Here is a 115,343-nt window from a genome sequence, read left to right on the forward strand (position 1 = left end):
ACCCTCCCCTTCGCAGAGGAGGGGGATTAGTGGCGACACCAAAAGAAAAAGGTCCTGATTTTCATCAGGACCTTTTTCATTAATTTGGCGGTGAGAGAGGGGTTCGAACCCTCGATACGATTTCTCGTATACACACTTTCCAGGCGTGCTCCTTCAGCCACTCAGACACCTCACCGTGTTCGTTACAGCGCGAGCGTTGCAACGGGGCGCTACTATAGGGATGCGGTCACGAAGGGTCAAGAAAATTTTCGGCGTTTTGTGTCAGGCGTTCAGACTCTGGTCAGCGGGGATAATTGAACGGCTGCCGGCGTTTTAAAACGCCCAAAACAAAAAAGGTCCTGATTTTCATCAGAACCTTTTTTGTTTAATGTGGTGGAGAGAGAGGGGTTCGAACCCTCGATACGATTGCTCATATACACACTTTCCAGGCGTGCTCCTTCAGCCACTCAGACACCTCTCCAGTCGTCCGCCGCACCGCAGTGCTGCTGACCGGCGCTAATGTAGGGAAAAGTCGCCTCAGCGTCAACACTCTTTTTGCAAGTTCCGTACCGTTTAGCCAAACTTAGAGCAATCTGATGATTTAAAGAGCAAATAGTGCCGTAAGGATGAGCAGTGGCTATCTGGTTGCAGGGCGTGATTAAAATTACTTATCAAAATGAATAAGTAATTAGTGTTTCTGCATAGAAGCGCAATTAACCCGCAAACACTTTTTGTTACGGCGAAATAGCAAGATATGTTGTGGTAATCATCTGTGGTAGCGGTATAACAATGCACTCTTAAAAAATGCTTCGCATAAGAACTGTACAAGTCACCGATTGAAGCAGAGTTTGTTTATCAAATAAAGACAGGGGTTATTCTTGAGTCAGTCAAATAACGCGACCGCGTCGCAGCACCGGACGGCGATTCCTGCCGGCGCAGGCACACTATTCTTCGTTCAGACATTCGCAACGCTCGGCTTTGCGGTGCTGTATTCCACGCTGGTGCTTTACGCCACCAAAAAACTTGGCTTCAGTGAAGATAACGCCAACGCCATCATGGGCGTTTTCGGCGCGTTCAACTACGGGCTGCATATGTTCGGCGGCTATCTGGGCGGACGCTTTCTCAGCAACCGAAACCTGTTCGTGCTCGGCATGGTGTTGCAGGTGTTTGGCTGCGCACTGATTGCGATGGAAGGCATAACCGGTTTGTACTGGGGGCTGGCAATGTTCCTGACCGGCAGCGGACTGAATGTCACCTGCCTGAACATGATGCTGACACAACGCTTTGCGCCGGACGATGATCGTCGTGAATCGGCGTTCCTGTGGAATTACGCCGGGATGAACCTCGGCTTCTTTATTGGTTTCGCCGTCGCCGGTTATTTCCAGCTGAGTGAAAACTACCGCGCACTGTTCCTGTTCGCCACGCTGGGTAATGTCGCGGCGATTGTGGTGACACTTTCCCGCTGGTCAATTCTGGCCGATATCAGTACGCCGCTTAAAGAAGCCAGCCGCAGCCAGATGCTGCGCCGTATGGCCGTCGGTATTGCTATCCTGATTGTGCTGGTGCCGGTTATCCGCATGTTGCTCACACACGCTGAATTCAGCAGTTACTTCGTGGTGGCTCTGGGGATTGTGATTTTTGCGCTGATGACGCTGGTTACGTTCCGCCATCGTAACGCCGATGAGCGTCGCAGGATGAAAGCCTACCTGCTGCTGGCGCTGGGCTCGCTGGTGTTCTGGATGCTGTACCAGCTCGCACCCATGGGCCTGATGCTGTTCTCCGAAAATAACATCAACCTGAATGTGTACGGTATCCGTGTGGCGCCGCAGTGGATCCAGAACATTAATACCATTGTGATCGTGATCGGCGGTCCGCTGATGGCGTTGTGGTTTAACCGTCTGCGTCAGCGCGGCTGGAACATTGATATTCCTGCGCAGTTCTCCGCCTCCCTGTTCTGCATGGGGCTGGGTATGCTGGTTCTGCCGCTCGGTATCCATCTGGCGGGCGGCGACGGACTGGTGGCGTTCAAATGGATTGCCATCAGTTATCTGCTGCAAAGTATCGGTGAGCTGCTGATTTCCCCGATTGGATACGCGATGATCGGTAAACTGGCTCCGGCGCGTTATCAGGGCGTGATGATGGGCTGCTGGATGATGGTGACCGGCGTGGCGTCGGTGCTGGCAAGCTACATTTCCGGGCTGATGCCGCAAAATGCCGGCAGTACGCCGGTGCTGACCAATCCGGGATACAGTCAGGTGTTTAACGCGCTGGGCTGGGGGTCTGTTGCGACCGGTGTCGTCCTGCTCATTCTCATTCCGCTGCTGCGCCGGATGATCCGCCGCGAGCCTGCGATGGCCTGACATATTCACTGTTTCAGTCAGTCACTTCATAAGCCCCGTTCTGCGGGGCTAATTCTTTTTTACGCCTCAGGGTTGCATCCCGATGATATTCAGGGAAATCTGTCTGTTCACAGGAGGCTTCCCCGATGAACATTATTTTTTACCACCCTACATTTGATGCAAAGCCCTGGATTGACGGAATAACAAAAAGATTACCGCAGGCCAATATGCGCGTATGGAATGCCAATGATCATGAACCGGCGGATTACGCGCTGGTCTGGCGGCCGCCGTACGCCATGCTCGCGCCGCGCACGATGCTGAAAGGCATTTTCGCGCTCGGGGCGGGCGTCGATGCCATTCTCACGCAGGAACAACGTCAGCCGGGCACTTTGCCCGCTGGTGTGCCGTTGTTGCGGCTGGAAGATACCGGCATGGCTTTACAGATGCAGGAATATGCGCTGGCCAGCGTGCTGCGATATTTCCGCCGGATGGACGAATATCAGCTGTTCCAGCAACAGAAACACTGGCGGCCGCTGGCGCCGCATTCACGCAGTGAATTCACCATTGGTATTCTGGGTGCAGGCGTGCTCGGCAGCAGCGTGGCGCAGGCGCTGGTGGATATGCAGTTTACCGTGCGCAGCTGGAGTCGCAGTGCAAAGTCGCAGGAAGGCGTGCAGAGTTTCTATGGCGACGACCAGCTGGCGGCGTTCGCCAGCGGCTGCAAGGTGCTGATTAACCTGTTACCGAATACGCCGCACACCGCCGGGATCCTCAATCATCAACTGTTCACAAATCTTTCGCATAATGCGTATCTGATTAACCTTGGCCGTGGCGGACATCTGGTGGAAGGCGATTTACTGCGCGCGCTGGACAGCGGGCAGATTGCCGCTGCCGCGCTCGACGTTTTTGTCGAAGAGCCGCTGCCGGGCATGCACCCGTTCTGGTCGCACCCGCGCGTGAGCATTACGCCGCACGTCGCTGCTGATACGCTGCCGGAAGAAGCAATGGACAGCATTGCCGGCAATATTCAGGCGATAGAAGCGGGGCGGGAGCCGAAAGGGCGTGTCGATCTCGGTCGGGGTTACTGACGTTCATCTGCTAACATTATAAATGCTGCGGTTATTTTGCCGCAGCTGAATACATCAAGGAGACACCATGCCGTACCCGGTTGATTTACATATGCATACTGTTGCCAGCACGCACGCCTACAGCACGTTACATGATTACATTGATGAAGCAGCGGAAAAGGGCATTAAGCTGTTTGCTATCACCGATCATGGCCCTGATATGGCCGATGCGCCGCACTACTGGCACTTTATGAATATGCGGGTCTGGCCGCGTCTGGTGAACGGAATCGGCATCCTGCGCGGCATTGAATCGAACATCAAAAACATTAACGGTGACATCGACTGTACCGGCCCGATGCTCAAAGAAATCGACGTGATCATTGCCGGTTTCCACGAGCCGGTGATGCAGCCCGTTGATAAAGAAACCCATACTTCCGCAGTCATTGCGGCGATGGCGGGCGGTGAAGTGCACATTATTTCTCACCCCGGCAACCCGAAATACCCGATTGATATTCCGGCTGTGGCAGCGGCTGCCGCAAAATACAATGTGGCGCTGGAGCTGAATAACTCGTCGTTTATTCACTCCCGCGTGGGCAGCGAGCCTAATTGTCGTGCCATTGCGCTGGCGGTGAAAGAAGCCGGTGGCTGGCTGGCGCTGGGGTCAGATTCGCATATCGCCTATTCGCTCGGCGGCTTTGAACACTGCGAACGTATTCTGCGTGAAATTGATTTCCCGGAAGATCGTATTCTTAACGTCAGCCCGCGCCGTTTCCTCGATTTTCTCGAAGCACGGGGTCGCGCGCCCATTGCTGAATTAAGCGAACTATGACATTGTCGCGACCAAATTGCGGGTGATTAACCCTTTTCATTGTCTGATCAGGTTACTGTTATGAATGAATTTTCGATTGTCTGCCGCGTGCTGGGCACCTTGTTTTACCGTCAGCCGCAGGATCCGTTACTGGTTCCGCTGTTTGGTCTGATTCAGGACGGCAAACTGCGCGAACACTGGCCGCTGGAACAGGATGCATTGCTGGTCCGTTTGCAGGAGAGCGCTAACCCACAAGCGCTGGCTGCTGAATTTAACCGTCTGTTTGTCGGCTCAGAATGCGCAGTTTCGCCATTCCGCAGTGATTATGTTGATGGCGCAAACGAAATGGATGTGCGCACCTTCCTGCAACAGCGCGGAATGCCGTTGGGCGAAACGCCTGCCGATCATTTTGGCGCCATGTTGCTGGCGGCTTCCTGGCTGGAAGATCAGTCGCAGGAAGACGAAGTCGGCGCGCAAATCACGCTGTTCGATGAATTCCTGTTCCCCTGGTGCGGAAAATTCCTCGGTAAAGTCGAGGCCCATGCCACCAGCGGTTTCTACCGCACGCTGTCCGAAATCAGCCGCGAAGCTTTGCAGGCGATGCGCGACGAACTGGAAGAACAGCTGCCAGCGGATCTGGATGACGCTGAAGAAGACGACCAGTAATCCTGGGGGCAGAACGTAAAAAAGCCCGGCGGTGAGAAATCACGCCGGGCTTTTTCATTGTTATCTTTTACTTAAGTTAGTCGGTAAACGGAATGACCAGTTCGCCCGGTTTCACTTCTATGCCTTTCGCCAGTTTCTTAGCCATCGCCTCGCCTTTGCTGTGATCGCCATTGAGCACGTAAGCCGGACGCTGATTGAAATAGGTATTCAGTGAATTGTTCAGATAAGGCATCAGGCCTTTCATCACGTTATCCATTTTTTCCGGCTTGATGGTGTAATCCACCACCTGCATATCACGCAGGAAAATGGCACCTTTCTCACGGTCATAGGTCGGATGCGCTTTCAGGGTCAGGCGCATATCGGCTTTTTGCGGGCCGAACAATGAAGAGATATCGACATGCGCATCACCGGTCAGTGTCACGACACCCGGTTCTGCGCGTCCAATCTGGCTGCTGAGATTGGACAGAACCAGTTTTGCATCAACTAACCCCGGAACGCCGAGTTGCTTCTCGAAGTTGTTGTTTTTCTGCAGGTAATCGTTGACCTGTTGCTCGCTGATTGTGTATTGCGTCAGCTGGTTACAACCGGCCAGTAAACTGGCGCACATCAGTACTGCGGCACCCAGAAATCGCTTTGTCATTCTTCCCTCATTACGTAAATGCTATTTTGTCAGCATGACCGCTAAACGGACAGGCTCCAATCAGACAACGCTGATTAGCCTAAGTGCCGGAGGAAGGGAAGAAAAGGGAAAATTGCCGGAAGCGCACTTCCGGCAGATAACGCTGACGGGCTTAACTTGCCAGACGGGTGAAGAGATTGACCTGCGTTTGTTTGGCCATATTGTCGCGATAGGCCTGTACACGCGAAGGCCAGTCAATGCCTTGTACAATTGTCAGCGAACGCAGAAGCGGCCACAGATTAATATCATCTTCAGAAAGCTCGCCATTCACCGCATTCGGCTCAACGATAAGCTTGTCTAGCGCTCGTAAATCCTGACTGATTTTCTTCACCAGCCCTTCGGAATGTTGCAGATGTTCCGCAAAACTGCCGCTGGCGGCCTGTTTTTTATCGGAGAAATACTTACGCGCTTGCGGCGTGGAGAATTCTTCCAGCGGTGCGGCGGCAAAACGTGGCAGCAGCAGACGTCCGGTGTATTCAGAAACATGACGCAGCCAGGTGGCAATCGACGCATTCAGCGGACCGGTCAGCAGCGGCTTGCCGTCACTTTTATCAATGTAATGCACGATATCCATGCTCTCAGGCATGAAGCCGCCATCGGCTTTTTGCAGGATAGGCACCATCTTTTTGCCCACCATCGAAATTGGCGTCTTTTCGTCGTCATTGAGCAGTACTTTAATCTCAACCGGGATGTTCTTCAGACCGAAGATCATGCGTGCTTTCACGCAGAAAGGGCAATGTTCGTAAACGTAAAGTCTCATAGTTCGTGGCTCCTGTTATCGCCGGCGGTGACCTGTAGGGTGCATGAAAACTGCCGGATGTAGGTTCGGATTTTATCTAACTATAAGATTCAGTATGGGTAATTTAGGGGTGGAGATCAAACCGCGTTCGTGAGAACGCGGTCTGCATAAGAGGATTAAATTGAGATCAGCGGCCGCTGAGCATGGCCGGTTCGATGCGGCGCAGATTGAATTGCCAGTACAAACCGGTGAGGGTGATGAAGCCGACGACGGCGAGCAGAAACCAGGGTAACTGCGGCAGTTGCAAAGCACGGCCCGTGTCGTACATCCAGCCGCCGCCGGTGTAACCGATCACACCGCCGAGTGCCAGTCCGAGACGGCTGAAGCCCATATAACTGCCGCGTGCGCGGGAATCCGCCAGGGATGCGCTGAGGGTTTCGCGCGCCGGTTCGGCAATGATTGAGCCGATATAGAAGAAGCCGATCAACAGTAATAGCGGATTTATCGAGGTGACCAGTCCGACCGGTAACAGGCTGAGGGTCATGATCAGCAACCCAAACATCAGGCGCTGTTCAAGGCGGAAGCGTTTTTCGCTCCAGCGGGCAATCGGATAGAGAAACGTCAGTGACAGCACGGCTTCGATGGCGTACATCCATTTCACTGCAGACGGACTGCCCGCGACATCATTAACGGCAATAGGCAGCATCAGCATGACCTGTACGGTCAGCATGTAATAACCGGTGAGTGTCAGAACATAAGCCAGAAAACGGCGGTCGCGCAGCACCCGCATCATGCCTTCGCGCATCGGCGTTCGCATAGTGGAAATACGGTAAGCGGGTAACAGCCAGGCGTTGGAGGCTGCGGCCAGACAAAAAATAGCGGCACCAGCCCAGCAGACATAGTGAAAATCATATTGCAGCAGCCAGCTGCCAATCAGCGCGCCAATCACGGCACCGGCGCTGTCCTGCATCATCATCAGGGAGAAAAAGCGGCTGCGCTCATGCGGACGGGTCAGTTTGATCACCAGCGCAGTGCGCGGCGGATCAAATAACGTGCCGCCAAGGCCGGAGAGGATACACGAGCAGACTAATATCCAGGGTTCATCCGCCATCGCCATCGTGGCGAATCCTGCCGCACGTAATAACATGCCGGTGATGATCATCGGTTTCGCGCCGAACCGGTCAGCAATCGCTCCGCCAAAAATGCCTAATCCCTGTTGCGTAAGCTGACGAACGCCAAGTGCCAGACCGACGGCCATCGCCGCCCAGCCGAGCTGATCGACAAATCGGATCGAGATCAACGGAAAAACCACGAAAAAGCCTAAAATAACCAGCGCGTTGTCTAATAACAGAAAATACTTACCCAAGCTCCGAGCTTGTGATACCAGAGACATGCTTCACCATGAGCGATTATTTGTATCCTGTCCGGCAGATACAGAAAGGAGAAAAGACGCTTCCAGTCTGAACCGGAAACAGGCATTTAGATAGGGCGCTATTGATAATATTTTTTTATCGTCAAGCCGCGTTCTGACTGGCAGAATTAGCGATGATCTGTCGTTTCCTATAAATTCTATTTATCGACCCATGCGGGATGTGGAGGGAAGGGATGTTTGGCTACAAATCTGCCGTGCCAAAGGTGCGGCTTACCACTGACCGGATGGTTCTGCGCCTGGTTCATGACCGTGATGCGCACCGGCTGGCTGAATACTACGCCGAGAATCGTGCGTTTCTGAAACCCTGGGAGCCGGTCAGGGATGAAAGCCATTGTTATCCCTCCGGATGGCAGGCGCGTCTCGGCCTGATTACCGAGATGCAAAAACAGGGCAGCGCGTATTATTTTATTTTGCTCGACCCCGATGAAAACCGGGTGATGGGCGTGGCGAATTTCAGCAACGTGCTGCGTGGCTCTTTCCACGCCTGTTTCCTGGGGTATTCGCTCGGTCAGGAATGGCAGGGCAAAGGCCTGATGCTGGAAGCGTTACAAACGCTAATCCGCTATATGCAACGTCAGCAAAAAATGCACCGCATCATGGCCAATTACATGCCGCACAATAAACGCAGTGGTCAGTTGCTGGAGCGTCTCGGATTTGAGCGCGAAGGCTACGCGAAAGACTATTTGCTGATCGACGGCAAATGGCAGGACCACGTACTGACGGCGTTAACCTGGCAAGAATGGACACCCCCGTCCCGATAAGGAGAGCAGTATGAAACACGAACTCAGCGCCCGGGAGGCCCGTGTCGTGGGCTGTATGCTTGAAAAGCAGCTCACCACGCCAGAACAATATCCGATGACCCTCAACGGCCTGACCACGGCCTGCAATCAGAAAACTAACCGCGAGCCGGTGATGGAACTGAGCGAAAGCGAGGTGCAGCAGACGCTGGATTTACTGCTGCGCAAACACATCATCCGCACCCTCAGCGGTTCGCGCACCATGAAGTATGAGCACCGCTTCTGTAATTCTGAATTCGGCAATCTCAAATTTTCCCCGCAGGAAGTTGCCGTAGTCACCACGTTGTTGCTGCGCGGCGCACAGACGCCGGGTGAATTGCGCACGCGCACCAACCGTCTTCATGATTTCACAGACGTTGCCGAAGTAGAACAAACGCTGACCGGACTGGGGAATCGTGAAGACGGCCCGTTCTGCGTGCGTCTGGCCCGCGAGCCGGGCAAACGTGAAAGCCGCTATATGCATCTGTTCAGCGGTGAAGTCAGCAATGTAGCCAGTGCCGCTGAAGAACCTTTGTTCAGCGCCGCCCCCGAAAGTGCCGGTCTGGCAGCGCGAGTGGAAACGCTGGAAGCGGAAGTTGCGGAACTGAAGCAGCGTCTGGAAAATCTTTTGCAGCATCTGGCCGATTAAAAGGAGCAGGTTGTGAGTAAATTACGTATTGGTGTTATCGGGCTGGGCGGAATTGCGCAAAAGGCATACCTGCCGGTGCTGAGTCATGCTGAAAAGTGGACGCTGGTGGGCGGATTTTCCCCGAATCAGCAAAAAGCGCAGGCAGTTTGTGACAGTTACCGTATGCCCTGTTTTTCACGTATCGATGAACTGGCGGGGCAGTGTGATGCCGTTTTCGTTCACAGCAGCACCGCCAGCCATTTCGAAGTGGTCGGGCATTTGCTGGCGCAGGGCGTGCATGTGTATGTCGATAAACCGCTGGCAGCAGAGCTCGGTCAGGCCGAACAACTGGTAGAACAGGCACACAAGGCGGGTAAAGCGCTGATGGTCGGGTTCAACCGTCGCTTCGCTCCGCTCTATCGCCAGCTTAAAGGGAATATGCAGGATGCGGCATCGTTGCGCATGGATAAACACCGGACAAACAGTGTCGGGCCAAACGACCTGCGTTTCACTTTGCTGGACGATTATCTGCACGTGGTCGATACCGCGCTGTGGCTGGCGGGCGGCAATGCCACCCTGGAAAGCGGTCTGGTGCAGATTAACGAAGCAGACCAGATGCTCTACGGCGAACACCATTTCCTGTGTGGCGAAACGCTGGTAACGACGTCGATGCATCGGCGTGCGGGAACGTCACGCGAGAGCATTCTGGCTGTCACCGATGGCGGAGTTTATCAGCTGGATAATATGCAAATCTGGCGCGAAGAGCAGCAGGATATTCTGACGCAACTGCCGGTGCCGGGCTGGCAAAGCACGCTGGCGCAGCGCGGATTCGTGGGTGCCATTGAACACTTTGTCGATTGTGTGAGTAACCAGACCGCGCCGGAAACCAGCGGTGAGCAGGCGATTTATGCGCAGGCAATGATCGAGAGAATTCTGAATTCTTAGACTGAGTTCTTAGGGAAAGCCGCGCGGAATGGTGCGGTTAACAATCTATAACAACATATAACAACTGCCGGTGGCTATTGCATGGCGGATGCGTAGACTAAGCGCATCTTTGAGCCATGCCGGTTCATCTCTCACGCCTGCTGATGCAGGCGTGGTTGTTTAACTGACTCATTTATCAGCTAACCGGTAAACAAGAAAAGTGACATGAATCTACTTAAATCTTTGGCAGCCGTCAGTTCCATGACGATGTTTTCACGTGTATTAGGTTTTGCCCGCGATGCCATTGTGGCCCGCGTATTTGGCGCCGGAATGGTCACCGACGCCTTTTTTGTGGCGTTTAAACTTCCCAATCTGCTGCGCCGTATTTTTGCTGAAGGCGCATTTTCTCAGGCATTCGTACCGATTCTGGCTGAGTACAAAACACAGCAGGGGGAGGAAGCCACCCGAACCTTTATTGCTTACGTTTCAGGGTTACTGACGCTGGTTCTGGCGATTGTGACCGTACTCGGTATGATTGCCGCGCCGTGGGTGATTTATATTACTGCGCCGGGCTTTGTCGATTCACCGGATAAATTCGCGCTTACCAGTTCGCTGCTGCGTATCACTTTTCCGTATATCTTGCTGATTTCACTGGCATCCCTGGTCGGGGCAATTCTCAACACCTGGAACCGTTTCTCGATACCGGCATTTGCACCGACTTTCCTGAATGTCAGCATGATCGGTTTTGCGTTGTTTGCTGCGCCATATTTCCACCCGCCGGTGCTGGCACTGGCCTGGGCGGTGGTCGCCGGTGGTGTGCTGCAACTCGGCTATCAGTTACCACATCTGAAGAAAATCGGGATGCTGGTGCTGCCGCGCCTGAATCTGAAAGATGCCGGTGTGTGGCGTGTGATGCGCCAGATGGGACCGGCTATTCTCGGCGTTTCCGTCAGCCAGATTTCACTGATCATCAACACGATTTTCGCGTCGTTTCTGGTCTCCGGTTCTGTTTCGTGGATGTATTACGCGGATCGTCTGATGGAATTTCCTTCCGGCGTGCTGGGCGTGGCGCTGGGAACCATCCTGCTGCCGTCTCTGGCGCGCAGTTTCTCCAGCGGTAATCACGGCGAATATAACCGTCTGATGGACTGGGGGCTGCGTCTGTGTTTCCTGCTGGCGCTGCCAAGCTCTGTTGCGCTGGGGATTCTGGCGAAACCCCTGACGGTCGCATTGTTCCAGTACGGTAAATTCAGCGCGTTCGATGCCTCGATGACACAACGTGCGCTGGTCGCTTATTCCGTCGGGCTGATGGGACTTATCGTCGTGAAAGTGTTGGCGCCGGGCTTCTATTCCCGTCAGGACATCAAAACGCCGGTGAAAATTGCCATCATCACACTGCTGATGACACAGGTGATGAACCTGGCCTTTATCGGGCCGCTGAAACACGCGGGACTTTCCCTGTCGATTGGCCTGGCGGCTTGTCTGAATGCTTCGCTGCTATACTGGCAGCTGCGCAAGCAGGATATTTTCCAGCCGCAGCCGGGTTGGAGAACATTCCTGATAAAACTGTTTGTGGCGGTGATTGCGATGTCCGCAGCTCTGCTTGGCATGATGTACGTGATGCCAGCGTGGGATGTCGGCGGAATGGCATATCGTCTGGCGCGTCTGGCTGCGGTCGTCGCCGTGGGCGTGGTGGCGTACTTTGCGGTGCTCGGCCTGCTGGGATTCCGGGTGAAGGAATTTGCCCGCCGGTTAGACTAATTGATTTGAATGTAAGAAACACAAAAGGGCGCATGAGCGCCCTTTTTTAATTTCAGAATACTGCGGATTACATACGTTCTACGGTTTCGATACCCAGTGTATCCAGACCGGTTTTCAGCGTGCGCTGGGTCAGCAGTGCCAGTTTCAGGCGGCTGTTGCGGCTGGTTTCGTCTTCTGCGTTCAGGATAGGGCAATGTTCGTAGAAGCTGGAGAACAGGCCTGCTACGTCGTACAGATACGCACACATGGTGTGTGGCGTGCCTTCGCGGGCGACGACGGTCAGCACTTCTTCGAATTGCAGCAAGCGTGTTGCCAGCGCAGCTTCGCGCTCTTCGCTCAGCACAACCGGCTGGGTCAGGCTGTTCACGTCGATTTCTGCACGTTTGAAGATGGAAGCCACGCGGGTATAAGCGTATTGCATGTACGGCGCGGTGTTGCCTTCGAACGCGAGCATGTTGTCCCAGTCGAACACGTAATCGGTGGTACGGCTTTTGGACAGGTCAGCGTATTTGATTGCACCGATACCGACGGCATTCACCAGTTTATCCAGTTCAGCGGCGTCTTTCATTTCCGGATTTTTTTCGGTGATGAGTTTACTCGCGCGATCAATGGCTTCATCCAGCAGGTCAGACAGTTTCACCGTGCCGCCTGAACGGGTTTTGAACGGCTTGCCGTCTTTACCCAGCATCATGCCGAACATGTGGTGTTCAAGCGCTACCGAATCTGGCACATAACCGGCTTTACGCGCGATAGTCCATGCCTGCATCAGGTGCTGGTGCTGACGGGAATCGATGTAATACAGCACGCGGTCGGCACCGAGTGTTTCGTAGCGATATTTGGCGCAGGCGATATCGGTGGTGGTATACAGATAGCCGCCATCTTTTTTACGGATGATAACGCCCATAGGGTCGCCATCTTTGTTTTTGTATTCATCGAGATAAACCACAACCGCGCCTTCACTGTCCACTGCCAGACCTTTGGCCTGCAGGTCGGAAACAATGCCCGGCAGCATGCTGTTGTACAGGCTTTCACCCATTACATCATCTTCTGTCAGGGTCACGTTCAGACGGTTATACGTCAGCTGGTTTTGCTTCATGGTCACGTCGACCAGTTTGCGCCACATTTGCAGGCAGTATTCGTCGCCGCCTTGCAGTTTCACCACGTAGCCACGTGCGCGCTCGGCGAAGGCTTCGTCTTCGTCGTAGTTTTTCTTCGCAGCACGGTAGAATTCTTCCAGATCCGCCAGGTTCATATCGCCGGCATTTTCGTTCTGCACTTTTTCCAGATAGGCAATCAGCATGCCGAACTGGGTGCCCCAGTCGCCGACGTGGTTAGCACGGATCACTTTGTGGCCGAGGAATTCATTGGTGCGCACCGCGGCGTCGCCGATGATGGTGGAACGGATATGGCCGACGTGCATTTCTTTTGCCACGTTTGGCGCGGAATAATCGATGACGATGGTTTGCGGCTCAACCGGCGCGATGCCCAGCTTTTCATCGTTTAACGCGCTGTCTACGTGTGCGCCCACAAACGCAGGATCGAGGAAAATGTTGATGAATCCCGGACCGGCGATTTCGACTTTATTCGCGATACCGTTCAGATCTAACAGTTCAACCACTTTCTCTGCCAGTTGTCGTGGCGGCATACCGAGTTTTTTTGCCACGGACATAACGCCATTTGCCTGATAGTCGCCGAACTGCGCTTTGGCGGACTGACGGACTTGCGCTTCGCTGTCGGCAGATGCGCCTGCTGCGATCAGCGCCTGGCTGACTTTTTCTGAAAGAAGTGACTGAATATTCACCGAAGTACCTTTATTTAGGAATGGGGTTGTTTGCTGTTCGCCCTAATGTGGACGAACCTAAAATGATGCGTGTTTATATCATATTAGCCCCGCGACGTCAGTATCGCCGCACGCCACAGGGTGATGAAAACGCGATTCTGCGGCGCGTCTCTGGCAACCGGATGAAAGGCTGTGTAAATTACCCGACCCTGAAGATATGCAAACTGAAAAGAGATAGGATGCCTGCCATGAACCAAGTGACCGAGTTACAGGATTTAGTCGATGATATGCCGCGATTTGTCAGCGTATTGACGGCGTTTGCCGCAAAATTACAGCTCAGTCTCGGCGATTTCCATGCAGATCACATCTCTGTGCGCTGTCACCAGAACACGACGGCAGACCGTTGGCGCGCCGGGCTGGAAAAATGCGGAAATCTGTTGAACGAAACGCTGATTAACGGCAGGCCGATTTGTCTGTTTACGCTCAATGAACCCCTGGTTGTCGGGCCGTTGAGTATCGATTTGGTTGAGCTGCCGTATCCGGGCGAAAAGCGCTATCCGCACGAAGGCTGGGAGCACATCGAAATTGTTTTAGCGGGTGTCGAAGACGAATTATATACGCGGGCGCTGGCGCTGATTGCCGATGAAGCGCTGATGACGCCCGGTATAAAACTTAAACAAAGTGCGCCTAAAGGGGAAAATGAGCGTTTGCCTAACCCGACGCTGGCAATCACTGACGGGTCTGTGACCATCAAGTTCCATCCGCACAGCCTGCGCGATATTGTCGCCAGCGAGAAGGCAGAAGGTTAACGTTCGAGCGTTTGTAAGGCGGCGTCCATGCGATCCATTGCCTTTTCTAGCAGTGCACGTTGACAGCCAAGATTGATGCGCACAAAACCGGGCGCGCCAAACTCTGCGCCACCGGAAAATCCGATCCCAGCTTCAACAAAGAACCGGTAAGGATCCTGCACCGGCAGCGCGCTGGCATCAATCCAGCCGAGATAAGTGCCTTCCGGTGCGAGCATACGCAACCCCGGCATGGCGTTGATTCTGACTGTCACTAATTCGCGGTTACCGCGCAAATATTCGAGTTGCGCGCTAAGCCATTCTTCACCGTCGCGGTAAGCCGCGGTCGCTGCGACATAGGCTAAAATATTAACGTGCGGAACAATACCTTTGCTGGTGTCGAGAAATTTCCGGCGTAACTGTGGATTAGGAATGATGGCCATTGAGGCGCCCAGTCCGGCCAGATTGAAAGTTTTAGACGGCGCAAGCAGGGTAATGGAGCGCTGTTCTGCATCGGAGTTGAGCGAGGCGAACGGGATATGTTGCAGGCCCGGTTCGAGGATCAGGTCACAGTGGATTTCATCAGAGCACACGACTAAATTGTGACGTCTGGCGAACTCCTGCTGTTCCAGTAATTCTTCGCGATAATAGACCGTACCGCCCGGATTGTAAGGGTTGCACAGCATCAGCAATCTTTCACTGCCATCCAGCTGGCTTTCGGCGGAGGCAAAATCGGCCACCCAGCGCTGCTGCTTTTCTCTGACATTCACCGATTTAAACTGACGCCCTTCGGACTGCGCCGCCTGCATAAATGGCGGGTAGATGGGCATCGGCATGAGAGTGGTTTCATGCAAAGCGACATTGGCGCGCACCGCGACGTTCAGGCCGCAAACCAGTCCGGGCAGCCAGACAATCCATTCGGGCTCAATGGCCCAGCCGTAGCGATCAGCCAGGCGGCTGACGACCAGATCAATCAGTTCCGGTGGTGTGAATCCGTAGCCAAACACGCCTTCAGCGACGCGTTGCTGTAATTCTTTAATGACCTGCGGCGGAGACGTGAAGTCGGTATCGGCGACCCAAAGCGGAATGACATCCTGATTATTGTATTTATTCCACTTAACGCTATCACTGTGACTGCGGTCTACCCATAAATCAAAATTGAGTGTCATAGTTAGCTTTCCTAAGCAAGCAGGTTGGGCGGGGATGCTCATCTCAAAGCCTACGCGACATGGCCGGTTACAGACAAGTGTTGTAGCATAATGCCGTAATCAGGAGAGATCACATGACTAAATTAGAAGTGTGTTGTTACAGCGTGGACTGTGCGTTGACAGCAGAACAGGCCGGGGCCGATCGCGTCGAATTATGTGCGAGCCAGGCCGATGGCGGCATTACGCCAAGTTACGGCACCCTCAAACTGGCGAGGGAAAAAGTGACAATCCCGGTACATCCTATTGTACGCCCGAGGGGGGGTGACTTTTGCTATAGCCAGAGCGAATTTGATGTGCTGAAAAGTGACATCGCCTGCATTCGTGATCTCGGTTTTCCGGGGCTGGTGGTCGGCATGCTGGATGCGGAAGGGCATATCGATATGCCAAGAATGTGGGAAGTCATGGCGCTGTGCGGCGATATGGCGGTGACATTCCATCGCGCGTTTGACATGTGTCTGAACCCGAAGATTGCGTTAGAGCAGTTGACTCAGTTGGGGGTGGCGCGCATTCTGACTTCCGGCCAGCAACAAAATGCGGAAGTGGGTTTACCGATGCTTCGGGAACTCAACCAACTGACGCGTGGTCCAATCATTATGGCGGGCGCGGGCGTGCGTCTGACGAATCTGCAAAAGTTTGTGGATATCGGACTGACTGAACTACACAGTTCAGCAGGACGTCAGGTGCCTTCTTCTATGCGTTACCGCAAAGCCGGTGTCACGATGAGTTCTGACACGGATTTTGATGAATTCAGTCGTTATTGCGTGGATGGCGATATTGTTGCCGCAATGAAAAGCACATTGCAGTTCGACGATGAAATATCCCGCACGGCGTAATAACCCAAAGATTTAACCGGGTCACACGACCCTTATTGCGTCGCCCTGCGCAAGTACCAGGCCCCGTCATTTTGGCGGGGCTTTTTTTATTCTTATTTATTTAAAAACCAGGTGGTTAAAGCTGATATCACTGACCGGTATTAAAGCTCAACCCCAGGTCAGCAGCGCCACGCCAAGCATTCCCGCTTTTACGACCAGACACATGACAAACAGACCCAAAACAATGACGGCGCGGTCCATGAGGAAACGAATTCTTCTGCGCATTGATTTCTCCGCGAAATAATCGCGTACTGATAAATTGGTTGGCCGAATTTATACACGAAATGCTATGAATCAATCCAATGTTATAACGTCAAAACGCGAAGCTTTACAAAGGGCTGTGACAAACGAAGAAAACCGCTACTTTTCGTAGAAGTTTTTTATCCTGATCGCAACGTCAATATTGGCCCAGTGTAATTCGTTTTCGTTGTGCAGACTGCTGCTGCCATCTTCCCAGGAAACGAAATAGGACACGATGCCTGTTTGTGATTCGAAGGTATTCATGACGGTACCTTTGATATCTCCGGATCTGTGTTTAACGATACTGCCTTTAGGGAATTTCATACTTCCTCCCAAAACGTTAACGACGATCTCTGTCAGAACAAACAGATAGCCTCAATAAAGGTTAGACCTTTTTACAGCGCGATGTACAGGGTTGCGTGGCTGAAAGTGGGGATAAAGTGTGAGATTTGACGTCCGCCAGACGGGGGATTGTCTGGCGGAAGGGGCAGAAACTCAGGGCTTGCGGGCGATAAGCAGGGCGCGGCGCGGTGCCGGATAGCCTTCGATGGTTCTGGTCGGATCATTCGGATCGAGGAATTCAGCCAGAGATTCGCTGGTCATCCAGTCGGTGCGGCGTTGTTCTTCCAGCGTGGTGACGCTGACATCTGCAATGCGTACATCGACAAATCCGCACTTGATGAGCCAGTTTTTCAGGGCCGCAGCGGAAGGGATGAAATAAATATTCCCCATCTGTGCGTAGCGGTCGCCCGGCACCAGCACCTGCTCGCTGTCGCCTTCAATCACTAAGGTTTCCAGCACCAGTTCGCCTTCACTGACCAGCTGATTTTTCAGTTGTAAAAGATGATCTAACGGTGAGCGACGATGGTACAACACACCCATTGAGAAGACGGTATCAAATGCGTTCAGCTCGGGTAACTGCTCGATGCCCAGCGGCAAAAGGTGCGCACGCTGATCGCCGCCCAGCAACTTACGCACGGCCTCGAACTGACACAGGAACAACTGCATCGGGTCGATACCTACCGCCAGATGCGCACCTGCGCCAATCATGCGCCACATGTGGTATCCGCTGCCGCAACCGACATCTAAAATCGTGCGCCCGGCCAGTGAGGAAATGTGCGGAAGCACGCGATCCCATTTCCAGTCCGAACGCCATTCTGTATTGATTTCAACGTCGTACAGCGAGAATGGCCCTTTGCGCCACGGCATTATATTACGTAGCAGGTTTTCAATACCTTCGCGCTGACCGGCAGGCAAAGGCACTTCCATATTGGCGCTGACACTGTGCAGCAAATCCAGACGATCGGGCTGCAATAGCGGCAGACGGTCGACGGAGTTAAACCACAGTTTGAATTTGCCATGCAGGGATTCTTTCTGCCACGCGGTCAGCTGAGAAGGCAGGGTATTGAGCCACGGACTTAACGGCCCTTTGGCGATAACGCGGTAAAAATCACCGAAATCAATCATTCTGCTTCTCCGGCTTTCAGCGCAATCAGTGAGCCGAAGTTAAAGCACTGGAACCAGACTTCCGTATGCTGGAAACCGGCCTGATGCAGGCGGGCTTTATGCGTTTCAACGGAATCGGTCAGCATGACGTTTTCCAGCATGCTGCGTTTCTGGCTGATTTCGAGTTCGCTGTAGCCGTTCGCGCGTTTGAAATCGTGATGCATATTGAACAGCAGTTCGCCGACATCTTTATCTTCGAAGCTGAATTTTTCAGACAGTACCAGCGCTGCGCCCGGACGCATGCCCTGATACACCTGATTCAGCAAGCGCTGACGGTCATCCGGTTCAAGGAACTGTAACGTAAAGTTGAGCACCACCATCGAGGCGTTTTTCAGCTCAATATCCAGAATATCGGATTCAATCACAGTGACCGGCGTGTCTGCGCGGAAAGCGTCAATGTGGCGACGGCAGCGTTCCACCATGGCGGGGGAGTTATCGACAGCAATAATTTCGCAGCCCGGAACCTTGATGTTGCGACGCATCGACAGCGTGGCAGCACCCAGCGAACAGCCCAGATCATAGACATTGGAGTCGGGCTGAACGAAGCGCTCGGCGAGCATACCAATCATTGAAATAATGTTGGAATAGCCCGGAACGGAGCGTTGGATCATGTCTGGGAAAACTTCAGCAACGCGTTCGTCGAACGTCCAGTCGCCCAGCTTATCTATTGGTGCAGAAAACAGCGTATCGTGGTTTGCCATAGCGGTGAGTCAGGCCAAAAAGAGTGTGGGTAAAAAAGTTGAGGGCAGATTTTAGCAGATACTGGCGCAGGCAGATACCTGCGCGCTCGGGAGTTGCTCTAAAACAGCATCAAAACAGGTGGGGAAAGGCGGAGATCAGTCAAAGTTCAGAAATTGTGACCATGGCAGGTAGATAATATTGACCACGACCATCAGCACCAGCGAGATATACGTCGCGGCCATGCCGTTACGACGCCAGACGAATTCGCGGTGCTTTAGTCCGTAATAATGGAATAAGCGGCCTAGGATCAGCAGGATACCGCAGGCGTGGACTGTCCAGATAGCGGCCCCGTTCATTTCCATAAACAGCAATAATAAACAGCCGATCGGCAGATACTCTACGGCGTTACCGTGGACACGGATGGCGGTTTGTAATTCGTAGGAACCGCCGTCGCCGGTGGCAATGCGGTATTGCATCCGCAGGCGGACAACATCGAAAGAGAGTTTGATCAAAAGTATGGCAGCAAGCACGACGTATAACGCGCTAATCATGATGACTTCCTTGGTTAATCCCTGTTTTCCGGCGGAACAAATTCCTTCCGCTACGCGGCTATGATAACGGTCTGCCGTATCACTGTCGTCATGAAATCATGAATATTATCAGAACAAGGTGTCCTGTTCCGGCCAGTCAGGCGCGGGCTGAACAGACGGCATTTGCCGGTGCAAATCCTGCCACAGGCTGCGCGCCTGCTGCGGGGCATCGGTACAGTTCGGCGTGTGGATAAACAGATAGGGCGATAACCCCTGCGTTTGCCAGTCGTCGAGTTTTTTAATCCACTGGCCGAACAATGGCCGGTTCGCTTCCAGACTGTCGCCACCGATAAAACGCACAATTGGCCGCGATGATGTCGCCAATGCATGCACCGGCAGAACCGGTTTTTTGCGTTTGGCTTCAAGCACTGCTTCGGTTGTGGATCTCGAACTGTGAACCGGGCGGCTGTCGAGGATCGCGCGATTAATCCCGCGCTGCTGTAAGCCCTGATTCAGTGCGCGTTCTTCTTCCCCTTTGTTGAAGAAATCCTGATGGCGCACTTCTACGCCGTAATCGAAACCGGCGGGCAGGGCATCCAGAAATTGCCATAAGCGGTCGAGATGGCCGGGCGCGAATGTGGCAGGCAGTTGCAGCCAGAGCTGACCAAGGCGTTCACCGAGCGGTTCGAGGGTACGGTAAAACAAATCGACATTTTCCTGACAATTCGCCAGGGCGGCTTTATGGCTGATATCGGAAGGAAATTTGAAACAAAAGCGGAAAGATTCCGGCGTCATATCCCGCCAGCGCATCACCACTTCCTGTTTGGGTAGCGCATAAAACGTGGTATTGCCTTCGACGCAATTGAAATACCGCGCGTAATCGGCCAGATCACGCAAGCCTATCTTTGCCCAGGCGTTGTGGTGCCATTGCGGTAACCCAATATACATAGTGCTGCTCCCTGTTTTCTGAGCGAAATTCCCAAATAAAACGCCGCCTCAGCGGGCGGCGTTCAGGCAATAAAATCAGGCTAACGTTACTCTGGCAGAGCGGCAAGTACTTCGGCAGTTGAACGTACGCGGCTGATTCGCGGGAAGATAAACTTCACGCTGGACTGATGATGGTCATCGTTGTGCGCGCTGCATGCATCTTCAGCGATCACCAGTTCATAGCCGTGTTCCCAGGCATTACGCGCAGTGGATTCCACGCCGATGTTGGTGGAAATACCGGCCAGCACGATGCTTTTAATGCCGCGACGACGCAGTTGCAGATCCAGATCGGTACCGTAGAACGCGCCCCACTGGCGTTTAACGACCAGCAGGTCGCTGTCAGTCACGCCCAGTTGTTCCGGGAATTCCCACCAGCTGGCCGGTAAACCACCTTCCGGCGCAGCCGCAGGGATATCAACCGGTTGTTTAAGCGCTTCGTCGAAAGAATCAGACCAGCCCACGCGAACCATAACTACCGGTGCGCCCAGTTTACGGAAACGGGTTGCCAGATCAGTGGCGTTATCCAGCACCTGCTGCGCGGTGTGCGGGCCGCCAGCGAACGGTAAAATCCCTTTCTGTAAGTCGATCAGCACCAGTGCGGTGGTTTTTGGGTCAAGTTTCATGTGTAGCTCCCGGTTTTCAATATGGATATTTAAAGAAAGGAATCATTTACTGCGTGTACAAAGGGGATTGCGCGAGTCTATTCTAACGGGAAGGCTGGAATGAGATAATTTTGTTAAATTATGTGTAGCTTGCAACAGAGTTGAATTTCCGCGTCAGCGGTGACGTCTTCGCACTTATCCTTCGCCGGAAATTCCTTTATAATAGCCGCCTTTTTTCGACCTGAATAAAACCCATTCCGAGCGCTGTTGAGTTTTGCGGCGAGCGACCAGAGTCAATAACCGTTTCTGTGCCTGTGCGCCATGAGGCCGGGTAGTGGGATCAAAAGGATACCGTTATGCGTACTGTATATTGTGGAAAACTGAATGCGTCCAATGTGGGCCAGGAAGTGACATTGTGTGGCTGGGTTAACCGTCGCCGCGATTTGGGTGGTTTGATTTTCATCGATATGCGTGACCGCGAAGGCATCGTTCAGGTTTTCTTCGACCCGGATCAGGCGGAAGCTTATAAGCTGGCGTCTGAACTGCGTAACGAGTTTTGTATTCAGCTGACCGGTACCGTGCGGGCGCGTCCTGAAAGCCAGTTCAATAAAGACATGGCGACCGGCGAAGTCGAAGTATTCGCCAGCAATCTGAACATTATCAACCGTTCCGAATCGCTGCCGCTGGACTCCAACCACGTCAACACTGAAGAAGCGCGTCTGAAATACCGCTATCTGGATTTGCGTCGCCCTGAAATGGCTAACCGTCTGAAGGCGCGTGCAAAAATCACCAGCTTCGTGCGTCGTTTCATGGACAGCCATGACTTCCTCGACATTGAAACGCCGATGCTGACCAAAGCCACGCCGGAAGGTGCGCGTGACTATCTGGTGCCAAGCCGTGTGCACAAGGGCAAATTCTACGCTCTGCCGCAGTCTCCGCAGCTGTTCAAACAGTTGCTGATGATGTCCGGCTTCGACCGTTATTATCAGATCGTAAAATGTTTCCGTGACGAAGATTTACGTGCTGACCGTCAGCCGGAATTCACGCAGATCGACGTGGAAACCTCCTTCATGAGCGCTGAACAAGTCCGTGAAGTGATGGAAAAACTTGCCCGCGAACTGTGGCAGGAAATCAAAGGCGTGGATTTGGGCGATTTCCCGATCATGACTTTTGCAGAAGCAATGCGTCGTTTCGGTTCCGATAAACCAGACCTGCGTAACCCGATGGAAATGGTCGACGTCGCTGACCTGATGAAAAACATCGAGTTCAAAGTGTTTGCTGATCCGGCGAACGATCCGAAAGGCCGCGTAGCTGCATTACGCGTTCCGGGCGGCGCTTCCCTGAGCCGTAAACAAATCGACGAATACGCGAAATTCATCGAAATCTATGGCGCGAAAGGTCTGGCTTACATCAAAGTGAACGAAGTGGCGAAAGGTCTGGAAGGTATTCAGAGCCCGGTCGCGAAATTCCTGAACGAAGAATTGTTGTCTGCCCTGATTGAACGTACCGGTGCACAAGATGGCGACATGATCTTCTTTGGCGCAGCCAGCGCGAAGATTGTGACTGACGCGATTGGCGCACTGCGTCTGAAAGTTGGCCGTGACCTGAAAATCACCAAAGAAGACATGTGGGCTCCGCTGTGGGTTATCGACTTCCCGATGTTTGAAGACACCGACGAAGGCGGCCTGAGCGCCATGCACCACCCGTTCACGGCGCCAAAAGAAATGAGCGCAGAAGAGCTGGCGGCAAATCCGGTTTCTGCTATCGCGAATGCTTACGACATGGTCATCAACGGCTACGAAGTCGGCGGTGGTTCAGTGCGTATTCACCGCAGCGAAATGCAGCAAACCGTGTTCAGTATTCTGGGGATTAACGAACACGAACAGCGCGAGAAATTCGGCTTCCTGCTCGATGCCCTGAAATACGGTACGCCTCCGCATGCGGGTCTGGCATTTGGCCTGGATCGCCTGGTGATGCTTCTGACCGGTACGGACAACATCCGTGACGTCATCGCGTTCCCGAAAACCACGGCGGCTGCGTGTCTGATGACCGAAGCGCCAAGCTTTGCTAATCCGGCGTCACTGCTGGAACTGGGTATTGCGGTGGTGGCGAAAAAAGAAGTGACGCCAGACACAAATACAGAGAATAACTAATGAGCTATAAGCGTCCTGAGTCGATACTGTGCGTCATCTACGCCAGAAACACCGGCCGGGTGCTGATGCTACAACGAAAGGATGACCCGAATTTCTGGCAGTCGGTGACCGGCAGTCTGGAAGACGGGGAATCCCCGAGTCAAACCACGCAGCGGGAAGTCAAGGAAGAGGTCGGTATCGACATAGCAGGTGAAAACCTGACTCTTTTGGACTGCCAGCGCTGTGAGGACTTTGAAATATTTGCGCATTTGCGCCATCGCTATGCTCCCGGCGTGACGCGTAACAAAGAACACTGGTTCTGTCTGGCGTTACCCGACGAGCGTGATGTGGTTCTGACTGAACATCATGCATACCGGTGGCTCGATAAACCCGCAGCGGCAGCGCTGACGGTGTCCCCGAGCAACCAGCAGGCGATTGAAGAATTTGTAAACTATTCGGTCTGTTAAGACTTAAGACTTTTTGGAGATATTTATGGCAGGTCACAGTAAGTGGGCCAACACCAAGCACCGCAAAGCGGCGCAAGATTCTAAACGCGGCAAAATTTTCACAAAAATCATTCGTGAGCTGGTCACTGCGGCACGTCTGGGTGGCGGCGATGCGGGTTCAAACCCACGTCTGCGCGCAGCGATTGATAAAGCGCTGTCGAACAACATGACCCGCGATACCCTCAACCGTGCCATTGCACGTGGCGTGGGCGGTGACGAAGACACCAACATGGAAACCATCATTTATGAAGGTTACGGCCCGGGCGGCTCTGCCATCATGGTTGAATGTCTGAGTGATAACCGCAACCGTACCGTGGCAGAAGTGCGTCATGCCTTCACCAAAACCGGTGGCAACCTGGGTACCGACGGTTCTGTGGCTTACCTGTTCTCCAAAAAAGGCGTGATCACTTTCGCCCCTGGCCTGGATGAAGACGTACTGATGGAAGCTGCACTGGAAGCGGGCGCAGAAGACATCATTTCTTACGATGACGGCGCTATTGATGTCTTCACAGCCTGGGAAAATCTGGGCGAAGTGAAAGATGCGCTGGAAGCCGCCGGTTACAAAGCCGATTCCGCAGAAGTCACCATGATCCCATCGACCAAAGCCGACATGGATGCAGAAACTGCACCTAAACTGTTGCGCCTGATCGACATGCTGGAAGATTGTGACGATGTGCAGGAGGTTTACCACAACGGTGAAATCTCCGACGAGATCGCAGAAACTCTGTAATCTCAGTGCCGCCGGTGGTCACCACCGGCTGGCTATCCTGTTGTGCCTCAGCAGTTTATACTCTCCCCAACTTTCCTAAAAAAACGACAACACAAGGCGTTGACTGGCTATGGCTATTATTCTGGGGATCGACCCCGGTTCGCGTATTACAGGCTATGGCATTATCCGCCAGACAGGGCGTCAGCTCAGCTATCTCGGCAGCGGTTGTATCCGCACCGTGGTCGACGATATGCCGGGACGTCTGAAACTGATTTATGCCGGTGTGTCGGAAATCATTACCCAATTTCAGCCTGATTTTTTTGCCATCGAATCTGTGTTTATGGCCAAGAATGCTGACTCGGCTTTAAAGCTCGGGCAGGCACGCGGCGCAGCGATTGTCGCCGCGGTGAATCAGGATTTGCCGGTGTTCGAATACGCGGCGAGACAGGTCAAACAGACCGTTGTGGGCACCGGTGCCGCTGAAAAAACGCAGGTACAGCATATGGTGCGTTCAATACTGAAATTACCTGCCAATCCGCAGGCCGATGCCGCCGATGCACTGGCGATTGCGATCACGCATTGCCATATGAGCCAGAACGCCATTCGTCTGAGTTCAGACAAATTACAGATGGCGCGCGGACGTATGCGATAGACGCCGCAACTCTATTAAGCTGGATATTCATCCAGCCTTTTTTATGATATAAACATCGCTGCTTTTGACCTGATAAGGAAAATGAACGTGATAGGCAGATTACGAGGCATTATTCTGGAAAAACAGCCCCCTTTGGTGCTGCTTGAAACCAACGGCGTGGGCTATGAAGTGCATATGCCTATGACCTGTTTTTACGAATTGCCGGAGCTGGGTCAGGAAGCTATCATCTTCACGCAATTTATCGTCCGTGAAGATGCCCAGTTGCTCTACGGATTCAACGATAAACAAGAGCGCGCGCTGTTCCGTGAACTGATTAAAGTCAACGGCGTGGGGCCAAAGCTGGCACTGGCGATTCTGTCAGGCATGTCGGCACAGCAGTTTGTCAATGCGGTAGAAAAGGAAGAAATCACCGCATTAATCAAGTTACCTGGCGTCGGTAAGAAAACCGCAGAACGCCTGGTCGTCGAAATGAAAGACCGCTTTAAAGGATTAAACGGTGATCTATTTAACAATCATACTGATATCACGCTACCTGCATCGGCGTCGAAAGCTAAAGAATCTGACGCTGAAGGTGAAGCCGTCGCAGCCCTGATATCCCTCGGTTACAAACCGCCGGAAGCCAGCCGCATGATCAGCAAAGTGGCGAAGCCGGGTGCAGAATCTGAAACGTTGATTAGAGAAGCGCTGCGCGCAGCGCTGTGAGGTAAACGATGATTGAAGCTGACCGCCTGATTTCTTCCGAAGTCTTTAGTGAAGAAGAAGTCATTGACCGTGCGATCCGCCCGAAACTGCTCAGCGAATACGTCGGGCAGCCACACGTGCGCTCGCAGATGGAAATCTTTATTCAGGCGGCTAAGCAACGTAAAGATGCGCTCGATCACCTGTTGATTTTCGGACCTCCGGGGCTCGGTAAAACCACGCTGGCTAACATTGTAGCGAACGAAATGGGCGTGAATCTGCGCACTACGTCGGGGCCGGTGCTGGAAAAAGCCGGTGATCTGGCTGCGATGCTGACCAATCTTGAGCCGCACGACGTGCTGTTCATCGATGAAATCCACCGTCTGTCGCCGGTCGTTGAAGAAATTCTGTATCCGGCGATGGAAGATTATCAGCTGGATATCATGATTGGCGAAGGTCCTGCCGCGCGTTCCATCAAACTCGATTTACCGCCGTTTACCCTGATTGGTGCGACTACCCGCGCCGGTTCCCTGACGTCTCCCTTGCGTGATCGTTTCGGTATCGTGCAGCGTCTGGAGTTTTATCAGGTGGCGGATTTGCAGCACATCGTCGGGCGCAGTGCGACCTGCCTTGGGCTGGAATTGTCGGAAGAAGGCGCACATCAGATTGCCCGCCGTTCACGTGGCACGCCGCGTATCGCTAACCGCTTATTACGCCGTGTGCGTGATTTCGCAGAAGTGAAAGGCGACGGCACTATCAATGGTGACGTTGCGAACGGCGCGCTGGATATGCTGGACGTCGATGCCGAAGGTTTCGATTACATGGACCGAAAACTGCTGCTGGCAATTATCGACAAGTTCACCGGCGGGCCGGTCGGGCTGGATAACTTAGCTGCGGCGATTGGTGAAGAGCGCGAGACGATTGAAGATGTCATCGAACCGTTCCTGATCCAGCAGGGCTTTATTCAGCGCACACCGCGCGGACGCATGGCGACCAATCATGCGTATAAGCATTTCGGGATCACCAGAGAATCAGAATAAGCGGTTTGCTGCGCCTATAAAAACGGACGCCCTGAGCGTCCGTTTTGCTTTGTGGCATCAGCAATTATTGGCTAATTTCACAACGGCTGAGCATCCGCCAGTTGCGCGGCAATTCGCGTACTTCACCCGCCAGAATCACTTTGCCCGTTGCATGAATATCCGCGCTTGATGATCCTACCTGTACCTCGACAAAACCCGGCTCGACGATGCGCTTACCCGCGTGACTGGTGAAATTCAGCATGTCGGTGGGAATACTGAAACTGAGCGTCGCCGTTTGTCCGGTTTCAAGTTCAACCCGCTCAAAAGCTTTGAGTTCCTGAACCGGTCGCACGAGTGATGCCACGCAGTCGCGCAGATAAACTTGTACCACTTCGCTGCCCGTCTGACTGCCGGTATTGGTCACTTTGATTTGCACCGTAATTTCACCGTTTTCAATGCTGACCGGCTGCTGATTCAGTTGTAAATCGTGATAGCGGAACGTGGTGCCGCTCAGCCCGAAGCCAAACGGGTATCTGGCACCAAAATGGAACGCGATTGGCGTACCGCCACTTTTCAGTTTGTGATTGTAGTAATACGGCATTGCACCGGCGCTTTTCGGCACGGAAACGACCAGCCGTCCGGAGGGTGCTTCTTTGCCGCTGACAATATCGGCAATTGCACGTCCGCCTTCCTGACCGGGCGCAAACGCCATCAGAAGTCCGGCGACCTTGTCCTCCAGCCCTCCAAGGGAATACGGACGACCGCCGGTCATGACCACAATGGTCGGTTTCCCTGTCGCTACAATCTTTTCCAACAACTGCTGCTGTACGCCCGGCAGTTGCAGACTGTCGGTATCAGAACCTTCGCCGACTGTGCCGCTCTGGAATAATCCGGCGAGATCGCCGACAAACACCAGCGCGACGTCGCTTTCCTGCGCCAGTTTTACAGCCTGCGGGATGAGCGTGGTGCTCAGTGATACCGGCGAGTTTTGCATCGGCGTTGCGGCATCACCGGGGAAAACCGGTGCGCCCGCCGTGCGTTTTTCGAGAATATGACAGCCTTTGGCATAACGAATATTTTGTTCGCCATATGCAGTACGTAAGGCCTGTAACGGCGTAATGACCTGTTCCGTCTGTGCTTCCATTTCGCTGATGATCAGATGTACCGGAAAACTGTAACCGCTGAGTAAGGCCAGCGGATCGTCTGCCGTCGGGCCGATGACGGCGATTTTCTGGCCGGATTTTGGCTTAAGCGGAAGAATGCCATTATTTTCCAGCAGGGTAATGGAGCGGACAGCAGCTTTCCAGGCCAGGTCACGCGTGGCGGGTTGTTGCAGTTGCGGTTGCGGCTCAATGGCGTAAGGCTGTTCAAACAGACCGAGTCGGAATTTTTCGGTCAGCACGCGCGCAACAATCTCATCAATTTTTGCCATATCAATCAGACCACGGGAAACCGCATCAGCCAGATGTTGTGCGCAATCGCCTTTCGGTAATTCGATATCCAGCCCGGCATTGAACGACAGTGCAGCGGATTCGGCATCGTCATGGCTGACACCGTGATGCTGATGCAGCAGACTTACACCGCCGTAATCGGCAACAATCAGGCCATCGAATCCCCATTGTTCACGCAAAATTTCAGTCAGCAGGAAGTGATCGCTGTGACACGGCTGACCGTCGATATCATGATAAGCAGGCATCACCGAACCGGCATTCGCCAGCTTCACTGCCATTTCAAAAGGCAGCAGGAACGTGTCATTCAGCTCACGAAAACCCAGATGTACCGGCGCATGATTGCGCGCGCCTTCACTGAACGAATGCCCGACATAATGCTTAAGCGTGGCCAGCAGATCACGATTTTCGCCCTGCAAACCGCGTACATAAGCGGTTGCCATCACGCCGACCAGATAAGGATCCTCACCAAACGTTTCTTCGGTACGGCCCCAGCGGACATCACGGGACACATCCAGCACCGGTGCCAGTCCCTGATGACAACCGACGCTTTGCGCTTCGTGGCGGATAGCGCCTGCAATCTGCTCCATCAGTTGCGGATCCCACGTCGAGGCATAGCTCAGAGAAGAGGGGAAAAGCGTCGCGTCTTTGCAAAGCAGACCAACCAGACATTCTTCGTGGAACATGGCCGGAATGCCCAGCCGCGTTTCTTCCACCAGTGTTTTTTGCAATCGGTTTAGCGCGCGCACGCCTTCAGCCGGGCTGACCACGTGTGTTCCCAGTGGTCGTGTGATTTGTCCTGCACCAAGCGCCAGTTGTTCCTCCAGCGCCAAAGTTTGTTTATGTCCGGCAAAATCATCGCTCAGATCGGTGCGCTCTTTGTGTTTACCCTGACTGTCGAGGATCAGCCAGAAGGCATGCATCTGGGCAAACTTTTCCTCCGGCGTCATGCGGGCGAGCAGATCGGCTACGCGGGTAGCGACGGGTTGTGAAGCATCCTGATACGGGTGAGTCATCTTTCATCTCCTTGATTTACCAGACGGGAACGCAGGAAAACGCGCGGGAATATGACATATAAACAGAAGTATTGAGAATGGACTGCGGGTAAACAATTGAGGAAACGAATATGCATTTTACGTTTTTTAATTTTGTTTCCGGTTTGTGAGCAGGATCAGATTGAGGCATATCCGCCCGGATGCCCGCTTTTAGTGTTATTAAGCGGGCATCTGGTGTTTAATTAGGTGTCATCTGGTCTTAGTTTGGAGCACAACCTCGTATGTCTCATATCAGCACCGGCGTGGAATACGCCCTGCATTGCCTGCTGTTTATCTCCGATCCGCAGGGAAAGGTAACCGATGCCAGCGTGCGCGATTTGTCAGAACTTCAGGGTGTTCCGTTCGATTACGTCGCCAAACTGTTCACCAAGCTGCATAAAGCGAAACTGATCATCGCGACAGAAGGCGCGAAGGGCGGGATCCGTCTGGCGCGTCCACCACAGGAAATCAGCGTGCTGGAAGTGGTGGATGCCATTGACGGGCGCAAAAAGCTTTTCGACTGCAAGGAAATCCGCAACCGCTGTGCGGTTTTCGAAGAAAATCCACCGTCGTGGGCGAGTTCCGGTCTGTGTGCAATACACGCGCTGATGATTGAAGCCGATGACAAAATGCGTGAAGTGCTCGCAGCACAAACGCTGGCCGGACTGGCCTCGCAGTTTGGCCGTAAAGCCCCGCCGGAGTTCGGTCTGCAGGTTACCCGCTGGTTGGGCGATCGCAGTTCCCGTCGAATAATCTGATCCTTTCTTCCTGATTTTTTTCTCAGTGGCACTTGCCAGAGGGGTATCTTTGGGCGTATTTTTAACTACGACAAATTAAGTCGTAGTTAAAGCTGTCTTGATTAAGGCGCCGATGTTGATCAACGGCAAAAGGAAAAACATGAAAATTTTACACGTCGATGCAAGTTCTAAATTTCACCAGTGGTCTAATTCCCGTGCGCTGGGACGCTATTTCATTGAGCAGCTGCAACACAAAGGCGTTGATCTCGAGATTGATTACCTGGATGTCACCGAAGATGTGCAGCCGCACATTTCGGCAGAATTTGTGCAGGCAACGTATACGCCCGAGGCACAACGTACTGACCGCATGCGCGAAGTGCTGGCGGAATCTGATGCGCTGTGTGAACGCGTGATGGATGCGGATGCGCTGGTTTGTGCGATGCCGATGTATAACTGGACGATTCCTTCAACGTTCAAAACATTCATCGACAATATTATCCGTACCAATATCACCTACGATCTGCATGAAGACGGCAGCATCACCGGTAATCTGGGCGATAAGAAAGTGCTGTTTGTGACCACGCGCGGCGCAGATCTGGGAGAAGGCAGTCCGTTCGCTAATATGGATGCGATGACTCCGGTGCTAAAAAACGCATTTGGATTTATCGGGGTAGAAAATCCGTGGTTTGTGGATGCCCAGCCTTTGCAATTCTCCGATGAAGCAGCACGCGAAGCCGGGCTGAAAAAAGCCCGCGAAGAACTGGATGCCGTATCAGAAGAGTGGGCGCTGAGCGTAGTTTCTGCGGATGTTACCGCCGCCTGATAAGCGGTAAACCACAGTACTGACGTTCGCCAGCGGGCGTCAGTCAGCACAAAATCTGAAGCCGATCACAGTTTCATCATCCGGCGGATATTACGACTTGTTTCTGATGGCGATTCGCCAGAGAATCCATTCCGAAAAGCAGGATTGTTACTGTCTGACAGGCAAAACCTAAACTTCTCGTTTTTTCGCATCTCGCGAAGAAGCCGGAAGTTTAGGTTTTTTTTTGGCCTGAATTCAGGGGCCGGCCGCCCTTTTGAAATACAACGGCAATGTCGTGCACGACGCCATTACTCTGATGAGATAACACCATGGAATACAGTACATTAGCCGATGAAATTCTCCGCGGAGTGGGCGGAAAGGAAAACGTCGTCAGCGTGGTTCATTGCGCGACCCGTTTACGTTTCAAACTGAAAAATACCGGTAAAGCGGATGCAGCCGGACTGAAAGAAAATCCTGGCGTGATCATGGTCGTGGAAAGCGGCGGCCAGTTTCAGGTGGTGATCGGCAACCACGTCGGCGCTGTGTATGAAGCGCTGGTCAAAGGCAGCGCGCTTTCTGATAGCGGCGGCGATGACACTGGCGAAAAAGGCAGTTTGTTTGCCCGCGCAATTGACGTTATTTCAGGTATTTTTACGCCATTCATCGGCATCATGGCGGCATCGGGGATCCTGAAAGGTTTTCTGGCGCTGGCACTGGCCTGTGGATGGTTAAATCCCGAAAGCGGTACCTATAAAGTCTGGTTCGCTGCCAGTGATGCGATGTTCTACTTCTTCCCGCTGGTGATTGGTTTTACCGCCGGTAAGAAATTCGGCGGTAATCCGTTCGTCACCATGATGATTGGCGGCGCGATGGTGCATCCGCTGATGATTGCCGCTTTCGAAGCGCAGCAGCCGGGCGCGCAGGCCGAGCATTTCTTCGGTATCCCGCTGGTGTTTATCAATTATGCCTCATCGGTTATTCCGGTGATTCTGGCCGCATGGGTTTCCTGCTGGCTGGAAAAACGGGCAATGAAAATCTTGCCTTCGGCGCTGCGTAATTTCATCACGCCGCTTATCTGCCTGATGGTGGTGGTGCCGCTGACCTTCCTGATTATCGGACCGGTCGCGACCTGGGCCAGCCAGCAACTGGCCAACGGCTACCAGTTTGTTTATCACGTCAGCCCGGCGATTGCCGGTGCCTTTATGGGCGCACTGTGGCAGGTGTGTGTGATTTTCGGTCTGCACTGGGGACTGGTGCCGCTGATGATCAACAATTTCAGTATTCTCGGTCACGACACCATGCTGCCACTGTTACTGCCAGCCGTGATGGGCCAGGTCGGGGCGGTTATCGGCGTGATGCTGCGTGCCAAAGATGCACGGACCAAAGCGCTCGCAGGTTCGGCCATCAGTGCGGGGATTTTCGGCATCACCGAACCGGCAGTTTACGGTATCAACCTGCCGCGTCGTCGTCCGTTTATTTTCGGTTGCGCCGGTGGCGCGATTGGTGCGGCGATCCTCGGGTATTTCCAGACTACGGCGTATTCCTTCGGTTTCGCCAATATCTTCACTTTCACCCAAATTATTCCGCCTACCGGTTTTGATAAAACTGTCACTGCTGCGATTGCCGGGACGCTGATTGCGCTGGTATTTGCTGCACTGGCGACCTACTTCTTCGGCATGAAAGAAGAAGCGGTAGCACCGGAAATCAGTGAAAAGGCTAAAGCAGATAACGTACAGGCTCCCCGCGGAAAAACGCTGATCGCCAGCCCGATGACCGGTGCCTGCATTGCTCTCGATCAGGTTAAAGACCCAACTTTTGCCAGCGGTTTACTGGGCAAAGGCGTGGCGATTGTCCCTACAACAGGCCGCGTGGTATCGCCGGTTAACGGCACGATTGCCTCGTTGTTCAAAACTCATCACGCCATCGGAATTGAATCTGACGATGGGGCAGAAATTCTGATCCACGTCGGCATTGATACGGTGAAGCTGGACGGCAAATTCTTTACGCCACACGTCGCGGTTGACGCGGTGGTGAAGCAGGGCGATTTGTTACTGGAATTCGATATGCAGGGCATTACCGATGCCGGTTACGACCTGACGACGCCGGTGCTGGTCACCAACAGTGATGACTATCTTGATGTCATCCCGGCAGGCGTCGGTCAGGACGCAGGCGAACAAACGCCATTACTTACTTTACTACGATAACGACCAGAGCCAGGAGGTTCACATGAATAAGCAATTCCCAGACGGTTTCTTATGGGGCGGCGCAGTCGCAGCCAATCAGGTGGAAGGTGCATATCTGACTGACGGTAAAGGTTTATCGACTTCTGACCTGCAACCGCAAGGCGTATTTGGTCCGGTGCAGGAACGTACTGAAGGCGATTTCGGCGTGAAAGACGTGGCGATTGATTTCTATCACCGCTATCCGGAAGACATGAAATTGTTCGCCGAAATGGGTTTTACCGTCCTGCGCACTTCAATCGCCTGGACGCGTATTTTCCCGCAGGGCGATGAGTTACAGCCAAACGAAGCCGGTCTGGCCTTTTATGACCGCCTGTTTGATGAAATGGCAAAATACGGTATCACGCCGCTGGTGACGCTTTCGCACTACGAAATGCCGTATGGCATCGTGAAAAAACACGGTGGCTGGGGCAGCCGCGACACTATCGGTTTCTTTGAAAATTACGCCCGCACGGTGTTCACCCGCTACAAAAATAAGGTGAAACACTGGCTTACGTTCAACGAAATCAACATGTCGCTGCACGCGCCGTTCACCGGTGTCGGGCTGCCGGAAGACAGCAGCAAGCAGGCAATTTATCAGGCGATCCATCATCAGCTGGTGGCCAGCGCCAAAGCGGTTAAAGCTTGCCACGAGATCATTCCGGACGGCAAAATCGGTAATATGCTGCTTGGCGGAATGTTATATCCGCTGACCTGCAAACCCGCTGATATGATGGAAACCCTGCAACAAAACCGCGACTGGTTATTCTTTGGTGATGTTCAGGTGCGTGGCGCATATCCGGCTTATATGAAACGTTTCTTTAAAGATCGCGGCATGGAAATAAATATTACCGCTGAAGATAAAACGGCACTGAAAGAAACCGTCGACTTTATTTCATTTAGTTATTATATGACAGGTTGTGTGACTACCGACGAAGAACAAAATATTAAAGCGCGCGCCAATATATTAAATATGGTGCCGAACCCGCATCTGCAAAGTTCCGAATGGGGCTGGCAGATTGATCCTATCGGGTTGCGCTTCTTAATGAATGAACTTTACGACCGTTATCAGAAACCGTTATTTATTGTCGAAAATGGTTTAGGCGCCCGCGATAAAGTTGAAGCCGATGGCAGCATCAACGACGATTATCGAATCGAATACATCAACGACCATCTGGTACAGGTACGCGAAGCCATTGAAGACGGCGTGGAAGTCATGGGTTATACCAGCTGGGGGCCTATCGATCTGGTCAGCGCCTCGAAAGCAGAATTCTCCAAGCGTTACGGTTATATCTACGTTGACCGGGATGATCAGGGGAATGGCACGCTGGAACGTCGCCGTAAGAAAAGTTTCTTCTGGTATAAAGAAGTCATTGGTTCTCACGGTGCGGCATTAAAATCCTGAGCAGCTTTTTGAATTTTATAACAAACAAGTTCTAAAAAATAAATAATATCTGCGGCTTATAACTCTATAAGCCGCAGCTTCGCCCTGTATTGCCCGATAATAATGATGATTAAAATAATAAAACGGAAATATTAAGATGAAATTTTCTCAGACTTCTGCAACACCTACATGTAAAGTTAAAAATAATAACCGGCTGATGAAAACAAGTTTTCTGGCGCTTTTTTTCTCTGCAACCGTTATTCATTCCGTTAATGCAGCGGATAACTGGAATGGTACCGTTTTAGGTTTTGAAGCGCCCGGCGAAGGCATGTTCGGCGATATGATGGGTATCCGTCCAATTATTGAAGATCACGGGTTTCATTATCAGCTGGGATATCTGAGTGAGTCTTCATATAACGCCGGGGGCGGGTATAACCATGATAAACATCTGGCGTATATCGATCAGTTCTCGCTGACGTTTACGCAGGATCTGGAGATGTACACCGGCATTCCTGACGCCGCCATAGAAGGGAATATTGTTAACCGTAACCATAACGACAACCTGACGTCAGAACGTACGCAGGATCCGCGCGTCGGGTTTAACGATATCGCGCAGGAAAGCTGGGGCGGTCAGTCGATAACCCGTCTGGGCTGGCTGACGTTCGGGCGCAGTTTTGATGACCGCAAACTGCACTGGCGCATCGGCATGATGAACAAGAATCAGGATTTCGACCAGATTATCCCGTGTGATTTCCAGCTGCTCAGCCAGTGCGGCGGTAAATCGGCGAACTCGATGACCTGGTATAACTGGAACAAACACTACTGGGGCACTACGTTTAAGTACAAGCTGACGCCGGAACTGACGCTGAAAACTGGCATTATGGAACAAAACCCGGATGCGTCGGATCGCAAATATGCGTGGAGCGGTTCGCTTAAAGGCGCTCGCGGCATTCTGCTGCCGATGGAAGCAGAACTGAAAACCAAAGTGAATGGTTTGCCGGGTATTTATAACTTCGGCCTGCTGTATACCAACTCACCTCAAACCGATTTGTCAGAAGGGAAAACGCAAAGCGTTGGTGCCACGGATCCTGAAGGATATCGCAAACACAGCAGCACCTGGTTTATGTACACCGGTTTCAACCAGCAGGTGACGCAGCGAGGGGACGACCCGAACCGCGGCATGAGCGTGTCCTACAGCCTCGGTCTGGGCGATCAGCGCAGTAATAGCATTCATTATACTCAGGCCGCTTCCATGCGTTATCACGGACTGTTCGACGCGCGCCCCGACGACTGGCTGGGCTTTGGGATGACCTACATTAAAATGAGCAACCATTACCGCCAGAATCAGGAAAACCTGAACACGATTTATCAGGTGGATGATTACGGTAATCCGCTGTACACGCCATTGTCCGGGCATTCGGTGAACGCGGACTTGTATTATCAGGTGAAAGTTCGTTCGTGGCTGATTCTGCAACCGGATTTGCAATACTGGTACCGTCCGGGCGGAGTAAAGGAAACGCAGGATGCCTGGGTGACCGGACTTAAGGCCATCGTCACGTTCTGAGTGCAAAATTTACGTCTGAGTGAGGATCGGATCTGGTAAAATTATCCGGCAGATCCGCAGACTGCGGCAGACAAAACCTGATCATCCGTACGGGCGATCGGGTTTTTCTTTTCAGGGAATAACAATGAAAATCGCCAAAATACTTAATAATAACGTGGTGGTTGTCGTCAGCGAACAGCAGCGGGAACAGGTCGTCATGGGCCGCGGGCTGGCGTTTATGAAGAAAACCGGAGACGACCTCGATGAAAGTAAGATCGAAAAAATCTTCGCATTGCAGAGTGACGAACTGGTCGCGCATCTGACCGAACTGCTTTCGCATATTCCGATGGAAGTGATGACCACCTGCGACCAGATCATTACTCTGGCGCGCGGGCGGCTGGGGAAATTGCAGGAGAATCTCTATATCGCGCTGACTGACCACTGTAACTTCGCCATTGAACGGCAGAAGAAGGGCGTGCCGATCAGCAATGCTTTGTTGTGGGAAACCCGCCGCCTGTATCCGAAAGAGTATGCGCTGGGGCTGGAGGCGCTGGAGATTATCCATTCGCGCCTCGGTGTGCAGCTGCCGGTGGATGAGGCCGGTTTTATCGCCCTGCATCTGGTGAATGCTCAGCTCAATGGCCAAATGCCGGAAGTGGCGCAAATCACCCGCGTGATGCAGGAAATCCTCAATCTGGTGAAATACCAGCTGCGTATCGAATATGACGAAGAGTCACTCAGCTATCAGCGTTTCGTCACGCACCTTAAATTTTTCGCACAGCGCATGCTCAGCCGCACTGTGGTAGCCGATGACGATATGACGTTGCACGTGGCCGTGAAAGAGAACTACCCGCAAGCCTGGCAATGCTCGGAAAAAATCGGTGATTACCTTGCCGCGCAATATCAGCGGGAGCTGACGACAGAAGAAATCATGTATCTGTCGATCAATATTGAGCGGGTCAGAAAAGAGTGTCTGCCGAAAGAATCTTCCTAACCGCACACAAGCGCAAAATTCGTTGCGCGAAATATGACTGCTCACAATTTTTTATGACGGTTTTTTTTGCCACGGTTAATGAGAACAGGTAGCATCCTTCGCCGTTATTGCACCAAAACAGTTCCGGCTAAAAAAACTACAGTGGGTAAACCCCATAAACGTTGAGGCTTGCAATCGTTTGCTTGCAGCACCCGACGTCAGGTGAAGGTTATTTTTGGAGAACAAGATCGAATGAAGTCTCATAAGAAATCGGCAGAGGCGAAGCACGCGGCGAAAAGACGCTGGCTGGACTCGCACGAACACGGGTATCACAAAAGTATGGGCAATCGTCAGGTACAGATGATTGCCATTGGTGGCTCTATCGGCACCGGTCTGTTTCTCGGCGCGGGCGCGCGTTTACAGATGGCTGGCCCGGCGCTGGCAATCGTGTATGCAGTATGCGGTATTTTCTCATTCTTTATTCTGCGTGCGTTGGGCGAACTGGTTTTACACCGTCCGACCAGCGGCAGTTTCGTATCCTATGCCCGTGAGTTCCTGGGCGAAAAGGCTTCTTACGTTGCTGGCTGGATGTATTTCCTTAACTGGGCGATGACCGGCATTGTCGATATCACCGCAGTGGCTCTTTACATGCACTATTGGGGAACCTTCGGTGATGTCCCGCAGTGGATGTTTGCGCTGGGCGCGCTGGCGATTGTCGCCACGATGAACATGATCGGCGTGAAGTGGTTTGCTGAGATGGAATTCTGGTTTGCGCTGATCAAAGTGGCTGCGATTGCCCTGTTCCTGATTGTGGGTGTGGTGTTCCTCGGCACCGGCAAACAGCTGGACGGCAATACTACCGGTTTACATCTGATAACCGACAACGGCGGTATTTTCCCGCACGGGCTGTTACCGGCGCTGGTTCTGGTGCAGGGCGTGGTCTTCGCGTTCGCGGCCATTGAACTGGTCGGTACGGCGGCAGGCGAAACCAAAAATCCTGAAAAAGTATTGCCGAAAGCCATTAACAGCGTTATCTGGCGTATCGCATTATTCTACGTCGGATCCGTAGTGCTGCTGGTTCTGCTGTTACCGTGGAATGCCTATCAGGCCGGGCAAAGCCCGTTTGTGACCTTCTTCAGCAAGTTGGGCGTGCCCTATATCGGCACTATCATGAACATCGTGGTGCTGACTGCGGCGCTGTCGAGCCTGAACTCTGGCTTGTATTCCACCGGTCGTATTCTGCGCTCGCTGTCGATGGGCGGTTCTGCGCCGAAATTCATGTCGAAGATGAGCGCGCAGAAGGTGCCGTACGCGGGCATTCTGGTGACCGTGGGTATTTATGTTATCGGCGTGGTGCTCAACTACTACGTGCCTTCGCAGGTGTTTGAAATTGTCCTGAACGTCGCATCACTCGGCATCCTCAGTTCATGGGCTTTCATCATCGTTTGTCAGATGAAACTGCGTACAGCGATCAAAGAAGGCCGCGCGAAAGACGTTTCCTTCAAAATGCCGTGGGCGCCGGTCACCTCGTGGCTGACGCTGGCGTTCCTGGCAAGCGTACTGGTCCTGATGGCGTTTGACTACCCGAACGGTACCTACACCGTGGCGACCATTCCGGTGCTGATCATCCTGCTGGTTCTGGGCTGGATAGGTCTGCGTAAACGCGCCGCGGAAGTTCATGCCGAACAGGCCGCGCACGAAGAAGCACACCACGAAAGTCTGGATGGAAGTAAATAATTCATATCTGAGATTTTCAGCAAAGGGCTGCCGTTAAGGTGGCCCTTTTTTGTTATCTGAAGAGGATAAAAATTATCGTTCGTAATTAATCCGAAAGCGTCAAAGCAGCCGTCATTCTTGACTAGGCTTACTCTTTGGTAAAGAGAGGCAAATCTATGTTCAAGATTATGTTGCAGATTTTTTCCAGCCCGGAAAAGTTTCTCGGGTTATTCAGTGCCGCAGATATGGAAAATACGCTCGAAGAAGGCGAGCGTATTCTGATTGATGAAAACGGTACGGCGTCAGTGAACCCGGCTAATCAGGATATGCAGGAAGATTTCGCCCGCCACGTTAAACGCATGAGCGTGCTGTAATGGCGACAGCGGTTTTCATGGTGTTAATGGTCTGCGGGTACTGGTACACCACCCGCGACATCTCATCACGCTTCAAACTTAAGCGCACTTTCGGCTGGGACGTTTATTTCCTGGTGGCGCTGTACGGCTGCATTTTTGTCCTGCAGGGCGTACTGGTCATTGCACTGGTGTATCTGGCGCTGTGGGGGATTTCAGAAGTTGTTAACTGGCTGCCCGCTATTCCTCACCTGCATCAGGATGTACATTACCACCGCGATTTTATCAACTGGAGTTTCTTAGGCATCCAGGCGCCGGTGGTCATTATGCTGGCTGTTTCTGTGATGTTGTGTCTGGTGCGCACCACCTGGTCGCCGGGCCTGCGGCTCAATACCGCCGGACGCAAGCAATTGTACAAACAACTCACCCGGGCTAACGGCGTGGAAGGGTTGCTGTATCAGTGCATGGAAGAGGGCGATATGGTGTTTATCACGCTTCAGTCGCGGCGCGTCTATATCGGCATGGTGCATACGGCACGTTGTGAAACCAGTTCATCGGACAACGTGGTGGTGATCCCGATGGTCAGCGGTTATCGCGACAAAGACACGCTGGAACTGCGCGTCGAGCACAACTATGCCCGTTATTATCAGGAACACGGAATTACGCCGGTGTCTTCCCCGGTGAATGTGCTGAAATTTCGCAAAGTGATTTTACTGAGCCAGATTGAAACGCTTTCGCTATTTGACCCGTCCAGCGCCTGTGCGTTTGAGAAGTTAATTCCGCTTATCGAAGAAGAGAATCAGAGAAAAGTCGGAGAGAAGGACGCCTGAGGCCAGACGTCCTGAATGCATTACACGATGGTGAAGCTGAAATCGCTGAGGCCTTCGATACCGCCGGTAATCACATCACCGCGCACCACTGCGCCAACGCCCGCAGGCGTGCCGGTGTAAATCAGATCACCCGGCCGGAGTTCAACGGCCTGCGACAGATAACTGATAACATCTGCCACCTGCCAGATCTGATCGCTCAAATCACCGCGCTGACGTTTTTCACCGTTCACGTCCAGCCAGATTTTACCGCGGGCAGGATGGCCGGTCTGACTGACCGGCAGCAACGGATTAGCTGGTGCGGAATCATCAAAACCTTTGGCGAAATCCCACGGGCGTCCCTGTTTCTTGGCCTGAGCCTGGATATCGCGACGGGTTAAATCGACGCCGACGGTATAACCCCAGACGTGCGAAAGCGCATCTTCAGTGGCGATGTTTTTACCGCCTCTGGCAATCGCCACGACCAGTTCGACTTCGTAATGCAGATCTTCGGTCAGTGTCGGATAGGGCACATTGCCGCTGGCAGGAATAACCGCATCTGCCGGTTTACCGAAGAAAAAAGGGGGTTCCCGGTCCGGGTCATGCCCCATTTCACGAGCATGTTCGGAATAGTTACGGCCCACGCAGTACACGCGGCGCAGGGGAAAACGTTCGCTCTGGCCTTCGACAGCCAGAGAGGGAGTCTGTGGAGCAGCAATCACATATTCAGTCATCGTATTCACTTCACAAAGTTGGCGAATTAACATATTTGCAAAGCAAATCAACATTGACCAGTAAATTTATGTTACTGGTCAATGTCTCACTGTCAGGCTTTGTAACGTGGTGCGGCATGGGATTGCAGGAAATTCGGCACCATTGCCGAGCGCAGCGCGTCAAAATCGTCCCACTGTTTTTCATCCTGCAATGGCGGAATGGTGACTTTTTCTTTGCGGTCAAAGCCCAGCAACGCGGCATCCACCAGTTCACCCACTTCCATCACCCCCGGCACTTCATCAATATTTTTACCTGAGCGAGCCCAGATTTCGGTACGCGTTGCGGCAGGCAAAACGGCCTGAACATACAGACCGCGGGCAGCCATTTCAAATTGCAGTGTCTGGCTGAAGGTCAGCACAAACGCTTTGGTGGCGGAATACACGGCAGATTGCAGTTCCGGCGTCAGCGCCATCACCGAGGCGATATTAATGATCGCACCGTCTTTATGCTTGATCAGACCGTCGAAAGCCACGCGGGAAAGACGCGCCACCGAGGTGACATTTAAGGTAATCAGATTCTCGATAGCATCGGCGTCGCTGTTCTCAAAACCGGCTTTCAGCGAAGCACCGGCGTTGTTCACCAGCAGGGAAATCTGCGGATTGGCGCGGATGAAATCTTCTACGCGGGCGAGATCTTCGCTACGGGTCAGGTCAGCAGGCAACACGGTGACATTGACGCCGGATTCCTGTTGCAGACGGTCTGACAGCGCATTCAGGCGGTCAGCGTCACGGGCCACGAGGATTAAATCGTAGCCGCGTTTCGCCAGACGGTCGGCATACGTCGCGCCAATACCCGTGGAAGCGCCGGTGATTAGAGCAACAGATTTGGAGCGAATTGAATCTGACATGGGAGAACCTCTGTGTTGATAAAGTGGTTTAATTATAAAACCAGATGATTTTTAGCATCAGTGGTTTTATAATGCAACCAGATTCTTTAAAACGCGTTGAACAGGAAGTGCCATGAAACGAACCCGACTGGAAAACACACCTTGTCCGGCTGGCCGTGCGCTCGATTTAATCGGCGACTGGTGGACGCTGCTGATTGTCCGCGACGCCATGCGAGGAATTTCACGCTTTAGTGAATTTCAGCGCAGCCTGGGCGCGGCAAAAAATATTCTCAGCACCCGTCTGAAAGCGCTGGTAGCGGAAGAGATTTTGAAGGTGGAACCGGCCGCGGATGGTTCGGCTTATCAGGATTATGTGCTGACAGAGAAAGGACTGGCGCTGCAACCGGTGCTGGTCGCGCTGGGGCAGTGGGGAAGCGAGTACCTGTTCGAAGAGGGCGAAGCCTGTACGCTGCTGGTAGATATCGAAAACCGCCAGCCGCTGCGTAAACTGGAAATCCGTGCGCAGGACGGGCGGGTGCTGGAGAGTCAGGATATTACGGCGATTATTCCGGAGAATTAAAATTTGTACTCGATCCGCTCCCTCCCCTGCGAAGAGGGAGGATCAAGGCAAAACCACGGCTTACGGGAACAGACAAAACATTACCGCGCAATTCTCTCGTGCCAGTATTTCGTGAATTCCTCTTCGCCGTTCAGGCTGACCACCATATCGCCGCTGACGATAAAATGCGTCAGGTCGCTGCGCAGTTCGAGGGTGATCTCCGCTTCCATCCACCAGCCTTCACGTCCCATTTTCATGGTCTGAGTCAGCAGATAACGGGCAGATAGCGGATCGCTGTTGCTGACAGTCAGTTCCCGCCGCAGATTATGATCGACCGTCGTGTCGATATCATCGAAGCGGTAAACGCCTTCGCCAAATACGCCGCCCACGCCGTGGGTCACGCAGGTCCAGCTGTCGTTGAGAAAATCGTAGGTGATGTTGCGGTCAACGCGTCCCGGTGACAGCACAGTTTGCGGGGTGAGCGGTGCGCTTTGCGGTTCTTTAATCGGCCCTTCAATCGAAAGCGGCTGCTCGCACACCGGCAGACTGAGCTGCGCACTGTGCAAATCTAAGGTCAGCGTCGCCGCTTCGGCCATCGGCCAGGTCATCGGCCAGAAGGTGGTCGCCAGCGAAATGCGCATCCGGTGGCCGGTGGCAAAGCGGTGCGCAATACCGTCCAGCTGTACCGGGACTTTAACTTTCTGGCCGGGGATCAGCGGCACAGATTTATCATGACCGTGCAGATGTGAAAGATTCAGCCAGCCGTGGGTGACGCGATTCACAGAACCGTCCGGCGAGACATCCGAAAGCCGGACGTAGAGCATCGCCGCCGGTTTATCACTGCTCAGTTCAACGGTAAATTCCGGGAAACCGAAAATGGTCAGCGGCTCAGCCAGCGGCTCGCCGTCGAAGATTTCCGCCATGCCGTCATCAACACGCTGGTCCGGCGGCATTTCGCCGGGTACGCCTGCGCCCATCCATTCTCCGGCCATCAGACCATGGTTTTGCGGCGAACAGATATTGAGCACGCCTGCGTCAACGTCCGGCTGGGTATTAAGCTGGCCGCGTGTCAGCCAGCGCGGGCTGTGGTTGATATTGCTGGCGGTGCCGCGATCAAATCCCACCCATTCGCCCTTACTGACCGGACGCATCGCCGACGGCGGCTGACTGTCCTGTAACCACGTCTGGATCATAGGGCCTTCCATCGCGCCGTTGTCTTTGCCTTTCAGCCAGTGATCCCACCAGCGCACGGCTTCCTGTAAGAAACCCATCGCCGGTTCAGGCGTGCCGTCCTGCGGATAGATGTGCGCCCACGGACCGAGAATGGCGCGGCGCGGCACTTTCAAATTGTCCATCAGGCGGAAAACGGCGTTGCTGTAAGCGTCCGCCCAGCCGCCAATCGCCATCACCGGACACTGGATCGCCGACCAGTCTTCGCATACCGAACCGTGTTGCCAGTATTCATCGCGCAGCGGGTGTTCCATCCACAACGCCGGGAAAAATGGCATGTTTTCCAGACGGTTTAGCCAGTCTTTGTACCCGCTTTCACCGACCAGCGCGGGGTCGGAAGGGCGGCTCTGGTACGCCAGCATAATGCCGCCCCACCAGAGATTGTCGTTGAGCAGACAGCCGCCTTTGTAGTGAATATCGTCGCGGTAACGGTCATCGGTGGAGCAGACGGTGATGATGGCTTTCAGCGCTGGCGGGCGGCGGGCGGCAACCTGTAAACCGTTGAAGCCGCCCCAGGATTTACCCATCATGCCGACGTTGCCGCTGCACCAGCGTTGTTCAGTTATCCACTGAATCACTTCCAGGGCGTCGTCCTGTTCCTGTAACAGATATTCATCCGCCAGCAGGCCGTCGGATTCGCCGCTGCCGCGCAAATCCACGCGCACCACGGCATAGCCGTTTCCGGCGAAAAATCCGTGCATCGGTTCGTCACGGGTACGGGTTCCGTCGCGTTTGCGGTAAGGGATGTATTCGAGAATGGCGGGTACCGGCTGGCTTTCAGCGTCATCCGGCAGCCATAAACGGGCGGCGAGGCGCGTGCCGTCGCTCAGCGGGATCCACAAATGTTCAGTCACGGTGACGGCGTGAGGGAATTCGGTCACGATGCGTTTGGTGCTCATAAGACTCCTGTCGAAGGAATAACTGCCGCAGGAAGCGCCGTGCCGCGCAGGGCGAGAACGTCGTCCAGCCAGCTGGTTCGCATTTCCGGTACGGATGTCAGCAGTTTTTCGGTATAGCTGTGCATTGGTGCGCTGAAGACCACGTCGGTATCGCCGCTGGCGACCACCTGGCCCTGATACATTACCGCCACCTGATGAGCGATACGTTTTACCGTACCCAGATCGTGGGTGATAAACAGATACGACAGCCCGAGCTGTTCCTGCAAGCGCCGCAGCAGATTCAGCACTTCTTCCGCCACCAGCGGATCGAGCGCTGACGTGGCTTCATCGCAGATAATCAGTTCCGGCTGCGCAGCCAGTGCGCGGGCGATACAAACGCGCTGTTTCTGCCCGCCGGAAAGTTCACCGGGACGACGGTCGGTAAGTTTGACCGGCAGTTCGGTCAGGCGCAGCAATTCTTCCACGCGCTCACGCACCTGCTTTTTGTTCATCCCAAAATAAAAGGTCAGCGGGCGGCCAATGATATCCAGCAAGGTCTGGCGCGGATTGAGCGCCACATCAGGCAACTGATAAATCATCTGCATACGGCGCAGCGTTTCTTTATTGCGTTTATGGAAATTGTGCGAAAGCTGAACGCCGTCGAAATCCACACTGCCTTCGGTATCCGGCAACAGGCCGACCAGCGCCCGCGCCAGCGTACTTTTCCCGCTGCCGGATTCGCCGATAATCGCCAGCGTTTTACCGCGCGGCAGTTGCAGACTGACGTCATGCACCACGCGTTTCCCGTTGTAGCCGGTGTTCAGTTTGCGCATCGTCAGCAGCGGCTGTCCGGCGGATCCATGGCCGTCAGCCAGCGGCGTCAGCGCATGTTCACGTTCCGCCACCAGCCTGCGGGTATATTCCTGCTGCGGATTTTCCAGAATGGCTTGTGTATCGCCGGTTTCCACTTCTTTGCCGTGGCGCAGCACCATAATACGGTCGGCAAGTTGCGCGACAACGGCCAGATCGTGGGTGATATACAACGCAGCCGTATTGAATTCGCGCACCAGTTTGCGCAGCATCACCAGCACTTCAATCTGTGTGGTGACGTCAAGCGCGGTGGTCGGCTCATCCATGATCAGCAAATCGGGTTTACACGACATCGCCATTGCAGCCATTGCGCGCTGAAGCTGCCCGCCGGAAAGCTGATGCGGATAGCGTTTGCCGATGTTTTCCGGATCCGGTAAATCCAGCGAACGGAACAGCGAAATTGCCCACTGACGGCTTTCTTCTTTGCTCATCAGACCGTGGCGGACGGGACCTTCGCAAACCTGTTTTTCAATGGTCAGCGCCGGGTTAAACGAGGCCGCCGCGCTTTGCGCCACATATGCCACGCGTTTGCCACGCCATTCGCGCTTGACGCTGGAGGGTTGAGAAACGATATCGGTGCCATCCAGAAACACTTCGCCACCGGCAATCCGGCAACCCTGACGGGCATAGCCTAATGCTGCCAGCCCGATAGTGGATTTCCCGGCACCGGATTCGCCAATCAGACCGAGCACTTCGCCCGCTGCCAGTCTGAGTGAAATATCCTGCACCAGCGGCGAACCGTCGAGGGTTTCGATGCGCAGGCTGCGCATTTCTAAAATCGTGCGTGTCATGCTTCATCTCCATGCGGCAGGCTGTTACGCGCCAGCAGCCAGTCAACCACCAGATTGACGCCAATCGTCAGCAGGGCAATCGCCGCCGCCGGATACAACGGCGCGAACTGACCAAAGTTAATCGCCTGCGCGTTGTCACGCACCATGCTGCCCCAGTCGGCATACGGCGGCTGAATGCCCAGACCTAAGAAACTTAAGCCGGCGATGAACAGGAAGGTAAAGCAGAAGCGCATGCCAAACTCCGCAAGCAGCGGCGGCAGGGCGTTCGGCAGGATTTCTTTGAACAGCACCCAGCGCAGCCCTTCGCCACGCAAACGCGCCGCTTCGACGTATTCCTGACAAACAATCGCCTGCGCCACCAGACGTGCCAGGCGGAACACGCGTGTGGCATCGAGCAGGGCGATGGTCAGCACCAGCACCGGAATGGATGTGCCCATCACGGACAATACGATGAGCGCAAAAATCAGCACCGGAATCGACATCACGGTATCGACGATGCGCGACAGCACCACATCCACCCATTTGCCGTAAATCGCCGCCGTAAAGCCGGTGACAATGCCGATGATAAATGAGCTGAAGGTGATGGTCAGCGCGATAGCAATCGTGGTGCGCGCACCAAACAGAATGCGTGAGAGCATATCGCGCCCGAGGCTGTCAGTGCCGAACGGCGTGGCGGCGGACGGCAGCAGCCAGATATCGCCGACCTGTTCGGTTTCGCTGTGCGGTGCAAGCCAGGGCGCAAAAATAGCCGCCAGCAGATTCACCGCAATAATCACAATACCAATCCAGGCCGACAGCGGGATGTTAATGAAATATCGGTTCATGAGTTCCCTCTTTTAGCGCGCATGGCGCAGGCGTGGATTGCACCAGATCGCCAGCAAATCGGCGGTGGTGTTGAGGAAAATATAGGTGCCACCAAACAGCAGACCGCAGGCCTGAACCACCGGCAGGTCGCGCTTGGTCACCGCATCCACCATGTATTGCCCGATGCCCGGATAGACAAACACCACTTCCACCAGGATCACACCGACCACCAGATACGCGAGGTTAAACGCCACCACGTTGATGATAGGCGCAAGAGCGTTTGGCAGGGCGTGAGAAATCACAATACGCCAGCGTGGAATGCCCTTGAGCACTGCGCTTTCGATGTACGGACTGGCCATCACCGCCGTGACCGACGCACGCGTCATGCGCAGCATATGCGCCAGTACCACCAGCGTCAGGGTGAGCATCGGCAGGGTACAGACGTAAAGCCGGTCGATAAACGACGAACTGCTGTCGACCATCGCCAGACTTGGAAACCAGGTCAGGCGGATGGCGAAGGCGATCACCAGAATGTAACCGACAAAAAACTCCGGCACCGAAATGCTGATAAGCGTCAGCGTGTTCGCCAGCCGGTCAAAGACGGAACCGCGCCAGATAGCCGACGCGATACCTAAACCCACCGCCAGCGGAATGGCAATCACCGCCGCGTATCCGGCGAGGAACAAAGTATTCGCCAGACGCGGCAGCAGTTCGTCGCTGATGGCGCGACCATTCGCCAGTGAATGACCTAAATCGCCGTGCATAATGCCCGCCAGCCAGTGCAGATAACGCAGCACTGATGGTTCATCCAGCCCGAGTTGCAGACGCAACGCGGCAACGGTTTCAGGCGTGGCGCTCTGGCCTAAAATGGCCGTCGCGACGTCACCGGGCAGCATTTCAGTGCCGATAAAAATCAGCACCGAAACCAGCCACAGCGTGATAATGCCCAACAGGGCCCGCTGTAAAATCCGTTTTTTCATCATGCCTCCAGCCAGACGCGCTCGGCCAGACGACCACCCATGAAGTTAAACATCGGATGCGGCTTGATGCCGCCGACTTTTTTGCTGGCGGCATCGAGATAATCGCCGAACAGCGGGATCATTGCGCCACCGTTGTCACGCACGATGCTTTGCAGTTCGCCATAGATTTCCGCGCGTTTGCCTTCATCGAGCAGCGAACGTGCCTGTAAAAGCAATGCGTCAAACTTGTCATCTTTCCAGTGCGTGTCGTTCCATTTTGCGGTGGACTGATAAGCGGTGGAGAACATCTGGTCAGCGGTCGGGCGCCCGCCCCAGTACCCCATACTGAACGGCGCTTTCATCCACACGTCGTCCCAGTAACTGTCGGCAGGCTGGCGCTTGATGTTGACCTGAATACCGCCTTTCTGCGCCTGTCCCTGGAACAGGGCGGCGGCGTCGAGCGCACCGGCAAAAGCAGCGTCAGAAGACGACAGTTCGATTTTGAGATCGGTCAGACCGGCTTTTTTCAGGTAGAACTTTGATTTGTCCGGATCGTAAACGCGTTGTTCCAGGCTGTGATTGAAGAAACGGTCGGTTTTCGGAATAGGGTGGTCGTTACCCAGCGAGCCGTAGCCACGCAGCACGGTATCGAGGATTTTCTGGCGGTCGATGCCGTGTTTAATTGCCATGCGTACGTCGTTGTTGTTGTACGGTGCGACACTGCAATCCATCAGGAACGTAAAATGCTGGCCGCCGGAAGAACGCACAATGTTCAGCGCCGGGCTGCGTTTGAGGAAATCGACCGTTTTGAAATCAACGCGGTTAATCGCATGAACCTGACCGGAAATCAGGGCGTTGGTACGCGCGGTCGGATCGTTAATGACCAGCACTTCCACGGCATCGACAAAGGCGCGATCCGGCTTCCAGTAGTTCGGGTTACGTTTGAACAGCGATCGCACGCCCGGCTCGTACTGATCGAAGATAAACCCGCCGGTACCAATCGGGTGTGACCAGTCAGTGAAGCCGTTCGGCACCACCACCAGATGGTAATCCGCCAGCAGATATGGCAGGTCAGCGTTGCCGCTGTCGAGGGTAATCAGGACTTGGTTGTCGCCCTGTTTGGTCAGGCCGGTAATCGGAGCCAACTGGGTTTTGATGGCGCTTTTGGATTTGTCGCCGCGATGCAGGTTGATGGAATAGAGAATGTCATCGACGTCGAGTTTTTTGCCGTTATGGAAGGTCACGCCATCACGAACAGTAAACACCCATTCGGCGGCACCCGGTTTGGCTTCCCATGCTGAGAACAGTTCCGGCGTGGCTTTGTTATTTTCATCAATTTCCACCAGGCCATTCATCAGCATATATGCCTGATTTAAGGGCACCCAGTCGCTGAATAATGTCGGGTCCAGCGTGTCACTGGTATTTCCGCCTGACATGCCCAGTTTTAATACGCCGCCTTTTTTCGGTTCAGCGGCGAAAGCAGAGAACGGTGAAAAACCTAAGGCACTGGTAATACCCACAGCGGAAGCGCTGGTAATAAAGCCGCGACGGCTAAGTTGTGCATCCTGCATTAATTTCGTCAAAGGGGAATTATTATCTTTCATTAATTTTCTCCATAGTACGTGCTGGAATTTTATAGGTGCAGGCGAAATACCCCGGGTGTTTCTAATTGGCGCAATGGATTGCCTTGATGATTTATATCAAAACCTCCTGTTGAACTTGCATGAGAATTTATCATGAGGGTATGCGAAAAATGCGCGGCAGAACACCCTGAAAAGCTTTATTTTTCTGAACTATCAATGTCTGGAAAGGGAAGTGACCGGTGGAACTGCATACGGTTGTCGGCTTAATTGGCGTGTTTTGCTATCTTCTGGCTTATGCGCTGGTTCAAATGCGCAGGCTAGCGGTTGATGCTAACAGTTACGCGTATCTTAATATAATCGGCGGTGTGTTTGGCCTCTATTCATTAAGCCATGATTTTAACCTTGCATCCTGTATTTCACAGTCATGCTGGCTGTTGTTTACAATAATTGGTATGAATTCTGCGAGAAAACGCAGATATCTGGAAAGGAATAAAATCCCGCCGTCCGATGTCAATTCATAATATTTTATTATGACCTGGGATTATTATTATTTTTTATAAATAATGTGATATCCATCTCGTCAGTTATGCTGAATTAGCATTACCAGACCAGATATCTGGCCTGGTAAATTTATTCACTTTAAGGCTGTTTAAGCCAGTTAATGACTTTGTGTACCACTGGTTTAAGGAACCGGTCCTGTGGTGTCAGCATGTAGCATTTACCGGCGGCAGCCAGTTTGCCGGGATGCGCGGCAACCAGCTGGCCACTGTTGACGTAATCCTGCACCAGTCCTTCCCAGCCCAGCAGAATTCCATCCCCCAGCACCGCCGACTGCACCAGAAACGGATAGTTATTGGCGCGCCAGGTTCTGCGCGGCGTCACGAAACTGACATCCTGTGAGGCAAACCAGTCGCGCCAGCCAGTCCATTCACGTTGCGGATCGTCCTGGATAAGCAATGTATGTTCGAGCAAATCGGCAGCACTGGCATCCGGCGGCAGCCGGTTGAGAAATTCCGGTGAACACATCGGATAGCAGACTTCATCGAACAACGCCTGTACGTGATAACCGGGCGGCGGCTCACACAGATAGAAAATAGCCAGATCAAATTCTGATGACTTGAGGTCCGAAAAGCTGTCGGAGATTTTCATGCGGATTTGCAAATCAGGCAACAGCTGGCGCAAAGAGGAGAGACGTGACGAAAGCCACAGGCCGCTCATGGCGCTGGTGCAGGCCAGCGTGACCTGCGGCAGGCCGTTCCAGCCCATGACTTCAGCCGTGGATTGCGAAATATCTCCCAGCCATTTTCGCACCTGTTGTGCATAGGTTTCGCCGCGCGGCGTCAGCGTGGTTTTACGCTGGGCGCGCTGGAAAAGCTTACAGCCGAGCATCTCTTCGAGCTGAATAATCTGGCGGCTGATGGCACTTTGCGTCAGATTCAGCTCGTCGGCCGCCCGCGAAAAACTGCAATAACGTGCCACGCATTCAAAAGCCACCAGCGTGTTCAGTGGCGGTAACGGTTCAATCTGCACGATAAAAGTCTCTCCGGATGGGCGTTTAGCAATTTTCCAGCATCTGAGCAATGGTCACGCCAACCTGCTGGACGGCACGTTCGGTTTTCGCCGTCAGCGTCTGGGCATAATTGATCCGCAGACAGTTGCGGTATTTGCCTGATGCAGAGAATATCGAACCGATAGCAATTTGCACTAAATGTTCTTCCAGCAACCGGTTCAGACGTTGTGTATCCACGCGTTCGTCGAGTTCAATCCACAGCAAAAAACCTCCCTGCGGACGGCTGACGCGTGAACCGCACGGGAAATATTTCATCACCCAGTCAGTCATGGTGCACAGGTTTCGCTGGTACTGATTGCGCATACGGCGCATGTGCTGCAGGTAATGGCCCTGTTTGATGAAATCTGCGATGGCGATTTGTGGCAGCGTCGCTGACGCACCTGTGGTGATGTATTTCATGTGCAGGGCGCGGTCATGGTAACGGCCCGGCGCAATCCAGCCGACGCGTAAACCTGGCGCCAGCGTTTTGGAAAACGAGCTGCACAGCAAAACGCGTCCATCTTCGTCGAAAGACGTGATGGTGGCCGGGCGGGGATACTGATACGCCAGTTCGCCGTAAACGTCATCTTCGATAATCGCGATATCGTAGCGTTGCGCCAGGCGCAGCAAACTTTTCTTACGATCGTCCGGCATGTTGTAACCGAGAGGATTATTGCAGTTGGGTGTCAGCTGTATCGCTTTGATTGGCCACTGTTCCAGCGCCATCTCAAGAGCTTCCAGACTGATCCCGGTGACAGGATCGGTCGGGATTTCCAGCGCTTTCATACCAAAACCTTTCAGCGTCTGCATAGCGCCGTGAAAACTCGGTGAATCCACCGCCACGATGTCCCCGTGCTCGCAGACCGAGCGGATGGCGATAGACAGCGCCTCATGACAACCTGTGGTGATCAGAATATTGCTGGCATCCATATGGCTTCCGCTGTCGATCATCAGGCGGGCAATCTGTTCGCGCAGGTCTTCTGAACCGTAAATACTGTCGTAATGAAACGCGCTGAGATTCTGATGCTGTCCGGCGCGCCCCATAAGGCGGCTGAGAGGGCGGAGCGTGGCGGCAGTCACATCGGGTGAACCGCGACCCAACTGAATTACACCCGGACGGTGCGGGGAGGTGATCAATTCAAGCACCTGGTCCCACTGGGAAATATCCACCGGGCGCTGTGTCGGGCGGCAAACTGCCGGAAGAGCCGCCTGAATGCGCGCGTCTTTCACGAAGTACCCGGATTTCGGACGGGCTTCAACCAGCTGTTTTTCTTCCAGCACCCGGTACGCCTGCTGAACGGTACTGACGCTGACGCCATGTTCACTGCTTAAAACCCGCACCGAAGGCAGACGGATACCCGCGGGATACAGCCCCTGTTCAATACGGTCACTCAGAACATTTGCCAGATTTTCGTAACGATTCATTATCTTTTCCTCAACGCCTGCGCAAAGAAAGCAGTACAGATGGACACAATCTACCGCTGAATCTGTCATCAGATCCAGATCTGTCTGGTTGAAATACAAAAAATCTGAATCTGTAATGTTTTTGCCCGTTGTTAGATCCTGATGTCAGGTCGTCAACGGGAGCAGAATATGAAAAATATCATTGAAGAACGGCAGTTTACCGGATGTGAGACAGTGGTTTGCGCAGAAGTCGCCATGCCTGAACAGGCAGTACAGATACCGCAGAAAAAAGCCGGATGGGTAAAACAGTTATTCGCCGTGATGCATGGCTGGAATGAGCGCCGCGTCAGCCGCAAGATTTTGCATTCGCTCAGTGCTGATCAGCTCAAAGATATCGGGCTGGCGAAATCGGATATCGACAGAGAGTATCCACGCAGCGTATGGCCGAACTGGCCGAAATGAAATACCCGTCATCTTTCGTGTGTCAGATGCGTTGGCTGCGCTCGTGCGCCCCGGTCACTTACTGATGTAAGCTCCCGGAGACTTTCTCACTCGCCGCCTTCCTGACACCCGAAATCTATAGGGTATTTGCGGCGATAAGGTTACGAAAAATCATAAAAAAAGCCCGATGCTTTCATCGGGCTTTTCGTCACTCAAAACTGTTTTACTTCACCTGCATACCAGGCTGTGCACCGGAATCCGGGCTGAGCAGGAAGATGTCTTTTCCGCCCGGACCCGCGGCCATCACCATCCCTTCAGAGATGCCGAAGCGCATTTTACGCGGTGCGAGGTTAGCGACCATGATTGTCAGGCGGCCTTCCAGCACTTTCGGATCAGGATACGCTGAGCGGATGCCGGAGAAAATCTGACGGGTTTCACCGCCCAGATCCAGTTGCAGGCGCAACAGTTTGTCCGAACCTTCCACGAAATCAGCGCTTTTGATCAGCGCGATACGCATATCCACTTTGGCGAAATCATCAAAAGTGATGGTTTCCTGAATCGGGGAGTCAGCCAGCGGACCTGTTGCCGGTGCTTTTGCAGCCGCAATGTCTTCTTTCGAAGCATCAACCATCGCGGTCACTTTATCCAGTTCGATACGGTTAAACAGCGCTTTGAACGGATTCACCTGATGTGACAATAGTGGTTGGGCAATAGTGTCCCAGTCCAGAGTAGTATTCAGGAACGCTTCGGTGCGTTCTGACAGCGAAGGCAGAACCGGCTTGAGATAGGTCATCAGTACGCGGAAAAGGTTAATGCCCATTGAGCAGATGGCCTGCAGGTCAGCGTCGCGGCCTTCCTGTTTCGCCACAACCCACGGCGCCTGTTCGTCAACATAACGGTTGGCCAGATCGGCAAGCGCCATGATTTCGCGGATCGCACGGCCTGATTCACGGCTGTCGTACGCCTGAGCGATGCTTTCAGCGGCATCGGTGAAGGTTTTATACAGCGCTTCATCGGCCAGTTTGTCAGCCAGTTGGCCGTCAAAACGCTTGGCAATGAAACCGGCGTTACGGGAAGCCAGGTTTACCACTTTGTTCACGATGTCGGCGTTAACGCGCTGCACGAAATCTTCAAGATTCAGGTCGATATCGTCGATGCGTGAAGACAGTTTCGCGGTGTAGTAGTAACGCAGGCAATCCGCATCCAGATGGTTCAGATAGGTGCTGGCTTTGATGAACGTGCCGCGCGATTTGGACATTTTCGCGCCATTGACGGTGACATAACCATGCACGAACAGGTTGGTTGGTTTGCGGAAACCGCTGCCTTCCAGCATGGCCGGCCAGAACAGGCTGTGGAAATAAACGATGTCTTTACCGATGAAGTGATACAGCTCGGTAGTGGAATCTTTTTTCCAGAACTCGTCGAAGTTCAGATCGCTGCGGCGGTCGCACAGATTTTTGAATGAACCCATGTAACCGATTGGCGCGTCCAGCCAGACGTAGAAATACTTGCCTGGCGCATCAGGAATTTCAAAGCCGAAATACGGCGCATCGCGGGAGATATCCCACTGTTGCAGACCGTGCTCGAACCATTCCTGCATTTTGTTCGCTACCTGCTCCTGCAGCGCGCCGGAACGGGTCCATGCCTGTAACATCGCGCTGAACTCCGGCAGGTCGAAGAAGTAGTGCTCGGAATCACGCAGCACAGGCGTCGCGCCGGAAACCACAGATTTCGGGTCGATCAGTTCAGTCGGGCTATAGGTTGCGCCACAAACTTCACAGTTATCGCCGTACTGATCGGGTGATTTACATTTCGGGCAGGTGCCTTTGACGAAACGGTCAGGCAGGAACATGCCTTTCTCCGGATCGTACAGCTGAGAAATGGTGCGGTTCTTGATGAAGCCGTTTTCTTTCAGACGACCATAAATCAGCTCGGACAGCTCACGGTTTTCATCGCTGTGCGTGGAGTGATAGTTGTCGTAGCTGATACCGAAGCCGGCGAAATCTTTCTGATGCTCCTGACTCATTTCGGCAATCATCTCTTCCGGCTTGATACCGAGCTGCTGCGCTTTGAGCATGATCGGTGTGCCGTGCGCATCGTCCGCACAGATGAAATGCACTTCATTGCCGCGCATTCGCTGGTAACGGACCCAGACGTCAGCCTGGATGTGCTCGAGCATGTGACCGAGATGGATGGATCCGTTGGCGTACGGAAGTGCACAGGTTACCAAAATTTTTTTCGCGACTTGAGCCATAGTAAGAGCTTGCTTTCTGTAGTTGAAATCAGGGGCATTGATGTTAACCGAAAGCGCCGCCCCGCGTAAACAAACGGGGGGATCTCCTTACGTGTGTTCTGTTATGCTTATGAGTAGATAAATAGTCTGATAACCAGTTTCAAGGAGCCGGGATGACATCTCAATCCCCACAGCAGACCACACCCGCAGGGCTGCGCGCACTAGTGACCGGCGTACTGGCCACCTTCCGCCATTCCACATTACAAAAAGATTTGCCTTCCATTAAAGCATTGCACCATTGCGTGCTGATGGACGACGTTTTACATATTGACCTGACGCTGCCGTTTGCCTGGAACAGCGGTTTCGATGTGCTCAAAGATGAAACCAGCGGAGAATTGCTGCGGGTCACCGGCGCGTCGGCCATTCAGTGGAACCTGCGTCATGATATCGCCACCATGAAACGTGCCAACGATCAACCGGGTATTAAAGGTGTACGCAATATTCTGGCTGTCAGCTCCGGTAAGGGTGGGGTCGGGAAATCGACAACCGCTGTGAATCTGGCGCTGGCGCTGGCTGCTGAGGGCGGAAAAGTCGGTATTTTGGATGCCGATATTTATGGCCCGTCGGTGCCGAATATGCTGGGGACTGAGGAAGAGCGTCCGACATCGCCGGATGGCGTGCATATGTCGCCGATTATGGCGCACGGGCTGGCGACCAACTCCATTGGTTATCTGGTCACCGACGAAAATGCCATGGTGTGGCGCGGGCCGATGGCCAGCAAAGCGCTGATGCAGATGCTTTCGGACACGCTGTGGCCTGATCTCGATTATCTAGTCATCGACCTGCCGCCGGGCACCGGGGATATTCAGCTGACATTGTCGCAGAATATCCCGGTAACAGGCGCGGTGGTGGTGACAACGCCGCAGGACATTGCGTTGCTGGATGCCATGAAAGGCATCGTCATGTTTGAAAAAGTGCATGTGCCGGTTCTGGGCATTGTCGAGAACATGAGCATGCACGTGTGCAGCAACTGCGGACATCACGAGCCCATTTTTGGCACTGGTGGGGCGCAGCGTCTGGCTGAGAAATACCGCTGCGAATTGCTGGCGCAATTGCCGCTGCATATTTCGCTGCGCGAAGATTTAGATCGCGGTGAACCGACGGTCGTCTCCAATCCGGACAGTGAGTTCACTGTTATTTACCGCGAACTGGCGGCAAAAATTGCGTCACAACTGTTCTGGAAGGGTGACGCTATCCCGACAGAAATTGCATTCCGGGCCGTTTAATCTCCCAACTCCGCGATTTATTGCCTGATGTCAGCGATTACACCGCCTTAACGCTGGCATCAGGTAGTGTCTTGTACTTATAATTGGCGCGTTAAAAGCACATGTCTGTGCTTGCCTTCCAACTTCCAAATCAGGTCTTTAATTTTATGTCTGACAAATTCCATCAGTGTGTCATCGTGGGTATCGCTGGCGCATCTGCTTCGGGAAAAAGCCTCATCGCCAGTACGTTATACCGTGAACTTCGTGATCAGGTCGGTGATGAGCACATCGGGGTAATCCCGGAAGATTGCTACTATAAAGACCAAAGCCACATGACCATGGAAGAGCGGGTCAAAACCAACTACGACCATCCAAGTGCGATGGACCATAATTTACTGTTCCAGCATTTGCAGGCAATGAAGTCTGGCCAGGCGATTGAATTGCCGAGCTACAGCTTCATTGAACATACCCGTCTGGCTGAAACGGTGACGCTTAAACCGAAGAAAGTGATCATTCTGGAAGGGATCCTGCTTCTGACCGACGTGCGTTTGCGTCAGGAAATGAATTTCTCCATTTTCGTTGATACACCGCTGGATATTTGCCTGATGCGTCGTATGAAACGTGACGTCAATGAACGTGGTCGTTCAATGGATTCCGTCATGGCGCAATATCAGAAGACAGTCCGTCCGATGTTCCTGCAATTTATCGAACCCTCAAAACAATACGCAGACATCATTGTGCCGCGTGGCGGCAAAAACCGGATTGCGATTGATATTCTGAAGGCGAAAATCAGCCAGTTCTTCAATTAATCGCGGAACAATCCGTAAAAACCATACCGGAGATACGATGAGACTTTGCGACCGAGATATAGAAGCCTGGCTCGACAGTGGCAAACTGGGCATTTCACCCCGTCCGCCGGTTGAACGGATTAACGGTGCGACGGTAGATGTGCGTCTGGGTAACGGTTTTCGCGTTTTCCTCGGCCATAACGCCGGTTATATCGACCTGAGTGGCCCGAAGGATGAAGTCAGCGCCGCGCTGGATAAAGTGATGAGTGATGAGATTGTTTTGCCGGAAGGCGAAGCATTCTTCCTGCATCCTGGCGAACTGGCGCTGGCAGTGACGTTTGAGTCTGTGACCATTCCTGATGATTTAGTCGGCTGGCTGGACGGGCGTTCTTCACTGGCGCGTCTCGGGCTGATGGTGCATGTCACCGCACATCGTATTGATCCGGGCTGGAAAGGGCGGATTGTTCTCGAGTTCTATAATTCAGGTAAGCTCCCGCTGGCACTTCGTCCCGGAATGCTGATTGGTGCGCTGAGCTTTGAGCCATTATCCGGTTCTGCTGCGCGTCCCTATAATAGCCGTCAGGATGCGAAATACCGCGACCAGCAAAGCGCAATTGCCAGTCGTATTGATGAAGACTGATTCTGTTTTTTATCCGCATTACGGATAAAAACGTGAGGAAGGCATGAGAAGACTACTGACAACACTGGTGATTTTACTGGTGGTTATCATTGCCGGCATGACTTCGCTGGTGTTTCTGATCAACCCGAATGATTTCCGCCAGTACATGGTGGAACGGGTTGAGGTGAAAAGCGGATATCAGCTGGCCATCAACGGCTCATTGCGCTGGCATGTCTGGCCACAGCTGAGCATCATTGCCGGTCAGACGTCGCTCACCGCGCCGGGTGCTAAAGAGCCGGTTGTCAGTGCAGAAAACATGCGGCTGGACGTTAAACTCTGGCCTCTTATTTCTCATCAGCTGGCGGTGAAACAGGTCCTGCTGAAAAACGCAGTGATACGCCTGACACCTGAAACTGAAGAGAATCAGCCGGATGCGCCGGTGGCGCCTGCAACGCCAACGCCTGTCGCGCCCGGAGCCTCTGAACTTGAGGCGGGCTGGAAATTCGATATCGATAAAGTCAGTATTGCGGACAGTCTGCTTATCTGGCAGCGCGGCGATGATGACCAGATAAACGTACGTGATATCAATATGGAAATTGATAAAAACGACAACCGTCAGGCCACCATTCAGCTTTCGAGCCGTATAAATCGCAATCAGCGCGACCTGGCGTTTACGATGAATGCGCAAGTGGATATGCAGCACTATCCGCAGGCGGTGTCGGCCAATGTCAGTAAATTTACTTATCAGCTGAGTGGCGCTGACATTCCGGTCAAAGGCGTTCAGGGCAATGGCTCGATGCAGGCCAGCTATCAGCGTGATAATGATTCACTTGCGCTCACACAGCTGGCGCTGACCGCAAATGATAATCAGATTTCAGGTACCGCATCTGCCACGATGGGCGGCGATATCGGTAATTATCAGCTCAATTTAAACGCGGATAAACTGGATCTGGATGCACTTTCCGGCTGGCAGCCCAAAACATACGAACAGGCGGCTCAGAGTACTCAGTCAATCACTTCCGCACCGGTCATTGCCCGTGATGTTGATGAACAGCCGAATGGCCTGAGTAGTTTGCAGACGTTCAATGCGCATCTGGCACTGAAAGTGGCTGATTTAACCTATCGCGGGATGAAGATCAAAAATCTGGCACTGAATGCCGATAACCGGCAGGGCAAAGTTGTATTGCCGACCTTCAGCGGCAATCTCGGGGCGGGAAGCTTTTCCCTGCCTGGCGATATGGATGTGACGGGTAAAAACATTCTGGTTCACATGACGCCGGATGTGAATAACATTGAACTTGCTGATCTGCTGACCGCGTATGGATTGCCGAAAGCGCTGACGGGCAGCTTCTCTATGAAAGGTGACGTGAGCGGTAAAGGGCTCTCAGCAGAAGATTTTGCGCGTAACTGGCAGGGAGATGCTGAACTGGCTATGACTAACGCGCATCTGAATGGCCTTAATATTCAGCAACTGATCCAGCAGGCGGTAAGCCGCAATACCAGCAGCGTTCAGGGGCTGGATAAATATGAGCATTACAGCCAGATTGATACACTGAAAGCACAGGGGCAGCTGAAAAATGGCACCCTGAAACTTAATGATCTGGAAGGCCAGTCGCCAATGGTTTACGCCAAAGGTGATGGCTCTGTTGATCTCGCCGGCGAAAAGGTTGACATGAATTTGTTGATCCGCGTGACAGGTGGCTGGAAAGGCGACAGCAATCTCATCAATACGCTGAAAACCACCGATATCCCGCTGCGCGTCTACGGGCCGTGGGCGCAACTGGGTTACCAGTTACAAGTTGATCAGATCCTGAGGCGTACCATTGAGCAAAGCGCCAGAAGCGCCATTCAGAACTGGGTGGATAAGCGCAAAGACAGCAAAGAAAAAGAAGATGTTCAGAAGTTACTGAATAAATAATCTCTGAATATCTGAATGAAAACGGGGCGCCTCATCAGCGCCCCGTTTTACGTTTTCCTGTCTACCTGAACATCAGTTTACACTTCGTAATCGTCATCCATTTCAGTTTTAAGCGGCGTGATCTTCACTTTCAGAATACGGTGACTGCTGACCTCGAGTGGCTCAAACAGATAGTCATCAATGTGGATTTGCGCACCCACCTGCGGGATGCTCTGAGTATGCTCCATCAGTAACCCCGCCAGCGTGTGATATTCCCGTTTCTCATCAACCGGCAGAGAGATATACATCACCAGATCTTCCAGCGGCATATAACCGTTGGCAATCCAGGTGCCGTCTTCCTGTTGCGAGATATCGTGGCGTGCATCCGGCGTTTCATCCGATTCAGGCAAATTACCGGCAATCGTTTCCATCACGTCAGTCAGGGTCACGATACCCTCAACCGAACCGAATTCATCGACGACAAAGGCAAAGTGAGTTTTAGCCAGACGGAACTGCTCAAGTGCCATCAGCAGGGAAAGTTGTTCCGGGAAAATCAGCGGCTGGCGGATCAGCGCCTTAAGATCTAACTCATTTTGCAAAAGCTGCTGTTTAAGCAGGTCGACAACATGCACCACGCCTAACGGCTCATCGGTAGAGCTGTCTTCTGTCACCAAAATTCGCGTGTGCTGATTTTCAGCTATCTGCTGTTTCAGCAATTCAATCGGATCATTGAGTTCAAGATTATCGACGTCGTGGCGGGAAGTCATCACGCTGCTGACGGTACGCTGACCGAGCCCCAGCACGCGCTCAATCATATGGCGTTCCTGCTGGTTGAAGATGGCATCCTCTTCGCCCGCACTGTCTGCAATCATATTCGAGGAATGTGCATCCAGCTCGGCTTCTTCATGTTTACCACGAAGAACGCGTAAAACAGTCTCGGCGGTGCGCTCACGCAGGGACCGGCGGGAGGACAAAAAACGTTTACGGTTGAAGTGCGCCAGTTGGTTCAGGCCTTCGATAATGACCGAGAATCCGATAGCGGCGTACAGATATCCTTTCGGAATGGCATAGCCAAAGCCTTCAGCCACCAGACTGAAACCAATCATCAGCAGGAAACTAAGACACAAGATAACGATTGTCGGGTGCGCGTTGACGAAACGGGTCAGCGGCTTACTGGCCAGCAACATCAGCCCGATAGCAATACACACCGCGGCCATCATGACAGCGAGGTGATCAACCATACCCACGGCGGTAATTACCGAATCGAGGGAGAACACCGCGTCCAATACCACAATCTGCGCCACAACAGGCCAGAATCTGGCGCCGCGTTGCTGTTGGCTTTGCTCTTCATCCTTACCCTCAAGACGTTCATTCAATTCCATCGTTGCCTTGAACAGCAGGAATATTCCTCCGACCAGCATGATCATGTCACGTGCGCTGAACGGGTGGCCCAGCACAGTAATGAGAGGATGGGTAAGCGTCGACAACCATGAAATTGAAGCCAGAAGCAGCAAACGCATGACGAGCGCCAGCATCAGTCCGGTGACGCGGGCTTTATCACGTTGGCTGCGCGGAAGTTTCTCCGCCAGAATGGCGATAAAGATAAGATTGTCTATCCCCAGAACAATTTCGAGAATTACCAGGGTAGCCAGCCCGGCCCAAATCGACGGATCGGCGATCCATTCCATATAGCGTTTTCACCTTTAGTTACGCGGCGTTTGCCGCACGTTGAATAATGGGCGTCAGGAGATGAAATTTCAAATCTAAAACAGTGGGCTAGGCAAAACCGCATGCAGGGGGAAGGGCGGATCCGGGGCAATGAGAGCCCGACAGCGCCGGGTGTTTTCGAAAGCAGCAATTTATGATTATAAAATCGCCGAATAGGTTTAACATTCCTAAAATTAGGTCTTTACCTTACCGTTTCGTGCGGCTTACTGGTATCGTAATCAAATACAGAGAATCGTGCTGAAGTCCTAAAGTCCGCAGTAGGGTCTCCCTAAAGTAAATGACAGGGACTATACTCAGGGAAGAAATAGCGTAGCGGGAAATAATTTGTATTTACAATTTCAGTCCGGTGAATTCCCTGACATGTTTGAATTCTAACTGACTGGATTTACACACCAATAGGTTTCAAGGAGTATCCTTTACAATGTTAAAAGCTGTTATCCCTGTTGCCGGTCTGGGCACACGTATGTTGCCAGCGACGAAAGCCATTCCAAAAGAAATGCTTCCTATCGTCGATAAGCCTTTGATCCAGTACATCGTTAATGAGTGTGCTGCAGCGGGCATCAAAGAAATCATTCTGGTCACGCATTCTTCTAAAAATGCGATCGAAAACCACTTCGATACTTCATTCGAACTGGAAAGCATGCTGGAATCCCGCGTTAAGCGCCAGTTGCTGGAAGAAGTGCAGTCGATCTGTCCGAAAGGCGTGACGATCATGAACGTGCGTCAGGGCCAGTCAAAAGGTCTGGGTCATGCAGTTCTGTGCGCAAAACCTCTGATCGGCAACTCGCCTTTCGCGGTTATTCTGCCTGACGTTCTGATGGATGATTCCACAAGCGATCTGCGTAAAGATAACCTTGCAGCGATGCTTCGCCGTTTCCAGGAAACGGGCAACAGCCAGGTTATGGTTGAAGAAGTGCCGGAAAAAGACGTTTCTAAATACGGTATCGTTAACTGCAACGGTGTGGAAGTTGAGCCGGGCGAAAGCGCGCCAATGACAGCGATCGTTGAAAAACCAGATCTGAAAGATGCACCTTCCAATCTCGCGGTTGTCGGTCGTTATGTACTTTCAGAAGCTATCTGGCCGCTGTTGGCAGTTACGCCATACGGTGCGGGTAACGAAATCCAGCTGACCGATGCCATCGCTATGCTGATGAAAAAGCAAACTGTAGAAGCTTTCTCCATGACCGGCCGTTCACATGACTGTGGTGACAAACTCGGTTACATGAAAGCCTTCGTAGAATACGGTATTCGCCATAACTCACAGGGTGAGGCGTTTAAGGCATGGCTGAAAGAGTTTGCTGAAGAGTAATTCTTGAATCAGCTCTAAAAAAGCACCTGCTATGGTGCTTTTTTATTTAATAAAAATAGATGGTTACATATTTATCAGCCCTGTAAATATTCATCCATTCTGGTCGGATTGACAAATAAAGCCTTTAACGCCATGTCTTAGGACATTCAACCGAGATCTCTAAGCTGTAACCTGGACATGCAAAGTAATAATGATTATTGCACTTTATCGAATTGTTAAAGTCTGGTTGATATCTAATCATTCAAGGGCATGGATCAGAATTTCACCTATAAAAGTTTAGGATTAATGCTGCGTTGTCATACACATTGCGCTAGGCTATATAACTCAAGATTGCTCGTCGTTTTACATATTAATATTGATTGTTTTAAGAGGGTTAGCCTTAATCAATTTTCAGCTTATTAAAGCGTCGTTGAGTTAGGGTTCAAGGCAAAATTTAACCGTGGTGGCTGAGCAATTTACAAGCTGGCGTGGTTGCTTTTTGGTCTAACCATCAGCATCAGGCGCATTTTCGAAGTTTTTCGGATAATGCAATCTTGTCGGGCACCCGGAATAGGGTAAAAATTCTTTCAGTAAAGACGGCAAGAAGAACGAAATCCTTTAGAAGGGCATGCAGTAAGCAAGCCTTCTTGAGTCAGTGATGAGATAAGTGTATTGGTAGCTTCTGAGCCAGGGGCGGTAGCGTGGATGTTTGTCACCAAGAGTGTCGATGCGCCGGGGAAGTGAGAAGTAGTGATGATAAATACCCCTATGCCATCCAGCAAACTCAACGTTGAATCAATATTTTTTGACCGTTAAATTGCTCTTAAGGTTATTTATAAAACGGCTATCAAAACTTAAGGTTATTTATAAAACGGCTATCAAAAACAGTCAGGGAAATATAATATTAAAATGAATTGCATCTCAAAGGAAATGAATTACGACCGTTATAAAAGTGCATGTTAATTCCAGAAAAACATTAACATGTCACTTGTGGAAAAATTAGCAGTCTTTATATCAATTTATAGAATATGGTGCAGTCATGCAAGAATATATTATAATATTTTTCAGTGCCTTAGCTTCGTTGTTTATTGCACGTAAGGTTGCGCGACGGGTGGGTTTGGTTGATAAACCAAATGCAAGGAAACACCATAATGGACATATCCCTTTGGTTGGCGGTGTATCAATCTACATTTCTATTTGGGTGATTTATTTCTTACAACCCGCGTGGTTCCCTGATTTCTATTATTATATTACCTGTGTAAGCCTGTTGCTATTTGTGGGCGTGTTGGATGACAGATATGATCTGCCAGTCACTCCGCGCATCGTACTTCAGGCATTTGTAGCAATAGTTATGATGTTCAGTGGACTGCATCTGGCATCACTGGGAGACATATTCCTGGGCTATCCGGTTGGTTTAGGTGTGCTGGGGTATGTAATCACCATTTTTGCAGTAATGTGTGCAATCAATGCTTTTAATATGGTTGATGGTATTGATGGTTTATTAGGTGCGTTATCTTGTGTGAGTTTTGCCTCATTAGGTATCGCATTCAGTTTACATGATAAAAACGGACTGGCTCAATGGTGTTATTGTTTAACCATCGCTTGTGTCCCATACATCCTTCTTAATCTTGGCATTCCATGGGGCCGAAAATTCAAAGTATTCATGGGGGATGCCGGCAGTACCCTAATAGGATTTACGGTAATATGGTTGATTATTCTGGCGACGCAGGGGGCATCAGCAATATTACACCCCGTGACTGCATTATGGATTATCGCTGTTCCTTTGATGGACATGATTCGCGTTATGATTTCAAGGGTCAGACGAGGTGATAGTCCCTTCAAGCCCGATCGTGAGCATTTACACCACATATTATTGAAATATGGTTTTACTCATTCAACTGCGTTGGGTGTTGTGTTGGCCATAGCAATATCATTCTCTGTAGTAGGAATCTACGCTGATATGAAGAATTATAACCAGCTTGGTGTTCTCATTTTGTTTATTGCTTTTTTTGGCGCTTTTGTGTTGTTTATAAATAAGCTGGCTAAGGCAAGAACGCTGAAAGAAAACAATAGCTAATAGCGAAATTTCAAAGTCAAAAATTCAGATTTGATATGTATAAAGAGAGACAGTTAAATGAAGATATTAGTGACAGGCGGTGCCGGATTCATTGGGTCTGCGGTAGTTCGACATATTATAAATAATACTCAAGATAGCGTGATTAACGTGGATAAACTGACCTACGCAGGTAATCTTGAGTCTGTTTCCATGATCGCTCAAAATGATCGTTATGCTTTCGTCCAGGCTGATATCTGCAATAAAGAGGCAATTGATCAGATTTTTGCATTGCACCAACCTGATGCCGTTATGCATCTGGCTGCCGAAAGTCATGTTGACCGTTCAATTACGGGGCCGGCTGAATTTATTGAAACCAATATTGTAGGGACTTATACCTTACTTGAAGCGACGCGTGCTTATTGGTCACAGCTGACGGGAAATAAAAAAGAGGCATTTCGTTTTCATCATATCTCCACCGATGAAGTTTATGGAGACTTGCCTCATCCGGATGAGTGGAATGCTGAGGAAAAACTTCCTCTGTTTACTGAAAAAACGCCTTACGCACCAAGTAGCCCTTATTCCGCATCGAAGGCATCAAGCGACCATCTGGTTCGCGCCTGGCAGCGCACGTATGGCCTCCCTTGCATTGTCACCAACTGTTCGAACAACTACGGGCCTTATCATTTCCCGGAGAAACTCATTCCTTTAGTGATATTAAATGCATTAGAAGGAAAGAGTTTGCCAATTTACGGTAAGGGCGATCAGATTCGCGACTGGTTATATGTTGAGGATCATGCTTGTGCGCTTTATACCGTGGTCACTAACGGCGAAGTTGGCGAGACATACAATATCGGAGGACATAATGAGAAGAAAAACTTCGATGTGGTTCTGACTATTTGTGATCTGCTGGATGAACTGGTGCCTAAAGAACAATCTTATAGCCAACAGATCACATATGTAGCTGACCGCCCAGGCCATGATCGCCGTTATGCCATTGATGCTGAGAAAATTAATCAGGAACTGAGCTGGAAACCCGTCGAAACCTTTGAAAGCGGTATCCGTAAAACAGTTCAATGGTATTTAGATAATCAAAAGTGGGTTGATAACATCAAAAGTGGGGCTTATAAATCTTGGGTCGAGCAGAATTACGGAGATCGTAAATAATGGATATCCTTCTTTTTGGCAAAACAGGGCAAGTTGGCTGGGAATTACAGCGCGCACTGGCTCCTTTGGGCAATGTGATAGCACTGGATGTTCGCTCTAAAGAATATTGTGGAGATTTTAGTAACCCTGAAGGTGTAGCTGAAACAGTTCGTCGTATCAAACCTGATGTGATCGTTAATGCCGCAGCGCACACCGCTGTTGATAAAGCTGAAACAGAGCGTGATTTTGCTCAACTGTTAAATGCGACAAGTGTTGAGGCTATTGCCAAAGAAGCTGCCTTAATAGGTGCATGGTTAGTCCATTATTCTACCGATTACGTGTTCCCCGGCGACGGTGATAAGCCCTGGTCAGAAGATGATGCAACCGGACCTTTGAATACCTACGGTGAAACTAAGCTTGCAGGTGAAATTGCTGTCCAGAAGCATTGCCCTAAGCACCTGATTTTTCGCACAAGTTGGGTATATGCTGGCAAAGGGAACAACTTTGCAAAAACCATGCTTCGTCTTGCAAAAGACCGCGAAGAGCTTTCAATTATCAATGACCAGTTTGGCGCGCCAACCGGTGCTGAACTTCTCGCCGACTGTACCGCGCATGCTATAACAACCGCAATGCGCAAGCCTGAAGTTGCCGGTCTTTATCATCTTGTTGCCTCTGGCATAACGACCTGGTTTGATTATGCAAATGTGGTCTTCACTGAAGCGCAAAGTGCGGGTTACGAACTTGCATTAAAGCAAACTCATCCGGTCGCAACGAGCGCATATCCTACGCCAGCCCGACGTCCTAATAATTCACGTCTTGATAATAGAAAGTTTCAACAGACCTTTGGTTTAACACTGCCATGCTGGGATGTCGGGGTTAAACGCATGCTCGCTGAATTGTTCACACATTAGGGTCTGTAATATAGTCACTAGTTAAATAATTATTGCCCGTTAAAGGGCAACGACAAAATTGAGAGATTAATATGACCACTCGTAAAGGAATAATTCTCGCTGGCGGATCAGGTACACGTTTGTATCCAGTAACAATGGCAGTGAGTAAACAACTCTTACCCATTTATGACAAACCTATGATTTATTATCCGATCAGCACACTCATGCTGGCGGGAATTCGAGATATATTGATTATTAGTACTCCTCAGGATACTCCTCGTTTCGAGCAATTGCTGGGAGACGGCAGTCAATGGGGTCTTAAACTCCAGTATAAAGTACAAGAAACCCCTGATGGATTGGCTCAGGCTTTTGTCATCGGTGAAGAGTTTATTGGTGACGATGATTGTGCCCTCGTATTAGGAGATAACATTTTCTACGGTCATGATTTGCAGAAACAATTAGAAGCTGCAGGAGCAAAAGAAACCGGTGCAACCGTGTTTGCCTATCATGTACATGATCCAGAGCGTTATGGTGTTGTTGAATTTGATAAACAAGGTACAGCTATTTCTTTGGAAGAAAAACCTTTAGAACCAAAAAGTAATTATGCCGTTACAGGTTTGTACTTCTATGACAATAGTGTCGTAAAAATGGCTAAAGGATTAAAACCTTCTGAGCGTGGCGAGTATGAAATCACCGATATCAATAGAATTTATCTTGAGGAAGGTCGTTTGTCTGTTGCCATGATGGGACGTGGTTATGCATGGCTGGATACGGGCACACATCAGAGTTTGATTGAGGCCAGTAATTTTATTCAAACCATCGAACTTCGTCAGGGATTGAAGGTGGCATGTCCTGAAGAAATAGCTTTCCGTAAGGGCTTTATCGGCGTAGAGCAGGTGAAGAAATTAGCTGCGCCATTGATAAAGAATGACTACGGTAAATATTTGATGAAGATGATAAAGGGCTATTAACGCTGATGCAAATTATTAAAACTGAAATTCCAGATGTAATGATTTTTGAACCTAAAGTCTTTGGCGACGACCGTGGTTTCTTTTTCGAAAGCTTCAATCAGAAAGTTTTTGAAGAAGCGGTGGGACGAAAAGTCGATTTCATCCAGGATAACCACTCTAAATCTACCCAAGGTGTACTCCGGGGTCTTCATTACCAGTTACCTCCTTTTGCTCAAGCGAAACTAGTACGTTGTGTTGTTGGTGAGGTTTTTGACGTCGCAGTAGATATTCGGGAAAGTTCTCCTACTTTTGGGAAGTGGGTTGGAGTACATCTTTCTGCTGAGAATAAACGTCAGCTTTGGATCCCAGAAGGTTTTGCTCATGGTTTTCTTGTATTGAGTGAAACTGCAGAGTTTGTCTACAAGACAACGAATTACTACTCACCACAGCATGATCGAAGTGTTCTTTGGTGTGACACAGAGCTTGACATAACATGGCCAGATATCAACAAAGATTACATTCTTTCTGATAAAGATCGTAATGCTCCAAAATTCAAAGAATCATGACACTTAGCTGAGTGATGTACAAAACATTACTCAGTTATCAATTTATTTTTTGCTAGCTTTGAACCGATGATGACCCTATGAGAACAAAAAGTGTAATGAAGTCATTCAAATATGGCTTTGTTTTTTCAATTATAATAATGGCTATGACATTCTGGGTTAGAAAGGTTTTTTTTGATACATTAGGTACTGAATTAACAGGATACTATCTCCTTATAAATCAAATGCTAGGTTTTTTGAATTTAGCAGAGTTGGGCTTGGGCACTGCATCAACATATTTACTATTTAAACCATTAAATGAAAAAAATAATAGAGCATTATCTACTACATTTATTGCCATAAGGAATATTTATAAAGTAATCCAAAAAGTCATAATTGTCATTGGATTGTTTCTCTGTTTATTATTGCCATTTATTGTTAAGTCAGATATTAAGATATATGATCTCTATTTGCCATGGATTTTTTTCGTATTTAGTACGGCCTTATCGTACAGTTATAGTGCCGAGTCAATCTTGCTTACTGCAGACCAGAAAGTACATTTTTTAAGAATAATTAATGGTTCTGGCAGAGTTATTTGCTTTATATTACAAATTATCATTTTAAAACTCAATTTTGGTTTCATATTATTTAGTTTGCTGGAAGTGATTTCAGTTATTCTACAAATGTATTTTTTCAAAAAAATCATTAAGCAGCATTATTCACTAGATTCTTGTATTGAAGTAAATATTCACACCGGTATTAAAAGAGATATTTTTACTGAAATTAAAAAAACCTTCATCCATAAGGTTTCAGGAGTATTAATTTTCAACACTGATTATATTATCATCTCAATATTCCTGGGATTAGCTACAGTAACATCTTACTCTTCGTATATCATGCTAGCGCAGGCAATGTCATTTTTAATAACTACCCTAAGTGTGCCTCTTAACTCTGCATTGGGAAATTATCTACATGACAAAGGAAGTGAGGCTACTTATCAGAAATTCTTGCAAATTGACTCTATTTTTATGTGCGGTGGAACAATCTTTGCCTTTTGTTACTTCATCGTGTCTAGTAGTTTAATAAGTTTATGGTTAGGGGAGGGAGTAGTATTACCGGGAATGACTGTTGCATTGTTAGCATTTAACGGTTTCTGCTTAATAGCGAGGACCTCAGTAGATATTTTTAAAGTAGCATATGGGTACATGTCTGATACTCATCTTCCAATTTTAGAAGGTTGTCTTAACCTCATTTTTTCCTTAGTCTTAGTGCATTTTTTTGGGATCAATGGCGTTATCGTCGGTACAATAATATCTAATGTGTGCATTATAATGGTTGCTAGGCCCTACTATTTATACAGGGAAGCTTTTAATAAATCTTTATCTGATTTTATAAAGCATCACTTATTGGTTTGGTCGCTGTCATTCATAACAATGATTACTTTTTATTATATTTTTATCTATAAATTGGATGTTTCTGAAAAATTTCATGCGATAGGTATATTCAATTTTATCATCAACTGTACTATTTTAGGATTTATAACATCTATCATTTCTGGTTGTATTTTCATCTTTGGTAGTAAATCACTACGAGATTTTTTGAAACATCAGATTTTTAACAGGACTTGAAATGAAACAACTAACCCCTATTATTATTATGACCAGGAATGAAAATGGATTGTTAAAAAAATGCATTGAGTCGATACTACGAACTACATTTTGTCCTTTTCATATATATATAATTGATAACAACTCAGATGATAAAGAACAAATTAAAATTCTAAATGAGTATTCTACGCATGAGAAAGTATCTGTGTTGAAGAATAAAAATAACCTTTGGGTATTGGGGCTAAATAAACATTTAGATGTAATAAGAAAAACGATCAATTCAGAGTTCTTCATTTTAACTGATGGTGATATCGAGTTTAAAAATAACAATGATAAAGTCTGTTGGTTGTCGGAACTAATAGAGTATATGGAACAATACAAGTGCATTGGCAAAATAGGTATTTCACTTGATTGGAATTTGATTTCAGATGATCCATTTTATAAAGAGATCTATGAGCAAGAAGCTAAGTTATATGATAAAAACTCGAAAATAGGACCTCTTTTTATTTCACCAGTTGATACAACAGCGGCAATTTATCGCTGGGATTGGTCTATTACAGGATATAAATTTTATCCAGATCATATAAGATATCTGCGTCCCGAGTTGTATTCATGTAGAACACCAAGGTTCTTTACTGTTGACCATCATGGATGGATAAATTACAAACTAGAACCGCAACAATCAAATTTAGAAGATAAAATTAAATGTTTCACGCTTATGGGGGCCGATATTAAGAAAACACAGTTAAAGAGTATCAATTACAAAATTATTCTTTTCAATAAGTTTTTAGCTAGGCCAATCAAGATTTTTTGGGGAATGCGACGACGTTTTTATTTATTCAAATACATCCTCGGTAAAGGAATGCGAAAGTTTGATAATCACTAGTAGGCAATAAATGCTAATATATCTTATATTATTATCAGTGCTAATTCTAAGTTGTTGTTTTGAAAATAACAAAAAAATGTTTTATTTCTCTATATTTATTCTTTTCTTTGTCGCAGTGTTGAGAGGAGATGAAGTTGATCGGGACTATAAGACATATATAAGTATTTATGAATATTTGGTTAATGGTGATTCATACACCATCGAGCCGACTTTTATTTTATTTACGTATTTATCACACGCTTTAACGAGTTCTCCTGTATTAATATTTATAATATATGCTGCATTAGCTCTGTATTATAAGGCTAAATACATAAGATACTTCTCTCCGTATATATGCTTATCACTATTACTTTATTATTCTAATTTTTATTTTGTTCATGAATTGACGCAAATAAGAATAGGCGTTGCTAGTGCTATTGGTTTTTTTGCCCTTAAATATCTTGTTGAAGAAAGAAAAAGCAAATTCATTACTTATGTACTGATTGGCATGCTTTTTCATTTTTCATTAGTGATATTATTAATTTCTTTATTATTTGATAGGCAAAAAATTAGCAGTAATTTTATTTTGTCATCGATTGTTATAACTGGTGCTAGTTATGGTTTGATATTTTTGAACATCAGCCCATTAAATTTACTGGAATATATACCTATTTCGGTAATTCAAGAAAAGTTGAACATTTATAAATATCAGACAGCGAACGGAATGGTTGAAGCAGTTAATGTATTATCTGCACTGCAATTAATTAGAATAGGAGCTATTATACTGATTTTATGTAATGCTAAAAAGTTCGAAAATAATACTTCAATGATTGTGTTATGTAAGCTGTATACATTGTCTCCGATTTGCTTAGCTCTACTTTCTTCACTTCCTGCATTTGCTATTCGTATTAGTGAGCTATTCTCTGTAGCTGATATTGTTGTTTTACCAATATTAGCAAGCTATTGTAAGCAAAAAAACATCGTTAGATTTTTATTGGTTCTACTATCAGTGCTTGTGTTACTGATGAATTTATATCATAACGAAATAGTCAATGGTTACCATATTTAATTATGAAAAAACAAATATTACCTATAGTTGTATTATATAAGAAAGAGCTCTCTGATGCAGAAAGCATCAATACTTTGCTTGATAGTGATATTGATAATAGCATTTCAGATATATTTGTTTATGATAACACTCCAGAAAATTTTATAAAAAATAATATAGTGTGTGAAGTATATAGGGATAGAAATGTAATATATCATCATGATATTAAAAACTCTGGGGTTAGCACCGCTTATAATTCGGGAATGAAAAAGGCAAATGAATTAAATTATAAATATGTATTACTATTAGATCAAGACACTGTTTTCCCTTCTGATGCCCTTAAATTTTATCAACAGTCAATTGAAGATCAGCCAGGAATTAATCTTCATGTTCCCAGATTATTAACTAAAAAGGGGGAGTTTTGTTCTCCACTGCGATATGCTTTTCATCGAGGTTTTGTTACTAATGAATTGAGTTCCGGTATTTATTCATTAAATACGTACTCACCAATTAACAGTGGGATGTTGCTAGATGTAAATACGGCAATTTTAGCGGGCGGTTACAATAATAAAGTCTATTTAGACTTTAGTGATTTTCAATTCATCGAACGCTTGAAAAATATATCTAGCAGTTTTTATCTAATGCCCCTAACTTTAGAACAAGACTTATCAAATGATGATGAAAATTATAATAACCTCCTAAACAGATATGCAATATATTGTGAATGCGCAAGGTTCTGTGAAAAAAACAATATTTATGATGAATTTATCTACTTCATGATGGTTCTGATTAGGGGGATGAAATTGGTTCAAAGAACTAAAATGTTGAAATTCATATCCATTTTTTACAATAATTATGTACGAGGCAAAAAATGATTTCGGTTTGTATACCTACATATAATGGTGAAAAATATATAAAAGAACAACTAGCGAGTATCTTGTCTCAACTCTCACTTCAAGATGAAATCATCATTTCAGACAATTACTCGACGGATAATACTCTTTCTGTAATCCGTGATATAAATGATTCACGGATTAAAATATTTCTTTTCAAACCTGATGCGAAATTGCAATTAAAAATTAATACACTTGTAAAAGTTTCACTGAATGTTCAAAATGCATTATCTAAAGCAAATGGTGATTATATATATCTTTCTGATCAAGATGATATTTGGCTTGATGGAAGAGTAAGTGAAACTTTACAATTATTAAAAAGCGATAAGGCCTCAGTTGTAGTTTGCAACTGTAAAGTAATCGATGAGAATAACGATACTTTAATTGAATCTTACTTTTCTTATATCAAACCTAGCTCAAGTGTTTTTAGGAGTTTTCATAAGAGTTCATTCCATGGCTGCTGCATGGCATTTAATAAGAATGTAATTCTGAAAGCATCCCCATTTCCAAAATACGCCATTGGCCATGACCTTTGGTTAGGCATTGTAGGCTCTCATTATGGTAGTGTATATTTTGTTGAAAAACCGCTTGTTTTATACAGGCGCCATAGGTCAACAGTAACAACTACTGGTTTCGAAAGCAGCAGAACTTTGTACGACAAAGTTAAATATAGATTTCTAATTATACTTTCCATATTTAAAGGTATCATTTTGAAATAAAGGCTTGGGTACGATATAAAGGTCATATCTTGTGAAAATTGCACATGTTCAAGTTATTCCAAAATTGTCAGGTGTTCAACAAATTACGTTGGATATACTTTCAGGTTTAAGTAATACAGAAGGTCCGATAGAAAAGATAGTAATTTGTGGTGATTTGATTGACAATGACTTTGTTGAAATATTTAAGAAGCAGAATATTTCAGTCATACCAATCAATTCCATGAAAAGAAGTATTGGCTTTCATGATATTAAGTGTTTTTTCGAGTTATATAAATTATTTAAGAATAACTCATATGATATTGTTCATACAAATTCGACAAAGCCAGGGATTATCGCGAGAATTGCGGCCAGATGCGCTGGTATAAAAAAAATTGTCCATACAGTTCATGGCATAGCCTTCCATGCACATACAAACATTGTCATCAGATCAATTTATTATATATTAGAAAATATAGCCACTCTATGTGGTGATGTAAATATAACGGTGAACAAAAATTACACAAAATACTATCCTTTTGTAAAAACTAAAGTCATCTATAATGGAGTTGATTTTAGTAATCTAAACCCTATAAGTAAGACCAATAATAAAGGGATTCATTTCTCATTTCTTGGGCGGTTAGATGAACAAAAGAATCCTTTGGAATTTATAGAGGCTGTTAATATTGTATTAAAAGAATACAGAGGCGATCTAAGGCTCAGATTCAGCCTGGCGGGTGATGGCGAATTACGTCAGGATTGTCAGTCGATGATAGAAAAACTCGGTCTGACAGATAATTTGAAAATGCTAGGTTGGATATCTAATAAAGACGATTTTTTTAATGACGTGGATGTACTTTGCCAGCCATCAAAGTGGGAAGCATTTGGCCTTGTATTCGTTGAAGCAGCATATTTTTCGATACCTTCAATAGCAACTAAAGTTGAAGGTATACCTGAAGTTGTTTTAGATGGGCAAACAGGTTTTCTATATAGTAAAGGTGCAGGGCAATTGGCTGAATGTATGTTAAAGTACATTGAATCGCCCGATATGTTGGCTATTACTGGGAATAATGCTAAAGAGTATGTGACAAAGAAATTTAATATAGAAACGATGATTAAAAAATATTCACAAGTTTATTTTGATAAGTTTTGAGTTTTTAGTATTATGATATTAATCCGAGTGAGATTAGTTATGAATAGCTTTGGAAAAAAGTATTTAAGAAACATAGTATCTTTACTTTCGGTTTTAGTGTTGACATTATTAATTCTATTTTACAAATCATTTGGAATTTACAGGTCTATAATAATTGGGGCGGAGATAGTTACCTTTTTCCTTTCGATTTCTTTTATATCTAACCAATTCCTTCGAGCTTTTATATGGACAGCATACTGTTTAATTATCGCTGCACAAATGAGTTCAATCATAAATACTGGTGGATATATAATCCCACTGACTCTGTCTAATTTATCTGAGTTTAAAGCTGTAGGTCATGAGGTATTAACACAAGTATTATTTATCCTCCTGCTATATGTATTAGCATCCATCCCTTTTTATTTTGTGAAAAGAACATCTGCATTTAAATTGTCTTTATTGTCTTTTGTTATATTTATTTTTATGACTGGCTCGTTACATCAGTTTTTTAACACAGCTCATGAATACTATAAGCAAGTTACCTATAAGCCAAACTATAACTATCCTGAAGTTGCCAAAAAGTTTCTGAAATTTAATGTTTATAATGAAAGTGATATGTCGTTGTACTTTCCGAATGGAAAGCCAAAAAATATTATTGTGATTTTCACGGAAGGTATGTCATCTAAAGTTATAGATCTTGAGAATAATCTAGGGCTTAAGATAACACCAAATATGGATTCTCTTTATAATGAAGGAATCGTTATTGAGAATTACTTTAATCATACTGCAGCTACGTTTCGTGGTTTACGAGGCCAACTTAGCTCCGCTTATCAATACAGGGATGGTGTTGATAGCAAAGGGGAAGGTTTCTTTCAGATTAATAGTGAAAAAGTTTCAGATACTTATAATCACCGTTTAATATCCTTACCCGAAATTCTCAATGACAATGGCTTTAATACCTATTTTATTGCAAGCACTGAGGATCATAGTAATTTAAATACATTGTTGCGCTCTATGCCATTTAAAAAAGTTTATGGCATGGAAGATTTTGATTGGCATATCAATGATAGAATGTCTGATAAAAAAATATTTTCAGCTTTGAGAACGTTGGTGGCAGAGCAAACGAGCAAACCTTTCTTTATTGGAATGTATCCGTCTGGCACACATCATGGAATGGATAGCCCAGATCAAAAATATCATAACGGTAGCAACTCTTTTTACAACAAATTCTATAACTATGATTTTCAATTAGGCGATTTCATTACATGGTTTAAGAAAAGTCATTTCTATGACAATACACTTTTGATAATAACAGCAGATCACTCTACCTTTCCAGTGCCTGAGTTCAAACAAAGCTTTAATACTTCCTCAGATTACTTTGTCGATACGATCCCTCTCATCATGATTGGAGCGGGAATAAAACCAATGAAATTGGATGCGAAAGGCAATAATAGTTTATCTATAGCCCCTACAATTCTGCAAATACTTAATATCGATAACGCACCAAATTATTTTTTAGGTTGTTCACTTTTTGACTTAAAATGCACGAGTAAATTCTCCCATATTTCTGTAATTGGTGATTCATATTATCGCATCAATCTAAAGACGGATGCTAATTACAGCGCTGAGCAAATAGACAGCGTCCCTGAGGTTGTCGATTTTTACAATGTTAGCGGTTAATTAAATTTACAAAACTATCTTAGTTATATGCTCTATTCTTGGTTAATTGTTATATGGCTTAAATTTATACAATAAACGTATCTATCGCATCAATCGCTATCTCAGTAATCAGAAGCTGAGTTAACATGGGTACTACACTTGTGCTGTGGGGAGAGTCCTCACAGGTGTCACTTTCAGACAGGAGTTGCTAATGTCCAAACAACAGATCGGCGTTGTCGGTATGGCGGTCATGGGCCGTAACCTCGCGCTTAACATCGAAAGCCGTGGTTATTCCGTTTCCATTTTTAACCGTTCAGGCGACAAAACTGATGAAGTCGTTGCTGAAAATCCGGGTAAAAATCTGGTTCCGCACTACACCGTCGAAGAATTTGTTGACTCGCTGGAAAAACCTCGTCGTATCTTGCTGATGGTGAAAGCCGGTGAAGCAACTGACAAAACCATCGCATCCCTGACTCCGCACCTGGATAAAGGCGACATTCTCATCGATGGCGGCAATACCTATTATAAAGATACCATTCGCCGTAACCGCGAACTGTCCGAGCAAGGCTTTAACTTCATTGGTACCGGTGTATCCGGCGGTGAAGAGGGCGCACTGAAAGGCCCATCCATAATGCCTGGCGGGCAGAAGGAAGCGTATGCGCTGGTTGCTCCGATCCTTGAAAAAATCGCCGCCCGTGCTGATGATGGCGATGCTTGTGTTGCTTACATCGGTGCAGATGGTGCAGGTCACTACGTTAAGATGGTTCACAATGGCATCGAATACGGTGACATGCAGCTGATTGCTGAAGCATATTCTTTGCTGAAACAGTCTCTGAACCTGAACAACGAAGAGCTGGCGTCCACCTTTGCTGACTGGAACAAAGGTGAGCTGAACAGCTATCTGATCGACATCACCAAAGATATTTTCACCAAGAAAGATGAAGAAGGTAAATATCTGGTCGATGTGATTCTGGATGAAGCAGCGAATAAAGGTACCGGTAAATGGACCAGCCAGAGCTCTTTGGATCTCGGCGAGCCACTGACCCTGATCACTGAGTCTGTTTTTGCCCGTTACCTGTCTTCCCTGAAAGACCAGCGTGTTGCGGCTTCTAAAGTGTTGTCTGGCCCGGCTGTTAAACCTTTCTCTGGCGACAAAGCTGAATTCATTGAGAAAGTTCGTCGTGCTCTTTATCTCGGTAAACTCGTTTCTTACGCACAGGGCTTCTCACAGCTTAAAGCGGCTTCAGATGAGAACAACTGGGACCTGAACTACGGCGAAATCGCGAAGATCTTCCGTGCGGGTTGCATCATCCGTGCACAATTCCTGCAGAAAATTACCGATGCGTATGCTGAAAATGCTTCCATCGCGAACCTGCTGCTGGCTCCGTACTTTAAAAACATCGCTGATGAATACCAGCAAGCGCTGCGTGATGTCGTGTCCTATGCTGTTCAGAACGGTATCCCGACACCGACCTTCTCCGCTGCGATCAACTACTATGACAGCTACCGTTCAGCGGTACTGCCAGCTAACCTGATCCAGGCTCAGCGTGACTACTTCGGTGCACATACTTACAAGCGTACTGATAAAGATGGCGTATTCCATACCGAATGGTTGGATTAAGAGCACTTTTTTTCATCGGAATATAAAACGATCCTTCCGAGGGTCGTTTTTTTTACGATCTAATTGAATTACACTCGTCTTTTAAGTCAGTTCGAAGCGATAGTTTAGAACTGGATTTTTCGGCCTAATCTCATAAAAATAATGAGTTCTGAGTGAGTTTTTATTAAGAACTTGTTTATAATGCATTCATCAAACGTACGTAAAGTTGCAGAGATTATTTTAGGGCATTTATGAATCAAGATAACAATAGTATGACGACAAATTTGGCGAAAAAATCATCTGATGAAATTGATTTAATTGACCTATTCATTCAACTATGGCGTGGCAAATGGATTGTGGTTTCATTTGTGGTCATTGCCATTGTCTTCGCGGTTATTTATCTCTCTATTACGAAACAAAAATGGACTTCAGATGCAATTGTGACTTACCCAGATTCTGGCCAAATTGCAAACTACAACAACGCCATGAGCGTACTTTATAGTCAGAATCCGGCAAACGCCCCAACCGTTGTCGATGTTCAGCAACGTTTTTTCAGCCGATTTAATGCTTCAATTTCTGCTTTATCTGAACAACTTGGCAATCAGGTTGATCCGGAAAAGCTGGTTATAGCTCCGGCAGTTAAAGATCAACCGGTTCCCCTCAAAATCAGTTATACCGCGAAGACAGCTGGAGAGGCGCAAAAGACCCTCACTACTTATATACAGCAAATTAACAAGCGGGTAGTTACTGAACTTGATAATGACTTGCAGACTAGCATTAACTCTAAAATTGATGACCTGAAAGAAGACTTATCGACTCAGGAAAAAGTTGCGCAGGAAAAGAAAGACCTTCGTTTGAAAATGTTAAATCAGGCACTGCTGGTTGCCCAACAGGCCAACATTAAAGATACTTTGGTTCAGCAGGCTGAAACACTCTCCGAAGACACTCTTTTTGTTCTGGGTAGTGATGCTCTCTCTGCCACCATTAAGAATGAAGCGACGCGACCATTGCCATTGGATGCTTCATATTATCAGGCTCGTCAGACATTGTTAGCAATTAGCGCCTTAAAGTCTAAACCTGATTCAACCTACGCATTGCGTTACGTGATGAAACCTGATCTGCCTATTCATCGGGACAGCCCTAAAAAGAGCATTATTCTTGTTCTTGCTGTGCTCCTGGGCGGGATTTTAGGTTCTGGTGTAGTGTTGGCACGTAACATGATTAAAAATTACGCCCGTTAATTTATTTTTTACGGAATAACAAAAAAAGCCGCCAATGCTCTTCAGCAAAGGCGGCTTTTTTATGCCCTGAATCTGGCGTTATTTCTTATGGCGCTGACGCAAATTGTCGATAACTGCACTCAGATTTAAATCCTGATCCTGCAACAATACCAGCAGGTGATACATAAGATCTGACGCTTCGTTTTTCAGTTCAAAGCGGTCATTGACCGTGGCGGCCAGTGCGGTTTCAACGCCTTCTTCACCGACTTTCTGCGCGATACGTTTGGTGCCGCTGGCATACAGTTTGGCGGTATATGAACTTTCCGGATCGGCTGTTTTGCGTGAAGCCAGCAGTTCTTCCAGCTGATATAAAAACGCCCAGTCGGTTTCGGCAGGGTGGAAGCAGCTGTTATTGCCTTTATGACAGGTTGGACCCACCGGATTGACCAGTACCAGCAGCGTGTCATTATCACAGTCTGGCGTGATGCTGACCACATTCAGGTAGTTTTCTGATGTTTCGCCTTTGGTCCACAGACGCTCTTTGGTACGCGAATAGAATGTCACTTTACCGGAAGACTGGGTAATGCTCAGCGCTTCCTGATTCATATAACCGAGCATCAGTACTTCACCCGACACCGCGTGCTGGATGATGGCTGGCATCAGGTTGTCCACTTTTGCCCAGTCCAGCTGGTTAATCTGTTCGCCGGTCAGCAGACCGGTTTTTACATCCTGATTACTCACAAGCGGATCTCCACGCCATTTTCAGCTAAGTAGCTTTTCAGCTCGCCAATATTAATAATTTGTTTGTGGAACACGGAAGCGGCCAGTGCGCCGTCAACTCTTGCTTCACTAAAGGCATCGAGGAAGTGCTGCATTGTGCCCGCGCCGCCAGAGGCAATCAGCGGAACATGGCACACTTCGCGGATCATCTTCAGTTGCGCAAGGTCGTAACCGTTACGCACGCCATCCTGATTCATCATGTTCAGTACAATTTCACCTGCGCCGCGTTCCTGCACTTCCTTCACCCAGTCAATTGTCTGCCAGGTGGTGACCTTGGTTCGCACTTCGTCGCCGGTAAACTGATGCACCTGATAGGTGCCTGTCGCAGCATCGTGCCAGGTATCAATGCCAACAACGATACACTGTACACCATACCGGTCGGCGAGGCGGCTGATCAATGTTGGGTCGGCCAGCGCCGGGGAGTTGATAGAAATCTTATCTGCGCCGAACTGTAAAATCTGACTGGCATCTTCCAGGCTCTTAATCCCGCCCGCCACACAGAAGGGGATATCAATGACTTCCGCCACGCGCGAAACCCAGCTTTTGTCCACGACACGTCCGTCGCTTGACGCCGTAATATCATAAAACACCAGTTCGTCCGCGCCTTCCTCGGCATAACGCTTCGCTAATGGCACGATGTCACCGATGATTTCGTGATTGCGGAACTGCACGCCTTTCACAACCTGACCGTCTTTAACGTCGAGGCAGGGGATTATCCGTTTTGCCAGCATGAAATTGCCTCCGTCGCAGTAAATTTACCGTCGAGCAATGCGCGCCCGACAATTACACCTTTTACGCCGCTGTCGCGTAATGCCGCAATATCATCCAAAGAACCGATCCCACCAGAAGCCTGGAAAGCCACCTGCGGATAACGTGCTGTGACTTCGCGATAAAGCTCAACGTTAGAACCCGCCAGCGTGCCGTCACGTGAAATGTCTGTACAGAGCACATGCTTCAGGCCGAACGGCAGATATTGATCGACGATTTCTTCCAGCGTGGCGTTGGAGTTTTCCTGCCAGCCACTGATGGCCACATTTTTGGTGCCTTCAGCGTCAATGCGCACATCCAGTGCAAGAACCAGCGCATCGGAGCCGAAACGGCTGAACCAGCCCTGTACGGTTTGCGGATCTTTTACCGCTGTTGACCCGACCACAACGCGGGTCGCACCGGCGCTGAGTAACGCTTCAACGTCTTGTTCGGTGCGGATACCGCCACCGACCTGCACAGGCACAGAAACCCCGGCCAGTAATTTGGTCAGCAAAGGGATCTGGCGTGCGGCCGGATCTTTTGCGCCAGTCAGATCCACCAGATGCAAAACCTGTGCGCCTTGTTGCTGATAATCCTGCAACCGTGGCAGCGGATCATTGCCGTAATCACGTTGCTGACCGTAATCGCCCTGATGCAAACGCACCACGCTGCCTTCGATCAAATCTAAAGCGGGAATAATCATCCTGTTTACATCTCCAGAAAATTTTTCAGCAACTGTGCGCCAGCGGCACCGGAGCGCTCGGGATGAAACTGCACGCCGAAGAAGTTGTCTTTTTGCACGGCGGCGCTGAAAGGCTCACCGTAAAGTGTCTGCGCGATGGTGTTTTCGCATACCGGCATGGCAAATCCATGAACAAAATAGAAGTATGCATTTTCATTAATACCGCGGAAAAGGTGGCTGTCGGCATTGGCGATAACCTGATTCCAGCCCATGTGCGGCAGGGGTAAACCCATATCCTGCATGCGTTTTACCGGTGTTTCGATAATACCCAGCGTATCAATCCCGCCATTTTCTTCACTCGAAGACGCCAGCAACTGCATGCCCAGACAAATACCCAGCACCGGTTGTGTGCAGGCTTTGATGAGTTCGATCAGCTCGCGTTGTTCGAGTTGTTCCATTGCCGCCTGCGCGGTGCCGACGCCTGGCAGAAATAACTTGTCAGCCTGCAAAACAATTTCCGCTTCACGGCTCACCGTCGGCTCGTAGCCCAGACGTTGCACCGCGTACTTCACGGAAGAGAGGTTGGCGCAGCCGGTATCAAGGATAACGACATTCATCACAGCACTCCTTTCGAACTCGGCAGGGTGTTGCCTTCCACGCGAATGGCCTGACGCAGCGTGCGGCCAAAGACTTTAAACAGGCTTTCGACACGGTGGTGATCGTTCTTGCCTTTGGTGCGCAGGTGCAGGGTACAGGCCATCGCGTAAGACAGAGAACGGAAGAAGTGCTCGACCATTTCCGTGCTCAGGTCGCCGACGCGCTGATAGTTAAATTCGGCTTTATATTCCAGGTGCGGACGGCCTGAGATATCCAGCGCACAACGTGCCAGACATTCATCCATTGGCAGTACGAAACCGAAACGCCCGATGCCGCGCTTATCGCCCAGCGCTTTATTCAGCGCTTCGCCTAATGCCAGTGCGGTGTCTTCGACAGTGTGGTGATCGTCGATATATAAATCGCCTTTCACTTCGATGTTCATACGAAAACCGCCGTGAGTCGCAATCTGATCCAGCATGTGGTCGAAAAAACCAACGCCGGTGCGGATTTTGCTTTCGCCTTCGCGATCCAGCCAGACATCCACATCAATCGCTGTTTCACGCGTTACGCGGTTCACTTTTGCATGACGGTCACGTTTAGTCAGCTGATCAGCAATTGCAGCCCAGTTCAGTGTATCGCGCTGATAACGCAGCCCGGCGATGCCCATATTCGCCGCCAGTTGAATATCGGTGTCACGATCGCCAATCACATAGCTGTTAGCCGTATCCAGCACGCCGCTTTCCAGATAACCGGCGACCAGTTTGGTTTTAGGCTTACGGCAATCGCAGTGATCGGCCGGAAGGTGCGGGCAGATCAGCACTTCATCAAAAACGATGCCCTGAGAGGTCAGGATTTGCATCATCAGGTTGTGCGGCGGGTCGAAGGTTTCCTGCGGGAAACTGGCGGTACCCAGGCCGTCCTGATTGGTGATCATCACCAGTTTGAAACCTGCATTTTGCAGCGCCAGCAGCGCCGGAATAACGCCCGGCTCGAGAGCCAGTTTATCCAGACGATCCACCTGGAAATCTTCCGGTGGCTCAGAAATCAATGTACCGTCGCGGTCGATAAACAGTGTTTTTTGCAATAACGGGCTCTGGCTCACATGTGCTCCTTGCGGGGGCTATTTTGATTATCATTGATGGTCGTGGCATTTGCGCCCGGCAATGATTGCAGTGCATCAGTCACACGTTGCAATTCATTGCGCGTACCAATCGTAATTCGCAGGCAGCCGGAAAGCCCCGGTTGCTTGTTCTGGTCACGCAGGATAATGCCCTGATCCCAGAGGTTTTTAAATACTGAACTTGAAGCGGTGAAGCGGACCAGCACGTAGTTCGTGTCGCTGGCAAAGGCCTCTTCAACACAGCCGCATTTTTCCAGTTCTGCCAGCAACCATTCGCGGTTCTCAGTCACTTCGGCCACGCGCTGGCGCATAACGGCCAGTCCTTCCGGGCTCAGCGCCTGTGCGGCGATATCGGCAACCGGCGTAGATAAAGGATAAGGCGCAATGACTTTCATTAATAAAGCAATCAGTTCACTGTTAGCGAGCGTAAAGCCGCAACGTAAACCGGCAAGCGCAAAGGCTTTGGACAGCGTGCGCAAAATGGCCAGGTGTGGATATTCCTGCAACCAGCCGGAAACCGTTGCCTGCGGGCAGAATTCGATATACGCCTCATCAACCGCCACAATGGCGCGACCACGGGTCATTTCCAGAACGGCGCGGATTTCATCCGGGTCAATGATATTACCGGTCGGGTTATTCGGGCTGCACACATACACCAGTTTCACGCCGTCAAGGGCGGCTTCAATGGCAGGAATATCCAGAGACCAGTCGGCTTTCGCGGCCACCGTGCGGCCTTCAACGCCAATGGTTTCGGCACTGACGCTGTACATCCCGTAAGTTGGTGGACAATAAAGGATGGCATCTTTGCCCGGCTCGCAGAATGCGCGGATTAAAAGTTCGATACCTTCATCTGCGCCGCGGCTGACCAGCACCTGCTCCGGGTCCACCCCGGCATATGCCGCGTAACGGTTGATGACCAGCGCAGGCTGACATTCCGGATAACGGTTAAAAGTCTGCTGCGTCAGTTCAAACTGTGGCGCGATGGCATATTCGTTGGCATTGAGCCAGACATCGCCGTTCCCACCCAGACGACGAGCGGACTGATAAGGCGTCAGCTCCTGCACATTTTTACGGGCCAGCGACTGAACGCTGAAGTTGTTTTCGTTGCTCATCAGCGTTGCTCCTTCAAGGCATTCACGCGCAAAGTCACGGCATTCTTGTGGGCGGTCAGTTGTTCAGCCTGCGCCAGCGTTTCAATGGTATTCGCCAGACCCAGCAAACCTTCAGGCGTTAATTGCTGAACGGTCATACGTTTCTGGAAATCGGCCAGACCGAGGCTGGAACAGGTCGCGGTGTAACCGTAAGTCGGTAATACGTGGTTGGTTCCGGAGGCATAGTCACCTGCGGATTCCGGAGACCAGTCACCGAGAAATACTGAACCGGCACTCGTAATAATGTCGACTAGTGCTTCCGGCTCACGGGTTTGCAGAATTAAGTGCTCCGGCCCGTAGGCATTGCTGATTTCGATACATTGCGCGATGTCTTTCGCCACAATCAGGCGACTGCTCGCCAGTGCCTGACGGGCAATCTCGCTGCGGGATAATGTTTGCAGTTGACGTTCAACCGCTTCGCCAACGGCCTGCGCCATCTTCAAATCAGGTGTCAGCAAAATCACCTGTGAATCGGGGCCGTGTTCAGCCTGGGAAAGCAAATCAGAGGCCACAAAGTCAGGTGTTGCGCCGCTGTCGGCAATCACCAGCACTTCTGATGGACCGGCTGGCATATCAATCGCCGCGCCGTCCAGACTCTGACTGACCTGACGTTTAGCCTCGGTCACATAGGCATTGCCCGGTCCGAAGATTTTTGCCACACGCGGTACGGTTTCTGTGCCAAAAGCCAGCGCCGCAATCGCCTGCGCACCGCCAAGCTGATAAACCTCTTCCACGCCGCAAAGTTGCGCGGCATACAGAATTTCATCGGCAATCGGGGGCGGGGAACACAGCACCACTTTCTGGCATCCGGCGATACGCGCAGGTGTGGCTAACATTAATACGGTCGATACCAGCGGAGCCGAACCGCCCGGAATATACAGTCCCACTGACTGAATAGGGCGGGTCAGTTGCTGACAACGCACACCCGGCTGAGTTTCGATATCCACCACCGCCAGTTTTTGCGCCTGGTGGAAGGTATCAATATTACGTACGGCATGCGCCATCGCCTGTTTAACGTCATCGCCTAAACGCGCGGATGCTGCCTCGATTTGCTGTGCAGTGACGCGCAACTCCTGAACTTCAGTCTTATCAAAGCGGGCGCAAAATTCGCGCAGCGCACTGTCACCTTCACTGCGCACGCGGCGCAGAATTTCACTGACAGATTCGGTGATACGGTCGGACGCCGAAATTGCCGGGCGTGTCAGCAGCTCGCGACGCTGTTGTTCGTCGCATTGCTGCCAGTCAATCGGGGTAGTGAACGCGTCAGGCTTCATGGCTTACTCCATCATTTTTTCGATTGGCAGAACCAGAATGGAGCTGGCGCCCAGCGCTTTCAGTTTCTCCATGGTTTCCCAGAACAGAGTTTCGCTGCTGACCATATGCATGGCCACGCGTTGCTGATCGCCTGCCAGCGGCAGAATAGTCGGACGTTCGGCACCCGGCAGCAGGGCAACGATTTCATCCAGACGCTCACTTGGCGCGTGCAACATGATGTATTTGGATTCACGAGCCTGAATAACACCCTGAATACGGGTCATCATTTTGTCGATCAGCAGTTGTTTCTCTTGCGGCATTTCGCCGTCGCGCTGGATCAGACAAGCTTTGGAGCGGTAAATGACTTCCACTTCGCGCAGGCCGTTGGCTTCCAGCGTTGCGCCGGTAGACACCAGATCACAAATCGCATCAGACAAACCGGCACGCGGCGCGACTTCGACAGAACCGTTCAGCAGGCAGGATTTGAAATCAACGCCTTTTTTATCGAGGTATTGCTTGAGCAGGTGCGGATAAGAGGTGGCGATACGCGCGTTTTGCAGACTTTGCGGACCCGTATATTCTGTGTCCAGCGGAGTCGCCAGCGACAGACGGCAGCCGCCGAAATCCAGCCGACGCAGCGTGAAGTAACGCGGGTCTTCGCCTTGTGCGCGACGGCTCAGCAACTCTTCTTCCAGCACGTTTTCGCCGATAATACCCAGATCAACTACGCCATCCATCACCAGTCCCGGAATATCGTCATCACGTACGCGCAAAATATCGATGGGCATGTTTTCAGCGAAAGCGATCAGGCGCTGTTCCTGCAGATTGATTTTAATGCCACAACGCGCCAGTAATTCGCGTGATTCATCGCTCAGGCGACCCGATTTCTGCATTGCTATCCGTAAACGTGTTTTATCCAGCATGATGACCTCAGTTTCTCAATTATTTATATAAATCGTTTTGTTTAAAATTCTTTAACTTCAATCCGTCAGGCCAAAAAAAAGCCCCCGGAAGAAATCTTCCGGGGGCTATCTTTACGTTCTGCGCCACTGGAAGATCTAAACAGTCTCCCAGCACCAACCGCCTGAAAGACTAGTCAGGGTGATGGTGATGATGGTGGTTAATCAGAACGTTTGTCATGTCAGTATCTCAATCGGGTGATTTAAATGCCGCGTGATTCACGTTTGAATCATTCGCAGCACATATCAAATTCGTTGCCAATAAAACTAAACTATCGGGCGGCAGCAGCGCAACCTTTTTTTCGGATGATGAGTTTTTCTTATCAGCGGCAGGGGTTTCATCTATGAATTGAATAATCTGTTAACAGACACAAAGAAAACCTTACGCTGACTGAACGGGGAAAAGGCGACATTTGCTAGTATAAAGGAAGATATCAGCAGTTGGTGACGTGATGCCAAATGCCTTGAAAAAACGGAGCGAAGTATGAAGAAGGTTTCGATTATCGGACTGGGCTGGCTGGGAATGCCGCTGGCGATGGCGCTGGCTTCAAAAGGTTATGATGTAGTGGGCAGCAAAACGACGCTGGATGGTGTGGATGCGGCAAGGATGGTGGGGATCGAATGTTTCCCGCTGGTTTTCACACCAGAAATGGAATGTGAAGCGGAAGACCTCGACCGTCTGCTGAATGTTGATGCTCTGATCATCACTCTGCCTGCGCGACGTACCGTCGAGGGAAGTGAACTTTATTTCCAGGCAGTGCAGCTTTTAACGGACAGCGCGCTGGCACATAACGTGAAGCGGATTATTTTCACCAGTTCGACGTCAGTTTATGGCGAAGCGGAAGGCACTGTGCGTGAAGATTCACCTCTGGAGCCGGTGACGACGAGCGGCAAGGTCCTCAAAGAGCTGGAGAACTGGTTCCACGGATTGCCCAATACTTCTGTGGACGTGCTGCGTCTGGCGGGTCTGGTGGGCGGAGACCGTCATCCTGGCCGTTTCATGGCGGGTAAAACACAGGTGAAAGGCGGAAAGCACGGTGTCAATCTGGTACATCAGGATGATGTTGTGGCGGCAATCACTTTACTGCTTAGCCGGCCAAAAGGGGGGCATACCTTCAACTTATGCGCGCCGAAGCATCCGGCTAAAGCCGATTTCTATCCGGCACTGGCGAGACAGATGGGGCTGCAACCGCCAACATTTGCTGAAGAAGCGTCAGCAGGAAAGGGCAAAATCGTGGAGGGTGAGCGGATCTGTAAAGAACTCGGTTTTGAGTATCAGTATCCGGACCCGCAAACTATGCCTTTTTAATCGTTAAACGGTTTTTGGACAATAATAAGTTATGGCCTGCCTGAAATATCAGCAGGCCTTTTTTATTTTGGTGTATTAACGTTCAATGAGATATCAAATTACTTTGAGTGAAAGTAATCACTGTCCAAAAGTATCCTGGAAGCTTATTTCAGGAATAAGAGAATTTAATGACCTTCACTTTCGCAGGTTTTTCTCTTATACCTAAAACCCTCTGCGCAAAAGATGTGTTTTATTCGTATTTTGTGCGTAAAAGCGGGTGAGTATTGCTGGTTAGGTAATAAAAATCCTATTCTTGAGCTTTTAATTTACGCTTGCACCACACAAACCACTTTTTTAACGCCAATCATTAAAGTTTTCATGAAGAGTTGCCGATACGTAAGCACGGCAAAAATCCGCTGTTTCATCACTTATCCTTATCAATCCGCTCAGATGACGGGATGTCTCCTTTCGTGCTGTAATAAATTATTACAATCATTTTCTTTTTACTTTTGAAACCACGTGGTTGCTCACGATTTCGAAACAATCCGCACTTATTTTAAACACAATTCCTTAAGACAACACCCCGAAAGGCCCCGCCCTGACTGGGTTGTGCATAATTAGCACAATGATCATGCTATTGGAAATTGGCAGCATAAAAAACTGCATGAACTATGATTAATTACTGCGTGTGCTAATCATTTGGCTTTAGGTGGTCTTTGTACAAAATGATCTAAAAAAGGCGAAAAAAGACAGTTTGAAGACAGCTTTTTAGACGGTTTTTTACTTTTGACTTAAATTTACGCAAATCCTCACGATAAATTGCACTTTTGGAGTCAAAATAAATCTTAAAAGTGTGATGCGCGTCACACTTTATTCAAAATTCGTTCACGACAAGATTGTATGTGTAAAGGGAACGGGGTTAGAGTTGCGTCGTAGTAAGATTATTCCTAATAATGTATGTAAAAGCGTTTCACTGAACGACACGCCATCACAGCAACGGACCCTGCCAGTACATCAAAACTAAAGTGTTTTACTAATACTTAGCAGTGCAATTGTCACAATTAATTTAGTTTACATCAGGAACAACTTTGTATTGGCGGTGAAGTAAATACCGCGGGATAAATCTAATTGTCATCGTGAGATTTATTAAACAGCCAATGATCCAATTGTTTTGATAGTAAAAAATACTCCAGTCACGCCGGGTAAAACTCTCGCTGCATGGAATATGTCTATCAATCAGCCACCTTTAAAAGTGGCATCGGTAATGGGGTAGAACAGAATGTCCGAATTGCTTAAGCACATATATGATATCAACCTGTCATATTTACTGTTGGCGCAGCGTTTGATTAACGACGAAAAAGCCTCAGCGATGTTCCGGTTGGGAATTGATGACGTAATGGCCGAGACACTTGGCCAGCTCACGTTGCCGCAAATGGTGAAACTAGCTGAAACGAACCAGCTTTTGTGCCAGTTCCGCTTTGATGACAGCAAAACAATAGAACGCCTGACACAGGAATCTCGAGTGGATGACTTGCAGCAAATCCATACCGGTATTCTGTTGTCCAGCCATTTGCTTAAAGGTCTGGCTGCGAAAGATAGCGGCGCGATGAAGAAAAGGGCGTAGCTATGTCTGGGAAAGATGGGACAACCAAACCGGCAGAAAAAAGTATCGTTCAGGAAGCACGCGACATTCAGCTTGCCATGGAATTGATTACGCTGGGTGCCAGATTGCAGATGCTGGAAAGCGAAACGCAGTTAAGTCGTGGCCGACTGATCAGACTATACAAAGAACTGCGGGGAAGTCCTCCGCCGAAAGGAATGTTACCGTTCTCCACCGACTGGTTTATGACCTGGGAACAAAACATTCATTCTTCCATGTTTTACAACGCGTACTCTTTCCTTTTAAAGAGCGGGCATTGTAATGGGGTGGAAGCGGTGATTAAAGCTTACCGTCTGTATCTTGAACAATGTCCGGAACAGCCAGGTGAAGCGCCGATCCTCGCGCTGACACGTGCGTGGACACTGGTGCGTTTTGTCGACAGCGGCATGTTGCAGCTCTCAGCCTGTAACTGCTGTGATGGTTCATTTATTACCCATGCACACCAGCCTCGTCACGGGTTTGTGTGCAGTCTTTGCCAGCCCCCATCCCGAGCAGTAAAAAAACGTAAACTTTCCCCGCAGGTTGCCGATATAACATCTCAAGAGCTGGACGAACAGGTCAAGCGCGCTGTCTGAGATGGTTGGGTTGCAGTATGTCTTTCTGAGCGGTGGTGACACCGCTCATCAATTTCCCCCCGAACATCTCAGTCATTATCTGACATCTTTTATGCACGTTTTAGCTGCATAAAATTTGCCTGAAACATGGTGTCGCGCTTTTCCTCGCCCTAAAACCACATCGAATTAAGGATTCATCGTGCTAGTGATAATAGGTTACATCGTGGTGTTGGGCTCAGTGTTCGGCGGTTTCATGCTCGTCGGCGGTGAACTGGGCGCGTTATACCAACCCGCAGAATTACTCATCATCGCCGGTGCAGGCATCGGTGCCTTTTTCGTAGGTAACAACGGTAAAGCGATTAAATCCACACTGCGCGCGCTGCCTCAGCTGTTCCGCGTATCTAAATACAACAAAGCGCTGTATATGGATTTGATGGCGTTGCTGTACAGGTTGCTGGCGAAATCACGCCAACAGGGGATGCTGTCGCTGGAAAATGACATCGACAATCCCAACGAAAGCGACATTTTCGCTAATTATCCGCGCATCCTTGCCGATAAACATTTAGTCGAATATCTGACGGATTACCTGCGCCTGATGGTGAGCGGCAACATGAATGCTTTTGAAATTGAAGCATTGATGGATGAGGAAATCGAAACTTACGAGCACGAAAGCGAAGTCCCTGCTAACAGCCTGGCGCTGGTCGGTGATTCACTGCCTGCCTTCGGCATTGTCGCGGCGGTCATGGGTATCGTTCATACCCTGGCCGCGGCGGATCGTCCGGCAGCAGAGCTGGGTGCGCTGATTGCGCATGCGATGGTCGGAACCTTCCTCGGTATCCTTCTGGCGTACGGTTTTATTTCTCCGCTGGCCAGCGTTCTGCGCCAGAAAAGCGCGGAAAACGCCAAGATGATGCAGTGCATCAAAGTGACATTGCTCTCAAGCATCAATGGCTATGCGCCACAAATTGCCGTCGAGTTTGGCCGTAAGACGTTGTACACCTCTGAGCGTCCTTCCTTTATCGAACTGGAGGAGCACGTTCGCCAGGTTAAGTCACCGGGCCAGAAACAAACTGAAGAAGAAAAAGTATGAAGCATCAGAGCCATCCAATCGTTGTTGTCCGCAAGAAAAAGAGCAAGCACGGCGGAGGGCATCACGGCGGTTCGTGGAAGATTGCTTACGCTGACTTTATGACAGCGATGATGGCTTTCTTCCTGGTGATGTGGCTGATTTCGATCTCCAGCCCTAAAGAACTGGTGCAAATTGCCGAATACTTTCGTACACCGCTGGCGGTGGCGATAACCGGCGGGCCGCGCAGCAGTGACGCGACCAGCCCGATCCCGGGCGGCGGGGAAGACCCGACCGTGCAGGACGGGGAAGTGCACAAAATGGATCAGTCGCAGGGCGAGAGCAAGCGCGAGGCCGGTGATTTACAGCGATTGCAGCAGAAACTGGAAGACATGCTGGCATCCGACCCGCGGCTGAAAGATTTGCGTCCGCATCTGATGATCAACCTGACGGAACAGGGTTTGCGCATCCAGATTATTGATAGCAAAAATCGTCCGATGTTCCAGCTGGGCAGCGCGATTGTCGAGCCGTATATGCGCGATATTCTGCGGGCTATCGGGCCGGTGCTGGATGATTTTCCAAACAAAATCAGTCTTGCGGGCCATACGGATGATATGCCGTATGCACAGGGCGAACGCGGCTACAGCAACTGGGAACTTTCGACAGATCGCGCGAATGCCTCACGTCGTGAAATGATAATCGGCGGACTCAGCGAAGGCAAAGTTCTGCGCGTGATGGGTATGGGTTCCACCATGCAGTTGAAAAACCATCCGGCGGGCGACGCGATTAACCGGCGTATCAGCATTTTAGTTCTGAACAGACATGCTGAAGAAGCCATTGAACGTGAAAACAGCGAGGGCGAAGCGATCACTATCAGTGACGCAGGCGAACTGCAAAGAGCTGTGCCGGGGCGTCAGACGGAACCTGCGCTGGCGCCAAAAATGAGCCCGGCTCCGGCTGCGCCAGCAGTACCAGATTCATCAGCAGCACCAGCACCAATACAGGCACCATCAATACCCGGGATTGAGACGCAGACGCCAGTGACACCATCGGCAGGCGCTCAACCTGCGACGGCAGCTCCGGCTGTCGCGGCAGGCACGGCACCTGCGACACATTAACAAGCCGCGATTCACAGCAGAGGTGATCACGTGAGCATGGATATTACTGATTTTTATCAGACATTTTTTGATGAAGCAGACGAGCTGCTGGCGGACATGGAACAACATCTGTTGTTGCTTGATCCCCAGGCACCGGATGTTGAGCAGCTCAATGCGATTTTCCGCGCAGCGCACTCAATCAAAGGCGGGGCAGCCACGTTTGGATTTACGGTTTTACAGGAAACGACTCACTTACTGGAAAACCTGCTCGACGGTGCACGTCGCGCTGAAATGAGCCTGAGCACCGACATCATCAACCTGTTTCTGGAAACAAAAGACATTATGCAGGAGCAACTCGACGCCTATAAATCCTCCCGGGATCCTGATGCAGAAAGCTTTGAATATATCTGTGCAGCCCTGAGACAACTGGCCCTCGACGCGCAGGAACAGCGCGAACCTGCGCCGGAACTTCACGTGGTGGAAGATGAACCTGAAGCGACCGCACCTGTCGCAGTAGCAACGCCTGCGGTTAAAGGCGGGATGCGTGTTCGTCTGTCCGGCCTGAAAACGCAGGAAGTGTCTGTCATGCTCGAAGAGCTGGGCAATCTTGGCGAAATCAAAGATCCGGTTCAGACCGCAGACAGCGTAGAAGCCACGCTTATCACCACCGTCACTGAAGACGATATTATTGCGGTGCTGTGTTTTGTGCTGGAACCGGAACAAATCAGTTTCACACAGGCTGCTGTGCCTGCGGTTTCTGAATCCGCACCTGCACCAGCCCCGGTCATCACTGAAACTGCCGCTGTCGCCGTACGTCCGGCACCGGTTCTGACCGCCGTACCAAACAGCGAACCGGCGAAAGCCCGCGCGCCAAAAGCCGCAGAATCGACCAGTATTCGCGTGGCCGTCGAGAAAGTGGATCAGCTCATCAACCTGGTCGGCGAACTGGTGATTACTCAGTCGATGCTGGCGCAGCGTTCAGATTTGCTGGATCCGGTGGTTCACAGTGACCTGCTTAACAGCATGGGGCAACTTGAGCGCAACGCCCGCGATTTGCAGGAATCGGTGATGTCGATTCGTATGATGCCAATGGAATTTGTCTTCAGCCGTTTCCCTCGTCTGGTGCGGGATCTCGCCAGCAAACTGAATAAACAAATCGAACTGACACTGCTTGGCAGCTCTACCGAACTGGATAAGAGCCTGATCGAACGTATTATTGACCCGTTAACGCACCTGGTGCGTAACAGTCTGGATCACGGTGTGGAAACCCCGGAAGTGCGTATCGCCAACGGCAAAGAGCCGACCGGTAACCTGACGCTTTCTGCTGAACATCAGGGGGGCAACATCTGCATCGAAGTCATCGATGACGGTGCCGGTCTGAACCGCGAACGTATTCTGGCGAAAGCCGCGTCGCAGGGCATGAACGTCAGCGAAAATATGAGCGATGAGGAAGTCGGCATGCTTATTTTTGCTGCCGGGTTCTCGACCGCAGAAAAAGTCACGGATGTTTCCGGTCGCGGCGTGGGTATGGACGTGGTCAAACGTAACATTCAGGAAATGGGCGGCCATGTCGAAATCCATTCCCAACAGGGTAAAGGGACGACAATCCGCATCCTGCTGCCGCTGACGCTGGCTATTCTCGACGGTATGTCCGTCAAAGTGGGCGAAGAAGTCTTTATTCTGCCGCTGAATGCCGTGATGGAATCGCTGCAGCCGCTGGCTGAAGATTTGCATCCGCTGGCCGGTGGCGAGCGCGTTCTGCAGGTGCGCGGTGAATACCTGCCGCTGGTTGAACTCTATAACGTCTTTGATGTGAAAGATGCGAAAACTGAAGCCACTCAGGCCATTGTTGTGATTTTACAAAGTGCAGGCCGTCGCTACGCCTTGCTGGTTGACCAGCTGATTGGTCAACACCAGGTGGTGGTGAAAAACCTGGAAAGTAACTATCGCAAAGTGCCTGGCATTTCTGCCGCCACTATTTTAGGTGACGGCAGTGTGGCGTTGATTGTGGATGTGTCTGCTTTGCAGGCGCTAAACCGCGACAAACTGGCAACGGGCGTATCTGCCGCATAACAAGCAAAGCTTCCGGCGGCGTTAATCGTCGCCGGGTGTGAAAACTCAGGCCAATTTAAAGATAAAAGCAAAGGTGAACAACATGGCAGGACTTGCAACCGTGTCTAAAATTGCGGGCGAAACAGTAGGTCAGGAATTTCTGATCTTTACTTTAGGCGACGAAGAATACGGCATCGATATCCTGAAAGTGCAGGAAATCCGCGGTTACGATCAGGTAACCCGCATTGCTAACACGCCTGCATTTATTAAAGGTGTCACCAACCTGCGCGGCGTAATCGTGCCAATCCTCGACCTGCGTGTGAAGTTCGCGCAGGAAGATGTGATTTACAATGAAAACACCGTGGTGATCGTGCTGAACTTCGAAAACCGCGTCGTCGGGATCGTAGTAGACGGCGTGTCCGACGTGCTGTCGCTGAGCCAGGATCAAATCCGTCCGGCACCGGAATTCGCCGTGACGATGTCTACTGAGTACCTGACCGGTTTGGGTTCGCTCGGGGATCGTATGTTGATTCTGGTCGATATTGAAAAGCTGCTGAGCAGTGAAGAAATGGCACTGGTTGATAGCGTGACTAAGATTTAAGTCTTTAACGTCAAGGTCGTGGGCTCGCCGCCCACACTGGCCCAGAGACCCGCAATCGCGCGGGCCTCTGGACTCCACGCTCTTTTCACTCCGCGCTTTCGCAGCCACGACGGACATATTCTGTCACCGCAGCGTGTGGCGCAAAATCTTTCCGCTGTGCGGTGCCCGCCTTTCGGGATTCCAGCCTAAGGTCCGGAACCTCTCAGTCAGCAAGATTTTTGAGCACGCCAGTTTCAATCGAATAAAAGCCTTGTTCTGTTTGTCTCGCAAAATCAAATGCGGATGGGGTGTTGATGGCATATCTGGAATTACCCCTCTTTTTCCTGCCTCCGCTAACTCTTTGATTTTTCTGTATCCCGCTGACCATCAAAAAAAGAGGGTATTTTTGCTCAAACAGGAATAACCTTTTGTAGTTCAACGCCTGAAACAGATAAACCAACAGTTCACTGCCGTACAGGCAGCACATGAATGAAATAACTTACTGTTTTTTCTTTAAATAAATCCCCTCTCCAAAATCCCTCCAAAACTCTTCCCCAAAACCGGCTGATAATTAGACGGCGATGACGATCCACTTCTCCCTGCGCTCGTCATGATAGAGCTCCGTCATCTTCGCTGAACTGTGTCCCAGCAATTCCTGAGTGTGGATCCCCTGCGCTTTATACAATCGCTCAGAAAGAGAACGTTGTTCGTGAAATGTTGGCGGTGTTTTATCCTTTTCAATTTTAATTTTTGCGCAATCACGCGATTCTGCGAATCGTTGTGTCAATGACCCTTCAGCCACAGGTGAACCCAGCGCAGAGCCGCCAACAACTGTTGAATTATGGACAAGATGTTTACTCAGCACCCGGTCGCGACATTTGTTAATCACATCACGAACACTCATGTTGATGGCGTCACATCTCAACGAGAGGGGGATCGCTATCCGGATTTTTCCTTTACCTTTTCCCTGGACAACATGAAGCATGTCATCCCAGATATCAGAGAATTTCATTTTTACTATGTCGCCACGCCGCTGGCCAGTAACTACAGCGAGCAGCATTGCATTGCAGATGTACGGTGATCTGCGTTCTGCTTCGTGATAAATCGCCCACCAGTTCTCGAGCGTGAGTCGCTGTCTGGAGACTTCATCCAGTGGTTTACGTGTGGCCAGTGCCGGATTAAAGCCGGGCGGAACCTCACCGGCAAACTGTGCTTCCTTAAACATATCGATCCATGCAGCTCGCATGACCTGTGCCATTCTTGTTTTATTTGCATCGACATATTCGTTTATCAATGCAGCCATCTCACGTGCGCCGAACTCTTTTAGCAATATGTTTTGAGAACGAGCTGAGAGAAGTTCAGCACATGCCTTGCGCCCCCTGGCAGTAGCTGCTGCCAGCTCTTTTCGCTGCACACGTCGGTCAAGGATGGCTTTGTATTCCTTTACCCATTGCTTTAAGCGCATATTCTGAGCATTTGGTTCGGCTTTTTGTTTCGCAATATCTATCAGGGCGAAAGATTGAGAAGTTAATTGCTCAGCAGTAATGCGATTCATTTCAAGTGCCGCTGCATGCGCGGCATCTGAATCCGTACCAAAACCAATAAACTCCCCCGTAATGGGGTGACGATATTGCCAGTACGTTTTGTTGTTTCGCTTATCCAATTTGCAATATAAGTTCGGTGTTGAAATGTTGTATTTACGGGGTCTTGCTGCCATTAAGTGCTTTCTCCACTAAAGTTCGGGCGCTGGCTGGGAGATGGTTCGATATTTCGATCCGTTCAACCATACCAACAAACCTGGCTTCCTCATCAACAACCCATCGGCGACCTTGCTTAACGGCTGGCGGATATGTTTGCCGCGTTTTCGCAATACGGTGAAGGGTGGCTTTACAGGGAGGTTCTTTGAAGCCATTTGGTCCTGCTGCCCATTCCGCTAAAGAAACTAATTGGCCCATACTATTACTCCACACGTTTAGTTATAGCCGGCTGCACACCGGTTTACTGACTGACCCGAAATCGGCCGTAATATTTCCCAGCTCGCCACCAGAGCATTTTCATACCCGGCGGCATTGCTGGTGCAAACTCAACTGGGACAAACCACAGATTCAGCATTTTTTTCACAAAAAACCGCCTGACGAAATGCGAACGGGTTGTTTCAATCATGGCTGCATTCCTAAATAAGTAATTCCCAGATTTCGGCGTGAGCGAATCCCTTGCCAGCATTGGCAATTAAATTTCAGTAATAACGATTCACTAAATGCCCCAGTGGACTAGGGCATTTAAGGCCGCGCTATCAGGCTTTGAACTCACCGATGAATGTTTCGACTTCAACGTCGGTGAAGTTGGCTTCCAGCAGTTCGCGGAACTCGGTAGCCATCAGTTCTTCAGCCGTTTCCAACTGCACGATGCGCAGAACCAGCACCGGAGCATTGCCGCCGGTCAGCACGCTGTAGCGCAGACGGAATCGGCGTTCTCCCAGCCCTTCATATGGCACGCACTTAAATTCGAATGCCGCAGGCATGACTTCTTTGCTTTTTGCCTCAACGCTTTCCATCACTGAGCGCTTGGCGCCGAAATCACTATCTTCATGATCCGCAGAACTGGATGCTTCGATGGTAATTTTACGGACGCCGCCGATCGCTTTCTTGATGTCCAGCACTTCTCCGTCAGCGGTGAAAGCCATCAGGAATTCAGACCAGTCTTCGAGCCACTCGGCCAGATCCTTCTGTGAGTTTTTATCGCCATTGATGTTCAGCAAAGCTTGGAATGGCGCAGTGCGTTTCAGTTTCAAAACTGCGATGTTATCTGCGTGACCTGGTGCAGTCAGAGTGCCGAGGTTAAACACCGTCACCGCCGCCATGTTGTCAGCATTGATGAAGCTGCGGACGCCTTCGCCTGCGTAATCTTTGCAGTAACGGGAGAAGTCCAGAATGCTGGCGGTTTCCATTTTGCCGCGGAAGCGGAACCGGCGATCTTGCAGGTTTTCCAGTGAATGAATACGGACTGATTCCGGCAAAGCAACAGCTGGACAGTCAGCGGAGGAGAGGCGTTCTTCCAGAAGAGTCGAGAAAGCCATATCCCGCACTTCCTTGATTGCTGATGCGTCTAAAACTTGAGACATAACAATTTCCTTTTATCGGAGAGGTTAAACGATGCTTATCGTGCGTCGCGCAGTTTGCCGTCAGGATCACCTGCGATGGTGAACAGCTGGCCTTGGTCTTCCTGCATGATGGACAGCTTGCCGCCTTTGCCCACGTACATTGGGGTTTCGGTGGTGTCTTCTTCAGACGATTTCCCGCGCGGCGTAGGTGCTGAGAATTTCAGTTTGTGAGCAAGCATCACACGTTTTTCTTCCATCGAATTACTAATCCGGGAAACATCAATCTCGATGGTCACTTTGCCTTTACCACCGTTATTAAGAACACCCAAAGCGGCGGTATTCAGCGCGGCGGCGATTTTGTTTTCGAAAATACCGGCGTCCAGTTCGGAGAGAAACTCCGGGACGTTGGTCATACGACTTTCAGCCATTTTCATGCCCTCGTTATCGCGGCGCACACCGCGGGAAATTACTCACACACATAGACAAGGGTGGCCGGTAAAGCACAGGGCGTGCTGGGTGGGTACCAGCGGCCCTTGTCTATGTCTGCGAAAAAATTGGCGGTGGTCATGATCAGAACATTATCTTCGCTCCCCCTGATGTTGGATGGTTGAAGAGTCATGCCACCGCCGAAAGACAACTACACACAGCAATTATCGAGGTTCCACGTCGATCTGATTGGGCGGCGGGAGTTGAACCCACAACAGGGTAAGGAGCCCTGCCATCACCGGATGCTTACCACAACGGGAAGAACACTGGTTCTGTGGTCAGATCGGGTTGATGGTAAGTGAGTCCCTCAACCCCCAGTGTCCTTCCCGTTGTGCTGTAGTTAGAATGAATCTAACTTAACTTAGTTTTATGGTCAAGCGGAAAACCAAACTAAACTTAGTTTAATTTGGTTTGGAGATTGTCAGGAATTTAGAGAGGGACTAAAGGTCGTATTGTACGCCTTTGACAACACCGATGATGGTGCAGTTACCGTTGATCGGTAAGTTTGGATAGCGAGGATTCAAAGGTACCAAGAATTTCTGTGGCCCATCTATAACCAATTTCTTAACGGTTGCCTCGTTTGTGCCATCTATTCTGGCAACAACGATTTTCCCATTAACAGGTTCTGCCTCAGGGTCGACGATAACCGTGGCACCCTGGGGAATGGTCGGGAGGCCATTGGGATTTGTCATAGAATCCCCTTTAACTTCTAAAGCGAAAGAATTACCCGACACTCTAAGGGATGTCTCAATCCATCGCTCTATATCTGCGAAGGTTTCAGGTGATTTTGACTCTGTGAAAGCACCTGCTTGGACCCATGAAATGACCGGTAGGCGCCGCATTCTGGTGATTAGCTTATCTTCAAACTCAGTGCCGTAAAGTACGTATTCAATCGACGTGTTGAAAAACTTAGCCAACTTAGAAAGAGACTCACCACTCGGCACGTTCACGTCTTTTTCCCAATAACCCACCGCCACGTCACTCACGCCGCAGAATTTGCCCAGATCTTTCTGGGATGTTTTTGTCACCTTTCTTAGCGATTTTATCCGCTGGCCGACCGTTTCCATCTCACCACCATGAATTAAATAAAGCTAAGTAATCTTAGTTTTTATTGACCTAATAAAGATTAGTATTTAATATCTAACTTAACTTAGTAATGGAGGCGATATGACCACAGACGACATCGAAAAACACTTCGGCAGTGCAGAGAAAGTTGCCGCCTTTTTTGGGATAACCAGCGAGGCCGTCTATCAATGGCGTAATCGCCCCGGGAAGTTAATCCCGAAAGGACGGGCAGCCGAAGCTGCATACCGAACCAAGGGAAACCTTCAGTTCAAAGCTGAGCTTTATGAAAAGACTACAGACTCAGCTGCCTGAGCATAACTACCGAAGGAAATAAGAAATGGTAGACCTGAAATCAGTAGTTAAAGCGATGTGCAAAGCCTATCCCGGTGGTCGGTCTGCAATGGCTGGCGCTTTGGGAATGACTGAAACGCAGTTCAACAACAACCTATATGAAAAAAACGGCTGCCGGTTCTTCGAAATCGTTGAGCTGGAAGCTATGGAAGACATCAGCGGTACAAATCACATGGCGGATTACTTCGCCCAGCGCCGGGGCGGCTTTTTCGTAGAAATCCCAATTCGCGAGGAACTGGACCACGTTGACCTGTTTATCAAAGGGGTAAAGGTTGCCGCTAAGAGTGGAAAGGTCGATCAGCAGATAAATATTTCGATTGCAGACGACGGGGTGATTGATGAAGGCGAGAAGGCAGAAATTATGGATCTTCATCGTAAGCATTTAGCTGCCCGCGATGAGTATGTGAAGTCAGTGGTGGCTTTGCATGAAAAGGTTGACGCCTCAGGAGTGCAGGCCCGAGGCGTCGGTGGTTTAACTAAACGTGTGGAGTAATTAAACGCATGAACAGTCTACTCGTAAAAGCTGGCGTTCCGCAAATGCGCTGTAAGTCAGTGACTGGCGGAGCCGCGTGCTCTTTCTCGTATGAAGTGATGATAGGTAACCGCTGGATGCCGTGCAACTACCAGTTCGCGGCGTGGTGGGTAGGTTACGTCCGCCAGAGCAGCCAGAAGGTGACGGCATGTCTGAAGAAATCCAAAAACTGGACAGGCGTTACAAGGATTGGCGGGGCGTTGTGGTACACGTCGTGGGCTTCGACAGAGCAGGGGATCGCGTCATCTTCATGCGCGCCGGTTAGCCGCATGAGTGCGCCCAGCCTACTGAACAATTCCGGCGAAAGTTTAAGAGGGTCTTATGAGCGTTAAGTTATCCGCATACGTCTGGGATGGTTGCGCTGCTGCCGGTTTAAAAATATCGGCGGTGGCCATCATGGCGCGCCTCGCTGACTTCAGTTCTGACGAAGGCCTGTGCTGGCCGTCGATCACCACCATTGCCCGCCAGTTGGGTGCAGGTGAAAGCACTGTGCGCACTACGCTGGGCAAACTTGAGGCTGACGGCTGGATCACCAGTACCCAGCGCCGCAAGGGAAACCGCAATACGTCGAACATGTACCAGCTGAATATTGCGAAGCTTCGTACTGCCGCTGAACCGTCAGATTCTGACACATCAAAATCTGACGCATCAAATTCTGACCGGTCAAAATCCGACGCATCAAAATCGAACACGAATACCGGTTTTCACCCGCCAGAATCTGGGGGGGATCCGTTAGTAAATTCAAAACAAGATCCATCAGATAATAAAACCTCTTGTCAGCCTGCTGCGCAGACCGACGCCGAAGTCGAAATTACTGATCAGGCTAAACAGGTTCTGAACTACCTGAACCTGGTCACCGGCTCCCGCTATCAGGTCAGCAAATCCTCACTGGATAACATCCGCGCCAGACTGCGTGAAGGCTTCACCACTGAAGAACATCAGCTGACGGTTGATTACATGCATGCCAAATGGGGCGGCGATCTGGAAATGGCCGAGTACCTGCGACCGTCCACGCTGTTCCAGCCTTCAAAGTTCCCTGGCTACCTGGAAGGTGCCAACGCTTGGAATCGTGCAGGCCGACCAGCCCGCAAAAACGGAAAGTGGGACCGCGGTGAAGTAGCTGTTGATACCTCACAGCGTGATTCAGCTTACCGCAGGTTCATCAGTGGCGTTGCGGCGGCCAAAACCCCGAGTGATTTGGAAAAACTGGTTTGTACCGAGGCAAGTAAGGCAAGTGTGCGCGGCATGCGCAGTGATTTCGCGATCAGCACCTGGAATCGCATCTGGAAAGAATGCGTCCAGCGCCAGCAGGGAGTGAAAGCAGAATGACTTCTGAATTCGCAAGCACCACACCGATCGAGCACAAAGACCGCTGGCAGACGCCGGTTGAAGTCTTCACGGCACTGGATCTGGAGTTTGGCTTCTATCTGGACGCCGCCGCCGACTACCAGAACGCGCTGTGCGCCCGATATCTGACAGAAGCTGATGACGCGCTGGCCGCTGATTGGGAAAGCTACGGCGCAATCTGGTGTAACCCGCCATACAGCGCGATCACCCCGTGGGTTGAGAAGGCCGCCGAACAATGCCGCGCCCAGCACCAGCCTGTTGTGATGCTGTTGCCTGCTGACACATCAACTGGCTGGTTCTCGCTGGCGCTGACCACCGCCGACGAAATCCGGTTTATCACTGATGGCCGCCTGTCCTTCATCAATGCCGGTACCGGCAAGCCAGGGAAGAACGGCAACAGCAAGGGCAGCATGTTGGTTATCTGGCGCCCGTTCATCAAGCCGCGCGGCCAGTTCACCACGGTTTCACGTGATGTCCTGATCACTGCTGGCGCTGATTACCTGCAGGAGGTGGCCGCGTGAACGAATTCCAGAAAATCTGGTTTGATGCTTACAAAGGCTGGCTCAAGGCGGTCTCCCCTGAGGGGGAGCTGCATCCCACTAATTACACCGCCGCGCGGGAACATGCTGATGCTGTGCTGACCAGCCTGCTTAAAGCAGGGGAGATGAGCTGATGATCCACTATCACGGCGGACCTATTACTCCGGATACCTGCGCAATGAAGGCATGGTCAGCTGGCCATGCGTTTATCTCTTATGCGAATTCCAGCCAGATAGGACTGGCCTCGGAAATCTGCCAGTCATTCGCATTGGACAATGGTGCGTTCTCAATTTGGAAAAAAGCAGGGAAGAACAAAATCGACTGGTCTGATTATTACGACTTTGTTGAACGCTGGAAGAATCACCCCGGTCTGGATTTCGCAGTCATTCCTGATGTTATCGATGGCGGTGCCGCTGAGAATGATGCTCTGCTGGCTGAGTGGCCACACGGTAAGTTCGTCGGCTGCCCCGTCTGGCACATGAATGAAAGTGAAGACCGCTTTATCCGGCTTTGTCATGAGTACCCACGGGTGGCGATCGGCAGCTGTGGCGAATATGACGTCAAATCACCACTCAAAGCCGTGGCCCGCATGAAGGACATAATCCGTCACGTTGTGGATTCTCATAGCCGCCCTATCACTAAACTGCACGGCCTCCGCATGCTGAATAAGGACATCTTCACCCGGCTACCGCTGGCGTCTGCAGACAGCACTAACGTGGCTCGCAATATCGGAATTGATAGCGCATGGAAAGGAACCTATTCGCCTCAGTCGAAAGAAACCCGCGCTTATGTGCTGGCTGAGCGCATTGAATCCTTCAACAGCACCGGGACGCTGGAATATTGCGAAGTCCGGGATCGCTTCAACATGCAACTGCAGATGGAGGTCTGAAGCTTATGCGACTGGTTTTGCCATTCCCGCCAAGCGTCAACGGTTACTGGCGCTCCACCAGAAAGGGCGTGCTGATCAGCGAGAGAGGGCGGATCTTCCGGTCGAACGCGCTGGCTGCAATTTACCAGCAGTTGCGCAGCCGACCGACGGCACTACTGACCGAACTGGATGTTCATCTGGTTCTCTACCCGCCGACCAGGGCGAAACGCGATTTAGATAATTTCCAGAAGGCGCTGTTTGATGGCCTGACCCATGCGGGGATCTGGAAAGACGACAGCCAGGTCAAACGCATGACAGTTGAATGGGGACCGGTTATCAAAGAAGGGAAGGCAGAAATAACGATTACTGATTTCAAACCCACCGGTGTGCAGCCGGTTTAACGTGTGGAGTGATTATGTCGAACAGTTTGCTGTCAGGAAAAGTGGTAACGATGTCGAGCCGTGAGATTGCTGAGCTGGTGCAGAGTAAGCATAGCGATGTGAAACGTTCAGCTGAACGCCTCGCCGTTGGTGGAATTTTAACCGCGCCGTTGGCGCAGTTCGAATTTGAGCATAACGGAAACAGATATTTTGAATACCGGTTCAATAAGCGCGATTCGCTGGTGCTGGTTGCCCGGCTGTCACCCGAGTTCACCGCCGCGGTAGTTGACCGCTGGCAGGAACTGGAATCGAAAAGCCAGTTACCCCAGTCATTGCCCGAGGCTCTCCGCCTGGCTGCTGACCTTGCCGACGAAAAGCTGGCGTTGGAGTCACAGCTGGCGCTGGCCGCGCCGAAAGTTGATTTCGTTGATCAGTACGTCATTGCGAAAGGGTCTATGGGATTCCGGTCTGTCTGCAAGCTGCTAAAGGTAAAAGAACCTGAATTCCGGTTGTTCCTCATCGATGAAAAAATCATTTACCGGCAGGACGGACAGTTCACGCCCTACAGCACGCACACATCCGCAGGCCGATTTGAAATGAAGACAGGCACCAATCCGAATAATCAGCATGCATTCCGGCAGGCACGGTTTACCCCAAAAGGTATTCAGTGGGTTGCCGGGCTGTGGGCTGATCATCTTAGGAAGAAACAGGAGGTCCACGCGTGAGAGCATTGTTAAAACCGTATCCTCAGCGAGAACTGGGGATCGTGCAGTTCGCGCTGCCGGCGGACATGGTGAAGTTTTTCAGCAGTAAACGCCTGCTGATCACCAATGAACCTGCTGACCTGCATACCGTGCCAGATGGACTTGTGCCAGCAGAAGCACAATCACTTTCACGGGATCCGCGCCTGTCTGGTTTCCTGTCTTCCCCGGCAGTAATTGCCAAAGTCGGCGGCATGGCGGCGATGACGCTGTGGGTTAAACGCCACCGTGTGTGCCAATGTCCGGACTACAACGGGGAATTTCATCACCATGAGCTGGTGCAGGTTCCGCGCGGGCGTGGCGTGGTCTGCCTGTGCTGGGCGCATGACAACGAGTTTCGGGAAAAAGAATCGCCAAAACTGGACGCTACCGCGCTGGCGAACGCCGCTGAATTCGTGACTGAGGCAATCCGTCACCGGTATAGCTTACCGGAAGGGCGTAACCTGACGCTGCCGGAGCTGTGCTGGTGGGCAGTTTCGAAAGGGCTGGTTCATCAGTTGCCGGAAGAAGTGATCTGCGCGGCGCTGGGGATGAAATACAAGCCGCCAGGCGGACAACGGAAAGAAGCCGATGTTGACCCGTGGGAAAGACATCCTTCCGAGGTGCTGGCCAATAACATCAAACCTGTGCTGGCGCTCGCAATCGACCCGGAGACGCCGGAATCATATGTCCGGATCCCAAAGCGCCGCCGGTACGAAAACGCAAAATATACCCAATGGGTAAAGCGCCAGCCATGTTGTGGCTGTGGCAACGGGTCCGATGATCCGCACCACATCACCGGCAATGGCTTTGGTGGTATGGCAACAAAAGCGCATGACCTGTTCGTGATCCCGCTGTGCAGACGGTGTCACGACTCACTTCATGCCAATACCCAGGCATGGGAAGAAGAACACGGCACACAGGAATTTCTGGTGCTGAAGACAATAGACCGCGCGCTGGCGATGTGTGTCATCGCTACCGGCAAACAAAAATAAAAGTGTGGAGAGAATAATGCGTGATATTCAACTGGTACTGGCTCGTTACGGCGTTTGGGCTCGCGATAACTCCGGCGTGAGCTGGTCACCAATCGCGGCTGGCTTCAAAGGCCTGCTGCCGACTGAATCCAGCAAGGTCGAATCCTGCTGTGATGATGACGGTCTGATTGTAGATGCCGCAGTAGGCCGTTTGGCTGCCGTTCGTAAATCGGAGGAGGTAACGCTAATCATGCTGCATTACCGCTTTGGTCTGTCGAAAAGGAAAATAGCGAAGCTGTATAAGGTGAGTGAAGGCCTGATCCGCCAACAGTTACAGGTAGCGGAAGGATTCGTTGATGGTTGCCTGGCAATGACCGGCGCGGTGCTGGAAATGGACGCCTACACCCAGAAAATCCGAGTCGCGAAAGTCGCTTAAAATAGTTCTAGTGCGCTACGCAAAAACTCTTGTAACCTGTTAAGAGTGGTCACGTAGTCACAAAGCTTAGACATTTTCAGAACCTCGCTTAGGCGGGGTTTTGTCTTTTATGGGCATATGATAGGTTAATGCGGTTGCGGTGAATCCTACCTATGCGGTAGGGCTAATCAGCTTACCCTCGTAGAGAAGACAGCGAACCGAGGTTGGCTGGCCAACGGTTCACCGGGAGGCACCCGGCACCGCAACAACCAAACAATGCTTATCAGTATGCGAAGAAGGGATTACCCGGAGTGATTGAAAAGCACATTCGCATGAGTTCTGTGATGATGGTTTTGAGGCATGCGCGGTGATTTATTCATCTCAGTGCTCAGCCTAATGTTAATGAGAACCCGCCTTGAGCGGGTTTTTTCTTATGCAAGTTATAAAAAAAACCACGTAAAAATACGTGGTTTAGTAGATTTCGTTTGTGACTATTTGTCAGCGTCTTTATAGACTGTTGCTATCGCTTCAAAATTCGGGCCTTTCTGGCCAGCGGCGATGATGTGGTAATACTTACCCCCTTTCTCATCTGCTAACTTTGACAGTTCATCGTGTAATTCACTTGGAGAGCCGACTTTACCCCCTGATTCAGCGACTTTGATATTGTCGATTTTTACCAGTTTAAAGTGGGTAACTTCTTCTTTGGAAACTTGCTCGGCAGCCAATGCACTGAACGAGAAAACAGAGATAAGTAGGGAAGTAGCTAAAATAATTTTCTTCATTTAAACATCCTTTTAGTGTGGGTCGGTTTTTACTTAATGCCTCTGAAGATTAAACCAAATTTTTCTCTTAAGCCAAATTATGCGGGGGTTTTGTAAAGGTCCTGCTTTACATTTGCCGAGCGGGTCACAGTAGTGATAAATCCAATCTAACATCGGAGTCGCTTTTTGGATCGGAGGCGAGCACAAAACAAAGCTCAAGGTCACGAACGCGGCCACAGAGTGGTATCAAATAAAGAGCAACCCGGCATATAACAGGGTTTTGTTGTTTCTAGGGCAACTAATTTGGCGGCCTTTTTTTATGCCCTTAATTCGGTTGTGAAGACATCAATAGTGAGTAAATCTTTATCAATTTTTCACTTTTTATAGTGCTGGAAGTCAAATGGTAAGCAAAAAAAACCTCACATCTACTCCGAGCAGATAGTGAGGTAGCCAATCATCGGCCAACATCAGGGAAGTCAAAAAGATACAACTTTAATAGGTAATAGTTAAATATTTGTCAATCGAAATTAAGGGCTGCTAATTGGTGGCCCTTTCTGCATTTAGCGGCCAGTCAATCAGCTAATCGTTCATCCTTTCGCAAAAGGACTTCGCCGCTAAATTACTCTCGACTACGCACCCAACCGGACGACCGGAGGGGGAGACTATGAAAATGAACCAGCACGCTGACAATTTTTTTAATGGGGGCACAGTCCTGACCATGCTTTCTTCCATCGCTGGCTTCATTACTCTCGAGCGGGTCTATATGGCAACCGCTGTCATTGGTTTGATCATCACACTTCTTGGTTACCTGGATAAAAGAAGGGCTATCCAAGAGGCGCGTAAAAATGACAATGAGAGGCTAAAGCTTGAAAGGGAACTGAATCAGGCGACCATCGATTCTTTGAAACACCGACATGACACACCCGCCGTTAAAAAATACCCAGAAGTATCGGAAGGCATCAAAAACGTCCTTGAAGCCGCGAAGGACTAATCATGGCAAAGTTAAAAACAAAACTCAGTGCCGCAATGCTGGCGCTGATTGCTGCTGGCGCCTCGGCTCCTGTTCTGATGGATCAGTTTGAGGATGAGAAAGAAGGCACAAGCCTCATTGCCTACCCTGATCAGGGCGGCGTCTGGACAATCTGCGGCGGCGTGACGTATGTGAATGGCAAGCCTGTCCTCAAAGGCATGCAGCTGACGCGGGCACAGTGCGAAGTCATCGACAAAGCAGAGCAGGCTAAAGCGCTGGCGTGGGTTGATAAAAACATTCAAATCCCGCTGACCGAGCCCCAGAAAGTCGGTATTGCTTCGTTTTGTCCGTGGAACATCGGACCTGCGAAATGCTTCACCTCCACATTTTACCGGAAACTAAATGCTGGTGAGCGATTGGGTGCATGCGCTGAGATAAAACGATGGATATGGGACGGCGGGAAAGACTGCCGCATTCGCTCCAATAACTGTTTCGGACAGGTTCAGCGCCGTGATCAGGAAAGCGAACTAACGTGCTGGGGGCTGGATGAATAACAATTTACCGATTGTGCTGGCCTTCGTGGCTGGCGTGGCGCTGACCTGGTGGGTTGAGGGGTTGCGCTGGGATGCTGATGTTTCCAAACTGAATGAATCTCACACTGCCGCGCTGAAGAAACAAAGCGAACAGGCCGTGATTGACCTGACCAACCAGCAGAAGCGCACCGAAGCTGTACAGGCCGTGCTGGCGGCGCTTGATGCAAAACATACGAAGGAAATGGCAGATGAACAGGCCAAGAATGACCGGTTGCGCGATGATGTCGCTGCTGGTACTCGCCGGGTGCGAATCGCCGCGGCAAACCTTGCCACCTGCGAGCTCACCGGGAATAGCACTGCCGGCACCGGCGGCCTGGGCGATGCAGCACAAGTCGAGCTCTCTGGCGCTGGTGGACGGGCTGTTCTCGATCTCCGAGCCAGCGCCATCAAAGACGACAAAGTGATCCAATACCTTCAAGCCTACATTAGTAAAATTGTTGAGAAAAACTAACAATCACTTTTAAGACTTTTTGCAGTTTCAAACATCCCACTGCCAACTAAACTTAAAATGTTCTGTAATTAGTTTGGAGAACCGTATGGCAGAAAAAGATGCATATTCCATCTTACTGGAAGCCTCACATGGAAAGTTGAACTCGAATGATCTCTATAAAGGTAAACGCATTAATTCAGTGATAGAAGTGGCCCTTGATGCGATGAACGAGCTTGAAATGGAGATTCAAAGGTTGAATTACATTATCCGACAAAAGAACAAGCAAAACTAACCGCCTACGGGCGGTTTTTTTATGGGAGTTAATATGCAGGTCACTATTGATGGTGTCCCGTATGCGCCTGTGTGTAATTCGGGGGGCAGGGTGCAGACTATCTCGAGGGTAGTTTCAAATGAAATGATTAGCAGTGAAAGGTACTCCCGGAGGGGGCCTCTCCACGGGGCGGCGGACTCGCGGAAAACGGCTAGTTTTCGCGATCTAGGGTCATCATCATCATCTGCGCAGGTTATTGATTTTGCAGTATGCGAAATTGCAAAGATGTCGAATCGTTTAAAAAGTGTTCACCATCATGGACCAAGAAATCGCCGCGCTCAAACTGAACATCAACCAGCTTGCAGGGATCACCGGTGTGCATCGGCAGACGGTCGCAGCGCGCCTGAAAAACGTCGATCCCGCACCGGGCAGTAACGCGAAACTGAAATTATTTTCCGTCACCGATGTGTTAACCGAATTGATGATCCCGACGGTTTCTGGCGACGTGGCAGAAATGACGCCGTCCGACCGGCTGGCGCACTGGAAAGCCGAGAATGAGCGTCTGACCTTTGAACAAAGCATGGGGCAGCTCATCCCTGCAGAAGATGTGGCAAGAGAGTTTTCAGTGATGGCGAAAGCCGTGGTTCAGGTGCTGGAAACGTTGCCGGACGTACTCGAGCGAGATTGCGCCTTACCGCCGTCCGCCGTGATGCGTATACAAAATATTATTGATGATCTGCGTGACCAGATTGCGCAGAAGGTCACTGATGCAGAACCGGAGGAGGACACGTCTGAGGAGGACTGATGGCAAAGCGGGCTTCAGCGCGTGGCATCCGGAGAGATGTACCGGGCATTCTTAGCGCACCGCGGCGCATGCTGGTTGCCGATGCGGTCAGCCAATATATGCGCGTGCCGATGGGCGCGGGAAACTCCGTTCCCTGGGATCCGAATCTGGCACCGTATGTCGTCGACCCCATGAACTGCCTGGCATCCCGCGAGTACGACGCCGTGATCTTCGTCGGTCCATCCCGAACAGGGAAAACCATCGGTCTGATCGACGGCTGGATTGTTTACAACGTTGTCTGTGACCCTTCGGATATGTTGCTTATCCAGATGACGGAAGAGAAGGCGCGTGAGCACAGCAAAAAGCGCCTTGACCGGACCTTTCGCAGCAGCCCGGAAGTGGCTAAACGCCTGAGCCCGCGCCGTAATGATAACAACGTATACGACAGGACATTCCGGGCAGGGAACTACCTCAAAATCGGCTGGCCCTCCATTAATATTATGTCCTCGTCCGATTATAAGTGCGTTGCACTGACGGACTATGACCGATTCCCCGAAGATATTGACGGTGAGGGGGACGCTTTTACGCTGGCCTCAAAACGTACGACGACATTTATGTCTTCGGGCATGACGCTGGTGGAGAGCTCACCGGGTCGCGATATTCGTGATACCAAATGGCGCCGCAGTTCACTGCATGAGGCCCCGCCGACCACCGGGATTCTTTCTTTATACAACCGTGGCGATCGCCGACGCTGGTACTGGCCTTGTCCGCACTGCGGCGAACACTTCCAGCCCGCGAAAGACGTAGTGCAGGGTTATCAGAATATTGCCGACCCTGTGGTCGCCAGCGAGGCGGCATTCATAGAGTGTCCGCATTGCCGGGGAAAAATTACAGCAGGGCAGAAACGCGCACTTAATCAGAAAGGTGTCTGGCTGCGCGACGGTGAACAGATTGACCGTCATGGCACTGTCACGGGAACGGCCAGACGATCGCGCATTGCGTCATTCTGGATGGAGGGACCCGCCGCGGCGTACCAAACGCTTTCGCAGCTGGTCTACAAGTTGCTGTCCGCTCAGCAGGACTACGAGGCGAACGGCAGTGAAGAAACCCTTAAAGCGGTGATCAATACTGACTGGGGTCTGCCTTATATCCCGCAGTCCAGCGTTGAGCAGCGCAAATCTGAAACCCTGATGGCGCGCGCCTCGACCGTGACCAAGCGCACCGTGCCTGACGGGGTGCGTTTTCTGGTACCCACCGTTGACGTGCAGGGCGGGCGCAACCGGCGGTTCGTTGTGCAGGTTATTGGCTATGGCGCGCACGGCGAGCGGTGGGTCGTCGATCGCTACAACATCAAACAGTCGATGCGCACAGGGCCGAACGGCGAAAGCCTGCCTATCGATCCTGCTGGATACCTGGAGGATTGGGACTTGCTGCGCACTGACGTGTTGGATAAGACATGGCCACTCAACAGCAATCCAAGCCTATCAATGCCCGTGCTGGCGATGGCCGTCGACTCCGGCGGTGAAGACGGTGTGACCGGCAATGCCTACGAGTTCTGGCGCCAATGCCGACGCGATGGCGTGCACAAGCGCGTTTATCTCTTCAAAGGCGACAGCACCACCCGCAGCAAGCTGATCACCAAGTCCCTCCCGGACAATACCGACCGACCAAACCGCAGAGCCGAGGCTCGCGGTGACGTACCGCTTTACCTTCTGCAAACAAACATGCTCAAAGACCGGATCAGTAACGCGCTCCAGCGCGATACGCCGGGGGCTAACTACGTCCACTTTCCTGACTGGCTGGGGGAGTGGTTTTATGACGAACTGACCTATGAAGAAAGGGGCGCTGACGGCAAGTGGACTAAGCCGGGCAAGGGGGCCAACGAAGCGTTCGACCTGATGGTTTATGCCCATGCACTGGTGATTTTGCGCGGGTATGAGCGGATAAACTGGGAAAAACCGCCTTCATGGGCGCAGCCTATTGAACAATCCACACCGAGCACGCATTCAGAACCGCCAGCCCTGCCAGCCCGCAGTAACCATCCAAAACCGAAACCAACCCGCGCCAAGACAGAGGATAAACCTTCTGCCTGGGCGCCATCGACATCAGGAGGCTGGGTATGAATCAGGCCGATATTGAAGACATGATCCAGCAGTATATGACCGCCGAGCGCGCCGTTCTGCAGGGGAAATCCATCACGTTCAATGGGCAGTCCATGACGATGGAGAACCTTAGCGAGATCCGGGAGGGGCGGAGAGATTGGGAACGTCGGCTCTGCACGCTGCTGGCCTCCCAGCGCGGGCGACCGCAGTACCGGCTGGCGAGGTTCCCGCGATGAGCCTGATTGATGACGCAATTGGCCTGTTTTCACCCGGCTGGAAGGCATCCCGCCTGCGTTCACGCGTGGCAATAAACGCCTACGAGGCGGCATTACCGATGCGCACGCACCGGGCGAAGCGCGAAAACCGCAATGCCAACCAGCTTACCCAGTTCGCCGGACGTTCGATCCGCGAGCAGGCGCGCTGGCTGGACAATAATCACGACCTGGTGATCGGCCTGTTGGACAAACTGGAAGAGCGCATCGTCGGCGCGCGGGGCATCGTTGTTGATCCTCAGCCTATCCTGAAAACGGGGCTGGTGGCCGATGACCTGTCCAAACAAATACGTGCTGCGTGGGCGGAGTGGTCTATTTCTCCCGACGTTACCGGGCAGTTTACCCGCCCGGTCCTTGAGCGTCTGATGGCGCGAACCTGGCTGCGCGACGGCGAGGTTTTCGGGCAAATGGTTCGGGGTGCCGCACCCGGACTGACGCCGACGGCCAACATCCCCTTCTGGGTCGAGGCGCTGGAGCCGGATTACATTCCGCTTGAGATGAGCGATACCGGCAGGGGGATTTGCCAGGGTATTTATCTCAACAGCTGGGGATGCCCGACAAAGTACGTCGTGTATAAGAATCTGGTGACCTCCGGCGTGGCGCTGGGTAACACCAAAGAAATCGCTGCAGACGGCATGATGCACCTGAAATTCATGCGCCGTCTTCATCAGGTCCGCGGTAACAGCCTGCTCTCCGGCATCCTTATCCGCCTGAGTGCGCTGAAAGAGTACGAAGATTCTGAACTGACGGCCGCCCGCATTGCCGCCGCGCTGGGCATGTACGTGAAAAAAGGCGACGGCCAGACATACGGTGACGAAGGTAATGACAAAGGTCCCCGTGAGCTCAACATCGAACCCGGCATGCTTTTCGATGAACTGGCGCCGGGTGAAGAAATTGGGATGATAAAATCAGACCGGCCCAACCCTAACCTCGAGACGTTCCGCAACGGTCAGCTCAGGGCGGTGGCCGCCGGCAGCCGCAGCAGCTTTTCCAGCATCTCCCGCAACTATAACGGCACCTACAGCTCCCAGCGTCAGGAGCTGGTCGAGTCCTTTGAAGGGTACGGCATTCTTCAGGATGCGTTTATCGCCGCCGTGACCCGTCCGATGTACCGCAGCTGGTTGCAGATGGCCATCACCGCGGGCGTGATCAACGTGCCCCCCGACGTGGACACGGCGACGCTGTTTAACGCCGTGTACAGCGGACCGGTCATGCCGTGGATTGACCCAATGAAAGAGGCCAATTCGTGGCGCGTCCTTTTGCGCGGCGGGGCGGCAACGGAAGGTGACTGGATCCGGGCGCGCGGCGCTAATCCGGGCGATGTAAAACGCCGCCGCAAGGCGGAAGTCGACGAAAATAAAGCGTTAGATCTGGTCTTCGACACGGATCCGGCAAACGATAAAGGGGAAGCCAGTGCGCAAGAATCCAAGAAATAAACTTAGTGTGTCACCCAAAGCCTCGGCGGGCGATAAAAGCTGGTTCCGCATGAAGGCCAGCGGTGACAAGACCGCCGATATTTATATTTACGACGAGATTGGTTACTGGGGCGTGACGGCCCGCCAGTTTGCCAGCAGCATGAAAGCGCTGGGCGACCTCGACCATATCAACCTGCACATCCATTCACCGGGCGGCGACGTCTTTGACGGCATTGCCATTTACAACCTGCTGAACAGCCATACGGCCAGCAAAACCGTGTATATCGACGGCCTTGCCGCCTCAATGGCGTCGGTGATTGCGATGGTGGGCAACCCCATCATCATGCCTGAAAACGCCATGATGATGATCCACAAACCCTGGGGGATCACCGGCGGCGACGCCAACGACATGCGCGACTATGCCGACCTGCTGGATAAGGTCGAGGCCGTGCTGATCCCTTCATATGCAAAAAAAACCGGTAAAACCTCCGACGAACTTGCCCTGATGCTGGGTGAGGAAACGTGGATGACCGCTCAGGAATGCCTTGAGCACGGTTTTGCCGACCAGATCTCTACCGCGGTGCAGGCAATGGCCCGCATTAATTCAAAACGTATCGAGGAATTCGACGCTATGCCAAACGCACTGAAAAACATGATCACTAAGCCGAAAGCGACCACCCAGAACCCGCCGGCGCCGCAGAATCCGCCCGCTGCACCGGTTGTTCCTGCCCCCGCCGCACTGGATGAAAATACCATTCGTAATCAGGTGATTGCGGCGCAGAAACAGCGCGTCACGGGGATCAAAGACCTGTTCGCGATGTTCGGCGGCCGCCATCAGGAATTGCAGGCGACGTGCATCGAAGACATCGACTGCACGGTCGAGCAGGCCAAGGACAAGCTGCTGGTCATGCTGGGCAAAGACGCCAGTCCGTCGAATAAAAACGGCGGCAATGCGCACATTTACGCAGGGAACGGTAACTTTACCGGCGACGGCATTCGTCAGGCGCTGATGGCGCGCGCGGGCTATGAGGACCGCCAAAACGACAACGTCTACAACGGCATGACGCTGCGCGAATATGCGCGCATGTCGCTGACCGAACGCGGCGTCAGCGTGGGGGCGTTCAACCCGATGCAGATGGTCGGCCTTTCCCTGACCCACAGCACCTCTGATTTCGGCAATATCCTGCTGGACGTGGCGAATAAGTCCCTGCTGCAGGGTTGGGAAGAGTCGGAAGAGACCTTCGAAGCCTGGACGAAGAAAGGGCAGCTCTCCGACTTTAAAACGGCGCACCGCGTCGGCATGGGCGGCTTCCCGTCTTTGCGTAAGGTGCGCGAAGGGGCGGAGTACAAATACGTGACCACCGCAGACAACAGCGAAACCATCGCGTTGGCCACCTACGGTGAAATCTTCTCCATTACCCGTCAGGCCATCATCAATGACGATCTGAACCAGCTGACCGACGTGCCGATGAAGATGGGGCGCGCGGCGAAGGCCACCATCGGCGATCTGGTGTATGCGGTGCTCACCGGCAACCCTAAATTGTCTGACGGTAAGACGTTGTTCAGCAGCGATCACAAAAACCTGGCAACCGGCACCATTGACGTCACAACTCTGGATGCGGCTCGCCAGCTGATGCGCGTGCAGAAAGAGCCGACCACCGGGCGCACCCTGAACATTCGCCCGGCCTTCCTGCTGGTGCCGACCGCGCTTGAGACGGTCGCCAACCAGACGATCAAATCAGCCAGCGTGAAAGGGGCTGACGTGAACGCCGGCATCATCAACCCGATCCAGAACTTTGCGACGGTTATCGGTGAGCCACGCCTCGATGACAACAGCGCGAAAGCCTGGTATCTGGCGGCGGCGCAGGGCATGGACACCATCGAGGTGGCTTACCTGAACGGGGTCGAGCTGCCGTACATCGACCAGCAGGAAGGCTTCAACACCGACGGCATCGCGACGAAAGTGCGCATCGACGCCGGCGTGGCGCCGCTGGATTACCGTGGTCTGGTCAAGTCCAGCGGCCAGTAACATTTCCCCGCGTTACCTTCACGCCCGTCAGGGCTTTTTTTATACCTAAAATTCGCCCCTTCGCGGGGCGTATGGAGCTTTGTTATGGCTAAGAATTTTGTGCAGGAAGGGCAGACCATTTCCATTACCAATACCGGTCAGGCGGTGATTGAGGGCGGCGCCCCCGTGGTGCTGGGTTCCCTGCTCGTCGTCTCACTGGCGGATATTGCCCCGAATGAAACCGGTACGGGCATGGCGGAAGGGATATTCCTGCTGCCGAAAGTCTCCGCCGACGCCATTCCGGCGGGGACAAAAGTGTATATCGCGGACGGTGAAATCCAGCTGGCGGCGGCGGATGCCGTGGCGGCGGGGATCGCGTGGGAACAGGCCGGTGCAGGTTCGACCGTCGTTGAAGTCAAAATCAATGCCTAACCCGTTCGATGCGCTGGCGGCGCGGATGGATGCCACCACCGTCGCGCGCTTTGGGCGAGACGTGGCGATTAACGGCGCCGTGCTTACCGGCGTTGAAAGCCACTTTTTGCCCGAAATGGGGCCGGTCAGCGGTGACGGCCTGTCCGTGGTGATTTTTTCTGCCGCTTACCGGCCTCACCGTAACGATCAGGTGATGTATCAGGGCGAAAGTTACATCGTCACCCGCCATCAGGTGTTTAACGGAAAGCCGCAAATCTGGCTGGAATAAAGGGGAGCACATGACCATCAAAGGGCTTGAACAGGCGATCAGTAATCTGAACAACATCAGTAAGACCGCCGTTCCCCGCGCCTCGGCGCAGGCCGTGAACCGGGTGGCGGGGCGGGCGATCAGTCGGAGCAGTTCGTCGGTATCGAAGGAAACGAAGGTGCCGAGAAAGC

General features: G+C 50.7%; 115 protein-coding genes, 2 tRNA genes, 1 pseudogene and 1 other annotated feature (1 of these 119 running past the window's edge). Of the genes and pseudogenes, 77 read left to right on the top strand and 41 right to left on the bottom strand.

What is annotated here, in order from left to right:
- Positions 1-85: 85 nt before the first annotated feature.
- The 3 genes from J1784_RS11655 to J1784_RS11665 all read right to left on the bottom strand — a co-directional run bounded on the left by J1784_RS11655 (position 86) and on the right by J1784_RS11665 (position 460).
- Positions 86-175, bottom strand: a tRNA-Ser gene (locus J1784_RS11655).
- Positions 176-269: 94 nt separating this feature from the next.
- Positions 270-413, bottom strand: a complete 144-nt coding sequence (locus J1784_RS11660) for a hypothetical protein (protein WP_217149351.1) — start codon at positions 411-413, stop codon at positions 270-272.
- Positions 371-460: transfer RNA gene (locus J1784_RS11665), tRNA-Ser, on the bottom strand. The genes J1784_RS11660 and J1784_RS11665 overlap by 43 nt, the downstream gene beginning before the upstream one ends.
- Positions 461-857: 397 nt before the next feature.
- Between J1784_RS11665 and J1784_RS11670 the strand changes: the two genes are divergently transcribed.
- From J1784_RS11670 to J1784_RS11685, 4 genes are all read left to right on the top strand, one after another.
- A complete protein-coding gene (locus J1784_RS11670) occupies positions 858-2,339 on the top strand; it encodes a peptide MFS transporter (RefSeq protein WP_217149352.1) in 1,482 nt (493 codons plus the stop codon).
- 125 nt (positions 2,340-2,464) lie between these two features.
- Positions 2,465-3,406 carry a glyoxylate/hydroxypyruvate reductase GhrA gene (gene ghrA / locus J1784_RS11675; protein WP_217149353.1) on the top strand — a complete coding sequence of 314 codons (942 nt, stop codon included), beginning with the start codon at positions 2,465-2,467 and terminating at the stop codon, positions 3,404-3,406.
- Between the two features lie 67 nt (positions 3,407-3,473).
- The gene (locus J1784_RS11680) at positions 3,474-4,214 is read left to right on the top strand and encodes a phosphatase (RefSeq protein ID WP_217149354.1); all 741 of its coding nucleotides are present in this window, start codon (positions 3,474-3,476) and stop codon (positions 4,212-4,214) included.
- 60 nt (positions 4,215-4,274) lie between these two features.
- Positions 4,275-4,859, top strand: coding sequence for a TorD/DmsD family molecular chaperone (locus J1784_RS11685; protein WP_217149355.1), 585 nt, complete (start codon positions 4,275-4,277; stop codon positions 4,857-4,859).
- A 76-nt stretch (positions 4,860-4,935) separates the two neighbouring features.
- On the opposite strand, the gene J1784_RS11690 is transcribed toward J1784_RS11685, so the two are convergent.
- The 3 genes from J1784_RS11690 to mdtH all read right to left on the bottom strand — a co-directional run bounded on the left by J1784_RS11690 (position 4,936) and on the right by mdtH (position 7,670).
- Entirely contained in the window at positions 4,936-5,499 is a 564-nt protein-coding gene (locus tag J1784_RS11690) for a lipoprotein (protein ID WP_217149356.1), read from the bottom strand.
- Between the two features lie 151 nt (positions 5,500-5,650).
- On the bottom strand, positions 5,651-6,298 hold the full coding sequence (gene grxB / locus J1784_RS11695; RefSeq protein ID WP_217149357.1) for a glutaredoxin 2: 648 nt from the start codon (positions 6,296-6,298) through the stop codon (positions 5,651-5,653).
- Between the two features lie 166 nt (positions 6,299-6,464).
- Positions 6,465-7,670, bottom strand: coding sequence for a multidrug efflux MFS transporter MdtH (mdtH, locus tag J1784_RS11700; protein WP_217149358.1), 1,206 nt, complete (start codon positions 7,668-7,670; stop codon positions 6,465-6,467).
- 212 nt (positions 7,671-7,882) lie between these two features.
- Between mdtH and rimJ the strand changes: the two genes are divergently transcribed.
- The 4 genes from rimJ (at position 7,883) to murJ (ending at position 11,798) form a co-directional block, all read left to right on the top strand.
- Positions 7,883-8,470: a ribosomal protein S5-alanine N-acetyltransferase gene (gene rimJ, locus J1784_RS11705; RefSeq protein ID WP_217149359.1), complete on the top strand. Its 588-nt coding sequence runs from the start codon at positions 7,883-7,885 to the stop codon at positions 8,468-8,470.
- Positions 8,471-8,480: 10 nt separating this feature from the next.
- A complete protein-coding gene (locus J1784_RS11710) occupies positions 8,481-9,134 on the top strand; it encodes a YceH family protein (RefSeq protein ID WP_217149360.1) in 654 nt (217 codons plus the stop codon).
- A gap of 12 nt (positions 9,135-9,146) precedes the next feature.
- On the top strand, positions 9,147-10,058 hold the full coding sequence (locus J1784_RS11715; protein WP_217149361.1) for a Gfo/Idh/MocA family protein: 912 nt from the start codon (positions 9,147-9,149) through the stop codon (positions 10,056-10,058).
- A 204-nt stretch (positions 10,059-10,262) separates the two neighbouring features.
- The gene (gene murJ, locus J1784_RS11720; protein WP_217149362.1) at positions 10,263-11,798 is read left to right on the top strand and encodes a murein biosynthesis integral membrane protein MurJ; all 1,536 of its coding nucleotides are present in this window, start codon (positions 10,263-10,265) and stop codon (positions 11,796-11,798) included.
- A 67-nt stretch (positions 11,799-11,865) separates the two neighbouring features.
- Here murJ and argS read toward each other — a convergent pair whose 3' ends face one another.
- Positions 11,866-13,599, bottom strand: a complete 1,734-nt coding sequence (gene argS, locus J1784_RS11725; protein ID WP_217149363.1) for an arginine--tRNA ligase — start codon at positions 13,597-13,599, stop codon at positions 11,866-11,868.
- A gap of 218 nt (positions 13,600-13,817) precedes the next feature.
- Here argS and J1784_RS11730 point away from each other — a divergent pair, with 218 nt between their 5' ends.
- A complete protein-coding gene (locus J1784_RS11730) occupies positions 13,818-14,387 on the top strand; it encodes a VOC family protein (protein WP_217149364.1) in 570 nt (189 codons plus the stop codon).
- Here the strand turns inward: J1784_RS11730 and J1784_RS11735 are convergent.
- Positions 14,384-15,532: a MalY/PatB family protein gene (locus tag J1784_RS11735; protein ID WP_217149365.1), complete on the bottom strand. Its 1,149-nt coding sequence runs from the start codon at positions 15,530-15,532 to the stop codon at positions 14,384-14,386. The two genes, J1784_RS11730 and J1784_RS11735, sit on opposite strands and share 4 nt — an antisense overlap.
- A 113-nt stretch (positions 15,533-15,645) precedes the next feature.
- Here J1784_RS11735 and cutC point away from each other — a divergent pair, with 113 nt between their 5' ends.
- Complete coding sequence (gene cutC, locus J1784_RS11740; protein WP_120133478.1) at positions 15,646-16,404, top strand: copper homeostasis protein CutC; 759 nt, start codon at positions 15,646-15,648, stop codon at positions 16,402-16,404.
- Between the two features lie 399 nt (positions 16,405-16,803).
- On the opposite strand, the gene J1784_RS11745 is transcribed toward cutC, so the two are convergent.
- The 6 genes from J1784_RS11745 to J1784_RS11770 all read right to left on the bottom strand — a co-directional run bounded on the left by J1784_RS11745 (position 16,804) and on the right by J1784_RS11770 (position 21,010).
- On the bottom strand, positions 16,804-17,007 hold the full coding sequence (locus J1784_RS11745) for a hypothetical protein (protein ID WP_217149366.1): 204 nt from the start codon (positions 17,005-17,007) through the stop codon (positions 16,804-16,806).
- Positions 17,008-17,178: 171 nt separating this feature from the next.
- Entirely contained in the window at positions 17,179-18,150 is a 972-nt protein-coding gene (gene cmoB, locus J1784_RS11750) for a tRNA 5-methoxyuridine(34)/uridine 5-oxyacetic acid(34) synthase CmoB (protein WP_217149367.1), read from the bottom strand.
- Positions 18,147-18,890 (bottom strand): carboxy-S-adenosyl-L-methionine synthase CmoA, encoded by a 744-nt coding sequence (cmoA, locus tag J1784_RS11755; RefSeq protein ID WP_217149368.1) that lies wholly within the window; start codon positions 18,888-18,890, stop codon positions 18,147-18,149. The genes cmoB and cmoA overlap by 4 nt, the downstream gene beginning before the upstream one ends.
- A 135-nt stretch (positions 18,891-19,025) precedes the next feature.
- Complete coding sequence (locus J1784_RS11760) at positions 19,026-19,421, bottom strand: MAPEG family protein (protein WP_217149369.1); 396 nt, start codon at positions 19,419-19,421, stop codon at positions 19,026-19,028.
- A gap of 108 nt (positions 19,422-19,529) precedes the next feature.
- Positions 19,530-20,348: a DUF72 domain-containing protein gene (locus J1784_RS11765; RefSeq protein WP_217149370.1), complete on the bottom strand. Its 819-nt coding sequence runs from the start codon at positions 20,346-20,348 to the stop codon at positions 19,530-19,532.
- 86 nt (positions 20,349-20,434) lie between these two features.
- Positions 20,435-21,010: a hydrolase gene (locus J1784_RS11770; RefSeq protein WP_217149371.1), complete on the bottom strand. Its 576-nt coding sequence runs from the start codon at positions 21,008-21,010 to the stop codon at positions 20,435-20,437.
- Between the two features lie 335 nt (positions 21,011-21,345).
- On the opposite strand from J1784_RS11770, the gene aspS reads away from it, so the two are divergent.
- The 6 genes from aspS to ruvB all read left to right on the top strand — a co-directional run bounded on the left by aspS (position 21,346) and on the right by ruvB (position 26,706).
- Positions 21,346-23,142, top strand: coding sequence for an aspartate--tRNA ligase (gene aspS, locus J1784_RS11775; RefSeq protein ID WP_217149372.1), 1,797 nt, complete (start codon positions 21,346-21,348; stop codon positions 23,140-23,142).
- Positions 23,142-23,588 (top strand): dihydroneopterin triphosphate diphosphatase, encoded by a 447-nt coding sequence (gene nudB, locus J1784_RS11780; protein ID WP_217149373.1) that lies wholly within the window; start codon positions 23,142-23,144, stop codon positions 23,586-23,588. Before aspS ends, nudB begins: the two co-directional genes overlap by 1 nt.
- Before the next feature lie 25 nt (positions 23,589-23,613).
- Positions 23,614-24,357, top strand: a complete 744-nt coding sequence (locus tag J1784_RS11785) for a YebC/PmpR family DNA-binding transcriptional regulator (protein ID WP_013575035.1) — start codon at positions 23,614-23,616, stop codon at positions 24,355-24,357.
- A gap of 109 nt (positions 24,358-24,466) precedes the next feature.
- Entirely contained in the window at positions 24,467-24,988 is a 522-nt protein-coding gene (gene ruvC / locus J1784_RS11790; protein WP_120133488.1) for a crossover junction endodeoxyribonuclease RuvC, read from the top strand.
- Between the two features lie 87 nt (positions 24,989-25,075).
- Positions 25,076-25,690 carry a Holliday junction branch migration protein RuvA gene (gene ruvA, locus J1784_RS11795; protein ID WP_217149374.1) on the top strand — a complete coding sequence of 205 codons (615 nt, stop codon included), beginning with the start codon at positions 25,076-25,078 and terminating at the stop codon, positions 25,688-25,690.
- Positions 25,691-25,698: 8 nt separating this feature from the next.
- Complete coding sequence (gene ruvB, locus J1784_RS11800) at positions 25,699-26,706, top strand: Holliday junction branch migration DNA helicase RuvB (RefSeq protein WP_120133489.1); 1,008 nt, start codon at positions 25,699-25,701, stop codon at positions 26,704-26,706.
- 64 nt (positions 26,707-26,770) lie between these two features.
- On the opposite strand, the gene J1784_RS11805 is transcribed toward ruvB, so the two are convergent.
- Positions 26,771-29,149 carry a glycoside hydrolase family 3 N-terminal domain-containing protein gene (locus J1784_RS11805; protein WP_217149375.1) on the bottom strand — a complete coding sequence of 793 codons (2,379 nt, stop codon included), beginning with the start codon at positions 29,147-29,149 and terminating at the stop codon, positions 26,771-26,773.
- Positions 29,150-29,409: 260 nt separating this feature from the next.
- Here J1784_RS11805 and J1784_RS11810 point away from each other — a divergent pair, with 260 nt between their 5' ends.
- The 9 genes from J1784_RS11810 (at position 29,410) to J1784_RS11850 (ending at position 39,721) form a co-directional block, all read left to right on the top strand.
- Positions 29,410-29,925 carry an RrF2 family transcriptional regulator gene (locus J1784_RS11810; RefSeq protein ID WP_217149376.1) on the top strand — a complete coding sequence of 172 codons (516 nt, stop codon included), beginning with the start codon at positions 29,410-29,412 and terminating at the stop codon, positions 29,923-29,925.
- A gap of 139 nt (positions 29,926-30,064) precedes the next feature.
- Positions 30,065-30,727: an FMN-dependent NADH-azoreductase gene (locus J1784_RS11815; protein WP_217149377.1), complete on the top strand. Its 663-nt coding sequence runs from the start codon at positions 30,065-30,067 to the stop codon at positions 30,725-30,727.
- A 308-nt stretch (positions 30,728-31,035) separates the two neighbouring features.
- Positions 31,036-32,910, top strand: coding sequence for a PTS beta-glucoside transporter subunit IIABC (bglF, locus tag J1784_RS11820; protein WP_217149378.1), 1,875 nt, complete (start codon positions 31,036-31,038; stop codon positions 32,908-32,910).
- A gap of 22 nt (positions 32,911-32,932) precedes the next feature.
- Positions 32,933-34,330 (top strand): glycoside hydrolase family 1 protein, encoded by a 1,398-nt coding sequence (locus J1784_RS11825; protein ID WP_217149379.1) that lies wholly within the window; start codon positions 32,933-32,935, stop codon positions 34,328-34,330.
- Between the two features lie 196 nt (positions 34,331-34,526).
- Entirely contained in the window at positions 34,527-35,873 is a 1,347-nt protein-coding gene (locus J1784_RS11830) for a carbohydrate porin (RefSeq protein ID WP_217149380.1), read from the top strand.
- Between the two features lie 124 nt (positions 35,874-35,997).
- Positions 35,998-36,846 carry a transcriptional antiterminator BglG gene (gene bglG / locus J1784_RS11835; protein WP_217149381.1) on the top strand — a complete coding sequence of 283 codons (849 nt, stop codon included), beginning with the start codon at positions 35,998-36,000 and terminating at the stop codon, positions 36,844-36,846.
- A gap of 231 nt (positions 36,847-37,077) precedes the next feature.
- Positions 37,078-38,562, top strand: a complete 1,485-nt coding sequence (gene ansP / locus J1784_RS11840; protein WP_217149382.1) for an L-asparagine permease — start codon at positions 37,078-37,080, stop codon at positions 38,560-38,562.
- 155 nt (positions 38,563-38,717) lie between these two features.
- Positions 38,718-38,915: a hypothetical protein gene (locus J1784_RS11845; RefSeq protein ID WP_217149383.1), complete on the top strand. Its 198-nt coding sequence runs from the start codon at positions 38,718-38,720 to the stop codon at positions 38,913-38,915.
- Positions 38,915-39,721 carry a hypothetical protein gene (locus J1784_RS11850; protein WP_217149384.1) on the top strand — a complete coding sequence of 269 codons (807 nt, stop codon included), beginning with the start codon at positions 38,915-38,917 and terminating at the stop codon, positions 39,719-39,721. Before J1784_RS11845 ends, J1784_RS11850 begins: the two co-directional genes overlap by 1 nt.
- Before the next feature lie 20 nt (positions 39,722-39,741).
- Here J1784_RS11850 and J1784_RS11855 read toward each other — a convergent pair whose 3' ends face one another.
- Both J1784_RS11855 and J1784_RS11860 read right to left on the bottom strand, forming a co-directional pair.
- On the bottom strand, positions 39,742-40,431 hold the full coding sequence (locus J1784_RS11855) for a fumarylacetoacetate hydrolase family protein (protein ID WP_217149385.1): 690 nt from the start codon (positions 40,429-40,431) through the stop codon (positions 39,742-39,744).
- A 92-nt stretch (positions 40,432-40,523) separates the two neighbouring features.
- Complete coding sequence (locus J1784_RS11860) at positions 40,524-41,318, bottom strand: SDR family NAD(P)-dependent oxidoreductase (RefSeq protein WP_217149386.1); 795 nt, start codon at positions 41,316-41,318, stop codon at positions 40,524-40,526.
- 112 nt (positions 41,319-41,430) lie between these two features.
- Here J1784_RS11860 and J1784_RS11865 point away from each other — a divergent pair, with 112 nt between their 5' ends.
- Positions 41,431-41,877 carry a winged helix-turn-helix transcriptional regulator gene (locus tag J1784_RS11865; protein ID WP_217149387.1) on the top strand — a complete coding sequence of 149 codons (447 nt, stop codon included), beginning with the start codon at positions 41,431-41,433 and terminating at the stop codon, positions 41,875-41,877.
- A gap of 80 nt (positions 41,878-41,957) precedes the next feature.
- Here the strand turns inward: J1784_RS11865 and J1784_RS11870 are convergent, their stop codons facing one another.
- From J1784_RS11870 to J1784_RS11890, 5 genes are read right to left on the bottom strand one after another with little or no spacing between them, the layout of a single operon-like run.
- Positions 41,958-43,985 carry a CocE/NonD family hydrolase gene (locus tag J1784_RS11870; RefSeq protein ID WP_217149388.1) on the bottom strand — a complete coding sequence of 676 codons (2,028 nt, stop codon included), beginning with the start codon at positions 43,983-43,985 and terminating at the stop codon, positions 41,958-41,960.
- A complete protein-coding gene (locus J1784_RS11875) occupies positions 43,982-45,625 on the bottom strand; it encodes an ABC transporter ATP-binding protein (protein ID WP_217149389.1) in 1,644 nt (547 codons plus the stop codon). Before J1784_RS11875 ends, J1784_RS11870 begins: the two co-directional genes overlap by 4 nt.
- The gene (locus J1784_RS11880) at positions 45,622-46,449 is read right to left on the bottom strand and encodes an ABC transporter permease (protein WP_120162685.1); all 828 of its coding nucleotides are present in this window, start codon (positions 46,447-46,449) and stop codon (positions 45,622-45,624) included. Before J1784_RS11880 ends, J1784_RS11875 begins: the two co-directional genes overlap by 4 nt.
- 12 nt (positions 46,450-46,461) lie before the next feature.
- Positions 46,462-47,409: an ABC transporter permease gene (locus J1784_RS11885; protein ID WP_217149390.1), complete on the bottom strand. Its 948-nt coding sequence runs from the start codon at positions 47,407-47,409 to the stop codon at positions 46,462-46,464.
- Positions 47,409-48,992: an ABC transporter substrate-binding protein gene (locus J1784_RS11890; RefSeq protein ID WP_217149391.1), complete on the bottom strand. Its 1,584-nt coding sequence runs from the start codon at positions 48,990-48,992 to the stop codon at positions 47,409-47,411. Before J1784_RS11890 ends, J1784_RS11885 begins: the two co-directional genes overlap by 1 nt.
- A gap of 218 nt (positions 48,993-49,210) precedes the next feature.
- On the opposite strand from J1784_RS11890, the gene J1784_RS26490 reads away from it, so the two are divergent.
- Positions 49,211-49,492 (top strand): CBU_0592 family membrane protein, encoded by a 282-nt coding sequence (locus tag J1784_RS26490; protein WP_338019905.1) that lies wholly within the window; start codon positions 49,211-49,213, stop codon positions 49,490-49,492.
- Positions 49,493-49,610: 118 nt separating this feature from the next.
- Here J1784_RS26490 and J1784_RS11895 read toward each other — a convergent pair whose 3' ends face one another.
- Both J1784_RS11895 and J1784_RS11900 read right to left on the bottom strand, forming a co-directional pair.
- The gene (locus tag J1784_RS11895) at positions 49,611-50,501 is read right to left on the bottom strand and encodes a LysR substrate-binding domain-containing protein (protein ID WP_217149392.1); all 891 of its coding nucleotides are present in this window, start codon (positions 50,499-50,501) and stop codon (positions 49,611-49,613) included.
- A gap of 25 nt (positions 50,502-50,526) precedes the next feature.
- Positions 50,527-51,945 (bottom strand): aminotransferase-like domain-containing protein, encoded by a 1,419-nt coding sequence (locus J1784_RS11900; RefSeq protein ID WP_217149393.1) that lies wholly within the window; start codon positions 51,943-51,945, stop codon positions 50,527-50,529.
- A gap of 168 nt (positions 51,946-52,113) precedes the next feature.
- Between J1784_RS11900 and J1784_RS11905 the strand changes: the two genes are divergently transcribed.
- A complete protein-coding gene (locus J1784_RS11905) occupies positions 52,114-52,386 on the top strand; it encodes a DUF1127 domain-containing protein (protein ID WP_217149394.1) in 273 nt (90 codons plus the stop codon).
- A 202-nt stretch (positions 52,387-52,588) separates the two neighbouring features.
- Here the strand turns inward: J1784_RS11905 and metG are convergent, their stop codons facing one another.
- Complete coding sequence (gene metG, locus J1784_RS11910) at positions 52,589-54,661, bottom strand: methionine--tRNA ligase (protein WP_338019907.1); 2,073 nt, start codon at positions 54,659-54,661, stop codon at positions 52,589-52,591.
- A gap of 110 nt (positions 54,662-54,771) precedes the next feature.
- Between metG and apbC the strand changes: the two genes are divergently transcribed.
- The 4 genes from apbC (at position 54,772) to asmA (ending at position 59,188) form a co-directional block, all read left to right on the top strand.
- Positions 54,772-55,884, top strand: coding sequence for an iron-sulfur cluster carrier protein ApbC (apbC, locus tag J1784_RS11915; RefSeq protein WP_217149396.1), 1,113 nt, complete (start codon positions 54,772-54,774; stop codon positions 55,882-55,884).
- A 146-nt stretch (positions 55,885-56,030) separates the two neighbouring features.
- Positions 56,031-56,672 (top strand): uridine kinase, encoded by a 642-nt coding sequence (gene udk / locus J1784_RS11920; RefSeq protein WP_120506638.1) that lies wholly within the window; start codon positions 56,031-56,033, stop codon positions 56,670-56,672.
- Positions 56,673-56,709: 37 nt separating this feature from the next.
- Positions 56,710-57,291: a dCTP deaminase gene (gene dcd, locus J1784_RS11925; protein ID WP_217149397.1), complete on the top strand. Its 582-nt coding sequence runs from the start codon at positions 56,710-56,712 to the stop codon at positions 57,289-57,291.
- Between the two features lie 43 nt (positions 57,292-57,334).
- Positions 57,335-59,188 carry an outer membrane assembly protein AsmA gene (gene asmA / locus J1784_RS11930; protein WP_217149398.1) on the top strand — a complete coding sequence of 618 codons (1,854 nt, stop codon included), beginning with the start codon at positions 57,335-57,337 and terminating at the stop codon, positions 59,186-59,188.
- Between the two features lie 77 nt (positions 59,189-59,265).
- On the opposite strand, the gene J1784_RS11935 is transcribed toward asmA, so the two are convergent.
- Complete coding sequence (locus J1784_RS11935; RefSeq protein ID WP_217149399.1) at positions 59,266-60,855, bottom strand: TerC family protein; 1,590 nt, start codon at positions 60,853-60,855, stop codon at positions 59,266-59,268.
- Between the two features lie 461 nt (positions 60,856-61,316).
- Here J1784_RS11935 and galU point away from each other — a divergent pair, with 461 nt between their 5' ends.
- The 15 genes from galU (at position 61,317) to wzzB (ending at position 78,504) form a co-directional block, all read left to right on the top strand.
- The gene (gene galU / locus J1784_RS11940; protein WP_120133516.1) at positions 61,317-62,204 is read left to right on the top strand and encodes a UTP--glucose-1-phosphate uridylyltransferase GalU; all 888 of its coding nucleotides are present in this window, start codon (positions 61,317-61,319) and stop codon (positions 62,202-62,204) included.
- A gap of 1,018 nt (positions 62,205-63,222) precedes the next feature.
- On the top strand, positions 63,223-64,260 hold the full coding sequence (gene wecA / locus J1784_RS11945; protein ID WP_217149400.1) for a UDP-N-acetylglucosamine--undecaprenyl-phosphate N-acetylglucosaminephosphotransferase: 1,038 nt from the start codon (positions 63,223-63,225) through the stop codon (positions 64,258-64,260).
- A 57-nt stretch (positions 64,261-64,317) separates the two neighbouring features.
- Positions 64,318-65,403, top strand: coding sequence for a dTDP-glucose 4,6-dehydratase (rfbB, locus tag J1784_RS11950; RefSeq protein ID WP_217149401.1), 1,086 nt, complete (start codon positions 64,318-64,320; stop codon positions 65,401-65,403).
- The gene (gene rfbD / locus J1784_RS11955) at positions 65,403-66,293 is read left to right on the top strand and encodes a dTDP-4-dehydrorhamnose reductase (RefSeq protein ID WP_217149402.1); all 891 of its coding nucleotides are present in this window, start codon (positions 65,403-65,405) and stop codon (positions 66,291-66,293) included. Before rfbB ends, rfbD begins: the two co-directional genes overlap by 1 nt.
- A 71-nt stretch (positions 66,294-66,364) precedes the next feature.
- Positions 66,365-67,243, top strand: a complete 879-nt coding sequence (gene rfbA, locus J1784_RS11960) for a glucose-1-phosphate thymidylyltransferase RfbA (protein ID WP_217149403.1) — start codon at positions 66,365-66,367, stop codon at positions 67,241-67,243.
- Between the two features lie 5 nt (positions 67,244-67,248).
- Entirely contained in the window at positions 67,249-67,788 is a 540-nt protein-coding gene (gene rfbC / locus J1784_RS11965; RefSeq protein WP_217149404.1) for a dTDP-4-dehydrorhamnose 3,5-epimerase, read from the top strand.
- 95 nt (positions 67,789-67,883) lie between these two features.
- Complete coding sequence (locus tag J1784_RS11970; protein WP_217149405.1) at positions 67,884-69,392, top strand: lipopolysaccharide biosynthesis protein; 1,509 nt, start codon at positions 67,884-67,886, stop codon at positions 69,390-69,392.
- A gap of 1 nt (position 69,393) precedes the next feature.
- Positions 69,394-70,257, top strand: coding sequence for a glycosyltransferase (locus J1784_RS11975; RefSeq protein ID WP_217149406.1), 864 nt, complete (start codon positions 69,394-69,396; stop codon positions 70,255-70,257).
- Between the two features lie 76 nt (positions 70,258-70,333).
- Complete coding sequence (locus tag J1784_RS11980) at positions 70,334-71,305, top strand: EpsG family protein (protein ID WP_217149407.1); 972 nt, start codon at positions 70,334-70,336, stop codon at positions 71,303-71,305.
- 2 nt (positions 71,306-71,307) lie between these two features.
- Positions 71,308-72,159, top strand: a complete 852-nt coding sequence (locus tag J1784_RS11985) for a glycosyltransferase (RefSeq protein WP_217149408.1) — start codon at positions 71,308-71,310, stop codon at positions 72,157-72,159.
- The gene (locus J1784_RS11990; RefSeq protein ID WP_217149409.1) at positions 72,156-72,896 is read left to right on the top strand and encodes a glycosyltransferase; all 741 of its coding nucleotides are present in this window, start codon (positions 72,156-72,158) and stop codon (positions 72,894-72,896) included. The genes J1784_RS11985 and J1784_RS11990 overlap by 4 nt, the downstream gene beginning before the upstream one ends.
- 31 nt (positions 72,897-72,927) lie before the next feature.
- On the top strand, positions 72,928-74,025 hold the full coding sequence (locus J1784_RS11995) for a glycosyltransferase family 4 protein (RefSeq protein ID WP_217149410.1): 1,098 nt from the start codon (positions 72,928-72,930) through the stop codon (positions 74,023-74,025).
- A 39-nt stretch (positions 74,026-74,064) separates the two neighbouring features.
- Complete coding sequence (locus tag J1784_RS12000; protein WP_238485502.1) at positions 74,065-75,684, top strand: LTA synthase family protein; 1,620 nt, start codon at positions 74,065-74,067, stop codon at positions 75,682-75,684.
- 190 nt (positions 75,685-75,874) lie between these two features.
- Entirely contained in the window at positions 75,875-77,284 is a 1,410-nt protein-coding gene (gene gndA / locus J1784_RS12005; protein WP_217149411.1) for an NADP-dependent phosphogluconate dehydrogenase, read from the top strand.
- Between the two features lie 230 nt (positions 77,285-77,514).
- The gene (gene wzzB / locus J1784_RS12010; protein ID WP_217149412.1) at positions 77,515-78,504 is read left to right on the top strand and encodes an LPS O-antigen chain length determinant protein WzzB; all 990 of its coding nucleotides are present in this window, start codon (positions 77,515-77,517) and stop codon (positions 78,502-78,504) included.
- Between the two features lie 78 nt (positions 78,505-78,582).
- On the opposite strand, the gene hisIE is transcribed toward wzzB, so the two are convergent.
- The 8 genes from hisIE to hisG are packed head-to-tail and all read right to left on the bottom strand — an operon-like array spanning position 78,583 to position 85,737.
- On the bottom strand, positions 78,583-79,197 hold the full coding sequence (gene hisIE, locus J1784_RS12015) for a bifunctional phosphoribosyl-AMP cyclohydrolase/phosphoribosyl-ATP diphosphatase HisIE (protein ID WP_217149503.1): 615 nt from the start codon (positions 79,195-79,197) through the stop codon (positions 78,583-78,585).
- A gap of 23 nt (positions 79,198-79,220) precedes the next feature.
- The gene (hisF, locus tag J1784_RS12020; RefSeq protein WP_217149413.1) at positions 79,221-79,994 is read right to left on the bottom strand and encodes an imidazole glycerol phosphate synthase subunit HisF; all 774 of its coding nucleotides are present in this window, start codon (positions 79,992-79,994) and stop codon (positions 79,221-79,223) included.
- The gene (gene hisA / locus J1784_RS12025) at positions 79,976-80,713 is read right to left on the bottom strand and encodes a 1-(5-phosphoribosyl)-5-[(5-phosphoribosylamino)methylideneamino]imidazole-4-carboxamide isomerase (protein ID WP_217149414.1); all 738 of its coding nucleotides are present in this window, start codon (positions 80,711-80,713) and stop codon (positions 79,976-79,978) included. The genes hisF and hisA overlap by 19 nt, the downstream gene beginning before the upstream one ends.
- A 5-nt stretch (positions 80,714-80,718) precedes the next feature.
- Positions 80,719-81,309, bottom strand: coding sequence for an imidazole glycerol phosphate synthase subunit HisH (gene hisH / locus J1784_RS12030; protein ID WP_217149415.1), 591 nt, complete (start codon positions 81,307-81,309; stop codon positions 80,719-80,721).
- Entirely contained in the window at positions 81,309-82,373 is a 1,065-nt protein-coding gene (hisB, locus tag J1784_RS12035; protein ID WP_238485510.1) for a bifunctional histidinol-phosphatase/imidazoleglycerol-phosphate dehydratase HisB, read from the bottom strand. Before hisB ends, hisH begins: the two co-directional genes overlap by 1 nt.
- Positions 82,374-82,387: 14 nt before the next feature.
- A complete protein-coding gene (gene hisC, locus J1784_RS12040; protein ID WP_217149417.1) occupies positions 82,388-83,521 on the bottom strand; it encodes a histidinol-phosphate transaminase in 1,134 nt (377 codons plus the stop codon).
- Positions 83,521-84,834: a histidinol dehydrogenase gene (gene hisD, locus J1784_RS12045; protein ID WP_217149418.1), complete on the bottom strand. Its 1,314-nt coding sequence runs from the start codon at positions 84,832-84,834 to the stop codon at positions 83,521-83,523. The genes hisC and hisD overlap by 1 nt, the downstream gene beginning before the upstream one ends.
- 3 nt (positions 84,835-84,837) lie before the next feature.
- On the bottom strand, positions 84,838-85,737 hold the full coding sequence (gene hisG, locus J1784_RS12050; protein WP_013575087.1) for an ATP phosphoribosyltransferase: 900 nt from the start codon (positions 85,735-85,737) through the stop codon (positions 84,838-84,840).
- 72 nt (positions 85,738-85,809) lie between these two features.
- Positions 85,810-85,931, bottom strand: a sequence feature (His leader region).
- Positions 85,932-86,257: 326 nt separating this feature from the next.
- Here hisG and J1784_RS12055 point away from each other — a divergent pair.
- From J1784_RS12055 to cheW, 7 genes are all read left to right on the top strand, one after another.
- Positions 86,258-87,082, top strand: coding sequence for an SDR family oxidoreductase (locus J1784_RS12055; protein ID WP_217149419.1), 825 nt, complete (start codon positions 86,258-86,260; stop codon positions 87,080-87,082).
- Between the two features lie 1,258 nt (positions 87,083-88,340).
- Positions 88,341-88,685: a flagellar transcriptional regulator FlhD gene (gene flhD / locus J1784_RS12060; protein WP_120508226.1), complete on the top strand. Its 345-nt coding sequence runs from the start codon at positions 88,341-88,343 to the stop codon at positions 88,683-88,685.
- A gap of 2 nt (positions 88,686-88,687) precedes the next feature.
- A complete protein-coding gene (gene flhC, locus J1784_RS12065) occupies positions 88,688-89,296 on the top strand; it encodes a flagellar transcriptional regulator FlhC (protein ID WP_217149420.1) in 609 nt (202 codons plus the stop codon).
- A gap of 178 nt (positions 89,297-89,474) precedes the next feature.
- Positions 89,475-90,365 carry a flagellar motor stator protein MotA gene (motA, locus tag J1784_RS12070; RefSeq protein WP_217149421.1) on the top strand — a complete coding sequence of 297 codons (891 nt, stop codon included), beginning with the start codon at positions 89,475-89,477 and terminating at the stop codon, positions 90,363-90,365.
- Positions 90,362-91,459 carry a flagellar motor protein MotB gene (gene motB / locus J1784_RS12075; protein WP_217149422.1) on the top strand — a complete coding sequence of 366 codons (1,098 nt, stop codon included), beginning with the start codon at positions 90,362-90,364 and terminating at the stop codon, positions 91,457-91,459. The genes motA and motB overlap by 4 nt, the downstream gene beginning before the upstream one ends.
- Positions 91,460-91,495: 36 nt before the next feature.
- On the top strand, positions 91,496-93,511 hold the full coding sequence (gene cheA / locus J1784_RS12080; RefSeq protein ID WP_217149504.1) for a chemotaxis protein CheA: 2,016 nt from the start codon (positions 91,496-91,498) through the stop codon (positions 93,509-93,511).
- A gap of 82 nt (positions 93,512-93,593) precedes the next feature.
- Complete coding sequence (gene cheW, locus J1784_RS12085) at positions 93,594-94,091, top strand: chemotaxis protein CheW (protein ID WP_095922337.1); 498 nt, start codon at positions 93,594-93,596, stop codon at positions 94,089-94,091.
- A 550-nt stretch (positions 94,092-94,641) separates the two neighbouring features.
- On the opposite strand, the gene J1784_RS12090 is transcribed toward cheW, so the two are convergent.
- From J1784_RS12090 to J1784_RS12115, 6 genes are all read right to left on the bottom strand, one after another.
- The gene (locus J1784_RS12090; protein ID WP_217149423.1) at positions 94,642-95,787 is read right to left on the bottom strand and encodes a phage integrase Arm DNA-binding domain-containing protein; all 1,146 of its coding nucleotides are present in this window, start codon (positions 95,785-95,787) and stop codon (positions 94,642-94,644) included.
- Complete coding sequence (locus J1784_RS12095; protein WP_217149424.1) at positions 95,768-96,025, bottom strand: excisionase; 258 nt, start codon at positions 96,023-96,025, stop codon at positions 95,768-95,770. The genes J1784_RS12090 and J1784_RS12095 overlap by 20 nt, the downstream gene beginning before the upstream one ends.
- 43 nt (positions 96,026-96,068) lie before the next feature.
- A complete protein-coding gene (locus tag J1784_RS12100) occupies positions 96,069-96,233 on the bottom strand; it encodes a hypothetical protein (protein WP_217149425.1) in 165 nt (54 codons plus the stop codon).
- Between the two features lie 130 nt (positions 96,234-96,363).
- A complete protein-coding gene (locus J1784_RS12105) occupies positions 96,364-97,191 on the bottom strand; it encodes a YfdQ family protein (RefSeq protein WP_217149426.1) in 828 nt (275 codons plus the stop codon).
- A 35-nt stretch (positions 97,192-97,226) separates the two neighbouring features.
- The gene (locus J1784_RS12110; protein WP_217149427.1) at positions 97,227-97,598 is read right to left on the bottom strand and encodes a hypothetical protein; all 372 of its coding nucleotides are present in this window, start codon (positions 97,596-97,598) and stop codon (positions 97,227-97,229) included.
- Between the two features lie 498 nt (positions 97,599-98,096).
- Positions 98,097-98,723: a LexA family protein gene (locus J1784_RS12115; protein ID WP_217149428.1), complete on the bottom strand. Its 627-nt coding sequence runs from the start codon at positions 98,721-98,723 to the stop codon at positions 98,097-98,099.
- 100 nt (positions 98,724-98,823) lie between these two features.
- Here J1784_RS12115 and J1784_RS12120 point away from each other — a divergent pair, with 100 nt between their 5' ends.
- The 11 genes and pseudogenes from J1784_RS12120 to J1784_RS12170 all read left to right on the top strand — a co-directional run bounded on the left by J1784_RS12120 (position 98,824) and on the right by J1784_RS12170 (position 104,888).
- Complete coding sequence (locus J1784_RS12120) at positions 98,824-99,033, top strand: Cro/CI family transcriptional regulator (RefSeq protein WP_217149429.1); 210 nt, start codon at positions 98,824-98,826, stop codon at positions 99,031-99,033.
- A gap of 25 nt (positions 99,034-99,058) precedes the next feature.
- Positions 99,059-99,565: a YmfL family putative regulatory protein gene (locus J1784_RS12125; RefSeq protein ID WP_217149430.1), complete on the top strand. Its 507-nt coding sequence runs from the start codon at positions 99,059-99,061 to the stop codon at positions 99,563-99,565.
- Between the two features lie 187 nt (positions 99,566-99,752).
- Positions 99,753-99,866, top strand: a pseudogene (locus J1784_RS12130) (DUF4222 domain-containing protein); the annotation flags it as partial.
- Positions 99,867-99,925: 59 nt separating this feature from the next.
- Entirely contained in the window at positions 99,926-100,933 is a 1,008-nt protein-coding gene (locus tag J1784_RS12135) for a conserved phage C-terminal domain-containing protein (protein WP_217149432.1), read from the top strand.
- The gene (locus J1784_RS12140) at positions 100,930-101,472 is read left to right on the top strand and encodes a phage N-6-adenine-methyltransferase (RefSeq protein WP_217149433.1); all 543 of its coding nucleotides are present in this window, start codon (positions 100,930-100,932) and stop codon (positions 101,470-101,472) included. The genes J1784_RS12135 and J1784_RS12140 overlap by 4 nt, the downstream gene beginning before the upstream one ends.
- Complete coding sequence (locus J1784_RS12145) at positions 101,469-101,624, top strand: hypothetical protein (RefSeq protein WP_217149434.1); 156 nt, start codon at positions 101,469-101,471, stop codon at positions 101,622-101,624. Before J1784_RS12140 ends, J1784_RS12145 begins: the two co-directional genes overlap by 4 nt.
- Complete coding sequence (locus J1784_RS12150; protein WP_217149435.1) at positions 101,624-102,379, top strand: hypothetical protein; 756 nt, start codon at positions 101,624-101,626, stop codon at positions 102,377-102,379. The genes J1784_RS12145 and J1784_RS12150 overlap by 1 nt, the downstream gene beginning before the upstream one ends.
- A 5-nt stretch (positions 102,380-102,384) precedes the next feature.
- Entirely contained in the window at positions 102,385-102,759 is a 375-nt protein-coding gene (locus tag J1784_RS12155; protein ID WP_217149436.1) for a RusA family crossover junction endodeoxyribonuclease, read from the top strand.
- 14 nt (positions 102,760-102,773) lie between these two features.
- On the top strand, positions 102,774-103,463 hold the full coding sequence (locus J1784_RS12160) for a phage antirepressor KilAC domain-containing protein (RefSeq protein WP_217149437.1): 690 nt from the start codon (positions 102,774-102,776) through the stop codon (positions 103,461-103,463).
- Positions 103,460-104,473 carry a DUF968 domain-containing protein gene (locus J1784_RS12165; RefSeq protein ID WP_217149438.1) on the top strand — a complete coding sequence of 338 codons (1,014 nt, stop codon included), beginning with the start codon at positions 103,460-103,462 and terminating at the stop codon, positions 104,471-104,473. The genes J1784_RS12160 and J1784_RS12165 overlap by 4 nt, the downstream gene beginning before the upstream one ends.
- Positions 104,474-104,489: 16 nt before the next feature.
- The gene (locus tag J1784_RS12170; protein WP_217149439.1) at positions 104,490-104,888 is read left to right on the top strand and encodes an antiterminator Q family protein; all 399 of its coding nucleotides are present in this window, start codon (positions 104,490-104,492) and stop codon (positions 104,886-104,888) included.
- Between the two features lie 470 nt (positions 104,889-105,358).
- Here J1784_RS12170 and J1784_RS12175 read toward each other — a convergent pair whose 3' ends face one another.
- Positions 105,359-105,649 carry a YdgH/BhsA/McbA family protein gene (locus tag J1784_RS12175; protein ID WP_217149440.1) on the bottom strand — a complete coding sequence of 97 codons (291 nt, stop codon included), beginning with the start codon at positions 105,647-105,649 and terminating at the stop codon, positions 105,359-105,361.
- Between the two features lie 643 nt (positions 105,650-106,292).
- On the opposite strand from J1784_RS12175, the gene J1784_RS12180 reads away from it, so the two are divergent.
- From J1784_RS12180 to J1784_RS12235, 12 genes are all read left to right on the top strand, one after another.
- Positions 106,293-106,619: a hypothetical protein gene (locus J1784_RS12180; RefSeq protein WP_217149441.1), complete on the top strand. Its 327-nt coding sequence runs from the start codon at positions 106,293-106,295 to the stop codon at positions 106,617-106,619.
- A 2-nt stretch (positions 106,620-106,621) separates the two neighbouring features.
- The gene (locus J1784_RS12185; RefSeq protein ID WP_217149442.1) at positions 106,622-107,152 is read left to right on the top strand and encodes a lysozyme; all 531 of its coding nucleotides are present in this window, start codon (positions 106,622-106,624) and stop codon (positions 107,150-107,152) included.
- Entirely contained in the window at positions 107,145-107,642 is a 498-nt protein-coding gene (locus J1784_RS12190; protein WP_217149443.1) for a lysis protein, read from the top strand. The genes J1784_RS12185 and J1784_RS12190 overlap by 8 nt, the downstream gene beginning before the upstream one ends.
- 85 nt (positions 107,643-107,727) lie before the next feature.
- On the top strand, positions 107,728-107,913 hold the full coding sequence (locus J1784_RS12195; RefSeq protein WP_217149444.1) for a hypothetical protein: 186 nt from the start codon (positions 107,728-107,730) through the stop codon (positions 107,911-107,913).
- A gap of 295 nt (positions 107,914-108,208) precedes the next feature.
- On the top strand, positions 108,209-108,697 hold the full coding sequence (locus tag J1784_RS12200; RefSeq protein WP_217149445.1) for a DUF1441 family protein: 489 nt from the start codon (positions 108,209-108,211) through the stop codon (positions 108,695-108,697).
- Positions 108,697-110,799 carry a phage terminase large subunit family protein gene (locus tag J1784_RS12205; RefSeq protein ID WP_217149446.1) on the top strand — a complete coding sequence of 701 codons (2,103 nt, stop codon included), beginning with the start codon at positions 108,697-108,699 and terminating at the stop codon, positions 110,797-110,799. Before J1784_RS12200 ends, J1784_RS12205 begins: the two co-directional genes overlap by 1 nt.
- On the top strand, positions 110,796-111,014 hold the full coding sequence (locus J1784_RS12210; protein ID WP_217149447.1) for a hypothetical protein: 219 nt from the start codon (positions 110,796-110,798) through the stop codon (positions 111,012-111,014). The genes J1784_RS12205 and J1784_RS12210 overlap by 4 nt, the downstream gene beginning before the upstream one ends.
- Positions 111,011-112,486 (top strand): phage portal protein, encoded by a 1,476-nt coding sequence (locus J1784_RS12215; RefSeq protein ID WP_217149448.1) that lies wholly within the window; start codon positions 111,011-111,013, stop codon positions 112,484-112,486. Before J1784_RS12210 ends, J1784_RS12215 begins: the two co-directional genes overlap by 4 nt.
- A 49-nt stretch (positions 112,487-112,535) precedes the next feature.
- Positions 112,536-114,494, top strand: coding sequence for a ClpP-like prohead protease/major capsid protein fusion protein (locus tag J1784_RS12220; RefSeq protein WP_217149505.1), 1,959 nt, complete (start codon positions 112,536-112,538; stop codon positions 114,492-114,494).
- Positions 114,495-114,578: 84 nt separating this feature from the next.
- Positions 114,579-114,905: a DUF2190 family protein gene (locus J1784_RS12225; RefSeq protein WP_217149449.1), complete on the top strand. Its 327-nt coding sequence runs from the start codon at positions 114,579-114,581 to the stop codon at positions 114,903-114,905.
- On the top strand, positions 114,898-115,173 hold the full coding sequence (locus tag J1784_RS12230) for a DNA breaking-rejoining protein (RefSeq protein ID WP_217149450.1): 276 nt from the start codon (positions 114,898-114,900) through the stop codon (positions 115,171-115,173). The genes J1784_RS12225 and J1784_RS12230 overlap by 8 nt, the downstream gene beginning before the upstream one ends.
- Positions 115,174-115,183: 10 nt before the next feature.
- Positions 115,184-115,343: the beginning of a phage tail protein gene (locus J1784_RS12235; protein ID WP_112166087.1), read on the top strand. It continues 395 nt past the right edge of the window; only the first 160 of its 555 coding nucleotides appear in the window; its start codon is at positions 115,184-115,186; its stop codon lies beyond the right edge, outside the window.

It is taken from the genome of Rahnella ecdela, from assembly GCF_019049625.1.
GTDB lineage: Bacteria > Pseudomonadota > Gammaproteobacteria > Enterobacterales > Enterobacteriaceae > Rahnella > Rahnella ecdela.

Excerpts from the sequence above, each read along its gene's own strand:
- J1784_RS11660 (WP_217149351.1), bottom strand. The coding sequence starts at position 413 with ATGAGCAATCGTATCGAGGGTTCGAACCCCTCTCTCTCCACCACATTA.
- ghrA (WP_217149353.1), top strand. The coding sequence starts at position 2,465 with ATGAACATTATTTTTTACCACCCTACATTTGATGCAAAGCCCTGGATT.
- J1784_RS11680 (WP_217149354.1), top strand. The coding sequence starts at position 3,474 with ATGCCGTACCCGGTTGATTTACATATGCATACTGTTGCCAGCACGCAC.
- J1784_RS11685 (WP_217149355.1), top strand. The coding sequence starts at position 4,275 with ATGAATGAATTTTCGATTGTCTGCCGCGTGCTGGGCACCTTGTTTTAC.
- J1784_RS11690 (WP_217149356.1), bottom strand. The coding sequence starts at position 5,499 with ATGACAAAGCGATTTCTGGGTGCCGCAGTACTGATGTGCGCCAGTTTA.
- grxB (WP_217149357.1), bottom strand. The coding sequence starts at position 6,298 with ATGAGACTTTACGTTTACGAACATTGCCCTTTCTGCGTGAAAGCACGC.
- mdtH (WP_217149358.1), bottom strand. The coding sequence starts at position 7,670 with ATGTCTCTGGTATCACAAGCTCGGAGCTTGGGTAAGTATTTTCTGTTA.
- rimJ (WP_217149359.1), top strand. The coding sequence starts at position 7,883 with ATGTTTGGCTACAAATCTGCCGTGCCAAAGGTGCGGCTTACCACTGAC.
- J1784_RS11710 (WP_217149360.1), top strand. The coding sequence starts at position 8,481 with ATGAAACACGAACTCAGCGCCCGGGAGGCCCGTGTCGTGGGCTGTATG.
- murJ (WP_217149362.1), top strand. The coding sequence starts at position 10,263 with ATGAATCTACTTAAATCTTTGGCAGCCGTCAGTTCCATGACGATGTTT.
- J1784_RS11730 (WP_217149364.1), top strand. The coding sequence starts at position 13,818 with ATGCCTGCCATGAACCAAGTGACCGAGTTACAGGATTTAGTCGATGAT.
- J1784_RS11735 (WP_217149365.1), bottom strand. The coding sequence starts at position 15,532 with ATGACACTCAATTTTGATTTATGGGTAGACCGCAGTCACAGTGATAGC.
- cutC (WP_120133478.1), top strand. The coding sequence starts at position 15,646 with ATGACTAAATTAGAAGTGTGTTGTTACAGCGTGGACTGTGCGTTGACA.
- J1784_RS11745 (WP_217149366.1), bottom strand. The coding sequence starts at position 17,007 with ATGAAATTCCCTAAAGGCAGTATCGTTAAACACAGATCCGGAGATATC.
- cmoB (WP_217149367.1), bottom strand. The coding sequence starts at position 18,150 with ATGATTGATTTCGGTGATTTTTACCGCGTTATCGCCAAAGGGCCGTTA.
- cmoA (WP_217149368.1), bottom strand. The coding sequence starts at position 18,890 with ATGGCAAACCACGATACGCTGTTTTCTGCACCAATAGATAAGCTGGGC.
- J1784_RS11760 (WP_217149369.1), bottom strand. The coding sequence starts at position 19,421 with ATGATTAGCGCGTTATACGTCGTGCTTGCTGCCATACTTTTGATCAAA.
- J1784_RS11765 (WP_217149370.1), bottom strand. The coding sequence starts at position 20,348 with ATGTATATTGGGTTACCGCAATGGCACCACAACGCCTGGGCAAAGATA.
- J1784_RS11770 (WP_217149371.1), bottom strand. The coding sequence starts at position 21,010 with ATGAAACTTGACCCAAAAACCACCGCACTGGTGCTGATCGACTTACAG.
- aspS (WP_217149372.1), top strand. The coding sequence starts at position 21,346 with ATGCGTACTGTATATTGTGGAAAACTGAATGCGTCCAATGTGGGCCAG.
- nudB (WP_217149373.1), top strand. The coding sequence starts at position 23,142 with ATGAGCTATAAGCGTCCTGAGTCGATACTGTGCGTCATCTACGCCAGA.
- J1784_RS11785 (WP_013575035.1), top strand. The coding sequence starts at position 23,614 with ATGGCAGGTCACAGTAAGTGGGCCAACACCAAGCACCGCAAAGCGGCG.
- ruvC (WP_120133488.1), top strand. The coding sequence starts at position 24,467 with ATGGCTATTATTCTGGGGATCGACCCCGGTTCGCGTATTACAGGCTAT.
- ruvB (WP_120133489.1), top strand. The coding sequence starts at position 25,699 with ATGATTGAAGCTGACCGCCTGATTTCTTCCGAAGTCTTTAGTGAAGAA.
- J1784_RS11805 (WP_217149375.1), bottom strand. The coding sequence starts at position 29,149 with ATGACTCACCCGTATCAGGATGCTTCACAACCCGTCGCTACCCGCGTA.
- J1784_RS11810 (WP_217149376.1), top strand. The coding sequence starts at position 29,410 with ATGTCTCATATCAGCACCGGCGTGGAATACGCCCTGCATTGCCTGCTG.
- J1784_RS11815 (WP_217149377.1), top strand. The coding sequence starts at position 30,065 with ATGAAAATTTTACACGTCGATGCAAGTTCTAAATTTCACCAGTGGTCT.
- bglF (WP_217149378.1), top strand. The coding sequence starts at position 31,036 with ATGGAATACAGTACATTAGCCGATGAAATTCTCCGCGGAGTGGGCGGA.
- J1784_RS11825 (WP_217149379.1), top strand. The coding sequence starts at position 32,933 with ATGAATAAGCAATTCCCAGACGGTTTCTTATGGGGCGGCGCAGTCGCA.
- J1784_RS11830 (WP_217149380.1), top strand. The coding sequence starts at position 34,527 with ATGAAAACAAGTTTTCTGGCGCTTTTTTTCTCTGCAACCGTTATTCAT.
- bglG (WP_217149381.1), top strand. The coding sequence starts at position 35,998 with ATGAAAATCGCCAAAATACTTAATAATAACGTGGTGGTTGTCGTCAGC.
- ansP (WP_217149382.1), top strand. The coding sequence starts at position 37,078 with ATGAAGTCTCATAAGAAATCGGCAGAGGCGAAGCACGCGGCGAAAAGA.
- J1784_RS11845 (WP_217149383.1), top strand. The coding sequence starts at position 38,718 with ATGTTCAAGATTATGTTGCAGATTTTTTCCAGCCCGGAAAAGTTTCTC.
- J1784_RS11850 (WP_217149384.1), top strand. The coding sequence starts at position 38,915 with ATGGCGACAGCGGTTTTCATGGTGTTAATGGTCTGCGGGTACTGGTAC.
- J1784_RS11855 (WP_217149385.1), bottom strand. The coding sequence starts at position 40,431 with ATGACTGAATATGTGATTGCTGCTCCACAGACTCCCTCTCTGGCTGTC.
- J1784_RS11860 (WP_217149386.1), bottom strand. The coding sequence starts at position 41,318 with ATGTCAGATTCAATTCGCTCCAAATCTGTTGCTCTAATCACCGGCGCT.
- J1784_RS11865 (WP_217149387.1), top strand. The coding sequence starts at position 41,431 with ATGAAACGAACCCGACTGGAAAACACACCTTGTCCGGCTGGCCGTGCG.
- J1784_RS11870 (WP_217149388.1), bottom strand. The coding sequence starts at position 43,985 with ATGAGCACCAAACGCATCGTGACCGAATTCCCTCACGCCGTCACCGTG.
- J1784_RS11875 (WP_217149389.1), bottom strand. The coding sequence starts at position 45,625 with ATGACACGCACGATTTTAGAAATGCGCAGCCTGCGCATCGAAACCCTC.
- J1784_RS11880 (WP_120162685.1), bottom strand. The coding sequence starts at position 46,449 with ATGAACCGATATTTCATTAACATCCCGCTGTCGGCCTGGATTGGTATT.
- J1784_RS11885 (WP_217149390.1), bottom strand. The coding sequence starts at position 47,409 with ATGAAAAAACGGATTTTACAGCGGGCCCTGTTGGGCATTATCACGCTG.
- J1784_RS11890 (WP_217149391.1), bottom strand. The coding sequence starts at position 48,992 with ATGAAAGATAATAATTCCCCTTTGACGAAATTAATGCAGGATGCACAA.
- J1784_RS11900 (WP_217149393.1), bottom strand. The coding sequence starts at position 51,945 with ATGAATCGTTACGAAAATCTGGCAAATGTTCTGAGTGACCGTATTGAA.
- J1784_RS11905 (WP_217149394.1), top strand. The coding sequence starts at position 52,114 with ATGAAAAATATCATTGAAGAACGGCAGTTTACCGGATGTGAGACAGTG.
- apbC (WP_217149396.1), top strand. The coding sequence starts at position 54,772 with ATGACATCTCAATCCCCACAGCAGACCACACCCGCAGGGCTGCGCGCA.
- udk (WP_120506638.1), top strand. The coding sequence starts at position 56,031 with ATGTCTGACAAATTCCATCAGTGTGTCATCGTGGGTATCGCTGGCGCA.
- dcd (WP_217149397.1), top strand. The coding sequence starts at position 56,710 with ATGAGACTTTGCGACCGAGATATAGAAGCCTGGCTCGACAGTGGCAAA.
- asmA (WP_217149398.1), top strand. The coding sequence starts at position 57,335 with ATGAGAAGACTACTGACAACACTGGTGATTTTACTGGTGGTTATCATT.
- J1784_RS11935 (WP_217149399.1), bottom strand. The coding sequence starts at position 60,855 with ATGGAATGGATCGCCGATCCGTCGATTTGGGCCGGGCTGGCTACCCTG.
- galU (WP_120133516.1), top strand. The coding sequence starts at position 61,317 with ATGTTAAAAGCTGTTATCCCTGTTGCCGGTCTGGGCACACGTATGTTG.
- wecA (WP_217149400.1), top strand. The coding sequence starts at position 63,223 with ATGCAAGAATATATTATAATATTTTTCAGTGCCTTAGCTTCGTTGTTT.
- rfbB (WP_217149401.1), top strand. The coding sequence starts at position 64,318 with ATGAAGATATTAGTGACAGGCGGTGCCGGATTCATTGGGTCTGCGGTA.
- rfbD (WP_217149402.1), top strand. The coding sequence starts at position 65,403 with ATGGATATCCTTCTTTTTGGCAAAACAGGGCAAGTTGGCTGGGAATTA.
- rfbA (WP_217149403.1), top strand. The coding sequence starts at position 66,365 with ATGACCACTCGTAAAGGAATAATTCTCGCTGGCGGATCAGGTACACGT.
- rfbC (WP_217149404.1), top strand. The coding sequence starts at position 67,249 with ATGCAAATTATTAAAACTGAAATTCCAGATGTAATGATTTTTGAACCT.
- J1784_RS11970 (WP_217149405.1), top strand. The coding sequence starts at position 67,884 with ATGAAGTCATTCAAATATGGCTTTGTTTTTTCAATTATAATAATGGCT.
- J1784_RS11975 (WP_217149406.1), top strand. The coding sequence starts at position 69,394 with ATGAAACAACTAACCCCTATTATTATTATGACCAGGAATGAAAATGGA.
- J1784_RS11980 (WP_217149407.1), top strand. The coding sequence starts at position 70,334 with ATGTTTTATTTCTCTATATTTATTCTTTTCTTTGTCGCAGTGTTGAGA.
- J1784_RS11985 (WP_217149408.1), top strand. The coding sequence starts at position 71,308 with ATGAAAAAACAAATATTACCTATAGTTGTATTATATAAGAAAGAGCTC.
- J1784_RS11990 (WP_217149409.1), top strand. The coding sequence starts at position 72,156 with ATGATTTCGGTTTGTATACCTACATATAATGGTGAAAAATATATAAAA.
- J1784_RS12000 (WP_238485502.1), top strand. The coding sequence starts at position 74,065 with ATGAATAGCTTTGGAAAAAAGTATTTAAGAAACATAGTATCTTTACTT.
- gndA (WP_217149411.1), top strand. The coding sequence starts at position 75,875 with ATGTCCAAACAACAGATCGGCGTTGTCGGTATGGCGGTCATGGGCCGT.
- wzzB (WP_217149412.1), top strand. The coding sequence starts at position 77,515 with ATGAATCAAGATAACAATAGTATGACGACAAATTTGGCGAAAAAATCA.
- hisF (WP_217149413.1), bottom strand. The coding sequence starts at position 79,994 with ATGCTGGCAAAACGGATAATCCCCTGCCTCGACGTTAAAGACGGTCAG.
- hisA (WP_217149414.1), bottom strand. The coding sequence starts at position 80,713 with ATGATTATTCCCGCTTTAGATTTGATCGAAGGCAGCGTGGTGCGTTTG.
- hisH (WP_217149415.1), bottom strand. The coding sequence starts at position 81,309 with ATGAATGTCGTTATCCTTGATACCGGCTGCGCCAACCTCTCTTCCGTG.
- hisC (WP_217149417.1), bottom strand. The coding sequence starts at position 83,521 with ATGAGCAACGAAAACAACTTCAGCGTTCAGTCGCTGGCCCGTAAAAAT.
- hisD (WP_217149418.1), bottom strand. The coding sequence starts at position 84,834 with ATGAAGCCTGACGCGTTCACTACCCCGATTGACTGGCAGCAATGCGAC.
- hisG (WP_013575087.1), bottom strand. The coding sequence starts at position 85,737 with ATGCTGGATAAAACACGTTTACGGATAGCAATGCAGAAATCGGGTCGC.
- J1784_RS12055 (WP_217149419.1), top strand. The coding sequence starts at position 86,258 with ATGAAGAAGGTTTCGATTATCGGACTGGGCTGGCTGGGAATGCCGCTG.
- flhD (WP_120508226.1), top strand. The coding sequence starts at position 88,341 with ATGTCCGAATTGCTTAAGCACATATATGATATCAACCTGTCATATTTA.
- flhC (WP_217149420.1), top strand. The coding sequence starts at position 88,688 with ATGTCTGGGAAAGATGGGACAACCAAACCGGCAGAAAAAAGTATCGTT.
- motB (WP_217149422.1), top strand. The coding sequence starts at position 90,362 with ATGAAGCATCAGAGCCATCCAATCGTTGTTGTCCGCAAGAAAAAGAGC.
- cheA (WP_217149504.1), top strand. The coding sequence starts at position 91,496 with ATGGATATTACTGATTTTTATCAGACATTTTTTGATGAAGCAGACGAG.
- cheW (WP_095922337.1), top strand. The coding sequence starts at position 93,594 with ATGGCAGGACTTGCAACCGTGTCTAAAATTGCGGGCGAAACAGTAGGT.
- J1784_RS12090 (WP_217149423.1), bottom strand. The coding sequence starts at position 95,787 with ATGGCAGCAAGACCCCGTAAATACAACATTTCAACACCGAACTTATAT.
- J1784_RS12095 (WP_217149424.1), bottom strand. The coding sequence starts at position 96,025 with ATGGGCCAATTAGTTTCTTTAGCGGAATGGGCAGCAGGACCAAATGGC.
- J1784_RS12100 (WP_217149425.1), bottom strand. The coding sequence starts at position 96,233 with ATGATTGAAACAACCCGTTCGCATTTCGTCAGGCGGTTTTTTGTGAAA.
- J1784_RS12105 (WP_217149426.1), bottom strand. The coding sequence starts at position 97,191 with ATGTCTCAAGTTTTAGACGCATCAGCAATCAAGGAAGTGCGGGATATG.
- J1784_RS12110 (WP_217149427.1), bottom strand. The coding sequence starts at position 97,598 with ATGGCTGAAAGTCGTATGACCAACGTCCCGGAGTTTCTCTCCGAACTG.
- J1784_RS12115 (WP_217149428.1), bottom strand. The coding sequence starts at position 98,723 with ATGGAAACGGTCGGCCAGCGGATAAAATCGCTAAGAAAGGTGACAAAA.
- J1784_RS12120 (WP_217149429.1), top strand. The coding sequence starts at position 98,824 with ATGACCACAGACGACATCGAAAAACACTTCGGCAGTGCAGAGAAAGTT.
- J1784_RS12125 (WP_217149430.1), top strand. The coding sequence starts at position 99,059 with ATGGTAGACCTGAAATCAGTAGTTAAAGCGATGTGCAAAGCCTATCCC.
- J1784_RS12135 (WP_217149432.1), top strand. The coding sequence starts at position 99,926 with ATGAGCGTTAAGTTATCCGCATACGTCTGGGATGGTTGCGCTGCTGCC.
- J1784_RS12140 (WP_217149433.1), top strand. The coding sequence starts at position 100,930 with ATGACTTCTGAATTCGCAAGCACCACACCGATCGAGCACAAAGACCGC.
- J1784_RS12150 (WP_217149435.1), top strand. The coding sequence starts at position 101,624 with ATGATCCACTATCACGGCGGACCTATTACTCCGGATACCTGCGCAATG.
- J1784_RS12155 (WP_217149436.1), top strand. The coding sequence starts at position 102,385 with ATGCGACTGGTTTTGCCATTCCCGCCAAGCGTCAACGGTTACTGGCGC.
- J1784_RS12160 (WP_217149437.1), top strand. The coding sequence starts at position 102,774 with ATGTCGAACAGTTTGCTGTCAGGAAAAGTGGTAACGATGTCGAGCCGT.
- J1784_RS12170 (WP_217149439.1), top strand. The coding sequence starts at position 104,490 with ATGCGTGATATTCAACTGGTACTGGCTCGTTACGGCGTTTGGGCTCGC.
- J1784_RS12175 (WP_217149440.1), bottom strand. The coding sequence starts at position 105,649 with ATGAAGAAAATTATTTTAGCTACTTCCCTACTTATCTCTGTTTTCTCG.
- J1784_RS12180 (WP_217149441.1), top strand. The coding sequence starts at position 106,293 with ATGAAAATGAACCAGCACGCTGACAATTTTTTTAATGGGGGCACAGTC.
- J1784_RS12185 (WP_217149442.1), top strand. The coding sequence starts at position 106,622 with ATGGCAAAGTTAAAAACAAAACTCAGTGCCGCAATGCTGGCGCTGATT.
- J1784_RS12190 (WP_217149443.1), top strand. The coding sequence starts at position 107,145 with ATGAATAACAATTTACCGATTGTGCTGGCCTTCGTGGCTGGCGTGGCG.
- J1784_RS12195 (WP_217149444.1), top strand. The coding sequence starts at position 107,728 with ATGGCAGAAAAAGATGCATATTCCATCTTACTGGAAGCCTCACATGGA.
- J1784_RS12200 (WP_217149445.1), top strand. The coding sequence starts at position 108,209 with ATGGACCAAGAAATCGCCGCGCTCAAACTGAACATCAACCAGCTTGCA.
- J1784_RS12205 (WP_217149446.1), top strand. The coding sequence starts at position 108,697 with ATGGCAAAGCGGGCTTCAGCGCGTGGCATCCGGAGAGATGTACCGGGC.
- J1784_RS12210 (WP_217149447.1), top strand. The coding sequence starts at position 110,796 with ATGAATCAGGCCGATATTGAAGACATGATCCAGCAGTATATGACCGCC.
- J1784_RS12215 (WP_217149448.1), top strand. The coding sequence starts at position 111,011 with ATGAGCCTGATTGATGACGCAATTGGCCTGTTTTCACCCGGCTGGAAG.
- J1784_RS12220 (WP_217149505.1), top strand. The coding sequence starts at position 112,536 with ATGAAGGCCAGCGGTGACAAGACCGCCGATATTTATATTTACGACGAG.
- J1784_RS12225 (WP_217149449.1), top strand. The coding sequence starts at position 114,579 with ATGGCTAAGAATTTTGTGCAGGAAGGGCAGACCATTTCCATTACCAAT.
- J1784_RS12230 (WP_217149450.1), top strand. The coding sequence starts at position 114,898 with ATGCCTAACCCGTTCGATGCGCTGGCGGCGCGGATGGATGCCACCACC.